General features: G+C 46.0%; 96 protein-coding genes, 4 pseudogenes and 1 riboswitch. Of the genes and pseudogenes, 28 read left to right on the top strand and 72 right to left on the bottom strand.

Annotated elements, in window-relative coordinates:
• Positions 1–295: 295 nt before the first annotated feature.
• Positions 296–982, bottom strand: coding sequence for a TetR/AcrR family transcriptional regulator (locus E0698_RS17160; RefSeq protein WP_134911004.1), 687 nt, complete (start codon positions 980–982; stop codon positions 296–298).
• 138 nt (positions 983–1,120) lie between these two features.
• Between E0698_RS17160 and E0698_RS17165 the strand changes: the two genes are divergently transcribed.
• Positions 1,121–2,473, top strand: coding sequence for an MATE family efflux transporter (locus E0698_RS17165; RefSeq protein WP_192512334.1), 1,353 nt, complete (start codon positions 1,121–1,123; stop codon positions 2,471–2,473).
• Between the two features lie 416 nt (positions 2,474–2,889).
• On the opposite strand, the gene E0698_RS17170 is transcribed toward E0698_RS17165, so the two are convergent.
• From E0698_RS17170 to E0698_RS27015, 3 genes and pseudogenes are all read right to left on the bottom strand, one after another.
• Complete coding sequence (locus tag E0698_RS17170) at positions 2,890–3,729, bottom strand: formylglycine-generating enzyme family protein (RefSeq protein ID WP_192512335.1); 840 nt, start codon at positions 3,727–3,729, stop codon at positions 2,890–2,892.
• 291 nt (positions 3,730–4,020) lie between these two features.
• A complete protein-coding gene (locus E0698_RS17175) occupies positions 4,021–4,656 on the bottom strand; it encodes a glycoside hydrolase family 11 protein (protein ID WP_149095905.1) in 636 nt (211 codons plus the stop codon).
• A gap of 324 nt (positions 4,657–4,980) precedes the next feature.
• Positions 4,981–5,109, bottom strand: a pseudogene (locus tag E0698_RS27015) (helix-turn-helix domain-containing protein); the annotation flags it as partial.
• A 365-nt stretch (positions 5,110–5,474) separates the two neighbouring features.
• On the opposite strand from E0698_RS27015, the gene E0698_RS17180 reads away from it, so the two are divergent.
• The gene (locus tag E0698_RS17180; protein WP_192512392.1) at positions 5,475–5,762 is read left to right on the top strand and encodes a DUF6809 family protein; all 288 of its coding nucleotides are present in this window, start codon (positions 5,475–5,477) and stop codon (positions 5,760–5,762) included.
• A 393-nt stretch (positions 5,763–6,155) separates the two neighbouring features.
• On the opposite strand, the gene E0698_RS17185 is transcribed toward E0698_RS17180, so the two are convergent.
• The 3 genes from E0698_RS17185 to E0698_RS17195 are packed head-to-tail and all read right to left on the bottom strand — an operon-like array spanning position 6,156 to position 8,388.
• Complete coding sequence (locus E0698_RS17185; protein WP_149095907.1) at positions 6,156–6,908, bottom strand: amino acid ABC transporter ATP-binding protein; 753 nt, start codon at positions 6,906–6,908, stop codon at positions 6,156–6,158.
• A gap of 15 nt (positions 6,909–6,923) precedes the next feature.
• Positions 6,924–7,583 (bottom strand): amino acid ABC transporter permease, encoded by a 660-nt coding sequence (locus E0698_RS17190; protein WP_192512336.1) that lies wholly within the window; start codon positions 7,581–7,583, stop codon positions 6,924–6,926.
• Between the two features lie 40 nt (positions 7,584–7,623).
• Entirely contained in the window at positions 7,624–8,388 is a 765-nt protein-coding gene (locus tag E0698_RS17195; RefSeq protein ID WP_192512337.1) for an amino acid ABC transporter substrate-binding protein, read from the bottom strand.
• A 318-nt stretch (positions 8,389–8,706) separates the two neighbouring features.
• Here E0698_RS17195 and E0698_RS17200 point away from each other — a divergent pair, with 318 nt between their 5' ends.
• The 4 genes from E0698_RS17200 (at position 8,707) to E0698_RS17215 (ending at position 12,806) form a co-directional block, all read left to right on the top strand.
• Positions 8,707–9,633: an ABC transporter permease gene (locus E0698_RS17200; RefSeq protein WP_134911012.1), complete on the top strand. Its 927-nt coding sequence runs from the start codon at positions 8,707–8,709 to the stop codon at positions 9,631–9,633.
• Position 9,634: 1 nt separating this feature from the next.
• Positions 9,635–10,585, top strand: coding sequence for an ABC transporter permease (locus E0698_RS17205; RefSeq protein ID WP_149095910.1), 951 nt, complete (start codon positions 9,635–9,637; stop codon positions 10,583–10,585).
• 197 nt (positions 10,586–10,782) lie between these two features.
• Entirely contained in the window at positions 10,783–12,426 is a 1,644-nt protein-coding gene (locus E0698_RS17210) for a peptide ABC transporter substrate-binding protein (protein WP_192512338.1), read from the top strand.
• Positions 12,426–12,806, top strand: coding sequence for a DUF3899 domain-containing protein (locus E0698_RS17215; protein WP_192512339.1), 381 nt, complete (start codon positions 12,426–12,428; stop codon positions 12,804–12,806). The genes E0698_RS17210 and E0698_RS17215 overlap by 1 nt, the downstream gene beginning before the upstream one ends.
• Before the next feature lie 211 nt (positions 12,807–13,017).
• Here E0698_RS17215 and E0698_RS17220 read toward each other — a convergent pair whose 3' ends face one another.
• The 14 genes from E0698_RS17220 to E0698_RS17285 form a co-directional block, all read right to left on the bottom strand.
• Positions 13,018–13,563, bottom strand: coding sequence for a hypothetical protein (locus tag E0698_RS17220; RefSeq protein ID WP_134911016.1), 546 nt, complete (start codon positions 13,561–13,563; stop codon positions 13,018–13,020).
• A 341-nt stretch (positions 13,564–13,904) separates the two neighbouring features.
• On the bottom strand, positions 13,905–15,005 hold the full coding sequence (locus tag E0698_RS17225; protein WP_192512340.1) for a toxic anion resistance protein: 1,101 nt from the start codon (positions 15,003–15,005) through the stop codon (positions 13,905–13,907).
• Between the two features lie 155 nt (positions 15,006–15,160).
• Entirely contained in the window at positions 15,161–15,841 is a 681-nt protein-coding gene (locus E0698_RS17230) for a hypothetical protein (protein ID WP_134911018.1), read from the bottom strand.
• 58 nt (positions 15,842–15,899) lie between these two features.
• Positions 15,900–16,931: an ATP-grasp domain-containing protein gene (locus tag E0698_RS17235; RefSeq protein ID WP_192512341.1), complete on the bottom strand. Its 1,032-nt coding sequence runs from the start codon at positions 16,929–16,931 to the stop codon at positions 15,900–15,902.
• Positions 16,932–16,948: 17 nt separating this feature from the next.
• Positions 16,949–17,785 (bottom strand): HAD family hydrolase, encoded by an 837-nt coding sequence (locus E0698_RS17240; RefSeq protein ID WP_192512342.1) that lies wholly within the window; start codon positions 17,783–17,785, stop codon positions 16,949–16,951.
• The gene (locus E0698_RS17245; protein WP_192512343.1) at positions 17,782–18,933 is read right to left on the bottom strand and encodes a cysteine protease StiP family protein; all 1,152 of its coding nucleotides are present in this window, start codon (positions 18,931–18,933) and stop codon (positions 17,782–17,784) included. Before E0698_RS17245 ends, E0698_RS17240 begins: the two co-directional genes overlap by 4 nt.
• The gene (locus tag E0698_RS17250; RefSeq protein WP_192512394.1) at positions 18,930–20,276 is read right to left on the bottom strand and encodes a phosphoribosyltransferase family protein; all 1,347 of its coding nucleotides are present in this window, start codon (positions 20,274–20,276) and stop codon (positions 18,930–18,932) included. The genes E0698_RS17245 and E0698_RS17250 overlap by 4 nt, the downstream gene beginning before the upstream one ends.
• 52 nt (positions 20,277–20,328) lie before the next feature.
• Positions 20,329–21,516, bottom strand: coding sequence for an HpcH/HpaI aldolase/citrate lyase family protein (locus E0698_RS17255; protein ID WP_192512393.1), 1,188 nt, complete (start codon positions 21,514–21,516; stop codon positions 20,329–20,331).
• A gap of 166 nt (positions 21,517–21,682) precedes the next feature.
• Positions 21,683–22,417, bottom strand: coding sequence for a TerC family protein (locus E0698_RS17260; RefSeq protein ID WP_134911022.1), 735 nt, complete (start codon positions 22,415–22,417; stop codon positions 21,683–21,685).
• Positions 22,418–22,443: 26 nt separating this feature from the next.
• Positions 22,444–23,709, bottom strand: coding sequence for a TerD family protein (locus tag E0698_RS17265; protein ID WP_192512344.1), 1,266 nt, complete (start codon positions 23,707–23,709; stop codon positions 22,444–22,446).
• Between the two features lie 102 nt (positions 23,710–23,811).
• Positions 23,812–24,393 carry a TerD family protein gene (locus tag E0698_RS17270; RefSeq protein ID WP_134911024.1) on the bottom strand — a complete coding sequence of 194 codons (582 nt, stop codon included), beginning with the start codon at positions 24,391–24,393 and terminating at the stop codon, positions 23,812–23,814.
• 33 nt (positions 24,394–24,426) lie between these two features.
• Complete coding sequence (locus E0698_RS17275) at positions 24,427–25,002, bottom strand: TerD family protein (RefSeq protein ID WP_134911025.1); 576 nt, start codon at positions 25,000–25,002, stop codon at positions 24,427–24,429.
• 47 nt (positions 25,003–25,049) lie between these two features.
• Positions 25,050–25,643, bottom strand: coding sequence for a TerD family protein (locus E0698_RS17280; RefSeq protein WP_192512345.1), 594 nt, complete (start codon positions 25,641–25,643; stop codon positions 25,050–25,052).
• 28 nt (positions 25,644–25,671) lie between these two features.
• The gene (locus E0698_RS17285) at positions 25,672–26,118 is read right to left on the bottom strand and encodes a tellurite resistance TerB family protein (protein ID WP_134911026.1); all 447 of its coding nucleotides are present in this window, start codon (positions 26,116–26,118) and stop codon (positions 25,672–25,674) included.
• A gap of 368 nt (positions 26,119–26,486) precedes the next feature.
• Between E0698_RS17285 and E0698_RS17290 the strand changes: the two genes are divergently transcribed.
• Positions 26,487–27,920, top strand: coding sequence for a hypothetical protein (locus E0698_RS17290; protein WP_192512346.1), 1,434 nt, complete (start codon positions 26,487–26,489; stop codon positions 27,918–27,920).
• A gap of 191 nt (positions 27,921–28,111) precedes the next feature.
• On the opposite strand, the gene E0698_RS17295 is transcribed toward E0698_RS17290, so the two are convergent.
• A complete protein-coding gene (locus E0698_RS17295) occupies positions 28,112–28,876 on the bottom strand; it encodes a hypothetical protein (protein ID WP_192512347.1) in 765 nt (254 codons plus the stop codon).
• 215 nt (positions 28,877–29,091) lie between these two features.
• On the bottom strand, positions 29,092–30,108 hold the full coding sequence (locus E0698_RS17300) for a WXG100 family type VII secretion target (RefSeq protein WP_192512348.1): 1,017 nt from the start codon (positions 30,106–30,108) through the stop codon (positions 29,092–29,094).
• A gap of 198 nt (positions 30,109–30,306) precedes the next feature.
• On the opposite strand from E0698_RS17300, the gene E0698_RS17305 reads away from it, so the two are divergent.
• Together E0698_RS17305 and E0698_RS17310 are read left to right on the top strand one after the other, a co-directional pair.
• Positions 30,307–31,086 carry a Cof-type HAD-IIB family hydrolase gene (locus E0698_RS17305; RefSeq protein ID WP_044646593.1) on the top strand — a complete coding sequence of 260 codons (780 nt, stop codon included), beginning with the start codon at positions 30,307–30,309 and terminating at the stop codon, positions 31,084–31,086.
• 95 nt (positions 31,087–31,181) lie between these two features.
• Entirely contained in the window at positions 31,182–31,970 is a 789-nt protein-coding gene (locus E0698_RS17310) for a formate/nitrite transporter family protein (RefSeq protein ID WP_013308962.1), read from the top strand.
• 106 nt (positions 31,971–32,076) lie between these two features.
• Here the strand turns inward: E0698_RS17310 and E0698_RS17315 are convergent, their stop codons facing one another.
• From E0698_RS17315 to E0698_RS17405, 19 genes are all read right to left on the bottom strand, one after another.
• Positions 32,077–32,322, bottom strand: coding sequence for an HPr family phosphocarrier protein (locus tag E0698_RS17315; RefSeq protein ID WP_014279995.1), 246 nt, complete (start codon positions 32,320–32,322; stop codon positions 32,077–32,079).
• 89 nt (positions 32,323–32,411) lie between these two features.
• On the bottom strand, positions 32,412–33,281 hold the full coding sequence (locus E0698_RS17320) for a DL-endopeptidase inhibitor IseA family protein (protein ID WP_192512395.1): 870 nt from the start codon (positions 33,279–33,281) through the stop codon (positions 32,412–32,414).
• A gap of 123 nt (positions 33,282–33,404) precedes the next feature.
• Complete coding sequence (locus tag E0698_RS17325; RefSeq protein WP_134911031.1) at positions 33,405–33,638, bottom strand: hypothetical protein; 234 nt, start codon at positions 33,636–33,638, stop codon at positions 33,405–33,407.
• A gap of 177 nt (positions 33,639–33,815) precedes the next feature.
• Positions 33,816–35,681, bottom strand: a complete 1,866-nt coding sequence (locus tag E0698_RS17330) for a rhamnogalacturonan lyase (RefSeq protein ID WP_192512349.1) — start codon at positions 35,679–35,681, stop codon at positions 33,816–33,818.
• A 158-nt stretch (positions 35,682–35,839) separates the two neighbouring features.
• Complete coding sequence (locus E0698_RS17335) at positions 35,840–36,397, bottom strand: SLOG family protein (RefSeq protein ID WP_134914441.1); 558 nt, start codon at positions 36,395–36,397, stop codon at positions 35,840–35,842.
• A gap of 362 nt (positions 36,398–36,759) precedes the next feature.
• Positions 36,760–37,098: an iron-sulfur cluster biosynthesis family protein gene (locus E0698_RS17340; protein ID WP_192512350.1), complete on the bottom strand. Its 339-nt coding sequence runs from the start codon at positions 37,096–37,098 to the stop codon at positions 36,760–36,762.
• Between the two features lie 280 nt (positions 37,099–37,378).
• Complete coding sequence (locus tag E0698_RS17345; protein WP_192512351.1) at positions 37,379–38,896, bottom strand: glycoside hydrolase family 30 protein; 1,518 nt, start codon at positions 38,894–38,896, stop codon at positions 37,379–37,381.
• 128 nt (positions 38,897–39,024) lie between these two features.
• Positions 39,025–41,754, bottom strand: a complete 2,730-nt coding sequence (locus E0698_RS17350) for a glycoside hydrolase family 3 C-terminal domain-containing protein (RefSeq protein ID WP_192512352.1) — start codon at positions 41,752–41,754, stop codon at positions 39,025–39,027.
• Positions 41,755–42,270: 516 nt separating this feature from the next.
• A complete protein-coding gene (locus E0698_RS17355; protein ID WP_192512353.1) occupies positions 42,271–43,254 on the bottom strand; it encodes a Gfo/Idh/MocA family protein in 984 nt (327 codons plus the stop codon).
• 179 nt (positions 43,255–43,433) lie between these two features.
• On the bottom strand, positions 43,434–48,404 hold the full coding sequence (locus E0698_RS17360; RefSeq protein ID WP_192512354.1) for a DUF4132 domain-containing protein: 4,971 nt from the start codon (positions 48,402–48,404) through the stop codon (positions 43,434–43,436).
• Positions 48,405–48,419: 15 nt separating this feature from the next.
• On the bottom strand, positions 48,420–48,839 hold the full coding sequence (locus E0698_RS17365) for a hypothetical protein (protein WP_149095928.1): 420 nt from the start codon (positions 48,837–48,839) through the stop codon (positions 48,420–48,422).
• A 348-nt stretch (positions 48,840–49,187) separates the two neighbouring features.
• The gene (locus E0698_RS17370) at positions 49,188–50,045 is read right to left on the bottom strand and encodes a MetQ/NlpA family ABC transporter substrate-binding protein (protein ID WP_134911038.1); all 858 of its coding nucleotides are present in this window, start codon (positions 50,043–50,045) and stop codon (positions 49,188–49,190) included.
• Positions 50,046–50,322: 277 nt separating this feature from the next.
• The gene (locus E0698_RS17375) at positions 50,323–50,994 is read right to left on the bottom strand and encodes a methionine ABC transporter permease (protein WP_192512355.1); all 672 of its coding nucleotides are present in this window, start codon (positions 50,992–50,994) and stop codon (positions 50,323–50,325) included.
• Complete coding sequence (locus E0698_RS17380) at positions 50,987–51,712, bottom strand: methionine ABC transporter ATP-binding protein (protein ID WP_192512356.1); 726 nt, start codon at positions 51,710–51,712, stop codon at positions 50,987–50,989. Before E0698_RS17380 ends, E0698_RS17375 begins: the two co-directional genes overlap by 8 nt.
• A 140-nt stretch (positions 51,713–51,852) precedes the next feature.
• A complete protein-coding gene (locus E0698_RS17385) occupies positions 51,853–52,644 on the bottom strand; it encodes an energy-coupling factor transporter transmembrane component T family protein (RefSeq protein WP_192512357.1) in 792 nt (263 codons plus the stop codon).
• Positions 52,619–54,103, bottom strand: a complete 1,485-nt coding sequence (locus tag E0698_RS17390; protein WP_192512358.1) for an ABC transporter ATP-binding protein — start codon at positions 54,101–54,103, stop codon at positions 52,619–52,621. The genes E0698_RS17385 and E0698_RS17390 overlap by 26 nt, the downstream gene beginning before the upstream one ends.
• Positions 54,103–54,699 (bottom strand): ECF transporter S component, encoded by a 597-nt coding sequence (locus tag E0698_RS17395; RefSeq protein WP_192512359.1) that lies wholly within the window; start codon positions 54,697–54,699, stop codon positions 54,103–54,105. Before E0698_RS17395 ends, E0698_RS17390 begins: the two co-directional genes overlap by 1 nt.
• Before the next feature lie 387 nt (positions 54,700–55,086).
• Positions 55,087–55,878, bottom strand: a complete 792-nt coding sequence (locus E0698_RS17400) for a TatD family hydrolase (protein WP_192512360.1) — start codon at positions 55,876–55,878, stop codon at positions 55,087–55,089.
• 85 nt (positions 55,879–55,963) lie between these two features.
• Positions 55,964–56,788, bottom strand: a complete 825-nt coding sequence (locus E0698_RS17405; protein ID WP_192512361.1) for a nucleotidyltransferase domain-containing protein — start codon at positions 56,786–56,788, stop codon at positions 55,964–55,966.
• A 243-nt stretch (positions 56,789–57,031) separates the two neighbouring features.
• Here E0698_RS17405 and E0698_RS17410 point away from each other — a divergent pair, with 243 nt between their 5' ends.
• Positions 57,032–58,357: a helix-turn-helix transcriptional regulator gene (locus E0698_RS17410; RefSeq protein WP_192512362.1), complete on the top strand. Its 1,326-nt coding sequence runs from the start codon at positions 57,032–57,034 to the stop codon at positions 58,355–58,357.
• A complete protein-coding gene (locus E0698_RS17415) occupies positions 58,332–59,132 on the top strand; it encodes a WYL domain-containing protein (protein ID WP_192512363.1) in 801 nt (266 codons plus the stop codon). The genes E0698_RS17410 and E0698_RS17415 overlap by 26 nt, the downstream gene beginning before the upstream one ends.
• 151 nt (positions 59,133–59,283) lie before the next feature.
• On the opposite strand, the gene E0698_RS17420 is transcribed toward E0698_RS17415, so the two are convergent.
• Together E0698_RS17420 and cysK are read right to left on the bottom strand one after the other, a co-directional pair.
• Positions 59,284–60,261: an aldo/keto reductase gene (locus E0698_RS17420; protein ID WP_192512364.1), complete on the bottom strand. Its 978-nt coding sequence runs from the start codon at positions 60,259–60,261 to the stop codon at positions 59,284–59,286.
• A gap of 21 nt (positions 60,262–60,282) precedes the next feature.
• Entirely contained in the window at positions 60,283–61,206 is a 924-nt protein-coding gene (cysK, locus tag E0698_RS17425) for a cysteine synthase A (RefSeq protein WP_044646611.1), read from the bottom strand.
• A 186-nt stretch (positions 61,207–61,392) separates the two neighbouring features.
• Here cysK and E0698_RS17430 point away from each other — a divergent pair, with 186 nt between their 5' ends.
• From E0698_RS17430 to E0698_RS17440, 3 genes are all read left to right on the top strand, one after another.
• Entirely contained in the window at positions 61,393–62,601 is a 1,209-nt protein-coding gene (locus tag E0698_RS17430; protein ID WP_192512365.1) for an MFS transporter, read from the top strand.
• Positions 62,602–62,892: 291 nt separating this feature from the next.
• Positions 62,893–63,576, top strand: a complete 684-nt coding sequence (locus tag E0698_RS17435; RefSeq protein WP_192512366.1) for a hypothetical protein — start codon at positions 62,893–62,895, stop codon at positions 63,574–63,576.
• Positions 63,577–63,596: 20 nt separating this feature from the next.
• Positions 63,597–63,995 carry a toxin-antitoxin system TumE family protein gene (locus tag E0698_RS17440; protein WP_134911051.1) on the top strand — a complete coding sequence of 133 codons (399 nt, stop codon included), beginning with the start codon at positions 63,597–63,599 and terminating at the stop codon, positions 63,993–63,995.
• Between the two features lie 79 nt (positions 63,996–64,074).
• On the opposite strand, the gene E0698_RS17445 is transcribed toward E0698_RS17440, so the two are convergent.
• From E0698_RS17445 to E0698_RS17455, 3 genes are all read right to left on the bottom strand, one after another.
• On the bottom strand, positions 64,075–65,073 hold the full coding sequence (locus E0698_RS17445; protein ID WP_192512367.1) for a glycosyltransferase: 999 nt from the start codon (positions 65,071–65,073) through the stop codon (positions 64,075–64,077).
• Positions 65,074–65,125: 52 nt separating this feature from the next.
• Positions 65,126–66,163 (bottom strand): phosphotransferase family protein, encoded by a 1,038-nt coding sequence (locus E0698_RS17450; RefSeq protein ID WP_192512396.1) that lies wholly within the window; start codon positions 66,161–66,163, stop codon positions 65,126–65,128.
• 205 nt (positions 66,164–66,368) lie between these two features.
• A complete protein-coding gene (locus E0698_RS17455) occupies positions 66,369–67,061 on the bottom strand; it encodes a pectate lyase (RefSeq protein ID WP_192512368.1) in 693 nt (230 codons plus the stop codon).
• A gap of 569 nt (positions 67,062–67,630) precedes the next feature.
• On the opposite strand from E0698_RS17455, the gene E0698_RS17460 reads away from it, so the two are divergent.
• Positions 67,631–68,203: a shikimate kinase gene (locus tag E0698_RS17460; RefSeq protein WP_134914445.1), complete on the top strand. Its 573-nt coding sequence runs from the start codon at positions 67,631–67,633 to the stop codon at positions 68,201–68,203.
• Positions 68,204–68,303: 100 nt separating this feature from the next.
• On the opposite strand, the gene aroD is transcribed toward E0698_RS17460, so the two are convergent.
• The 3 genes from aroD to E0698_RS17475 all read right to left on the bottom strand — a co-directional run bounded on the left by aroD (position 68,304) and on the right by E0698_RS17475 (position 71,478).
• Complete coding sequence (aroD, locus tag E0698_RS17465; protein ID WP_192512369.1) at positions 68,304–69,068, bottom strand: type I 3-dehydroquinate dehydratase; 765 nt, start codon at positions 69,066–69,068, stop codon at positions 68,304–68,306.
• 105 nt (positions 69,069–69,173) lie between these two features.
• Positions 69,174–70,433 (bottom strand): MFS transporter, encoded by a 1,260-nt coding sequence (locus E0698_RS17470; RefSeq protein ID WP_192512370.1) that lies wholly within the window; start codon positions 70,431–70,433, stop codon positions 69,174–69,176.
• Between the two features lie 133 nt (positions 70,434–70,566).
• Positions 70,567–71,478 (bottom strand): LysR family transcriptional regulator, encoded by a 912-nt coding sequence (locus tag E0698_RS17475; protein ID WP_134911056.1) that lies wholly within the window; start codon positions 71,476–71,478, stop codon positions 70,567–70,569.
• A 177-nt stretch (positions 71,479–71,655) separates the two neighbouring features.
• On the opposite strand from E0698_RS17475, the gene E0698_RS17480 reads away from it, so the two are divergent.
• Positions 71,656–72,846, top strand: coding sequence for an MFS transporter (locus E0698_RS17480; RefSeq protein WP_192512371.1), 1,191 nt, complete (start codon positions 71,656–71,658; stop codon positions 72,844–72,846).
• A 29-nt stretch (positions 72,847–72,875) separates the two neighbouring features.
• Positions 72,876–73,766 carry a shikimate dehydrogenase gene (locus tag E0698_RS17485; RefSeq protein WP_149095944.1) on the top strand — a complete coding sequence of 297 codons (891 nt, stop codon included), beginning with the start codon at positions 72,876–72,878 and terminating at the stop codon, positions 73,764–73,766.
• A 116-nt stretch (positions 73,767–73,882) separates the two neighbouring features.
• Here the strand turns inward: E0698_RS17485 and E0698_RS17490 are convergent.
• The 11 genes and pseudogenes from E0698_RS17490 to E0698_RS17540 all read right to left on the bottom strand — a co-directional run.
• Positions 73,883–75,028, bottom strand: a pseudogene (locus tag E0698_RS17490) (RtcB family protein); the annotation flags it as partial.
• Between the two features lie 205 nt (positions 75,029–75,233).
• On the bottom strand, positions 75,234–76,442 hold the full coding sequence (locus E0698_RS17495) for a M20 family metallopeptidase (RefSeq protein WP_192512373.1): 1,209 nt from the start codon (positions 76,440–76,442) through the stop codon (positions 75,234–75,236).
• Between the two features lie 57 nt (positions 76,443–76,499).
• The gene (locus E0698_RS17500; RefSeq protein WP_192512374.1) at positions 76,500–77,387 is read right to left on the bottom strand and encodes a MetQ/NlpA family ABC transporter substrate-binding protein; all 888 of its coding nucleotides are present in this window, start codon (positions 77,385–77,387) and stop codon (positions 76,500–76,502) included.
• A gap of 44 nt (positions 77,388–77,431) precedes the next feature.
• A complete protein-coding gene (locus E0698_RS17505) occupies positions 77,432–78,094 on the bottom strand; it encodes a methionine ABC transporter permease (RefSeq protein ID WP_149095947.1) in 663 nt (220 codons plus the stop codon).
• Positions 78,084–79,109, bottom strand: a complete 1,026-nt coding sequence (locus E0698_RS17510; protein ID WP_192512375.1) for a methionine ABC transporter ATP-binding protein — start codon at positions 79,107–79,109, stop codon at positions 78,084–78,086. Before E0698_RS17510 ends, E0698_RS17505 begins: the two co-directional genes overlap by 11 nt.
• 328 nt (positions 79,110–79,437) lie before the next feature.
• Complete coding sequence (locus E0698_RS17515; protein WP_337916338.1) at positions 79,438–80,439, bottom strand: Gfo/Idh/MocA family protein; 1,002 nt, start codon at positions 80,437–80,439, stop codon at positions 79,438–79,440.
• A gap of 202 nt (positions 80,440–80,641) precedes the next feature.
• Complete coding sequence (locus E0698_RS17520; RefSeq protein ID WP_134911064.1) at positions 80,642–81,283, bottom strand: deoxynucleoside kinase; 642 nt, start codon at positions 81,281–81,283, stop codon at positions 80,642–80,644.
• Positions 81,280–81,903 (bottom strand): deoxynucleoside kinase, encoded by a 624-nt coding sequence (locus E0698_RS17525; protein ID WP_149095950.1) that lies wholly within the window; start codon positions 81,901–81,903, stop codon positions 81,280–81,282. The genes E0698_RS17520 and E0698_RS17525 overlap by 4 nt, the downstream gene beginning before the upstream one ends.
• A gap of 181 nt (positions 81,904–82,084) precedes the next feature.
• Entirely contained in the window at positions 82,085–82,684 is a 600-nt protein-coding gene (locus tag E0698_RS17530; RefSeq protein WP_025683815.1) for a response regulator transcription factor, read from the bottom strand.
• A complete protein-coding gene (locus E0698_RS17535; RefSeq protein WP_192512377.1) occupies positions 82,681–83,814 on the bottom strand; it encodes a sensor histidine kinase in 1,134 nt (377 codons plus the stop codon). The genes E0698_RS17530 and E0698_RS17535 overlap by 4 nt, the downstream gene beginning before the upstream one ends.
• Before the next feature lie 72 nt (positions 83,815–83,886).
• The gene (locus E0698_RS17540) at positions 83,887–84,942 is read right to left on the bottom strand and encodes a fatty acid desaturase (RefSeq protein WP_192512378.1); all 1,056 of its coding nucleotides are present in this window, start codon (positions 84,940–84,942) and stop codon (positions 83,887–83,889) included.
• A 219-nt stretch (positions 84,943–85,161) separates the two neighbouring features.
• Positions 85,162–85,246: riboswitch (ZMP/ZTP riboswitch) on the top strand.
• A 113-nt stretch (positions 85,247–85,359) separates the two neighbouring features.
• On the opposite strand from E0698_RS17540, the gene E0698_RS17545 reads away from it, so the two are divergent.
• From E0698_RS17545 to E0698_RS17555, 3 genes are all read left to right on the top strand, one after another.
• Positions 85,360–86,226 (top strand): bifunctional 5,10-methylenetetrahydrofolate dehydrogenase/5,10-methenyltetrahydrofolate cyclohydrolase, encoded by an 867-nt coding sequence (locus tag E0698_RS17545; protein WP_192512379.1) that lies wholly within the window; start codon positions 85,360–85,362, stop codon positions 86,224–86,226.
• Positions 86,223–86,858, top strand: coding sequence for a cyclodeaminase/cyclohydrolase family protein (locus E0698_RS17550; protein ID WP_192512380.1), 636 nt, complete (start codon positions 86,223–86,225; stop codon positions 86,856–86,858). Before E0698_RS17545 ends, E0698_RS17550 begins: the two co-directional genes overlap by 4 nt.
• Positions 86,859–87,026: 168 nt before the next feature.
• Positions 87,027–88,532, top strand: coding sequence for a stalk domain-containing protein (locus E0698_RS17555; protein WP_192512381.1), 1,506 nt, complete (start codon positions 87,027–87,029; stop codon positions 88,530–88,532).
• Positions 88,533–88,575: 43 nt separating this feature from the next.
• On the opposite strand, the gene E0698_RS17560 is transcribed toward E0698_RS17555, so the two are convergent.
• From E0698_RS17560 to E0698_RS17570, 3 genes are all read right to left on the bottom strand, one after another.
• Positions 88,576–88,821, bottom strand: coding sequence for a hypothetical protein (locus E0698_RS17560; RefSeq protein ID WP_192512382.1), 246 nt, complete (start codon positions 88,819–88,821; stop codon positions 88,576–88,578).
• 153 nt (positions 88,822–88,974) lie between these two features.
• Complete coding sequence (locus tag E0698_RS17565) at positions 88,975–89,997, bottom strand: ABC transporter substrate-binding protein (protein WP_192512383.1); 1,023 nt, start codon at positions 89,995–89,997, stop codon at positions 88,975–88,977.
• A gap of 313 nt (positions 89,998–90,310) precedes the next feature.
• Positions 90,311–90,703, bottom strand: a complete 393-nt coding sequence (locus E0698_RS17570; protein WP_134911072.1) for a winged helix-turn-helix transcriptional regulator — start codon at positions 90,701–90,703, stop codon at positions 90,311–90,313.
• Positions 90,704–90,847: 144 nt separating this feature from the next.
• Here E0698_RS17570 and E0698_RS17575 point away from each other — a divergent pair, with 144 nt between their 5' ends.
• Entirely contained in the window at positions 90,848–91,522 is a 675-nt protein-coding gene (locus E0698_RS17575; protein WP_192512384.1) for an NAD(P)H-dependent oxidoreductase, read from the top strand.
• A 72-nt stretch (positions 91,523–91,594) separates the two neighbouring features.
• Here the strand turns inward: E0698_RS17575 and E0698_RS17580 are convergent, their stop codons facing one another.
• Both E0698_RS17580 and E0698_RS17585 read right to left on the bottom strand, forming a co-directional pair.
• A complete protein-coding gene (locus E0698_RS17580; protein WP_192512385.1) occupies positions 91,595–94,498 on the bottom strand; it encodes an S-layer homology domain-containing protein in 2,904 nt (967 codons plus the stop codon).
• 458 nt (positions 94,499–94,956) lie between these two features.
• Positions 94,957–95,655 (bottom strand): hypothetical protein, encoded by a 699-nt coding sequence (locus E0698_RS17585; protein WP_134911075.1) that lies wholly within the window; start codon positions 95,653–95,655, stop codon positions 94,957–94,959.
• Positions 95,656–95,871: 216 nt separating this feature from the next.
• On the opposite strand from E0698_RS17585, the gene E0698_RS17590 reads away from it, so the two are divergent.
• The gene (locus E0698_RS17590; protein WP_192512386.1) at positions 95,872–96,609 is read left to right on the top strand and encodes a GNAT family N-acetyltransferase; all 738 of its coding nucleotides are present in this window, start codon (positions 95,872–95,874) and stop codon (positions 96,607–96,609) included.
• 115 nt (positions 96,610–96,724) lie between these two features.
• Here the strand turns inward: E0698_RS17590 and E0698_RS17595 are convergent, their stop codons facing one another.
• Entirely contained in the window at positions 96,725–98,104 is a 1,380-nt protein-coding gene (locus tag E0698_RS17595; protein WP_192512387.1) for an amino acid permease, read from the bottom strand.
• 20 nt (positions 98,105–98,124) lie between these two features.
• Here E0698_RS17595 and E0698_RS17600 point away from each other — a divergent pair, with 20 nt between their 5' ends.
• Positions 98,125–98,358 carry a hypothetical protein gene (locus E0698_RS17600; protein WP_192512388.1) on the top strand — a complete coding sequence of 78 codons (234 nt, stop codon included), beginning with the start codon at positions 98,125–98,127 and terminating at the stop codon, positions 98,356–98,358.
• Positions 98,359–98,617: 259 nt separating this feature from the next.
• Here E0698_RS17600 and E0698_RS17605 read toward each other — a convergent pair whose 3' ends face one another.
• Together E0698_RS17605 and E0698_RS17610 are read right to left on the bottom strand one after the other, a co-directional pair.
• Positions 98,618–98,815, bottom strand: a complete 198-nt coding sequence (locus tag E0698_RS17605) for a helix-turn-helix domain-containing protein (protein ID WP_337916337.1) — start codon at positions 98,813–98,815, stop codon at positions 98,618–98,620.
• 228 nt (positions 98,816–99,043) lie between these two features.
• On the bottom strand, positions 99,044–99,487 hold the full coding sequence (locus tag E0698_RS17610; RefSeq protein WP_025683802.1) for a HEAT repeat domain-containing protein: 444 nt from the start codon (positions 99,485–99,487) through the stop codon (positions 99,044–99,046).
• 350 nt (positions 99,488–99,837) lie between these two features.
• Here E0698_RS17610 and E0698_RS17615 point away from each other — a divergent pair, with 350 nt between their 5' ends.
• A complete protein-coding gene (locus E0698_RS17615; RefSeq protein WP_192512389.1) occupies positions 99,838–100,350 on the top strand; it encodes a DinB family protein in 513 nt (170 codons plus the stop codon).
• 616 nt (positions 100,351–100,966) lie between these two features.
• On the opposite strand, the pseudogene E0698_RS17620 reads toward E0698_RS17615, so the two are convergent.
• From E0698_RS17620 to E0698_RS17630, 3 genes and pseudogenes are all read right to left on the bottom strand, one after another.
• Positions 100,967–101,178 (bottom strand): annotated as a pseudogene (locus E0698_RS17620) (VOC family protein); the annotation flags it as partial.
• Between the two features lie 45 nt (positions 101,179–101,223).
• The gene (locus tag E0698_RS17625) at positions 101,224–101,850 is read right to left on the bottom strand and encodes a type 1 glutamine amidotransferase family protein (protein ID WP_192512390.1); all 627 of its coding nucleotides are present in this window, start codon (positions 101,848–101,850) and stop codon (positions 101,224–101,226) included.
• A gap of 113 nt (positions 101,851–101,963) precedes the next feature.
• A complete protein-coding gene (locus E0698_RS17630) occupies positions 101,964–102,926 on the bottom strand; it encodes a helix-turn-helix transcriptional regulator (RefSeq protein WP_192512391.1) in 963 nt (320 codons plus the stop codon).
• A gap of 35 nt (positions 102,927–102,961) precedes the next feature.
• Here E0698_RS17630 and E0698_RS17635 point away from each other — a divergent pair.
• The 4 genes and pseudogenes from E0698_RS17635 to E0698_RS17645 form a co-directional block, all read left to right on the top strand.
• Positions 102,962–104,503 (top strand): annotated as a pseudogene (locus E0698_RS17635) (hypothetical protein); the annotation flags it as partial.
• Between the two features lie 624 nt (positions 104,504–105,127).
• The gene (locus E0698_RS27020) at positions 105,128–105,529 is read left to right on the top strand and encodes a YwqJ-related putative deaminase (RefSeq protein ID WP_238354052.1); all 402 of its coding nucleotides are present in this window, start codon (positions 105,128–105,130) and stop codon (positions 105,527–105,529) included.
• 23 nt (positions 105,530–105,552) lie between these two features.
• A complete protein-coding gene (locus tag E0698_RS17640) occupies positions 105,553–106,023 on the top strand; it encodes a toxin-antitoxin system YwqK family antitoxin (RefSeq protein ID WP_149096258.1) in 471 nt (156 codons plus the stop codon).
• Complete coding sequence (locus E0698_RS17645) at positions 105,992–106,705, top strand: endonuclease V (protein ID WP_149096257.1); 714 nt, start codon at positions 105,992–105,994, stop codon at positions 106,703–106,705. The genes E0698_RS17640 and E0698_RS17645 overlap by 32 nt, the downstream gene beginning before the upstream one ends.
• The last annotated feature ends 341 nt before the right edge of the window (positions 106,706–107,046 follow it).

Consider the following 107,046-nt stretch of genomic DNA (forward strand, 5'->3'; position numbering starts at 1 on the left):
TTACCTCACACTTAGCTAAGGGTGAAATCCTGCGAATTCATGAGCCTGAGTGAGAAAACTAAATCATATTGAGGGAGTTTAATAAATACAGCTTACCGTAGTGATAGGCTGCTTTTTAATCAAATTAAGATATTTACCAAAGAAAAAGATACATATTTCCTGTCTTGATGATTAATACAAGTAAATCACGTTTACAAAGGACAAAAGACAGGCAGAAGATTATAAATTCACTAACAATTTAGGGTAAACGTAAACCTAATTGAAACCGCCCATCCAATAACCCGATGGGCGGTTTTTACATACTACTTTCCTGCTCCTTTATCACCTGCTCAACCCCCAACAGAATCAGCTTCAATCCGAACTCAAACGCTCCGTCGGTCCCCATCAGCTCGAACAGCCCGTTCGTGAACATCCTCCGAAACAGTCCCGCATCCGTCTCGCTCATGGAGTCCAGAAGGCGAATCATCTCCTCACCCGGATGCGCTTCCTGGTCCTTAAGGATAGCGGAGACATTGCGCTCATGCTGATAATCGTCTAGAACGAAATAGAAGACATAGTTCACAAGCGTAGTAACCACTTGCATTTTCTGCTCTTGCTCAAGCGGCGTCGATTCCACGCAGAGCAGCATACGGTTGGTGAACCGGATGATGTCCGGTTCGTGGGGCAGCGTCATCATCATGAGCTGCGTGGAGCAGGGATATCGGCTGAGCACGCTCCGTACCGTTACCGCAAGCCCCGTCAGCTGCTCCTTCCAGTCCCCCTCGGAGTGGAACTCCTCCAGAATCATCTTCGATACCTGGTTGGCCAGACGCTGGTAGAGATGCTGTTTGCTCTTGAAGTACCAGTACAGAGAGGGAGCCTGAATCCCTAACCTGTCGGCCAATCGTCTCATGCTGAATTTCTCGATGCCCTCCTCTCCAAGAAGCTCCCACGAGGTTTCCAAAATCTTATCCTCCGAAATTTGAGGCTGCTTTTTTTTCATCGGTATCCGCCCTTTTATCTAACAGTGTAAGTTTGTGCTTTACAGGTTCATTGGTTCATGATACCATCTAACACTGTAAGGCACAACCTAACAGTGTTAGACTGAAGGGCAAAATAAATAAAGAAAGTAGTGATTCGCATGGATGCAGAAAACCTCCATTACTTTGAAAAAGCACCGGTCGCAAAAGCCGTAGCCCACTTCGCTATACCAATGGTGCTAGGCACGTCAATGAGTGTCATTTATTCCGTCTTGAATGCCTATTTCCTTGGTACACTTCACAATACTGCTATGTTAACCGCACTCGCACTAACCCTGCCGTTATTCGCAATCATTATGGCGCTAGGCAATTTGATTGGCATGGGCAGCGGTACATTCATCTCCCGTTTGCTAGGAGAGAAAAAATATGATGATGTAAAGCATGTGTCTTCATTCGCCTTTTACAGCAGTTTAGTTCTCGGTCTTATTGTGATGGTCGTCGGCCTCCCGTTGATCGATCCAATCGTTCATGGCCTGGGGGCAACGTCTGACTCCTTCGGATTCACGAAGGACTATGTGACGATTATGCTTATTGGTTCACCATTCGTCATATTATTCTTCACGCTGGAGAATATCGTGCGCTCGGAAGGTGCAGCAATCACGTCGATGATCGGTATGATTCTCAGTGTTGTTGTAAATATTATTCTCGATGCGCTAGTCATCTTTGTCTTCCATTGGGACGTGATCGGCGTTGCGTCTGCTACGGTCATCTCTAACTTGGTTGCGAGTGCATTTTACGCCTTCTATATGGGATATAAGAGCCAATTCTTAACCGTCTCGATAAAATGGTTTAAGGCTACCAAGGACATTCTGAGCAATGTATTCAAAATCGGAGTTCCCGTCTTTGTTATGAGTGTCTTCTTGGGTGCAATGTCGCTCATCCTTAACCTTTTTCTTGTCGAATATGGGGATCAGGCCATAGCTGGGTATGGAATTTCATCACGTTTATTGCAATTTCCTGAGTTTATTCTGATGGGCTTATGCGAGGGAGTCGTGCCGTTGATTGCCTTCTCTTTTACAGCGAATAAATTACGCATGAAGCAAACCATTGGATTCACGATCAAAGTGATTGTGGCGTTAGCAGTCGTATTCGGCATCATCGTCTATTTGATTTCCGACCACTTAATTGGTTTATTTACAAATGACTCGCAATTAATTGAAATGGGCAGCTACATTCTACATGTGACGTTCCTATCCTTGTTCATTACAGGAATGACCACATTGTTTACCGGAATCTTCCAAGCAACAGCGCAAGGAACCGCCGCGTTTATTATGTCAATTATTCAAGGAATTACTCTGATTCCTGTGTTGTTTATCGCCAATCAAATGAACGGCTTTCACGGGGTGGTATGGTCCCTTGTCATTTCGGATGCCGTCGCGTTCCTTGTTGGTGCCATCATACTGTATGTTCTGCGGACCAAATTGCAGCCTGATTTGGATAATTTAGTACAGTAGAAAACATATAATACGCAAGAAGGCAGGATAAGGACACTCCCCGACCCTGTCTTTTTTAGGTACATGGACGGGGAATAGGGCTATTGTCATTTAAAAAATGAAAATGCTCCCTACCTGCAGGATCTTGCTTATTCAGCGCCCCATCGCCACACTCATCGGAAAGTTCTTACCTCCGAAGATCATCGTTTCCACCGCAAACTTCGAGACGAGCAAACCCGTGCCTCCTAGTCCCTTATATTTCACTTTTCAACGCTCCATTCCCAAAGGAATTATTTGTCTGTCTGGGAGTGTTAATAAAACCTAGAGTGAACTCTAGGTAAATTAGCGACTTTATTCTTTTTTCAACTCGGTGGGGTAGAACTGTATTAACCTAAACTGCCCGTTAGTTTAACCTTCGTTTGTTGTCCTTGTTTAGACTATTCTCTACGAGCTATACGAAGCCCTTGATCGGGACCAAATCCATTCGCATCGAACTTGCCTCGGAAAGATATCTCGTTGTTGCTAACGTTGCCGATCCAACCGCCGCCCTTCACAACCCGGAAGGAACCGCTTTGGCTATCCAAGTCTCCGTACCAGTCCCAGCACCATTCCCTTACGTTGCCAGACATATCGTAAATTCCTAACTCGTTGGGTTTCCGGGTACCGATTGATTTTGTTTTATTATTGTTGCTCTCTATGATAGGCCAGTTCCAGTCTCCAGATAAGTACTTGTCTCCGGCGTTTTTCCAATACCATGCGACTTCGTCGGCATTATTGCTTCCGCTGTATGTGTAGCCCTTGCTCGCCTGACCTCCGCCTGCAGCATATTCCCACTCCACTTCTGTAGGCAATCGGTAACCGTTAGCTCCCTCATTAATCGTTACTGTCCATTTTATATTATCGTTATCATTCTTATTATTCGGGTCTTTTTTATCCTTGTCTATGTTGTAATACGGTTTTAAACCCTCTCGTATACTTCTTTGATTACAGTACTCCACAACGTCATACCAACTCACCATTTCTACCGGCAAACTGTCGCCTATGAATGCTGAGGGATTACTTCCCATGACTTCAACCCACTCTTTTTGAGTTACCTCATATTTGCCGATATAAAAGTTCGATAGAGTCACGCTTTTTCCAGAGTTGTCGGACTTGTTGTTCTGAAAAGTCCCACCTTCCACGAATACAAGGTTATCCTTTTTTTCAGGCTTATCTTGTGAACAAGCGCTGATCACAACCATTGTTGCTATTAAAAGGAACATGAATAGCTTTCTCATTGATATATCTCCTTTAAGCTGATAGGAAAAATGATAGGCCACGACGGCCTGCAACTCGCCTCCGGCATCATCGAAGGCCGTTCGTCTGGCAGAAAACGGCCTTCAACGCATCCGGACTGACGGATAGACTGGAGTGGAACGGCCAACGGCCTGTGTCCAATGTTTAGGGATCGGTGTTTCCTCCATGATCGATTCATTTAAACCCTATCTATCAGACAGCTCTCAAAACCCGCTTATCCCGTGAGACAGTCCCAACCGCGCCTGTTCGTTGAACAGCTTGCAGTTAATTGGTTACCACACCGTTACGTTAGAGCTCCCGCTACTCTGATACCCCTCTGTCGCCAACACCTGGTAAGACCAGCTACTTCCCAGATTCATTCCTTTGCTCGCCCATGCGTTCACGTGGTTGCTGAAAGTGATCGTGGAGTTGCCCCCGGTCGCTCTCTTCGACTGTCGAACACTCCAGTACTGAGCAAACGTTTGTGTGCCGTCAATGGAAGGTGCGTTGTATCGCATTGTTGTGTAGATGTCATATGTGCCCCCATCACTGGTCACCGTACCTTTATACGTTCCGGTAGGTCGATAAGTCCCCCAGCTATCAACGACGTAATATTCGATGAGTGCGTTTCTCGTCCACCCGTAGAGAGTCAAATATCCATTGCCGGACGGCGCCCAGACGCCGGCATTGTAGTTAATCGTTCTGTTTGGCGATCCGGTAGTCCAGCCTTTGCCGACAACAAAATTCCCGGTATCTTTCCATGTCACGCTGTAATTACCGCCTGATCCATTAACAGCATTGACCGTCCCGCCGCCATCGGTCCAATTTTGCCAATAGTCTGTCGCTGCACTTGAGGTTGTTGCAAACAACCCAAAACTCATGGAAGCTGCAAGAACTACCGTCATCATTTTCTTACTAAACTTAAACATACTTTACCTCCTAAAATTTTTGTTTTTGTCCCATACACCTGCTTGTTGGTAAATTCTCTTTGCAGTACATCACTTATCCGTGCCATATCGCGTTTTTTACTTTTACCTCCTTTCTGAGTAAATTATAGAATGATAGCGCTTACATAAAAACCTAGCAAATTAAAGCTTTAACTCTATTATGTTTAGCTTTCTTTGAATTTTATAGAAGCCGTCGAGGACAGTAACCCCACAACACGGTTATGATGGGACGATTCAATGAATAATTCCAGCAATAAAGCTCCTGTGAATTCATCACGGGAGCTTTATTGTGCATGTTATGCCTTTTTACTTGTAACGTTTAGGATTATCTGTCTGATCAAGAATAAAGTCGATACTCACCTTGTGGAAATCCGCCAATTTGATCAAGACAACACTTGGGACATCCAGATTCCCATTTTCATATCGGGAATACGTAAGAAGTCAGCCACGGTCTATTTCTTTATCTATTTAAAATGAACTAAAAAATAAACCAAGTTGAACAAGAACGGAGTGGACGGAATGGTGCTGTACAAGCGATAGCGTTCGCCTTTGTGCCCGGACTTCAACCTTCTTAGCTTGATTAAGAAATCCGGGCGCAACAGCGATGGGAAGCAACATCCGACCGCGTAGTGGCGCCTCATGTACATTTCTACTCAGCTTATATACTAAAAAAAACTTTATGCGAAAAGCGCATAAATATCAACATGTAGCTTCCGCATGCCGTATACTTGCCTTGGGTGATGGATTTACGTGAGAACAAAGACTTAAAACAATAGTATTCATAGGGAGGCCTGATGAAAATGATTTTGGAGGATATGTATTATGGGAATTGGCGTCCCAGTGAACAAATAAAGTCAGCCGATCCTGAGTCTCAAAAAGTAAATCAAAAAATTAGTGAACATATGGAGATGCTGAAAAATAAATTATCAGAAGTCGATTTTGAGCAAATGGAAGTCATATTTGATTTATTAAACGAGTCAACCTCCCTACACTCCGCAGCAGCATTCATTCACGGGTATCGGACGGGGGCATTAACGATGATTGAAGTATTTAGCGGGGAACACGAGTCTATACCAAAACGAGTGTGAAGCGAACCGATTATAGATGGGAACATTTAACGAATAAGTACAGAAAAAAGCACTTCAAACGGCAAAAGTAATCTTTTGCCTTGAAGTGCTTTGCTTTGTATGCAAATCCCTTTACTTCGCTTCTAGCGCTCGGTATTGAGCCAGTTGTTCCTTGACCACGACGAGGTCAGGTAACGACCTGATACGTGCCTACACTTCCTGCTTAAAAATATGTTACTTGCACAGGTGGTCGGTGAGCGGAGCGGGCAGAATTGTTCTGAAGAAGCGGAGCGTTCGCCTTTATCCCCGGATTTTCACCTTTAAATTTCTATTCCAATGAAAAAAATCCGGGGATAACAGCGATCGGAAGAACAATCTGCACGCGCAGCGCCTCTCCTGAGAACAACTATATTTTTAATCCCCCACCCGATTCAAAAATACCTTTGTCCGCTCTAGCTGCGGATTGCCGAATATCTGCTCCGGCGTACCGGACTCTGCAATCTCTCCATTGTCCATAAAAATGACACGATCCGCCACATCTCTCGCAAAGTTCATTTCGTGGGTCACAATGACCATTGTCATATGCTCCTCAGCCAGCTTTTTAATAACCCGCAGTACCTCGCCCGTCAGCTCGGGATCTAGGGCCGAGGTCGGCTCGTCGAACAGTAAAATATCGGGGTTCATCATCATTGCCCGGGCAATCGCCACACGCTGCTTCTGTCCGCCCGACAGTCGGGACGGATACGCATCCGCTTTATCCGCCAAGCCGACTTTAGCCAGCAGTTCCGCGCTTTGGCGACGCAGCTCAGACTTGCTCGTTTTTTTCACCAGCTTTGGAGCCAGCTCCAGATTATCCTGCACCGTCAAGTGAGGGAACAGATTAAAATGCTGGAATACCATGCCCATCCCGGTGGTAATGCCCTTAATGTCGCCTGCCGGGGCGTACTGACCATTTTCCACCAATGCTTTATCATGGATGCGGATCGTCCCGCCCGTCACATCTTCCAGATGAACCAGACTGCGAAGCATAGTGCTTTTCCCCGAGCCAGAAGGGCCGATGACCGCAACGACCTCACCCGCCTTGACGTTAAAGCTCACTCTTTTCAGAACGTCGAGCTTGCCGAACGATTTTTTCAAATCGATTACTTCTATTGCGTTAGTATTCATATCCCGACATTCCTTTTACTCGAATTTAAAACGTTTTTCCAGCGCTCTAAAGAATAGCGTCAGCACCAAAGCCAACAACAAATAGATCATAGCCGCTACAAAATAAGGCACAATCGAAAAATCACGGTTCACAGCCGTATTCGCAAAATGAAGCAGCTCCGGTACAGCTACCGCATATAGCAACGCCGTATCTTTGACCAGTGTTGTCGCCTCATTCGTGACCGCAGGCAAAGCAATCCGTACCATTTGCGGCACAATAACTCGAATCAGCGTCTGCGACTTGCTCAGGCCCAGCACTTGTGAAGCTTCGTATTGTCCCTTATCAATCGACAACATCCCGCCTCTGAAAATCTCAGCAAAATAAGCCGCATAATTCAGCACAAATGCCAGCAACGCAGCCGTTGTCCGGTCCAGAACCAGATACTCCCCGATCACAGGCAACATCGGCAGACCAAAGCAAAAGAACAGCAGTTGCAGCAAAAGAGGTGTGCCCCGTATGACATAAATGTACGTATGCATCAGCCAGGCGATTGGCTTAATCCGGCTTTTTGCCAGCAACGTAACGATAAATCCCAGCGGAATGGACAAGATGAGCGTGATAAAAAATAAAATAACCGTCATCTGCGCCCCTTCGAGCATAGGCTTCATAATTCGTAAAATATAATCCATACTCATAACCTTCGACTCCTAAACCCTTAGTTCAATACGCTACGTATTAATTCAAAACTTTATCTTCACCAAACCACTTTTTCGAAATCTCAGCAGCTTTGCCATTCTTGTGCAGCTCATCCAAAGCAGATTGCAATTGCGTCAGCAGCTCTTCGTTCCCTTTTTTCACGCCGATGCCGTACTCCTCAGGGGCCAGCGATTCACCAAGCAGCTTATACGTTCCTGGCTCTTTGGACATATAGTATTTGGCTACCACTTCATCAATGACAACCGCATCCAGACGTCCGGTTTTCAGGTCGGTCAAAGCGAGCACATTATCGGGATACTCAGACACCTTCACCTTGCTCTTGATCGGATTCGCATCCAGTGCATCGGCTGCCGAGGACAAAGTTTGAAGACCCACGTTTTTGCCCGCCAGATCGTCCAGCTTCGTGAGATTGGACTTGACCGGAATCGCGATTACTTGACTATTTTTCAGATACGGCTTCGTAAACAGCACCTTTTCCTTGCGCACATCCGTAATCGTATAGCCGTTCCAAATCAGATCAATACGGCCGCTGTTCAGCTCGGATTCTTTGGCAGACCAGTCAATGGGCTGAAATTCCACTTGCTTGCCCATCTGCTCCGCAGCCGCCTTGGCGTAATCAATATCAAATCCGGTCAGCTCGTTATTTTCATCTCTAAAACCCATCGGTGCAAATTTATCATCAATTCCGATGATCAGCTTGCTGTTATCCTTACCGCCGGAGCATCCGGCCAAAACGATCATAATCAATCCAATCATCATTGTGAACATGGCTGTTTTTTTCATTTTATTCCCTCCAGCAATGGTAACCTCCCTATCCAAAGGACAGGCGGCAAACGCTTTAGTTCGTTAACACGTTATCAGAGTATCATCATAACATACCGCAAGATACTCGTCGAGAGGAAGGAGTGGATTCTTAGCCTTATAATAATGGAAAACCTGTGACGAAAATTTGACCAATGTTCTATAATGTAAAACCTTACCTTGACACGTTGCCAAAACCGTTTTATCATTTCCTAGTATTCTTATATACTTTTATTTATTTCATAAATTTAGCAGCAATAGTATGTAAATCAGCTTGATAGACAGGAGAAATAAAGCCCCATGTACATTTTAAAACGTCTTTTTACGATGCTCGTTACATTGTGGATTATCGTCACTTTAACGTTTATCATTATGCACATCATTCCGGGGGACCCGTTCTCGAACGATTCTAAAACGATTCCGGAAGCGGTGCTGCAAAACATGCGCGCCAGATATAATCTGGACAAGCCGCTTGCCGTGCAGTATGTATTGTATCTGAAAAATTTGCTGGTGCTGGATATGGGCCCATCTATTCAATCAAAAACGACGGACGTGAACATGCTCATTGCCAGGGGTTTTCCACCTTCCGCATTGCTCGGCATTCAATCCATCGTTGTTGCGATTATTGCGGGTATTGCGCTCGGAACGCTGGCAGCTTTACATCATAATCGACCATTGGATTATATTTCGATGTTTATTGCCATTGTAGGTATTTCCGTACCCAGCTTCATTTTGGCACCGCTTTTAATCAAATATGTGGCCGTCAAATGGCATCTGCTCCCGGTCGCCTCATGGGGAACCTGGCAGCATACGGTGCTTCCATCGCTGGCTCTCGCCGTTTCCCCTCTCGCCGTCATCGCCCGCTTCATGCGGACAAGCATGCTTGAAGTGATGCATCAGGAGTACATACGCACCGCCAAGGCGAAAGGGCTATCCTCTTGGGCCATAGTCATCCGTCACGGGTTGCGCAACGCACTGATTCCCGTGCTGTCCTTCATCGGACCCCTGTTCGCTTCCGTCATTACAGGTACCTTTGTTGTGGAAAAGATATTCGCCATTCCCGGCATCGGTAAATACTTTGTAGACAGTATATTTAACCGGGATTATCCGGTCATTATGGGCACAACCATTTTTTACAGTGCCATTCTGGTCGTTACCTTATTTTTAATTGATATTTCCTATCGTCTTGTCGATCCGCGAATTAAATTAGTCAGCAAAGGAGATTAACATGAAAGCAGCACCCACTGTCGAAAGGGACAGCCTGTTCAGTCCCGTTGACCGCAGCCAGTTACCCGCCCCCACATTGTCCAGACCCAAAGAATCACTATGGCGGGATCGGCTTCGCAGACTTTTTAACAATAAGCTCTCTCTACTGGGGCTTTCCTTACTTATCATTATTATCGCGCTGGCGATTGCCGGACCTTCCATGGTTCCTTATGCCCCCAGTGACCAATCCCTATTAAAGACGAACCTTCCTCCTTCGGGAGAGCATTGGTTTGGTACGGATGATCTGGGAAGAGACGTATGGGCACGGACCTGGGCCGGGGCGAGAATCTCGCTGATGATCGGGTTTGCCGCTGCCGCCATTGATTTGGTGCTTGGCATACTCGTCGGCTGTATAGCCGGATATTGTGCGGGACGCGGCAAAACGGGCGACCGGATTGACAGCAGCCTGATGCGTATCATTGAGATTTTGTACAGCATCCCTTATTTGCTGGTCATCATTTTGTTGCTGGTCATTATGAAGCCGGGACTGCTCACGATGATTATCGCCTTATCCATCACCGGATGGGTGGGTATGGCCCGTGTCGTTCGGGGGCAAATTTTACAGCTCAAGCAGCAGGAATATGTGTTAGCCGCCCGTAGTTTGGGAACCTCCCATTCGCGCATTATTTTCAAGCATTTGCTGCCGAATGCAGCGGCGATCATTATCGTGAATCTGACGTTCACCATCCCCTCGGCTATTTTTGCTGAATCGTTCCTGAGCTTTCTCGGTCTGGGGATTCAATCTCCTTCCGCCAGTTGGGGGACGATGGCTAACGATTCACTCGGGGTCATTTTAAGCGGACAATGGTGGCGCCTGTTCTTCCCCGGACTGATGATCTCGCTCACCATGCTGGCGTTCAACACGCTCGGAGACGGGCTTCAGGATGCGCTTGATCCACGTTCACAGCATTAAAAACAGGGATTTACAAATGGAACAAGGAGGGGTGTCTACTATGATCCGCAATTTCTCGCCCAACAGCAGAACCAACGGCAGTTCCTTTATGGAACTTCGCACACGCGGCATACCTGTCGGAAAGGAGGATGAATAAATCCCGGTACGGTGCACCTTATCTTTTGGACAACTAACAAACTTAATGGAGGAATTATACGATGAAAAAAATGCATTGGATGACTGTCATTTTACTTTTGGCAGTAACGGCTTTGGCCGGATGCTCTGGCAATACAGACAAAGCAGCAAGCAATGATCCAGCCGCTGCTCCGCAAGCAGATGTTCCACAGGAAATTACAGCCAACCTGGCAGGTGGCGAGCCGTATACACTGGACCCTGCTTTTGCATCAGATACAACGTCCTACTTTGTTATTGATAACCTGTACGAAGGACTGTATACATACGACAAAGCCGGTAAAATCGTTGAGGGTGCTGCCAGCAAAGTAGACGTAACTCCTGACGGCAAAACATACACCTTCACCATCCGCGACGGCGCGAAATGGTCGAATGGTGACCCGCTTACTGCAAAGGATTTTGAATACTCCTGGAAACGGGTCCTGAATCCGAAAACGGCTGCCTACGATCCTTCCGCTCTGTACTACATCAAGGGAGCCGAAGCTTACAACACAGGCAAAGGTAAAGTAGAAGACGTGGGTGTTACAGCCAAGGATGATAAAACCCTTGTAGTTGAGCTGAAATCACCGCTGAGCTTCTTCCCAACAATCGCAGTGGGTCATGCGTATCTGCCCGTAAACCAATCCGTGGTTGAGAAAAGCGACAAATGGGCGGCAGAAGCCAACACCATTGTCGGCAACGGCGCGTATGTAGTCAAGGAATGGAAACATAACGAACAAATTACGCTGGCGAAAAACGATCAATTCTGGAACAAGGATGCCATTACGATGGCAACGATTAATTTTAAAATGGTTCAAGACTCCACAACTTATTATCAAATGTATAAAACGGGCGATCTGGATCTGATTTTGAGCCTTCCCGTAGATACACTGGATCAGGAAAAGAGCAACAAGGAATTCCTGTCGCATCCATCTTTCAGTGTGTACACGTATTCTTTTAACGTAAAACAAAAGCCGTTTGACAATAAAAAAATCAGACAGGCCATTACCTACGCGATTGACCGCGAAGCACTGGCTACCAGCGTAACCAAAGGTGGCGAAACTCCGGCTTACGGTTATGTTCCATACGGAACAACAACGCCATCCGGCAAGGACTTCCGTGATGAAGCACCGAAAAAATACTATGAGTTTGACGCTGCGAAAGCGAAACAATTGCTGGCCGAAGGTCTGAAAGAAGAAGGTTTGACCCAACTGCCACCGATCACCTTCAAATACAACACTTCGGACAAGCATAAAAAAGTAGCTGAAGCGATTCAGGAAATGCTGAAAACGAACCTGGGCGTTGAAGTGACGCTGGAGAATCAGGAATGGAAAACGTATATTGATACCTTTAAACAGAAGAACTTCCAGATCGCCCGTATGGGCTGGGAAGGAAACTTCCTTGATCCGCTCGGCGTATTGGGACACTATACTTCCAAAAACTCGAACAACTTTACCAACTGGAGCAACCCGGAGTATGACAAGCTGATCGAATCTTCTACCTTCGAGCTTGATCCGGCAAAACGCTTCGAGCAGCTTCATCAGGCTGAGGACGTATTGATGGAGGATCTGCCAATTATTCCGATCCAGTTCTCTGCGGATACGGCATTGATCAGCCCTAAAGTTCAAGGCATCGTATTTGACGCCCGTTCTAACCCGGATCTTCGTTTTGCCAAACGGGTCGAAAAATAATGTTTTTACGTTTCGGGGTAACGGCCCTGATCGTCGGTACCTTTGGTTATCTGCATGCCTCACCTCATCTGTTGGATGGTCATGAAAATGTGGCAACAGCGAATCTGCTATTTCTGTTAGGCTTGCTGGGCTTGGTGATCGGCGCAATCTTCCACGTCCTGCAAAGCGGGTTTCTCACCCTCTTCCTGCGGGGATTCGCCGACATCAGGCATCTGTTCATCCGACAATCCAAGGCATTACAGGAGGAAAACGAACGATTGCGTTCGGATGAATCTCTAACTGCCTGGAAAACGTCTGTGTTCCGTCACCTCAAGGTGTACACCTCGGGGTGCGGTACGGGGCTTGTGCTTTGTTCGATGGTTTTAATGGGAATAAGTTAGTTAGGGCGTATGAAAGCTTTCTTGCGGTTGGTGGGCGCTGCGCGTGCAGCCGCCGTAGAGCTTCTATACGTTTTAGTGGTGTGTAAGGTGGAGAGAGGGGTAGGCCAAGTGGTTTAACTTGGCCTACCTTGTTTTGTAGCTCAGGTACACAAAAAAGAGAGAGTTCCGCGGAGTTAATTCGTGGGACTCTCTCTTTTTTGTCTCAATAAATCTACCATCTGCGGCGTTCGTCGCCTCTCAGGGGAAAGTCGCTCAAATCTCCGAGTTGGTCATGCGCATCTTTGTAAATTCGGATCATAGCTTGTACCTTGTTAAAGTCGCTGTCTTCCGGGCCGAATCCTTCCATATACATTTTTTGAATAATGTTTTGGAAAAAATCCATACGTTCGCGGACGGAATCCTGCTCGATTTGCAGCACATCTTCAAAGCTGTGTTTCTCAGCAAATTCAGACAGCTCATCAAATTCCTGTTCCTGATATCGCTCTCCCCGGGTTTCGGGATTGAGATCAATAGAGGTACGCAAGGCTGACAACAAAATATTTTCCCGTACCAGCATGACATGAAAGTCCTTGTTCTTAAACAGATCCGCCACGATCAGACGGCACATTTCCTTGTTTTGCAACAGAATTCCGTCAAAAGGATGCAGTGTCCATACACCGTAATTAAAAAACAAATTGAAATTAAAGCTGCTGCTCCCATACTGATACACAATGTTGATTTTCGATTCGTCGATGATTTCAAATGAAAATTCCAGCATGCATTCTCCTTTGGGATTCCAATATTTAACTCTATCCTATCAGAAAATGCATGATTTTCAATAAAAAATTTTATTTCACAGTCTCATTTAATTCCACGATAGAATCTGCTTTTTCACTACTGGCAGCTACAAGCAGATAGACAATCACACACCCCAAAATAAAGGACATCATACGCTCGTTCTCTCCTTTTTTATTTCACTTTTTAAGAGTTTATGCACGAGATTGCTATGTATGATTATCATGTCCTTTATTAGCTGCCCCCAAACCAAAAAAAGACGCCTTTCAGGATCGCCCTGGCGTCTTTTCAATAGGTTAGGTCCATTATTTCACATTTGTAAAATCAGTTCAGAAACGAGCTTAGTCCTTCGGAAGAATCTTTATCCTTCAAACTCTTGGGCTGTTCCTTCCCCTCTATACCCAGACGTTGGCTGAGGTTGGCGTTGATTGCCGTCATTTTGCTCGTATAATCATGGCAGCTTTCAATAATTTGACGGTTGGATTTTTCGGACAAATCCAAAGCAGATACCAAATCCCCAATCGCCTGATTCACAGCCTCCAGTGACATAGAAGGCTTGCTAAGTAAATCTGTCGTTCTCTCCGTCGTCGTTTTGAGAAGCTTGGCATTTTCCTTGAATTGATTCTCAATCGTACGATTCGTGGCATCCACGGCTGAAATGATTTTGTCCTGATCCGCCAGCGCCATCGCAATCATAGCCGATACAGTGATTAGATTCGATGTTTTATCAATCGCATTATTTACAGAATCAATCAGTTTATCATTATTATCATTAATGATATCCGTTGCTGCAATCGCTTGATTGTAGAGCAAAATCATTTCGGTCATCGACTGCGTGCGAGTAACCACCTTGCGCAGTCCCCGTTCCAGATGAGGCTTCCGCGTTTCATTCTCCGGCTTGGCAATCTCAGTCTCGAACAGCTCCTTCAACCGATTGCCAAAGGCGATCTTCGTTTGCAAATTGTAGATTTCCTCAATGGAAGCCTTTTTCAACTGTCTCATACCGACGATGTTTTCTTCCAGATTGTCCTTACCGTCTCTCAAGGCTGTAATGATTTGCTCAATGTTTGTTTTGACCGACTGATATTTGTAAATGTAGTTCTTCAGCGGGCTTTTCCGCAGAAGCTTACCGAAAAAGCTCACATTTTTGCTCTGCTGGAGCGTTTCGCATTCATCCCGCAGCTTTAAGATCATGTTCGATACCTCGGCCCGGTCGCCGGACATGAGATCGTTCACCGGGCGATCCAGCATTTTAAGAGTCTGTCCCGCACGCTCCTGCGTTTTAACCCCCAACTTCCCGATGTCGTCCATTAAGGTGTCCAGGCTCATGACATCGCTCTGTGACACCTTCTGAATCAGCTGTGAAGCCTCCTCGGTCACCTTTTGTTCGTCTTCCTTTTTCAATTCAGCCCATGGGGTCGCCATAACGCTACCTCCTATCCTAAACAATAACTGTTATCCAAAGGCTAATAGTTATTGTTTAGGGCAGCTATGCTGCTTTTTTTAATTTTAAAATCCAACGGCTAATAGTTATTGTTTAGAGCAGCTATGCTGCTGATTTTTATTTTCATAAAAATAGCCTACAATTCGGAACTGCTGTACCGCTGGTGAATTAGTTCGGCTTTGCTTTGTAATTCCATCAGATCCTTGTGCTCCACCGTGGATACAATCACCGATATTTTGCTATCCACATCCCGCAAACCGTTTAATAACGTTCTCCGGTTGGTTCGCTTGGCATCACCGCTGAGCCGGAGAAATGGATTAATCAGTCCATTCAGGTCCTTCAAAATCAGCCTCCGAACGGTGTGGTTTACTTCGCTGTTATTTAATTCATGCAAAAGCGGAATCACCCGCTGTAAACGTGCGAACAGAGCCAATGCCTTCTCGACGATCTCGTTATCGAGCGCATCCTTTTGCCCCTCGGAGATTACCATATCCTCCAATACCTCCAGATACTCCATGACCTGAGCAAATTCGCTGCTCACCTGTTCCGATAAGCGTGGTTTCTCAGTTACAGGCTCTGTTGGTGCCGAGGATTCCTTTTCAATCTTTTGTGTCTCAACAGCTTGTGCCTGCTCTACCGGTATAACAGAACCCGTCAGATTGGGTCGGGGATGGCGGATAGCCATAACGACGTTGTATCCCCCTAAACCAATGATCGGAATCGCCAAACACACAAAAAATGGCAACCAAAAACTCAGCAAAAGCGCAATCAAATAGCTGCCCACGGCAATCGTGGTTCCCCACATTTTTGACGTCATAGCTTGTACCTCCTGACGTAAACCCTTACCATATTGTAGAAAATATACTCTACATGTGTCAATGTAAGGATTTACGTATGGTGATTGGCTGCTCGATATGACTGGCTAAAATGTCGTATTGCGGATAAAGCGGACCCACCTCGTGACCCAAAGCCGATTTAACCGCCAAATAAGGAAAATTGATGCCGGACAAGCATGACACATGTAGTCCACCAGACATCCGCGGATTGATTTCCAGCAGTTTGGGACGCTCGCCGTTATATTTTACCTGAATGTTATAATTGTACGGAATGTGATACGCCTCAGCGACCTTATGCGCCACATCCAGCAGCTCGGTATGGTGCTCCAGCAACCGTAATCGCCCTCCCGCCTTCCTGCGCGGAACTGCTGCCAGCAGCTTTCCGTTTCGGTCAGCCAGGCAATCAATACTGTATTCATAGCCCTCCAGCAGCTCCATCACCATCAGATTGGGGAACGACTCTGTGGATGACAATACACGATATGCCTCCTCGAACGAGATATGGTTCAGCGCATGTCCGAACAGCTCCTCCAGTGGATTACGCTCGTTGTCGATGATGCGAAAACCCATTCCGCCCTCTGCATTACATGGCTTGAAGCATAACTTATGCTCGCGTGCCGTTAACGTTTCATAAGCCTGTTTAAACTGCTCTGCATTGCTGGCAATGGCATAATCGGGAATCGTGACAATATCCTTTTGGCGAATGGATTCATAAAACAGATCCTTTTCCATCAACTGCTCCAACAGTTCGGTATCCCGGCATACGATGACCTTCGTCCCAATTTCGTCGAACAGATGAAGATTCTTGCTAATATCGAGCATATTCCACCGTGGAATAAATACATCAATTCCGTGACGCTGGCAAAAATCCGCACAATAACGTGCATACTCCACGCCACTTGTGCGCGGCTCCACCTCAGCCACATCACTGGCCTGTAGCGCCATGTGCTGCGGATCTGAGTGTGTCGCATAGATCTCGAACGGAATACCGTCCTCATTGTTACGAATAGCATTCATATAATGATACGCCACTGAAAACCAGCGGTTAAAATACACCTTAACCTTCTTCACAGAGCCACGTCCCCTATCTATTCTGAAAATGAAGTTTGAGCTGCGAACACACTCCGGTGTATTTCATGAACATACGCCATGATTTCGTCCGCTGCATAAACCCCCGACACTTCAGTAAAACGGTAATTGACCTCCAGCTTATCCCGCAGCTGTTCCCGATACAATTCACCATGACGGGGAGCAATCGCATAATCGGCATAGTCCAGCAGACAACGGTCCAGCAAAGAGTCACCGGACGCAACCACAGCCCCTCCATTCGTGAGATTACGGATATGCTCCACGGCTGCCTGTTTATTCACGGCCGCAGGCACCAGATATATCTTACGACCTTGAATGGATACCTCCCAGCCCATTTCACGCATAATCCGCGCCTTCTCCAGCACCTGTTCCAGCGGCATACGATCCCGTTCAATCACGAAAGCATAAAATAACTCGTCGCAAAAGCGTTCGTTTACGACCCAGTCTTCATGCAGCACCTGTCCGAACACCTGACGTGCTTCTTCCGCATGAGCACCATCACGCTGTACTTGTTTGTGAATACGTCGATTCCACTCTCGATCTACCTCGCCCCCAACGATGATGTTTCCGCCATTACTCGTCACGGCATATGCGGGAGCCAACTCCGTCTGAAACACAGTGATTCGTCTATACTGTTCTATCGTCCGAGTCGTCACGGGCATAAACATCACATCTTCCGGCAGGGCCTTTAGCAATTGCAGGGCTTGTGCAGAAATAAACGCCGACGTCGCCCCGTCCATCTGTTCCGCAGGCAACAGACCAAGGGACTCCAGCGGGATGCCAAGCGAACGTTTGGAGTAAATCAGTGTCTGATCCAGGTCACTTGCGTAGATCATTCTTGTCCCCCCTTGAGCGGCTTGATAATCCCGCAGCAGGAATAAGTCAATCCTTCAAACACCTCTACAGGCACTCCACGATCCTTTGCCAGCAGCATAATATGTTGAAGATTCGGATTATCCTCACGGTCAATCAGAATTTTCCACGGCACCCTGCGCAGCAGTACACGGGTCGTCTCTCCCACACCGGGCTTGACCAGATTAATATCCCGAATACCAAATGCCTGCTGAATCGCCTCAATATCCCGTAAGCCCTGCCATGTCACCGTAGGCGGATTCAATGTCATCTGTTCAGCATATGCAACGGCCGTTTCAGCCACATCTTGAAAGTACCCGGACACTGTATCCACAAACGTATTGGACTGATCCACCGACCGCCAGGATTCATAAAATTTGGCCCCATGGAAATCGTTCGGACCTATCAGATCGTCACGTAATACCGTCCGGCTCATCAAACCAGATACGGTCGAATTCAGACAAGCGCTTGGGATCAAATAATCTTCTCGTGTACCAAAGGTCTCCGAGCAGCTGCCCGGATCAGCCAGCACCGCCAGATCATCATTTAGGCGCAACCCGTAATCCGCATTCATCTCACGGCAGGCCTCGATCAACACCTGGCGAATCGCCCCTTTTCCCGTCCAGCCATCGACAAACTGGAGTTCAATTTCCAGCCCATGCTGCTGTAAAATGTATAAAATTGCATTCCGGTCAATGCCTTTGCCACGAATAATAGAAATGCTGTAATGCGGCAAGGATACGCCATACTTCCAGTCAATATAGCGCTTGATCAGGATACCAATGGGCGTTCCCGCTCTGGCAAGAGAAACAATCGCCGTGTTCAGGCCCCTTTTTCTCACAATCATCTCAGCCACAGAAGCTGCCGCTAATGCGATCTTTTCGGCAGATTGGGCAAGCGTTTCGTGAAACAATGCAATATATTCTGCTGTCGGCTCGTATTCCACTGGCAGCATTTCTGAATAATGGACTCCCGACTGAATCGCCTCTTCACGATCCTCCGTCCCTTTTTCCAACGTAACGCGGCTCAAATCCTTCAATAAAAAAGTGACATCCGAGGCAGGATAACTGCCCAACGGTTCGGGCGGATGAATGTTCTTCTGCTGTATTTGCTCAATGAGTGCTTGCTTCATATCCGCGCTCCTTTACTCTCCTGTCTAGTTAAACCGTTAAAATAAACGACATGCACTTTATCGCAGCCCAGACGGGTCAAAGCCTCCAGCATGGGGTTCATCCGCTCTGGGTCCGACTCCCTTTCGATCAAAACAAAGATCTCGTCATACTGACCAGGGGCTACATTATAAATAAAATTGCGTATCGTACTGTCCTCAGGCGATGGATATGTCACACCACAAGCGACTCCATACCCTTCTTCGCGGTGTGGATACACCGGGCTGCGTGTCGTCGATTGAAAATACACATTCGGACCTAACTCTGCTGCAATCCGCATTGGAATGTACATGAATTCTCCCGTGCCCATAACCAGCGTGCGTTGCCCAGAACGAAGTTGGTTCAGTCGTTCAGCTGTACGCGTGATTTCTGCATCCAACGCTGAATTGTCAGCGGATTGTAGACCAAAACGGCCTGTATATTTTAGATAAGGAGCTGTATTGGCGTACCCATCCGTTGACATGGAGCTGTGTACTACCCGCTCAAAACCGGAAGTATCCCTTTCAAAACGGTGGTCAATTATTCCAGAAGCGTATTTATTAACCTCTGCCATGCTAGTGGCTGCATGTTCTGGGTGCCCAGCCTGTCCAGCATATTCTGCGTGATCCAGTATCGGTACTCCCTGTACCTCAATCTTTCCTTTGAGCAAGCTTAAAGGCGTAATCGTAATGCCTAGCTCTGCCTCCAGATCAGTGAAAGCCTGCTCATCGCTGTCTGTCCGCCAATCTAATAACGAAGCAATCACATACTGTTTACGCGGAAAATGCTCCTGAATATCCCGTATGATATTAAGCGTTGTTTTTCCCGTCGTAATTTCATCATCTACCAGCACAATCGGGCCATCTCCCGCAAAAGCATCTTCATCCAGTGCATAGCAACGATGATCAACAGCGTGCGAATGCTCTTCTTCAAACCGAATAATAGGCCGAAGGCCCGGAATATCCTCGCGCGTCGTATGAATATACGAGGCTCCGTCGTCAAACAACCGATACATACTGTGTCCCAGTGCTGTAGCCGTCTCGGCAAAACCAACAAACTTGATCGGCTCCGTAAAAGCAAAAGCTAAACGTTCATCCATCAGCTTTCGGTAGGCCTCTTTCGCATAGTCCGGGTCAAGAAGTCCTCTCACGGCCTCTCCAATCAGTTCATCCATCTGTTGTCCTGCCTGTGGGACAAGCTCCTTATATAGTAGAATCGCCAGCGCCGCACCACTGAGCAGAGAAGTGTATGGGTTTACCGGAATATGCTTGCCCAGCACCTTACTGACAAATAAAAACGAACGCTTTTTGTTGACCCGTGCCGCCATCGCAAACAACTTGTCCACAGGAAGGCGGAATGGATTATGTGTCTCCGTAATTTTAACGCTGAACTGCTCCAGGATTGGCAGCAGATGTGTTTTCGTGGTTGGGTAAGAGACTGACAAAATGTTGTTGTTCATGTAACACCCCGTATACTTTTGATCTATTTATAATACGATGAGCCCAATTCAAATGCGGCTTAATTTCATTCATTTTGTTGGCATAGGTACTTTTGAATACACCCAGACTACCGTCGTTACGCTCAACAATTTCAAGTGCATCCATATACTCTTCATGTGTCACCGCATACATAGCCTGTACCGGTTTAATATGGGAGGGATGGATAATCGTTTTGCCGATAATCCCATTCTCTTTGTCCATCATGACTTCTCGAATCAGTCCGTCTACGGCATCTGAGATGAAGTCCATCCGCAAGTGTCGTCCCGGCTTTCCAAGTGCATCTTCGAAAGGAGACACTCTTAATTGAGGTTTAAAGACACGTTCTCGGTGAGAGAAATATTCCCATACAGGACCGGAAATGACATAATTTGAGCCCACGCGTCCAAACAAGTTAATAATATCTGCGATGCAATCCCGAATGACGGCAATTTCATAAATCGTAATATCCGGGCTGCGTCTCAAGCCATATAGACTGGAGAAATCGGTTGCCCCAATTCGTACATTCAGCACATATTCCTGATGCTCGTCTAAAATTTCTTTAATCGACAGCAGCTCTTTCCAGCGGGTTTCCCGATAAATGATTTTGGAGCTTTCAAGAATCGGTAATCCGTACAGCACAGGCATGTTGCTTTCGTTTCCTGCCCCTGTATGCATATTCCGGTTATATTCAGCAATGAGTGCAAAATACGCTCGTCCATTATCAGAAGAGAACTTGGGTAAGACAAAGCCCGTGAGCAGCGACAAAGATTCTCCCAAACCGTTCAGCAGTCGTTCCAACTGCTCCACAGAGCGCACACGCACAAATAACAAAGGTAATTGCTGTTCACTCATCATCCCCGTCCGTACATAGGACAATAGTTGAAGCAACTGCTGTGCCAGCGACTGTTCCGCCTGCCCGACCTGCTGATCCCCAATGGCATCCTCCAAATCCAGCATGACCGTCGTCAATCCTTCATGTTTTCCATTCTTGATCTCTTCCGCTACTTCCGAACGGGTCGCAGGCATGTACAAAGCTGCTCCTATCGCATAAGCCAATATACTTTTGGGAGAACGGTTATGAAACTCCAACGGTGGAGTATAAAAGATCGCTTCTACTTCCTCAGAGGTCAAATCATTAAAATATTTCAGGGCCTTCTCCTCCTCTTGCTCTTTCTTGCCTGACTGAAGCCCTGTGCCTCGGGTATAAAAGAAATCCCCCCTTAGGTTCAGGAGGGATTTCGCTATACTTTGTACATTAAGCCTCTTCGTCGGCCTTTTTCTTTCTTTTCGCCGAGCTAATCACCATTGTACCTACAAAGACGGCAATCAAAATGCCGAAGAACAAGACCTGCGACATATGAAAGCCAAAAGCAGCAGCCAACATTTTACCCCCGATAATGGCGATCATAATAAAGGCTGTCTGTTCCAGTTCCGGAAATTTATCAATGAGCTTGAGGAACACTTGAGCAACACCGCGCATCATCAGAACGCCGAGAATACCACCCAGGAACAGAACCCATACTTTCTCGCTCACACCGAAAGCGGCAATGACGCTGTCAATACTGAAGGCAATATCCATCAGTTCGACCATTAATACCGTTTTCCAGAAAGAAGTAGGTTTGTTTTTCACTTCTCCATCACCTTCAGACTTGAATAAGCCCTTATAAGCAATATAGAGAAGATAGGCCGCACCCAGGACCTTAATCAGCGTGAACTTAATCAGGAACGTACCCAAGCCGATGGCGAGGAACCTGAATATATACGCACCCAAAATCCCGTAAAATAGGGCTCTCTTCTGTTGCTCCTTCGGTAAATGCTTAACCATAACCGCGAGAACCAAGGCGTTATCCGCCGACAAAAGACCTTCCAGCAAAATGAGAGTTCCAATAATCCCCCAGCTCACCGGGTCAGAAAGCGTAGCTACAACATCACTCCATGAAAAGAAATGGCCGTAGTTCTCGCTGATATTTTTAAATAAATCATTCAACATGAAAAGAGTGCCTCCGATAATTCAGTTTATTTACTACCCTGCGACCAGCGCATGCCCCAGTTATGTGCACGATCCAACTCACGATGGCCGCCATAGAACTGCACGAGTCTTTCAATGCTGAACGTTTCATCGTTCACGTTTTGGAGCATGGCAATCGCACACATCCCCTTGCGGTTGTCATGTTCATTCAGGTGAACGACAATATCCGGTCCGTCCTTCTGGTACAACGTGACCACCCCGTCCGCCTGCGACCAGTTCGTAACGCCTTCATAAATGAAGCTAAACACCAAAATTCGCTTGATTTCAGAAATTTTAGCACCGTTGATGCGAAGATTTTCCCCTGTTTTCACAGATCCCGTACGGTCGTCGCCGTCCAAAGCAATGTACGGGAAGCGATTCAGCGAGCCGAAAACTTCACCCAGCGCCTGAACAACACCTTTATCCCCGTCCTTCATCTCATACAAGCAGCCCAGATCCAGATCGACACCCTTGGAGCCACGACTGAAAAAGCCCTTGCTCTGCTGTACCTGATTCCAGTTCAGATTGATCAGGATTTCACCCAATCCGCCCGAGCCTTTTTTCAGGTTGATGGTGTCGCCCTTCTTCTTCAGCTCAATTTTGCGCAAATTCAGATTCACCGGTGTTGCAGATGGCTCTGGCTTCGGAGCAGGAGGTGCTGGCGGCGGTGTTGGTGCTGGCTGAGGAGTTGGAGGTGGTGCAGGCACTGGCGCCGGAGGAGCCGGATTATTTTCCACTTCAATCCCAAAATTAACGCACAACGCATCCAATCCACCCGAAAAACCTGCGCCAATCGCGTTGAATTTCCAATCCCCGTTATGACGATACAGTTCACCAATGACAATGGCCGTTTCCACTGTAAATCCGCTGTCCAAATTAAACCGCAAAACTTCTCCGCTAACCGGATGAGCAAAACGAATGAATCCACCTTGAACCTGTCCAAAATTTTGCCGTTTCTGATCCGCATCATAAATCGTCAGCGTAAACGCAATCTTCTCGATGTTTGCCGGAATTCGCGTCAGATCAAGGGCAAATTGCTTTTTGTCACTGGACTGTTGTCCGTCTGAATATGTGATAAAGGGCGTGGTCGGATTGTTATAAAAAATTAAATCCTCATCGCCTGATACTTTTCCTCCAGGACCCAGCAAAAATGCCGAAGTATCCAGTTCCAGAGACGCTGGGGACTCCCAGCCAATCCCTACGTTGACATGGGTCAGACCCGGATTCGTTTTGGTCAAATCCGCCTTCTGTCCCTTTACTACGATAACAGCCATGATTGTGTCACCTTTCTGTCCGTTTGTCATGTGTCAGCGTACGCCCATTCAATGGCTTAAAAAGAAAGGGTAGCGCCCTATGGACACCACCCCAAGTGGATATTATTGAGCGTCCAAGCCATAGTTTTTAGCAAGCGCACCCAATCCACCAGCAAAGCCACTGCCGATCGCCTGGAATTTCCAGTCCGCATTCTGACGGTAAAATTCACAGAATACCACGGCCGTTTCGGTGGAGAAATCCTCTCCCAAATCGTAGCGCAGCACTTCACGATCCGTCGCTGCGTCTACCACACGTACGAAAGCATTGGACACTTGACCAAAGTTTTGCGCGCGTGCCTCGTAATCATAAATGGTAACCGTGATTCCGATACGGTGGATGTTCGCAGGAATCTTCGAAAAATCAACGATGATTTGCTCGTCATCCCCATCGCCCTCACCTGTGCGGTTATCGCCTGTATGGATCACAGATTCTGCTCCGCCTGTTGGATTGTTGTAAAATACAAAATCATCCGCAGCTTTCGCTTTGCCATCTTCATAAAGCAGGAAAGCCGAAGCATCCAGGTCAAAGTCCGCGCCACCGCTGTATTTGTTCGTATCCCATCCAAGACCTACGACAACACGGGTCAAGCCGGGATTGGTTTTGGTCAGATCAATACGTTGTCCTTTGGAAAGACTAATGGTCATACTGCATACCTGCTTTCTTTGTATAGATTTTAGTTACGCCAAACCGTAATCGCGAGTCAACCCTGCAAGACCATCTTGGTAGCCGCTGCCAATGGCATTGAACTTCCACTCACCGCTATGACGATACAGTTCGCCTACAACAACGCCTGTTTCGATCGAGAAATCTTCTCCCAGATCAAAGCGAATCAATTCTTCATTGTTTGCTTCGTTCACGATACGAGCATAAGCACGGGACACTTGTCCAAAGTTTTGGCTGCGTTCTTGTGCTTCATAGATTGTAATCGTAAAAGCGATCTTTTCAACGTTAGCTGGCACGCTGCCCAAATCAATTTTAATTTGCTCGTCATCTCCGTCACCATCACCCGTACGGTTATCACCGGTATGAACAACAGAGCCGTTCTCATTTTGTGGGTTATTGAAAAAGACGAAGTTCTTATCCGATTCTACTTTACCTTCTGCATTAGCCAAAAATATGGATACGTCCAAGTCAAAATCCTTACCGCCGTCGTATTTGTTCGTGTCCCAACCTAAACCAACCGTGATTTTGGACAAGCCTGGATTTGTTTTCGTCAAATCAATCTTTTGACCTTTGGATAAGTTAATTGCCATGATAAGAACCCCTTTTCCATAATTAAGTTTGGTATTTGTAAAATAAATTACATATAGCGCTGAGCCAGCACATCAATATGTACGGCATTCGTACCTTCACCGATGGCAGCAAACTTCCATTCGTCGTTATGACGATAGAGTTCTCCACAAACCAATGCAGTCAGCCCTTCATAATTATCAGATAAATTAAACGTCACCAGTTCCTTGGAATTAGCACCGTCCAGAATGCGGATATACGCTTTCTCGATCATGCCAAAATCCTGTTTCCGGTTTACGCAATCATATATATTTACAACAACAAGCACTTTGTGGACACTGGCAGGAATACGTGCCAGGTCAATCACAATTTGTTCATCATCACCGTCACCTTGTCCAGTCAAATTATCACCGGAATGTACGACTGAGCCGCATGGGCTTTTTTTATTATGGAAGCATACTACATTGTCCGATTGAGTCAGTTTTCCGTTTGCGTCCAGTAAAATGGCAGAAGCGTCACAATCAATATTCGGTTGCTTCTTGATGCCAAAAAATCCTTTGGACTGCACCGGGTCCCATCCCAATCCGGCAATAACTTTGGTTAGACCTGCGTTTCCTTTGGTCAAATCAATTTTCTGGCCCTTAACCAGATTAATTACAGCCACTGATTAACACACCTCCCTTCCGTAAAATTTACAGACTAAATTCAGACGGATTCAAACCCAAAGCACCGCAAATTTCAGCGACAATTCGCTGCTCATTTGCATCAAAGTCACCGTCAGCAGCACCAATGGCACTACATACGCCAACGACGAGTCGGCCCACTTCAGGCTTGCCTTTCAATTTGCCAATCGCTTTGAGTGCTTCCTGTTTGCCGATTTCAGGCGAAAATTCAAAGTTCGCTACATAGTGATTGAAGCGATTGATGACCTCTCCCATATCAAACACTTTCAGTTCCTCACTGAGATTTATGTATCCGGCCATTTTCGCTTTCTCTTCCGGACCAATGGTACCGTCAGCAAAGGCTACCAGCGCACAACCCGCCACAACAGCTTCCATGAAATCTTTATTTTTAAACTTCTTAACCTGGTCTCCAAGACCCTTTTTAGTTGTATTCAGCCAATTTTTAAATGTACTCATGTTGCCCTCCACAAAATCGTATTTGGGTGAAACGCATCCTAGTTAATTTCTTCCTTTACTATAACCTGAATTACGATCTTTTTCTACAATAATATACAAAAATACGGTAAATACGATCTATTTTTTATCGGTATCCTCTCTATCTTTAGCCCTATTTTCTGCTAAAAGGCCCTCTTCCATCATCTATCATTTGGTACCCTAATTGCAAGTCCATAGATACCTCGCGGGTATGATCATATGGATATGTGGCTAAATACATTTAAGATGGATTGACAGTTTGAGAGGAACAAGCTATCATTCTATCAAATTATAAGTATTTCGCTAGGAATAATATAAAATAGTATAGCCTATTTAGGAGGAAATTTCACATGACCGCACCTTTTGCCAGCCTAAGACTATCCTCTTGGAAAATGATTCCCCTATCCGCCGCCCTATTCATCGCTGCCTTTTCCAATCCTATTGATTCCTATGCCGCACCCGCGGCGGCCCCGATCGTCCAGCAAGTAAACAGCTCCGCTTCAAGCACTGTTACCGATTCGGACAACCAGCTCACCTATCTAAAGGACCGTTTTAACATCCAACTATCCTCAACCCCGACAAAAAGGGAATATATCGTCGCACTTGCCACCGTGCTGAACCTGAACAGCTCAAGTACAGCTTCTGCGGACAAAAACACCGCCTTCAGAGGCTTAAACTCAAATGACCCGTTGTATGCCCAAGCGGCAGCACTGTATGCAGAAGGTATACTGGATAACACTGACGTAAAACCGTCCGTTCCCCTGTCACAAAATGACGCGATCCGTATAGCTGCAAAAGCCGCCGGATTGACTGAGTTGGCTGCTACATACTCTGAGGATAAGGCGCAGGCTGTGCTGACTAAATCGGGGATTCGTACATTGACTGGAACTGCTGAGACCCGTCTGGCGGCCTCGCAGGATCTGGCAGTCGCTGTAGATACAGGACTGCTGCCGCAAAGCGAGCTGTCCTCCTTCCAGCCGGAAGAACAAGCCGATGCGTCATTCACCGCCGAGGTGCTAAGCCGTGTGCTGGCATTCCACGGCGAATACAAAAATACCGTCGGTCAAGTACAGGATGACGATATTTTTGCTAAAATCCATCAGGCCTACGATACACAGATACTCGTCCAATCCCCGGAGCTGCAAGCCCTGTTCGACGCAGGACTTCAGCAAAATCTGTTCACAGGCTACAATATCAAGGACAGCCGCTATGATGCCCATTTTGATCCGAAGCTGTCCCTTACTTATGGACACAGCGATCTCAAGCACGCGATCCAACTGATTGGGCTGCTTCGCAGCGAGGGTATTCAAGCCAAAGTACAGTTGGAACCAAAAACTTCGGCTTTTGTATACTTGAAAGAATGGGGACAGCCTGTCCAGACCGAAAACTATAGAGTCGTACAAATCAACAACGGTAACTATATCGCCTACTCCAAGGAGTATGACCTTGCCCTCGAATTTGCGACGATCGGGCAGAAGAACCGTTTTGACACTATCATCAACCAATACGCCAAAAAGAACAGTAAAGACCAAGCCGGCCTGATCGCTCAGTCCTGGTGGCAGCCGCTCTATTACTCCCTGTCCTCCCCCGGCTCAGCCTACACAGAGATTGCGAACAATCGGGTCAGCGCAGGACGCTATTACGCCCAGTCCTTTTCGCTGACGGACAAGGCTTCCTCCATTACCGATGGCTTACGTAAGATCAAGCCAGGTGTAGAGGTGGAAAGCTATCACTTCTGGGTGGATGCTCCCTTTTATCGTTATTTGAACGGGGAGGCTCAGTAAATTTAATTAAAGCAACGAAAAGGCGCAGCCTTCCAATTCAACGGAAGTCACTGCGCTTTTTTCTATAATCCGCGGTTCACCACAGCTTTTTTCAAGCTTGTATAAAACGCACTTCAACTACTTTTATTATGCTTTTCTTTCTTCACTCTTCAATTTAAGCAAAGCACTTTCTGACAATTTTATGATTTCGCTTAGCGTCTGTGAATCATTATTCTGAAACAATTCAGCCGTCTCTGCAAACATCTTTTTGTACCCCCCCAGATTCGTATTGCAATAAGAATACCAAATCCAATTCCAAGAAAAATGAGCACTTCTTGTGCCACACTCAAAACTTCTACATGTACAGCTTTGTATATGGCCGTCAAAAATTGCACCCACAAGGGAACAAAGAGTGCGAGATATACGCCTGAGGCGAGATATTCCTTGGGCTTTCCTCGGGCAATCTCCTTTTCGATCAAGTTAATCAGAAATTCCAGCTTTTTCTCATCGTATAGATTAAATAAATGAAGTTGATTTTCGAAGCATTTGAACTGATATTGATAAAATTCTTTCGTTTGCCAAGCTCCTTTTTTAGGTTGAATACTGTAACGTGTCTTAATGATTACTTTTGCTTTTTTAATGAAAACATAAGCCAATGTATACATAATACACGCACACACAAACCAAAAGGCGAGACTAACTATTCCAATAGTCATTTGTAAGGCTAGTAGACTTAATAGTGCGCCTCCAACTAACAATATTGAGGAAAAGACAAACAAGACAAGACCCCAACGTGTAACTAAATACTGAAATTTCATATGTCTAAATAATAAAGCACTAAATGCAACCTTTTCCCGATAATGCTTAATGAACGCATCCATCATCTTCAAATAATTCCTCCAAGCCATGATCTCTCTGATAGTCTCAATCTCACTTAGTTCAACTTTAAAAATAGCCTTTTTACCAAAATAAATCATTTAAATATTTTCGGAAGAAAGTGAAATATGTAACTCATCTATTAATATATCGGTTTCCAGAAAATTTTGGTAAACAAAAAAATCTACAGACTTCTCCAGCTAGCGAGTTTTACAGTTTCCAACCGCTACTCACCTGTTCCGGAAAAAAAAGACTGTAGATTTTATAGATACTCCTATTCGCATTGAGTATGATCGTTTTCAGCTCATAGCCGCTTCTAGTTATAATCCTCCCAGTAGCGGTACTCCATTTCATTCTCACCCTTGGTGACGATGATCATGTTTTCGATATGTCCAGTTTCTTTGTTGGTTCGGTAGATCATGGTGCGGGTTTCGCCCTCATCGGGAACGGAGAAAAGTACCTTGTCACTGATCATACCACCGCCGATGCCGACGACGTGCTCTCCCCAGCCGGAGGCTGCACCTGAACCTGCTCCACCAACGCCAGTTCCGCGCGACAATATAAGACCTATGCCATATCCGGTGACGGTCTGGGCCGTTTTACCCAGAGCGTGCTCTCCGGCCGATTGGGTATGCTCTTGGGCCCAGTAATCGTATTTGTCGGTATTTTGCTCGTAGCTGACAACATTTCCTTTTTTATCTATAGAAATATCCGTTTTCGTGCCATCCTTACCTGTCAGCTCGGTGACGGCGACGAGAGAATCGGCTGTGATCTTGGACGTTTCTCCTGAATTGTAATCTGTGCGGGTAACCGAATCCTCATATTGCAGCCGCAGGACGTTCATCTGGTCGTGGATTTTCTGCATGACCTGCTTGTCTCCAATCGCCTCGGCATCTTTCAGTAATTTCTCATATTGATGGTATTTATCGGCGTCGGCCCGATCCCAGTCATCTATGTTTTTAGAAGGCTTGGAGGCATCTCCAGCTTGTTTCCCGGCTTCTCCACCGCCCGCCGACGCTGCACTAGCGCTCATAGCCGCCGCTAATGCAGTCCAGAAGCCACGCGGGTTGTCATCCGTACTTCTAAACTTCGAAGCAATGCTTTTCAGCTCAATTTCAATGGATTGAACCTTGTTTAACACGGAAGAAAGCGTATATTTAGCCGTCCGATAGTCGTTATAAAAGCGATTTCTCTCCATACCGTCCCACTGGCTGTGAAGGTTGTTCATTGTGTTATCCAGGCCGTTTAACTGGTTATACAGTGTTCCGTGGGCATTGGCAAATTGGGAGGCCACGCTATCCAACTGCTCCGGTGTGACTTGGATTTTCGTCATGTTGATCACATCCCGTCTATGAAAATAGGAGATAGGCATTATATTTTACAGTAATCCTTATTTCATATTGTAAGCTATAGAAGTCAGACATTCATGAGGATTTATACGTATTTGTGTATTCAGAAGCAGTTCCTTTGATATAATGAATCCATATGAGTTAATTTCGACAATACATTATTGAAAGTCAGGTGTAAAAATATGTCAGACAAAAAAATTATCTTTTTCGATATCGACGGTACATTACTGGACGATGACAAAAAAATGCCGCTAACGGCTGAAAAGGCCGTCTTTGCTTTGAAAGAGCAGGGCCATGAGGTAGCTATTGCCACAGGACGCGCACCTTTTATGTTCAAGGAAATCCGTGAGCAGCTTGAAATTGATTCTTATGTCAGCTTTAATGGGCAATATGTCGTGCTTCGGGGAGAAGTGGTTGCTACCAATCCGTTGAACAGAGAAGCTTTGCAAGCGATGACTGATCTGGCCCTCACACATAATCATGCGATCGTATATATGGATCATGCCAATATGAAGGCTAACATTCCTAACGATGAGCTTGTAGAAAAATCGGTTCAAACGTTTAAGGCCAAACTTTCGGTTGGATACGATCCGCTTTATTTCCAGGGAAGAGATATTTATCAGACGCTATTGATGTGTACGGTAGAAGAAGAACCCTTCTATGAAGCGGTATTCAAAGCTTTTGACTTTGTACGCTGGCATCCGAGTTCTGTGGACGTTGTTCCTCACGCTGGCTCCAAAGCAATGGGCATCCGCGAAATTACGTCCAGACTGGGCATTGCCGATGAAAATCAATACGCTTTTGGCGACGGTTTGAACGATGTGGAAATGCTGACGGCTGTACATAATAGTGTCGCAATGGGTAACGGTTGTGATGAAGCCAAAGCCGCAGCTAAAATGGTCACAAAACGCGCAGATGAAGACGGCATTTTGTACGGACTGCAAAAGCTTGGTTTGTTATAAGCTAACAGGATTGCTGACTGACTGGGCAATGTTTAGGGAAAAATAAGGTCTGTTTAAAGACTTACATTCGAGAAAATAGGAGGTTGTCGTTGGATATGGAGACGGAAGGCTTACGCAATGTCGAACAGCTAGCCATGAAGAAGTACAAAATTTACAAGCAAAGCCTGCTCCGGTATTTGGCTCGTTCCATGCTGGCGAGTATGTTCATCGGGTTCGGCGTTATTGTGGCCTTCAAGACGGGCAACTTTTTTTACATGGAGCATTCTCCATTCACTTATCCTATGGCAGCACTCACGTTCGGGGCGGCCATCATTCTGATCGCTTACGGCGGTGGTGATTTGTTTACAGGCAACACCTTTTATTACACCTATGCTGCGCTCCGTAAAAAGCTGCGCTGGGGACAGGTGCTTCGGCTGTGGGCTGCCAGCTATGGCGGTAATTTGCTGGGTGCGGGGGTATTCGCGCTCCTTATTTACTTAACCGGGCTGTTTGACTCCTCCAGCGTGAACAGCTTTCTACTGAACGTGGTGGAGCATAAAATGGAAGCGCCTGCAATGCAGCTGTTCTTCCGGGCTATTTTATGTAACTGGCTGGTCTGCCTTGCCTTCTTCGTGCCCATGTTTATGAAGGAAAATGGCGCGAAAATGTTTGCCATGATGCTGTTCGTGTTCTGCTTTTTCATTTCGGGATATGAGCATAGCGTGGCTAATATGTGTACTTTCGCCATTGCCCTCGTGCTGGACCATCCGGGTACAGTCTCTGTCGCTGGTGTGATCCATAATCTCGTTCCGGTTACGCTCGGGAATCTGGTTGGCGGTGTGCTGCTGATGGGAGTCATGTACTATTCGGTGAATCTCCCGTTTTTGGACGAGGAGGAGCATTAAAAAAAGAAGCCGTGGGATTTAAGTATTCCACGGCTTCTTTGCATTATTTTGAATTAGAACATTTTTAATTTAGAGTATGCAGCGTCTACAGGTGTTTACTTGTCTGTTATCCTTCTTGAGCAGGAAAATGAATAAATTCCTCCAGCTCCTTGAACAGTTTTTTGGGATTGACGGTGTCGGGCACTACCAGAGTCAGCGGTTCATCCAGCTTTAGCACATACATGCCCAAAATGGATTTGGCATCTGCCATGCCGCTTTTGCCATGAATCCAAATGTCATAGGTATAATTCGAAACGATTTGATTGATTTTTTCAATATCCTTAACGTCTTTTACCTTGATGGGTGTCATCATGCGCAGCACTCCCCTGCCTTGAATTGGGACTTACGAAACAAGTCTTAACTTCACTTTACCCCATATGAAGCATGTTGCAAAATCTTAATTTAGAAAATGACATGCGGTGCGGAGCTGATTTTCCAGTAGCTGCCGACCTTTTCAAAATTTACGGTGATTTTCTCGTTCGCCTGCTTGGTTCCTGCCGGATAAGGCACGGTCAGCAGATAGCTGCGCTTAACCGGGGTCATCGTCACCATTTTCGCTGTAGCCCGGTTGAACTCTAGCAGGTTACCACCATCTGCGTCCAGCTGAGCCAGTTTTCCGTTAATTTCAACGAAAAATTTCCCAACAAATTGCTCACTGGCCTGCTTGGTGTATGCCTGCATCAGATAGCTGATCAGTTTGGTCTTCGTGCCGATGTCCTCGGACAGATAGCGGTAGCTTTTGCCGTTCCACTGGAACGATTCGCCCACGGTGCTACCACCGCTGATCGCGTACAGATAACGCGACTGCGCCTCCAGCACGAGCGGAATGGCGCTCTCGTGATTCAACTTGTCCAACTGCGTTGGTTTCACGCTGGTAGCAGCGGCTGCTGGCCCCGAAGTGGACGGCGGCTGTGGCTTGGACGGCTTCGCAGTCGACGGTGCGGACGGAGCAGCCGCTGGCGCTACCGAAGCGGATGGACACGGTGCTGGTGCAGACGGAGCTGCTGGTGTAGCGGCTTTGGCGGAATCCGCAACTGTGGCCGGGGCCGATGCTGCTGGAACCGACGGCGCTTGTGCGGGGGCTGGCGTCGTAACAGACGCAGATGCTGCTGGTGCTGGCACCTTGGCTGGGGCGGATGCTGCCGGACTAGCAATGCCCGGTTGCGTCGCTTCCGCTGGAGCGGTCACGGCGGGCGCGGCGGCTGCGGCCTGTGCTACGCTCATAAGCGTAGCTGCGATGCACAGCGCGGATAGCTTCGTATTTATTTTCATACCTGTTTTCATCATTCGATGCACCTCCATAATCATATACCTGCATAAACTGCACACGTTTCTATTATAAGAATTCCGCACCACAATTGGGTTGCTAAATTGTTTCTATTTGGCTTTATTTGTTCATTCTGCACGAAGTTTGTCCGTATTTGCCGGGTGCGTTTCTTCTGACTGCTTCACTCGCTTTGCCTCCACCTCTTCCAGGGATTGTGACAGTTGCTTAACAGACTGGTCAAGCTGCTCCAATCTGCGGCTAAGGGTGACAAGGATATATTTTAACAGAATCAGACTTAATGCAGCAGGGAATCCGACATTGGTTACGAGCGCAATCATACCTTCCGTCGTTAGAGAAGTCACATATCCCGCCTCCTTTTTCATACGTAGATTTCACTGATAAGAACTAATGTTCCCATTTTTATGAAAATCATACGTTGTCTTCTTTGTTGGAATGACAAAAAGAGCTCCGATCAACCCGGAACCCTTTCCGTTTTTGTTCATTCGCGTTTCATTTCGACCTGCAAATTGACCTGCAAATCAAGGGGTGTATATATTCGGCTGCGCGGGCTTGGACATCCCTTCTCCCAGATAAAACCCAGTGTGTGGCGGCTGGTTATAGGCCACGTTCTGCCACGCTACACTCAGGCGATACAACGGATCATGCATAAGTGTATAAAAACGATACTCTGACTCATATGGTGTTGTGTAGATACGCAGCGCCGAATTGTCGCTTTTGCGCCAAATCACTTCCTCGCGCCAGTCTCCGAACAGATCGGCCTGCAAGGACGGAGTTCCTTTCGTTCCGTTATTGGAGCTGGTGCCCGTCCCCGTAAGCAAATTGGAAGTGGTTGAGTTGGTATAGTTCCACTTGTCAATTTTGCCAGCACTAGACGAGGTATGGTCCAGCAGCTCACGCAGCAAATCGCCATCCCACCAGATTCCAAGATTAATGGAGGATGGTAGCGTATTCGTGATAAGCTCTCCTTTGGCAGAACGTACGCCGATGCCCGGTGCCCATTGTTCGTTGCCCTTGGTACGAGGGTCAATGTCTGCCGACATACCTCTTCCGGTATCCTTGCCTGTATTTACGCCCCATAAAATGTTTCCATTACGCGGGTCATACATGGCAGCGCCGTAGGTCGCGTTTTTGTCCTCGTTTACCTTAAACACTTCATAGCCTGAACGGTCCGGGTCCAAATCTCCAACATGAAGTGCATCCCCGTGTCCCATGCCCGTGTTAGCCAGCTTCGCTCCGTTATCGTCCACCACCAGCGAACCGTACACAATTTCATCCTTATCGTCTCCATCCACATCCGCCACACTCAAGCTATGGTTGCCCTGTCCAGCGGTTCCGGCATTGGTGGAGCTATTGCTATCAAAAGTCCAGCGTCGATTCAAGTTACCATTACGCCAATCGTACGCGACCAGAACCGTCCGGGTGTAATAACCCCGTGCCATCACAATGCTGGGCCGCACGCCATCCAGATAAGCAACCCCGGCGAGAAAACGATCCACCCGGTTGCCATAATTATCTCCCCAGTTGGATACCGTTCCCCGTGGCGGCACATAGTCAATCGTGCTAAGTGCTTTGCCCGTATCGCCCGAGAACACGGTCAAAAATTCAGGCCCGTCCAAAATATAGCCACTGGCATTGCGGTAATCCGCCGAGGCGTTGCCAATGGTCACCCCTGTGCCGTCTTTAGTGCCGTCTGCTGTTTTGCATACGATTTCTGCTTTGCCGTCTCCGTCAAAATCATAGACCAGAAATTGCGTGTAGTGCGCTCCAGCCCGAATGTTCCGGCCCAGGTCGATTCGCCATTTGCGTGTTCCATCCAGCTTGTAGCCGTCCAAAAATACATTTCCCGTGTAGCCGGATTGTGAATTGTCCTTGGCATTGGAAGGGTCCCATTTTAACACAATCTCATACTCGCCATCCCCATCTAGATCACCTACACTGGCGTCATTGGCGTTGTACGTGTAACTGACATTATCCGGGGTTGTACCGCCTGCAGGCTGCTGGATGGGAACATCCAGATAGTTGTTGCTCCATACCTTTACCGCTGAAGAAGCAGCCTGTTCTGCTCCATTCACTACGGCACGAACCGTGTACGAAGATGAGGTTGTGCCTGTCTTGTCCAGAAAGTTGGTTTTCGACGTAATCGGCGCATCATTGACCTTGCTTGTCCCTCTATACAGATTGAAGCTGACCGAATCCGCTTCCGTGCCCAGCAAGCGCCAGCTCACCAATACGCCCTCTGGCACCTTGACCGCGACAGCTCCCCGGTTCAGCTTTTCCATTTGCCTCGTGGAGGCAGCAGAGATCTGGCTATCCATCGGGGTGACTGTTCCACACAAAATGACACCGAGACAGAGCAACGCGGTATACCGAAATCTTTTTTTCATCTGAATCCTTAACTCCTTTCATAATTTGTTTTTTTCAATAAATTTATTTTATCTGACTGATAAATTATTGTTGTTTAAATTTTATGATAGCGCTTACATAAAAGTAAAGGGACGAACACGCCCTTTTTGTTCAAAAATCCGAGCTAATGCTTTAAAAATCAGAGGTCCATGAATAGTCGTTCTTCATCCGCTATGCTTTGGATATCCTCAGAGCTAATGCTGATATATTGATAGCCTTCTGCCTGTTGTTTTTTTAATGCCAGTTCTTTCATAAAACGTGGGCTGCCCTCCCCGGCATCCTCGTCATAAACGAGCAATAAACCATCGGTTTTGCGGAAAAGCAGTTCATCCCGTGCCTTGAGTTGCCATATTCCCTGATAAGGCTGGCGGCTGACGACTCCTACATAGTCAACTCCCTTACAGATCTGCTGAAAATACTCCTTTTTGTCCTCTTTCCATTTTTCCTCCATATTTTGATAAGCCACCATAATGGAGCATTTCAAGTGAGGATATTGCTGCTTCAGTGAAATTGCCACTTCACAGGCCCACAGATCCACCCCGTACTGACCAGGAGTAATAATCCACTCCAGTCCTTCTTCAATCAGGGGAATGAGCCTGCCTGTGATCGCCTTTTTGATATATGGAATGCCTTCGTGCTTTTGGTTGAAAATATTCAATTCATGAGCGCGGTAGCCCGAAACGAGTAAGTTTTTCATCATCTCAACGTCCTTCTCGAATGATCATAATGGTTATTGTACCACTTACAAGGAGGCCACTACATAACTTAGTTCTTTGGAGAGCTAAGCAAATACGTCCAAAAAGACGAACTTCGCTCCATGTTTGGTGGATGAGGTTCGTCTTTTGGGATTCTCTACTGGTTTCGTGTTCATGCTTCTTTATGAATAATGCATTTGGTAAATTTGTTCTCCTGATATTTTTGTAATTGGGCAAGATTATTCTTTTCCATTAAAAATACTCCATATTTTGGTATTATTACTAACTTATTAAAAACGGATTTCATACTCGCAATAGTCGTCTCCGTTTACATTACATACTTCCCCTAGCCACCCAGTACTCTTCAAGTAGACGATTTTACACGCACATCTTTAATTCTAATGTTGCTGCTGAATAGGCCCGCATCGCTGCTCAATTTAAATGACGGATAATTAGGGTCTGCCTCAAGCCTCATTCTGCTGTCGAATTGCTGCTCCTGCTGCCGGTCTACAAAAAAAGAATAGGGCTCGGACTGAATGACTATATCGGTAGCATCGGGCGCAGTGACCACCAAGATGACAATTACGCCGTTACATCCACAGCCCTCTGTGTCATAAAACAACTTAAATACTCCCGGTCGTGCTAAAAGCGCGCTTGCTAATCGTTCAACTGACAAGGGGTCCAACTGTAATTGTATATCCATGAGGCTATTCTTCTCCTTTATGCATGAATACTTGGAACCGTGATTCCAAAAGAGCGAAATTTAAACGATGTATATATACATTATAGTTAAGCTTATCATTGTACTTGTGTGACTGCACTCACTTTTTGAACGATGGAGTGATGGTCGGCCGAACCATTTCAGAACAATACTAAAATTTTATCTTTTCGCGGCTTGAACTTTGAAACACACAAAAAAGAGCACCCATCCGGATAGGCTAAGCGCTCTAAATCTACTGTAAGCATTCAGAAGAATGGCCTTTTTATGAAGCCGAAGAGTTCCATTGAAAGGTAGCTGCCGATTTGGCCGGAAGCTTGCAAGTGAAGACTTTGCTTCCTTGCCGAATCTTGAAAGTCCGCTCGTCCGCTCCCGTATTAGCAGCAATCAGGACAAGGGTACCGTCGGGGTTACGGTAGGCGACCGTTTCAATACTTCCGCTGTACTGCGTGGAATCAATACGTACCGCACCCGGGCGGACAAATTTGCTGGCATGTCCAATCGCATAGTATTCCACATTTTTCGTAATGGCACCGCTCAACGGATCAATGGTAACCACGCCGCGACAGTTGGTACAGCCACCATTTGTCGGGCCGCCGGATGGATCCAGCGCCACGTTCCAGAAGAGGACATTTTGCGACCAGTTGCGAGGTGCGCCGATGATCAGCTTGGACATATCCCAGCTCAAATTATCTCCAAAATCCGGACTCCACTGCCCCCCGCTGCATTCTGTCATGTAAACGGCCTTATTCGGAAAGGCATTATGCACGTCTGTCATCGCTGTGGGCTCTCCTTTGTAGCAGTGAAAGGCCGTGCCATGCGTATAGCTTCGGGCTTGCTCATCTCCCATCACCATGCGGGCATAGTCACTCCCGGTATCCCAGTTATGGTCAAAAGCAATAATCTGGGTAGACAATTTGTTCCGACTTAAGGCAGGACCCAGATATTGCTTAATAAAATTTGCCTGCTCGGCTGCCCCCATACTCATGCTGGGATACTTGGACGTGGTGAACTCCGGCTCATTTTGAATGGAAATCGCCTGAATCGGAATGCCTTCGTTCGCATAAGCCCGAATATAACGTACAAAATAGTCAGCATACGCGGAATAGACGCGCGGATCGTTATAGTCCAAATACCAGCCATTGTAGGTCTGCTCCCCATATTTCATCCAAGGCGGCGCAGTCCACGGGGTTCCCATAATCCGAAGGTCAGAATTTCTTCGTACGATCTGCTTTAGCACATCCGTCACGTCTCGATCCTTGGCAATGGAAAAGTGGTTCAGATCATAGTCCTTGCCTGATGCCACATCGTCATAGGTATAGCTGCTGGGCTGTCCCTGTTCATCCACGGAATAATCGGATGCCCCGATGGTGTGGCGAATATAGCTCAATTGAATACCGCTCGCGGTAAACAAATCGTTGAGTAACTGGTCACGCTGATCCGGAGACATGCCGTGAATCATCAGATAAGCGGACGAGCCGGATACCGCTGCGCCGAACCCCTCCATCGTCTGGTAACGAATATCCGGCTTTACCTCAACCGTCAGTACGTTCGAGTTCGCTGTGTTGCCTTTAGCATTATCGTTACTCCAATGTATCGGAGCTTGCTGGGTCAAGCGATTCGCCGGGTCCGGTGACGTCAGCCACATGCTGACGTCACTTTCTGCTTTCGGCTCAGGGTTATTCCGTATAGCAATACTGACCAGAATAGCACAGACCAAAATCGCAGTTGCAGCTACGAGCAGCCACATGTTGGAACGTCGTTGCTTTTGGGGTTTATTCATCGTCCTCAGCCTTCCTTCTATTTCAGCTTTCACTTGGAATCCCCCTTGCATACCTAGCGCAAAAAGAGAGCCGGTGCATATGCCCGCGCTCTCTTGAATATAACCATTTTAGAACAAATGTAACAGGGTTACTTCGCTGTCTTTCCTGTAGATGCTGCCGGAATGGTAACACTTCCTGTCAGACGGATATCCTGAGAGGAGCTACCTGCATAAATGGGTACTTCACCCGATGGCATAACCCATGCTTTAGATTTCTCGTCCCAGTAGGAGAAGGCTTTCGGGTCCAGCTCCACGCGGATATTTTTCTCTTGGCCCGGCTTCAGCTCGACCTTGGACCAGCCTGCCAATTGCCGCGATGGAGTTTCTACATTCGTCGGAAGCTTACCGCTGTACACCTGTACAACCTCTGCTCCAGCTACTTTTCCGGTATTTTTCAATTTCAGCGAGACCTCGACGGAATTCGTACGATTGGATTTCTTTCCGCTTGCGTGCTGTTTTGTTTTCAGATCGCTATAGCCAAACATCGTATAGGATAAGCCATATCCGAAGGAAAATGCGGGTTGAATTCCCGATTTCTCATATCCCCGGTAGCCTACAAAAATGCCATCCGAATAGTCACCTATTCCGTTCACACCCGGGAATTTTTCCGGTGAGGATACCGGCGTGGACTGCTCGTTAACCGGGAAGGTTACGGGCAGCTTGCCGGAAGGATTCACATCCCCGAACAGAACGCGTGCTATGGCATTCCCCTGCTCTTGACCAGCAAACCATGCTTGTATGATGGCGGGAACTTTATTCTGCCAAGTGTCCATTTGTACAGCTCTGCCGCTCATTTGCACAACAATGGTTTTCGGGTTCGCCGCGGCAACCGCACGGATCAGCCGATCCTGATTGTTTGGCAGTTCCATATCGGAACGCTCAACATAACCTTCGCTCTCATAAGTACGTGTAACGATAATCGCAACATCCGACTTTTTCGCCAGCTTCACAGCATTGTCAATCAGCTTGTCTGACGTATCTGCCGGAGGTTCCCAGCCCAAACGAACCATCCCACCGGAATCACGGCCATTTGTCGGATAATCGGCACGATATTCGATCCGCACCTTGTGCTTTTCACCTGCTTTGAGCGAGATGTTTTTCTTCGTGGTACCCAGCTTCATGCCCTGATTATCCACAAATAGCTTGTCATCGAGATATAGCTTGCTTGATCCCAAACTGGTTAAAGATAATGCATAATCGCCATCCTTAGGTGCTGCAATTGCTCCCGTCCAGCGCGCCGATATCAAGCCGTTAAGTGTCGTTGGCGTATTGGGAACTTTAGGGGACTTCGCATTAAAGCCCTGATAATTATAAAATCCAAGGTTCATGTTGACCTGACCATCATTACGCACAAGAACCGGACTACCCTCCATTTTGTTGTTCTTCCAGTATTCGCCCCGCAGTCCCTGCTCGTCATCTCCATAAGTGGCATACCCAACGCTGATATCCTCTTTTTTGTCGGATGTGGTCAGCAATGAGGATGGTACAGCCGATGGGCCCGGCATAATGTCTCCCGCAGAAATCGGGTCCGTACCCGGTGCATATTGGACGGTAACCCCTTTGCCGACACGATTGCGGATTCCCTCTAACGGACTTACAGTATACGTTGGGTTCACCAACGAACTGCCTCCACCTGCTACAGTGCCATTATCTGCATCGGGACCGATAACAGCAATGGATTTGAGCTTATCCTTGGAAATTGGCAAAGTATTATTTTTATTTTGCAGCAGCACCATGCTCTCCTCAGCCAATTGGCGGGCTGTCTTGCCATGGTCACGGGCATCAATCTGCTTATTTTTAACCGGATGATCAAACAACCCTTTACTGAACATTTGCACCAAAATACGCTCAGCCTTATCATCAACTGTTTTCTCACTTACCTTGCCGTTCTTGACAGCAGTCAGCAGTTGATCTCCCCATTTACCAAAAGGTGTACCCGGTGTTTCAAGGTCCAAGCCCGCATTAGCGGACTCTACTGTACTCAGGTTCGCACCGTAATCGCTCATTATGAAACCTTTGAATTGAAGCTCCTTCTTCAAGAGGTCCGTCAAGAGGGTCTTGTTCTCACAAGCAGGCTCGCCGTTGACCTTGTTAAAAGAGCACATCGCCCCTCCCAAATCAGCCTTGGCAATAACCTCCTGAAAGGGACGTATGTAAATTTCATGCAGCGCACGGTCACTGACTTTGACATTCGTCGTGAAGCGCTCCGTCTCCTGATTATTCATAAGATAATGCTTGGCTGTGGCCAACACAGGATGGCTTTGTACACCTTTGACATAAGCGGTCGCCATTTGCGATTGCAGCAGCGGGTCCTCACCCATAGATTCAAAGTTCCGCGATCCCCATGGAATGCGAGCAATATCCATCCCCGGTCCGAGTACAACATTATGAATCGTATTAAAAGCCTCGTCTCCGATCAGATCACCGTACTGTTTGGCAGCTTTGGTATCCCATGTTGCAGCTAACGCAATTGGAGCTGGCAGTGCAGTAGATTGCTTGTTCTGAACGTCCGGATTGGCGATGCGCACCCCGCCAGGACCATCTGCCATCGTCAGCGCCGGAATACCCAAACGCTCAATCGGATCATTGTAAAATCCATAATAATTGTTGACCTTGCCAGTCACCAAATCTATTTTTTCTTCCAGCGTCATTTCCTTCAATAACAGCGTCGTTCGTTCTTCAGCCGAAAGGGACGTATTCATCCAGGGCCGGTCTGTCCGGCTTCCTGCCGCTCCTGCAATATTCATCGGTCCGATCACAACAGCCGCAATGACGGTCATCATCATCATACGAAACAACCATGTTGATTTCACTTTCACGTTTGTAATTCCTCCTTGATGTTAGATCATGAGATGAATGCCAATTCAGCTCTCACAGGCTTGCAAAGGCTCTTGATCCTGCGAGCTCCGACAAGAATCAAAAGCCACGAGATAAGCAAGCAAGTCAGCAAAAGCCGCACTGACTCAAGTGACATGTACAACACCCTACCGTACATTTCTGAAAATTTCATTGAAAAATTCTGGAAACCACTCCCTAGGACCATCATTTATTTTCATAGAAAGAGAGCGTTACCAATTCCGTTAACTGACGATGTTATTACATTTTCGTCACTTTTATATGACGATTTTTTAACTAATTCAAATCACAAAAAATGATTCGTATGGCCCACTCATTCCAGTGCTCATATGAACATCTTTAATCTGCGACCAAAGTTGGAATTGAGCCGATTTATGAGGATTGCATTAATTCCAAACGATGTACACAAAAAAGTCCAAAGAGCTTCAAAAGCTCTCTGGACTTTAAGTGGTTTATTTTTTATTCAATTCATAATTCAATTACTCAAAAGGATACCGAAGCTCCCACTGTGCGCGAATCTGATCCATCAGCTTCATAATGCCCAGTGATTCATCCAAAGATATCGTGGAACTTTCGAATAAGCCTTCATTCAGGCAGCGCCCCACTTCTTCTGCTTCAAAGGCATACCCTGTGGAAGCTCGGTCATCCTGAAAGGTTTGTATCTCTTCGCCGTCCACATGTAAAGTAGCCGACGTGCTATTCAGGAAAGATGGAATGTGGATATATCCCTTTGTGCCATGGATGTATGCCTCATTCGTCAGTCCGAGACGAACTGCCCCGTTAAGCATAGCCGTGCGCCCGTTTCCGTAATCCAGCAGGATGGAGAACGTCTCGTCAACGCCCGTTTCCCCAATATGAGCGGTACTCCATACATGCTTGGGTTCAGGACCAAACACCATCGAAGCAAAAGAAACCGGATAAATCCCCGTATCTAATAAAGCACCTCCGCCCAAATCAGGGTTCAGTAGCCGTCCCTCGGGATTCCAATCTACGCGAAAACCAAATTCCGCCTTAACCAGCTTCACCTCACCAATTCGTCCTGCATGTATCCACTCCCGCACTTGGCGAATCGTAGGCAAAAAGCGTGTCCACATCGCTTCCATCAGGAACAGCTTATGTTCACGCGCAAAGCCGATCAGTTCCTCCAGTTCCCCGCTATTCACAGTGAAAGGCTTCTCACACAGAACGGCTTTCCCCGCCCGAAGAGCGGTCAGAACATTTTCTTTATGAAAAGGATGAGGAGTGCCTATGTATATAGCATCTACCTCGGGATCTTGAGTCAGTTCCTCGTAGCTTCCATAAGCGCGTGCAATTTGGTGCTTGGCTGCAAATTCGGTAGCGCTTTCAATAGTGCGTGATCCAACAGCGTACCCTTCCCCGTTCGTAACATGTACCAAATCCGCGGCGAATTGATCTGCAATCCATCCCGTGCCGACAATTCCCCATTTGATCTTCTTGCTCATACTCGTGTCCCTCCCTGCAATATGGTCAACGTTGACTTACACAACCTCCTTTATTCTAGCAAACGCCTGTCAGGAACAAAAGAATTATCTGGCATAAATGATGAAGCCCCGCCACACGGATCTGCATGGACAGGGCTTCACGCTACTTCAAAATGAATCTCTATATCACAGCTTCTATCTTACGCCTGAAGCTGCGTAAGAATTTGCGGATCTTTGATTTTCTGATCCTCAGCCAGCAGTACAATTTTGGATAAAATCTCGGCTGTTCTTGGATCTTCATCCAGGAACGGCAGGAAGATGCGCCCACGATGCTGCGAATGCACCGGAATGATATGCAGCGCTCCCTTCGCCTGCTTGTAGACACCGCCGCTTCCTAAATGCACCGCATATTCACCAAGGCTGCCGTCTACACGCGCATAATTCCCATCCAAACGTACATTACTGATTTTCAGCAAACGCAGCGATTCCTGCACAATAACGCTGCGCATTTCAATGGTCGTAAGACTGGCTTCCGGATCAACACCGCCCACATGGGCGACACTGACGACCAAATCTACATCCCGCATGACTTCCGAGAACAGCACTGGAGGAACTTCCTCCAACGGCACACTCTTATACGTTGTCCGATCAAAGAATTGCACCATCTCCAGTGTAGGAGCCTCGGTATCGGCTGGTGAGAACCAATCTGCCATCGCGTACAGGTTAGCAATCAGGTTTTCGGCATAATACACCTTCTGGAGTCCTTCCTCATAGCTGACCGTCCACTGGCGACCTTTCAGCAGGGCTACCGTTTTATTCGGCTGTACCTGATGTCCTGCATATCGACGGGAAACGGTGGCACTTGCACGTTCATCTGCATTAGGCAAATACAGCTCACGGAACACCTGTTTAAACGGCTGCCGAATCTGGCGGTCAAATAAATCCTTCTGGAAGTCGCTCCAACGACCACTTTCGTACAAATGGAGCGGATGAGCAATGATCAGCTTGTCCTCTTCACCTACGGGATACTGTTGACCCGAAGGATCGGCCAACCCTGATGTATCTTCATTGAAATATCCCAAGCGATCTCCAGCCTTGAAAACTAGCGTTCGCACCAACGGAGCAAGCACAGGGTTGCCTAATAATCCCGTTAATTCCTTCATCATAAAGGCCGTGCCGGACTCCATAGAGCGCTCCAATTCCTTGCGGGCTCTACGGTACTGATCCACCAGATCGCCTTTAAGCTCCTTCAACGCAGCAACATACTCATCCTTCTTGAAGCGAGCCGGAATAGATTTCAGCGTCTTCCCTTTGCTGACAATCTCAATATCTGCCGTTCCTTCTTCATCAATGACCAACTGTATCGTTGTGGCCTCTTCCAAAGCATGTGGCTCAAAATAAGACCGAAGATCCTCCAGCTTACGGGCTTCCATGTCCCACACGAGCCGGGTTACATCATCGTAACCTGCATTACGTGCTAAATTCCCAAGCGCAATTCGTGAAACCAGAGCTTCACTGGCCTTACGCTGTGCCCCGAATTTTTTGCTCTGTTCCAGAAACTTCTGGATGAAGTCATAACGTTCCCGTACATCTGGTTCAGGAGGTTTGACAAGAGGAATCAGACTGTAGGTCAGCAAATGTTCCTTGTTCCGTTTGTCTTCCACCGACTTTTTCATTTCACTCAGTTTCAGCTTACCCAGCGTCGCATCCGCAAATAACTGGGATCGGCGATGATTGGCTCCGGCCGAAATATATTTGGCACAGTCGTACAGCAGATCAAAACGTTCCTCGCCCAACGTCTCATAGGCCTCATGAAACCAGTGAATATCGAAGGCTCCATCATTAAAATCCTGCGGAGCAATCGGCGAATAATGAGCTACAATCGTTTCCTTCTCGGCGGAAAAACCTTCATTTATATGCGCATGGAAGTACCATGCAGCACTGCGAAGACCTTCCCATCCGAGGTAGCCTGCTACAATTTCAATCCACTGTGGAGCATACATTGCCGCCTCCAGCAGACGTTTATCCGTAATTTTAGCGTTACTCAGCTTTTCCTTCAGCAAAAAAGAATCCTCGCCATCACGCGGATAACATGCCTTGAGCAAGTGGCTGAACGATTCTTTTTTGGTGATACGATCGCCGTAGCCATACACATAACCACGCACGAACGTTTCCTTGTCGAGTCCATCCAGAATACGGAGGAAATAATCCATGCCTTCAATTCGGCTCAATCCCATCACTTTTGGCGTGGCCTCGGTAGGCAAATCACCTCGAACCAATTCAACCTCCAGCAGTCGGTCAATAACCGTACGCCGTATTTCCAAAAATTCCGGATTGCTGGCAATCCATGTATTGCGGGCATTCGTTAAGGAACTCATATGTCTTCTGCTGTCACTGCCAGCCAACAGTTCCCGATACACTTCTCCTACATCGATCAGCCCTTTTTCATACGCTTTAAAATAATCCTCCAGCTCCAGCGGTGAATAAAAGTGATTTAATACGCCTGCCAGCTCATTATAGTTTACAAAAGTATGGAAAAAACGTTTAAAGGACTCATCATCATATACACGCCCTTTCTCCAACCCGATCCACGGGCTGGACAGCAGGTGCAGCATTCCCATGTCCTCAGCAGGTCTGTCCTTCGGCATAGCTTGCATCAATGTATTCAACGAGAAATCAATGGTATCAAAGGTTTTATCACCGGGAGTGTCCAGAAAATAAGCATTAATCAGCGTGCTTACCTGATCGTTATACGTCAGCTCTGCTATCCATCGCTGCATCTCGTTAATTCGATCTAAAGGATACATTTGTTCAGCGAAATCTTTACGCCATCCTTCCAGCAGCTTGTGCTTGCTCAGTTCTGAATAGTCCATGTTATGATTAGAGAAATAACGGTAATAACGGTCAAGTGTTTGATCCATAGACTCCAATCGGTCATATAAAACAAGCTCTAGCAGTTCACTGGCTTCCATGTCGCTCTCCTGCAAATAACGACTCCATTCCTCGTGAAGAGGATATAAAGACAGCATGGAAACTGCTTCCTCATTAGGCTGAGCCAACCGCACGGTACGAAAATTAGCGCCGATTAGCAGCGTTTCTTTGTAACCCGAATAATACTCAGCGGTATATTCTACATCACGATGCTGGTGGACAAGCTCATTCAGTCCGCTCAGGAATTGCTTCATCTTCTCCAGTGAACCCACAAAAACATCACTCAACCGGAAATCCCCCAGATCCGGCTGTTGCTCTAACCAAGCCTCCTTGGCATTGGGCTCGTACAAGCCAAAGCCGTTTGTCTCCGTATAAGCATCCTCCTGCCCCAGCTTGGACAGCAGTTGTTCTTCCTTAGCCGTCGGCTGCTGGATAATATCTGCTAAAGGCTGGAGGGTTTCATACTGCTCGGCACGCTCGGGGTCTGCATAGATCTTCGTCAATATTTCCAGTCCGCCCAATCGTTGCAGCTCCGCCTTTGCTCGAAGCAACCGTTCCAACGAGCCATTCAGAGACTTATCCGGCTGTACCAGCAGCACACCAATGACACTTTGCCGCAGGGAACCCGTCTTGAGCTTCAAGAGCCCCTCCATCTGCTGCATTTCTTCTTCCGCCAGCGTCAGCTTGCGTGCCTTGGCAACAGCGAACTCGCGAATGCTCATACTTTTGTCGGACAGGCTTGAGAAAATAAATTCACGTTGCACCGTATCATCCGGATTCCGCACAAAATGATTCAGCAGCTCGCCACGCAGATCAGGGCTAATCTGATCCTTCAAAGCTACGATTTCACCGATCCAGGTCGCGTCCATATCATAACTGGCGAGATACAGCATTTTTTGAATCGGTGCATCTGAACGGTGATAAACGTTTACAAAATCCAGTACCTTGGAGGGCTCGGTAGACTCGCCTTTTTTCATCTGTTCAAACAGAGCATGAAGTCGCTTAAAATCCTTACGCCGCTCTTCTTTATTTTCCAGTAATGGAGTACGCACCACTTTAACGATCCGATCGGCGACCGTCCCGCCTTCTACCCATTCGTAAAAATAATTACTTGTGTAGTTCGTCAATACCCAATATTGAAGCTCCGGGTTCGTCTCATTCAGATATTCTCTGGCAATCCCCAGACGCACATCCTTGTTTTCACTGTTAGAGAGTACATAAAGCGCTACAATCTTCTGATAAGGTGCTCCCTGCTCCATGACTTGTCGAACCTGTCCATACAGATCATGTTCCTCATGTACTGCGGTAGCCCACAAGCTCATATATACCTCATTGGCATTCGCGCTAGTCAGCCATTCCTGACGCAGCCCGCTATTTGTCAATGCTTCATACGCCTGCTCGATCAGTTGGCGAACCACCCGCTGATTAGCAGACTCCAAGCCCAGGCCTGTCCATACCGCAAGCGCCCGTACCACCGAGCTGTAACGAATGAAACCCTGGTCGATAATCACCTTCAACAGATATACAAGAGCCTCCGGGGTTCCTTCATCCATTTGTTCCACGATGCTTTGGCGCAATCCCTCCTGAAGCTTGGCAGCTGCCAAAAGCTCGCCGATCATATGGTAATTCTCCTCTTGATGGCTCAAGAGCATTCCTTTAATCATGGCACGCGTAAGAAGCGCAGTCTGGTTATCGCCATAAATAATACCCTTTAGCGCCTCCAAGACCTGCGGATTACCGTTGTCCAACTCATAGGCTATCCAATCACTAATCGTCTCTTGAATCCGATAGTCATTCCCATGTTCATAATCCTTTTTCGTTAAATAATCTATAAGCGAGAAGCCGATCCAGTCCATTCGGATAAGCTGCACCATTCTTTTATAAATCCGCGAAGTATGGAATGTGATATCCGAGGTACGGAACGGTTTACGCTCATACCCTGTACTGTAAGGATATTCAGTCACATGCTCCGTTATATATGCAAACACATCCCCGGCCGTTGTTCCAATCAACTGACGTAGCACCTCTGCCAGTGGCTTGAACAGCGGCTCCCCGCTTGCTTCTGCCTGTACTTTTAATATGCGCTGGCATTCGTTAAAAGGCTCCTCATCCTCGCGTATGTAATGAATTCGACCCAGTTCCATAACATGTTGGGCCAATTCCTGTTGTTGTCCATCCAGTTGCGCCGCGCGCCCCTTCAGTTCGGTGAAATATTCCTGCTCATTTTTCTCCTGATGCATATTTCATTTCCCCCTCTACCATAGGCTTCCGGCCAACATTGTGAACCGTATAAATACAATCTCGTCTCCATCCTCAAGCAACAAAGGGGCATCCAGCACAGTAGCTTCCTCGTCACGTACAAAAACCCTGTACAAGCCGTCTTCAAAAGCCTGCATCGCCGTGTTTACCGCATCCTCCACATCAGGAACACCATCATTATAGATGGAGCCGAATCCTACCTTGCCTGTCTCGCCCTGCGCCTGAACCTCCTGCCCTGTGAGGAACGGGATCAATGCGACACTCTCCTGCTTTTCACGCAGTCTGCGAACATTCAGGGCGACGGTAGCAGCAATTAGCTCTCGCAAAGTTTCAGGGGCAGGATTCAGCTCCATTTCCTGTTTTGCGAGTTCCGGCTTTCGTTTTCCCAAACTTTTTACAGTTACAGCCAGCTTCATGTCGTTCCCCTTCCTTCTTGCTCCCGCTTCTGACCCGTTGTCAGTTGAATTTTCCACCCATACAAAGACACCGTTAACGAAATCGAAAACGAATGTTTGTTCGTATATTTATTTTAATATGTTCCCAAGCAATACTCCATCGCCCTATATGACCAAAAATCACAGCCATATCACGCCCAGTAAACTTAAAAACTAAGACTTTTTACCCTGTTTTCGATAAAAAATATCCATATTAAGGATAGAAAAGAAAAAGACCTGTACAAGGAACTCCATCTGCTCATCACAGACTTCATTACCTTATACAGGCCGCAACTAATCATAAAACAACGTTTCAACACTCGTATTTATTTAAAATGCTGGGACAACGCTGTCCTTGTAATTATCCTCGAAAAATTTACGAACCTCCGGACCAGTCATTCGCTTCGCCAGCTTTTGAATGGCATCCGAATCCGCATTATCCTTGCGCGCTACCAGATTAATAGCAAAGTGAGTATCGTCCTTTTCAGTAATTAACGCGTCCTTCTTCGGTGTCAGGCCCAACGGCTTGGCATAAGCGGGATACATGGCAGCCATGTCCACATCATCCAGCGACCGCGCCAGCATTAACAGATCGACTTCTTTGAACACAAACTTTTTCTTGTTTTCAATAATATCAGCCTGTGTGGCATTATAGCCTACACCTTCTTTAAGCTTGATCAGACCGTTTTGCTCCATCATTACGAGAGAACGTCCGGTATTTGCCGGGTCGTTGGCAATCGCAATCGTCGCACCTTCGGGCAGGTCTTTAATGTTCTTGTATTTTTTAGAGTACGCTCCATAGATGGCGTTGTAAATCGGTTTGACTGCTACCAGATCAGACTTGTTGCTTTCATTGTATTGTTGCATAAAAGGAGCATGCTGAAAGAAGTTTGCATCCACTTCATGGGCTGCCAGTGCGTTATTGGGTTGAATATTGTCCGACAGCACGACGATTTCCAGATTAACTCCGTCCTGTTTGAGCAATGGTTTTACGATATCCAATACATCCGTCATCGGGGGAATCAGCGTTGCCACTTTCAAAGTCACTTCTTTTTGAGAAGTCGCTTCTTTAGGCTGTGTTTCTTGTGCCGCCTGCTTTTGACCGCCGCATCCGGCAACCAGCAGCATGACGACAGCGAATAGTGTAAGTAATTTCAGGTTAGTTTTCAGGTTGTTTTTCCGACTCATTAGGTGAGGAACCTCCAAGTAAATTTGTGATTGGGAAGAGGAGAGTGAGTTACAGAGGGGGAGCCGCTTCGCGTGCAGATTGTTCTTCCGATCGCTGTTACCCCCGGATTTTTTTCATTTAGTAAAACATTATAAGGTAAAAATCCGGGGGTAAAGGCGAACGCTATCGCTTCTTTAGAACAATTCTGCCCGCTACGCTTTTGAGGCACTGTAAAGTCATTCTCATTTCCCATGGTGGGTGGTGCAGATGTAGTGCCTACAAGCAAGCTACAATATACTATCGCTTGTCGATCCGGCGGGATATGGTGCTTCCGGTGAACTGGATCGTTTGCACGAAAATAATCATGACGACGATGGTGAACGCCATCAATCCGGTTTCAAAACGCTGATAACCGTAGCGGATGGCGAAATCACCCACGCCGCCGCCGCCCACAATGCCCATCACCGTGGAGTAGGAAATGAAGCTGATAGTGGACGTGGTCAAGCCAAGTACAAGCCCCGAACGGGCTTCCACGTACAAAAATTTAAAAATAAGCTGGAGGGTAGACGCCCCCATAGAAGTGGCAGCTTCGATTACACCCTTGGGCACATCCAGCAGAGACTGTTCCACCAGCCTTGAATAGTAGGCAATAGCTACCACTGACATGGGAACCGTAGCTGCCATCGTACCCAGCGCCGTACCCACCACGAGACGTGTAAATGGAATCATAAACACGACCAGCAGCAAGAACGGGAACGAGCGAATGACGTTGACCAAACTGTTCAGTATGGTGAACACCAGCCGATTTTCATATTTTTGCCCTTTACCGCACAAATATAAAATCGTTCCTGCCGGAAGACCTAACAGTACAGCTGCTGCGATAGAAATACCCACCATGATAAACGTCTCTCCGATGGCCTTCCATATCTCGGACTGATACTGTGCAATGATGCTCAGCGTTTCATTCATGAGCTTCACCTTCTCCCGCTTTTGAACTGTCCGATGGATCGCCTACAGGCTGCGTTGAAAGCAGTCGCCCATCCCGCATCTCCGAAACGCGGCTACAAATACTCCGCACCACGTCCATATCGTGCGTCACGATCACAATCGTAACGCCCAACTCACGGTTGATCTCCCGCAACACGCCTAGAATATCCGCCGTTGTCTGCGGATCAAGCGCCGAGGTCGGCTCATCACAAAGAAGCACCGCAGGTCGATTCGCCAGCGCTCTGGCAATCGCCACACGTTGCTTCTGGCCTCCGCTCAACTGTGCTGGATACTGCTCCGCCTTGTCAGCCAGGCCGACGAATTGCAGGCATTCGCGCACGCGTACCGCTCTCTCTTTTTTCGGTACGCCTGCCAGCTCCAGCGGCATTGCCACATTGCCACTAACCGTACGGTTGTGGACGAGATGATAATGCTGAAAAATCATCCCGATGGATCGCCGCGCTTCACGAAGACGTTTTTCCGGCATGCGGGTCAGCTCGTCTCCATTTACAACCACATTTCCCTCATCCGGCTGTTCCAATACATTCATCAGCCGGAGCAACGTTGACTTACCGGCACCGCTGGCACCTATGATACCGTGAATTTCCCCTTCCTCCACATGAAGGGACACGGATTGAACCGCATGAAATGGGCCGCTTGAGGTCGTATAATGCTTGCTTGCCTGATGCAGCGTAATCATGAAACCTGGCCTCCTGATGATCCATTTCTCAGGGAATACGTAATAAAGCCCGCCAGACCAGGCGGGTTTATGCGAGCCGTCATTTCCCATTGCATTAATATACCACAGGGCAGAAACCCGGCAAAGCCTTTTGGCAACAATTAGCGTACATCCCATGTCCCCACATAAGGAAACTGGATACCAAGTCCCCAAGCCAGTGCAATCATCACCACAAAATAACAAATAAACACGATATCTACAGCCGAATGACGGATCTCATAATAATACGTGCGCTTGGTCTCATTGGCAAAACCCTTGGCCTCCATGGCAATAGCAATTCGCTGGGCGCGCCGGATGCTTTGAGCCAGCAGCGGAATCGCATATCTGCGGAGCGTAGCATACATATTCCATTTGGACACATGCTGATGTACACCCCGAATGCGGTGGGCATGTCTCAACGTTTGGAATTCCTCCAGCATCATCGGCATCATCCGCATCGCCGCCAAAAAGCTGTACGCATATTTCGGAGGAAGCCTCCATTGCTGCATCAGCGAATAAAACAGGTTCACCGGGCGTGTCGTCAAACCAAATAATAATCCTGCCGCCGCCATACTCAGTGCACGAAATCCAAGATGCATTCCCCGATAAAAGCTTTCCTGCGTAATATGGATCAGGCCCCATGTCCACCAGGTCGTCACCCCTTTGCCGAACATCATCATGCCTGTGGAGGTTGAAATAAACACCAGTATAAAGGGAGAACCATACAGCAGCAGTCGCTTCCACGGATGGCCTGACCAGACGAGCAACAGCAGCATAGCGCACGCTACATTGAACATCACGTTCGGATTGTGAATCAGAATGACGACCACGAACAACAAGGAAAACATAACAAGCTTTAATCCCGGATTAACCCGGTGAAGCCATGTTTCATGATGGGGAAAAAACAGGTTCATGCCGCAGTTCCCCCTTCTGTATCCGCCATATATCCGTGCAATATCGACGGACAATTTCCGGGTCATGCGTGACCATCACAATCGCCGTGCCTGCCGCTCTAAGCTGTTCCAGCATGTCCAGCATGACAAAGGTATTACGCGCATCCTGCCCAAAGGTCGGCTCATCCAGCAGCAGCACCGCTGGCTCACGGATAATGGCTGTGGCAATGCTCAGCCACTTTTTTTGCCCCAACGAAAGCTGATACGGATGACGTTCATCCAGCCGTTCCAGCCCAAACTGTACGAGCATTCGATCCACTCGCTCCCGGCGCTGTTCATCCATAAACAAGCTCTCCGGCAGCGAATACTCCAGTTCCTTCCGAACGGTGTGCGCTACGAATTGCAGCTCCGGATTTTGAAACACGAACGCGATACGCTCTGCCAGCTGTTCCGTACCGCCAGCCTCTATTCCGTCCACGCTGTAACTTCCCTGCGTTCGGATTAAGCGCATCATGGAGAGCAGCAGCGAGCTTTTACCAACCCCATTTTCACCGACCACACCAATCCAGTCCCCCGGCTTCACCTGCGCTTGCTCTACATAAATGACTGAGTTCGAACCCCGAAGACCGCTGAAATGCTTCAGCTCCAGTATAGGAGTACCCGCTGCCAAGATGAACGCCCCGCAGTCATTCCCCACTCCATGCTCCTGTGCCCCTTGTTCACTCCAACGTGGTGAAGATGCCTCATCCCATACGCCCGGATACCAGACACCATAATCAGACAACTCCTGCCGATGCTTATGAAATACCTCCTCCGCAGTCCCGTCCGCCATGATTTCCCCTTGAGCAGAAAGCACCACAATCCGGTCCACATCATGGACAATTTCATTAATTTTATGCTCCACAATCACTAGCGTCTGATCTGCCGAAATGTGGCGAATCGTATCCCACACCTGTGCGGTGCCTTCTTCATCCAGCAAAGCCGTCGGCTCATCCAGAAAAAGCACCTCCGGCTCCATCGCCAGCACAGACGCAATCGCCAGCCGTTGCTTCATGCCCTGAGACATGCTGCCAATCGGCATATGTATTTCATCCGTCGAAAGACCGACCTGCGTCAGCAGCTCGCGGATACGAGAAGGCATTTGCTCCCGGGGAACCTGATTATTTTCCAATACAAAAGCCAGTTCCTCGTCCGCATACGACATACAAAACTGCGTATCCGGATCTTGAAATACAACACCCGCACGCGCCGGAATGACAGCAGCATCACATTTCATCGGCACTTCTATCGTGCATGGAATCAGACCGCTCAGCACCTGGAGCAGCGTTGATTTACCACATCCACTCGGTCCAAGCAGCAGCAGCTTTTCCCCCTTGCAGACGGATACAGACATATTGTGAAAAAGCAGCTCCTGCTCACCGGGAAATTTCAAACGAAGACGAGTGACCGACGCCACCACATCTTCGGCAAACAAACTCATCAGTCCAGCCCCTTGTAATCCTGTTCCGTTGCTGGTCTTAAGGTACGTGTCACTCCGGTGACTTCCAGCGCCTTAGCCAGATAGAACGCGAACACCCCGGCAATCACAATACTGCCAATCATCCGGAATCCAACATACAAAACATAGTTCCAGGTCGAAAGCTGATCAATATACCCGTAACTGAAGTCTAAAATCAGAGAGACGATAGCCGATCCAGCCGCAGCCAACGAAGTGACCCACAGGTTAGCGTTCCGGTACAGAAAAACCGCAAAGAACAGTTCTGCTCCCAATCCTTGCAGCAAGCCGTAGTACAAGGTGGACATCCCCCATTCACTTCCCAAAAAAGCACTGACCGTTGCCGCTGCGACCTCTGCCAAAATCGCAACTCCCGGCTTGCGGATAATAAGGTATGCGAATGTGCCCGCCATAAACCACATGCCGTACACCAATTGCTCGGCGTTCAGCCCAAGCGGTTTCACCAGATCATACGCAGGCCCCCATATTTTATAGACCAACCCGAACACGACGGCGATCACAATCGTGACCAAAATATCCGTCAGCTTCAATCCTTTAGACGCTTTTACAGCAGTATTCATTATGATGTACTCCCCTTTTCCCTTAAAATGGGCCTCGTGGCCATGAAAAAAAGCTTGTCCGGAGCTGAATCTCCAGGCAAGCTTTATGCGCAGTAAAAGGTGGATCACCATACAAAACATCATTCGTCGATATGCCTCATATAACCAGTAGCCCAAGCGCAGCCGTCTAACTTGATTATAAGATATGAACCGAACCACTGAATCTATCGACAACCGCAAAACAAGCGGCATTCCTGTATAGTGTTCTAGGTTTCTCTACGCTGGCATTACCCAGATCAGATTTCACGGTCGATGGCAAGGGCCACCCTCTCAGCCTGACTTTCTCAAGCTCCCGACAATGCTTTTTAATTCACTATAATGTACACCACATCTATTGCTTTGACAATCCTACAATCCGAAAAAACGTTTTGCCGTCTCCGTCGTCGCGATTTCAATCTCCATGATGCTTCGACCTGTACATTCTGCAACCGTAGCGGCAATATGTGCGAGATAGATCGGCTCATTGCGCCCTTCCTTCGGCTTTACAGGTAAATTACGCGGGGTGAGAAATGGAGCATCCGTTTCAATCATCAGACGGTCCAGTGGAATATCCCTGACCAGTTCACGCAAATGCTTCCCGCGTCGTTCATCGCAGATCCAGCCTGTAATACCGATGTACAATCCCATATCTACATACGTGTGCAGCTCCTGTGCAGTTCCGGTAAAGCAATGCACCACCGCCTTATCTACCAACCCATGATGCTCCCGTAGCATAGCCACGAAATCCTCATGCGCATCCCGCTCATGCAAAAATAACGGCATTTTCAGCTCGCCAGCCAGCTTCATCTGTTCCCTAAACCATTGACGCTGCACATCACGCGGAGAGAAATCGCGGTTATAATCCAGTCCGCATTCCCCGATGGCTACGACCTGCGGCTGACCCGCCAGCTTACAGAGCTGTTGAATCGTATCCGGGGTACAGTCTTTGGCATCATGGGGATGCACACCAGCCGTCGCATATAGCTTGCCGGGATAACGTGCCGCATACTGAGAAGCCTCCCGGCTGCTGCGGACACTTGTCCCGGTAATAATCAGCGGTGTAATCCCTTCGACTGCCGCTCTCTCCACCACCTGCTCCCGATCCTCATGAAACGAACGATGCATCAGATTTACACCAATATCAATCAGTGACGTGCCCATTTCAGTTCCTCCTTTATAAAACGATAATCTCGGACCATGTTCCCATACCATTATTTCTCCCGATTCATAGTCAACGAACCAGTCTTTACAGATCGGCTTGCCATACTTCCTTCACCGCAGCACGGAACAAATCATCCAGTTGCTGATCACGTCCACCCTCCATATGCTGGAGCAAAGGTGCCTTTTGTTCAAAATAAGCCATTTGCTGCTGGATATAATCATTGACCACAGAAAGCTGTGGCTCAATATCCAGTTCCTCGCCCGCTTTTTTACGTTGCAGCAAATGTCCGATCACCTGATAAAGCTCTGTATCTGCCGGAATTAATTCCCCCAGCAAGTCCTCGAATTCCATCGGAGGCATGCTGTTATAGCGTTCAATCCAGCCACAGGCCAGCAACGGGCGTAGCACGTAAAAATACTTTTTAATCTTCACCTGTTCTCCTTGCAAATAATCCCGATAGTTTCCCCGCGCCATATTCAGATAGTGATACATACAGGACTTAGGCGAAAAAGTTAACGGCGATATAGCGCGAATTTGCTCTGCCACTGAATATGGCTCCAGATAGGGAATCGGGGATTGCAACCATTCCAGCAAAGGCGGATTGGACTTGCGAAACAGACTGAGCGCCTTTTTCAAATCCCAGCCGTTGATATCCAGCAAATCGCTGATCGGGCGCTCAATCACATCCCGTTTATCAAAAATGGACAAATACCACTCCACCGGCCTTACATAAATAAAACGTACATCGTAGTCACTATCCTGTGAAGGAAATCCCCACGCCCGACTGCCTGATTCACAGGCATATACAATACGCACCTGCTCCTCCTGCTCCAAAGCGCGTAGCTCTTGTAATATCGTATCACGCATTTCCGGTTTAATTGAATCCCGCTCATGTTTAATATCTGTCATGCTATTCCCTCCCTAACCACCGATTGTATACTTTGATATTTCCTGAATATGCTGCATTCATTCTACGCTCCGGCTTGGCTGACGGATTCTACTTGGTATGTATATCATCCTTTATTTTGCTTGCCACGAACATGGCGAAAGTATTACAAGGATGAATAAATTCCCTTTTTCCTTCATCTCTTCCCTGTTAAAATAAAGGGATAATTATTTTCGCAGAACGGCAACAGAAACGGGGAATCCGCCATGGCGAGAGAGAGCTTTGATAAAGAAATTCAATTTCTGCGCATGCTGACACTGACGAGCGGCGCTTATAATCGGCAGCAATTTGCAGACAGACTGGGCATTTCCGTACATACCTTTGATAAAACGATCCGGCGTCTCAAAGAAATCGTTCAATCCGTGCAGCAGCAGTTACCAGCGGAGCAGGGACATGACTTCAATGAAATGCTGCGCTTCAACTACTATGAATCCGCTGATCCACTAATGCTATTCCTGTTTCGGGCCAAATCGCTCAAGGAGTCGGAAAGCGTCCGCCTGGCCCTTCTGTTGACAGCGCTACAGTCACAACCGCTGACCACCATGGAACTGCTGGATGCCTGCTGCGACGGGCTGCCTCCCGACAGTACGCTACCGGATGAAAAAACGATCCGTTCGGACCTGAAATATCTGGTCGAAGTCGGCGTGGTTCGCAAGGAGCCCGGCGGCAGACCTTACCGCTATGCTGTTCGCAATGATCTGGTCACTGGACTGACGGACGAGGAATTACTGGACCTGTATGACTTTGTGGACATTATGGCAAATACGCACCTCCCCTCTGTACAGGGATATCTGCTGCGCGATCTTTTAAAAAAAGCTATACGTCGTCAAGCCGGGGATCAGGAGATGGTGGAACCTTTTTTATACAAATACCACTATCACTCGCGTATTCTGGATGAGGCGCATGTTCATCCGCTTCTTCATGCCATTCGGCAACATCGCTGTGTGACTTTTTTGTACTTTTCGGCGGCCAAACGAAGCATGTACGGGTCACAGAACACAAATCCGCTGTTTGAAAAAGAAACCGAAGGCCGTGAACACACCATTCTTCCCTTGCAAGTCATCTATGATCATCAATACGGGCGTTGGTATGTGCTGGGTCAGGTGGGGGGCAAAGGAATCATGAAGTTCCGCATGGAGGGCATGACACAATTGGTGGAGGGCGAACCCGTGTCGGAGAAGCGTTTTGCCGACCTGCTGGCCGTGTTGGAAGAAAGAATGCGGTATAGCTGGCTTGTGGATACCGGGCGCACCGTGAAGGTGCGGGTACGTTTTTTCAATCCCGAAGGTGCCAAACGCAACTTTATTCGGGAGCGTGTGCTGTTGCAGGGACAATGGGGAACGATCACGGAGGAAGAAAGTGAATCCTTTATCTATGAAATTACAGTGAATGGAATCACCGAGATTAAACCATGGCTACGCAGCTTTGGATCAAGCTGTGAGGTATTGGAACCCAAGCGGCTGCGTCAGGAATTCAAGCAGGAATGGAAGGAGCTTCAAGCCTATTATGAGCCTATTCGAGAAAATATTTAACTACCAAATCGTCTCGCGGCTGGATGAATCGGGCGCTTTTGCTACTACATCGCAGGAAAGAATCTGGCTCCAGTCCATGCTGGCAGATCCGGCGGCGGCAGAGGCTTTTACCCCGTCTACGCTCGATAAGCTTCGGCTGATGCTCGCAGATGACGAGCCGCTGGAAGTCGACGGCAGCTTAAGGGAAAAAGCAGGCATCCCTGCCTCCCCGGTTTATCATCCGCTCCTGCGTATACTGCGTCCCATCCTGCGGTCACGCTCAGGTATCTGTATGAGCTACAGAATGCGCAACGGGCGTGTTCATGAGCGTATGTCCGGCTTTCCGTATAAACTGGAATTTTCCATGGTCAAAAAGGAATGGAGCCTGCTTTGGTACAATCGCAGACACCGTGCGCTGATGTCCACCAAGCTGCCTAACATCGTAACCATCACCGAAGAGGAAATTTCACCTGAAGAGACCGAGAAATTCACCCAACGTATACTCGGTATTCTGGAGTCACGCAAGGAACAGGGTATTATCGAAATTATTCCTGTCTACAACGGGGAAATGTCCCGTATTTTATATGCCTTTTCCTGCTTTGAGAAAGAGGTGGAGTATGTTCAGGATGTGGATACCTATCGTATTACGCTCACTTTTCAGGCAGACGAAGATGAATATGTACTGTCCAAAATCCGTTTCCTCGGCAAACGCGTCAAGGTCGTCCAAGGCTCCCGGCTCATTTCCCGAATGAAGGAAACAACCGCCAGGGCACTTGCAAGATACGAAGAGGATTAGCCGCTGAAAAAATATGAATACGTTCAATAAAAAAAGCCCGCACTCTGTCCATAAGACAAAGGGCGGGCCTATTCAATTACGGTTTGTATTACCAAGTCATACTCTTTCATGAAAATGTGCCTGCTATAACAAGCTGAGAAGCATTCCAAAGTTACGGCAAAGCTTGTCCTCGTGCGCTCACATACAGCTCATACCATTCCTCACGGGTCATCAGCTCACTCTGGCGCTCTGCGTCCTGACACGCCTTAATCCGTTCAGGATTGGCGCTGCCAATCACGGGCTGAATCCGTGCCGGATGCTTCATGAGCCAGCCAAGCACGATGGACTCACGTGTCGTTTCCTTTTCAACAGCCAGCTTTTGCACCAGCTCTGCTGTTTGACGTATATGCTCCGGCTCCCCGTCCAAAGAACCACCGCTAAAACGTCCCTGTGCCAGCGGACCCCACGCTTGAAGCTGAATATCCTCCGTTTGGCAGTATTCCAGCAAGCCTTCGCCAAAATGGACATTCGTCCCTGCCTGCTGATTCACATGCACCGTCTGATCTACAAAATGCAAATGCGCCAGGCTCATCTCCAATTGATTAGCCACCAGCGGACCGGCTAAACTGCGTTCCAAAAACCGAATTTGGCTTACATTCATATTGGAAACGCCAAAATGCCGTACTTTACCGGATGCCTTGAGCTTGCTGAACGCCTCCGCCACTTCTTCCGGCTCTACCAGTGGATCGGGACGGTGCAGCAGCAGGATGTCCAAATATTCGGTGCCCAAACGCTTCAGAATACCATCCACAGACTCCATAATATGAGCATATGAAAAATCAAATCGCCCTGGGAGCGTACCATCTGGCAGGAAAATGCCGCATTTGGACTGGATAACGATCTGCTCGCGCAAACCAGGCTGTCCCTTCAAAATCCGACCGAAAATTTCTTCCGCTTTCCCCATACGATAGATGTCTGCATGATCAAACATCGTAATGCCGATGGAACGTGCGGCTTCCACCGCTCTTTCTGCTTCAACAATATGCTCCTGCGTAAATGGCGCCTGGCTCCATTCTCCGCCAAAAGGCATACAGCCCAGAACCAGACGACTATCAGAGATTCCACGTTTCTGTAAAGGCATAATCTTCATATTGTTCCTCCTTCACTCTTTTTATCCGAAAATCCCCATGCTCAAATAACGCTCTCCTGTATCCGGGGCAATACAAAGCACCCGTTTGCCCGCTCCCAAGCGCCGAGCTTCCTGAATTGCCGTCCATATTGTAGCTCCGCTGGAAGGTCCGACAAGAATTCCTTCCTGAGCAGCAATGGCCCGTGTCATCGCAATCGCATCCTCATCCGAAACCTGTATGATTTCGTCATAAATATCCGTATTCAGTACGGCAGGAACGAATCCCGGGCTAGTACCGACCAGCTTATGCGGACCAGGCTTGCCCCCTGACAGCACTGGCGAACCCTTCGGCTCCACAACGACAACCCGCAGATCCGGCAAATGCTGGCGCAGTACCTCACCCGTTCCTGTAATCGTACCACCTGTTCCCGAAGAAGCGACGAACACGTCCAGCTTGCCTTCTGTCTGCTCCAAAATTTCAAGTGCAGTCGTTGTACGGTGGATATCCGGGTTGGCCTCGTTTTCAAATTGATGCGGGATAAAGCTCCCTTCAATCTCAGCCCCCAGCTCCAGCGCCTTGCGAATCGCTCCTGACATCCGTTCTTCCGCTGGTGTCAGCACAACCTCAGCCCCATACGCTTTTAAAATATTGATTCGTTCCCTCGTCATATTCGACGGCATCACCAAAATCGCACGGTAGCCCCGGGCAGCCGCATTCATCGCCAAACCGATCCCCGTGTTGCCACTGGTCGGCTCAATAATGGTTCCACCCGGCTTTAAGTGTCCAGCCTTTTCCGCCTCGTCAATCAAATTACCCGCCGCCCGATCCTTAACACTGCCGCTGGGATTAAAGTATTCCAGCTTCACATACACTTCCGCATCCTGCGGTCCGGTTAACCGTTGAAGCCGCACACAAGGCGTATCCCCAATTAAATCTGTAATACTATGTACCACTTTAAGCGTCATCATTGTTTCCTCCTTGGATGAGTCCATATTATAAAAATAACATATTTAACCCGCTCATACCTGTCGCTTTTGTAAAATACATAAATCTTATCTGCTTAGTATGTAAAATTCTTGCAAATGGGTCGCCAGATGTGGCTTCTAATGATATACTCGCATTACTATTTTTCAGGAGGATACAAGACATTTATGAGTACTCAAGAAAATTTGACAGCCCATCGCTTTCCACCCTCCTTGCTATGGTTGACACTCGGTGCCTTCGCCATCGGCATGACCGAATTCGTCATTATGGGGCTTCTGCCTAATGTAGCCCAGGATCTTCATGTTACCATCCCGCAAGCCGGACAGCTAATCACCAGTTACGCGCTTGGTGTAGCCATTGGCGCACCTGTGCTCACTGTATTGACTCACAAGGTACCGCAAAAAAAGCTGTTATGCCTGCTGATGATTATATTCATTTTAGGCAATCTTTTTTCCGTCATTGCTCCCAACTACGAGCTTCTGATTGTAGCCCGTATGGCTACCGCGTTATCGCACGGAACCTTTTTGGGAGTGGGTTCCCTGATCGCGGCGCGGCTGGTCCGTCCTGATAAGCGGGCTGGTGCCATCTCCATGGTGCTGACCGGACTGACCGTAGCCAACATTATCGGCGTGCCCTTTGGCACCTTTATCGGACAGCAGCTCGGCTGGCGTGCTTCCTTTGGAGCCATCGTTGTGATCGGCCTGATTTCTCTCTTTGGCATCATCCGGTACATTCCGGTCATGCATCAGGACAAGCCTTCCAGTCTCAAACAAGAAGTCCGAAGCCTGTTTAATCCGAAGGTACTGCTGATGCTGCTCACAGGTGCTGTCGGTTGTGGTAGCCTGTTCACCGTCTTTACGTACATCACGCCTTTACTGACCGACATTAGCGGCTTTGCCGAGCATAGCATTACGTGGATTCTCGTCCTGTTTGGCCTCGGCGTAACCATCGGCAACATCGTCGGCGGCAAGCTCGCAGATTGGAAACTGCTGCCGTCGCTGATCGCAAACTATGCCGTATTGGCAGTTATTTTGGCCATCCTGACGTTCACGCTACAAAGCCCGGTGCTGGCCGTCATCACTGTCTTTATCTGGGGCATTGCCGCGTTCGGCATTATGCCCGGCATTCAGGTTCGCATCATGAATCTGGCCTATGAGGCTCCTTTGCTCGCTTCTACCTCCAGCCATTCCGCATTGAATCTGGGCAATGCAGGAGGCGCTTTTATCGGCGGGGTCGTCATTAATCAAATGGGACTCGCCGCCATCCCATGGGTCGCATCTCTTATCACTGTCGGTGGCCTGCTTCTCATGCTGGTCAGCTACGTCATCGACCGCAGAACTGCTCAATCTGAAGCCGTAGCGGGGATACAATCCTAAATTGGATTAACTCGTTAGAGAAACCTTGGCTACAGATATTGAGTTTGGACCCATTTGATATCAGCACTGCAAAACATCGAAGAGATTCTTGTGATAAGTCACACAGGGATCTCTTTTGATTTTTAAACCAATAAAAACTAACCTTATCGCACTTTCGATATTAATTTTTTTCAAATCTTTTAGGTATACAAATAAAGGGGACAGATACAATGGAAATATAGGAAGTTGTAGTTTATTTGCAGTTTAACTTGCAGTTTGATTGCAGTTCATTTAGAATGGAGGCATAAAGAGGTGAATATGGTGGCATTATCAACAGAGGATAAAATAATATTTGAAAACTTCATAACTGAATCTTCACGATCCCCGGAGAAAGCAGAAGTTATTTTGAAGGTTTTTCATAACATCGCTGTGAGATTTAATGCGTTACCTACAAACTTGGAATCAGAAATTACTGAAATCATTCAGTTCGGACGTGTAGGCGATGAGAACTTAGATATCCTTACAAAAGGTTTAAAGGACGTAAGCGCTAGTATACTTACTCTGGCGGAGGAAGAAATATCACCTTCATATTCGACAGGGCAGTTAGCTAAAATGTTTGGAGTTAGTATATCAACTATTAACAACTGGATTGCCGCAAAGCGATTTGTAGGATTCGTCAGAGAGGAAAAAAATAAACAGGCCCGAATTAACGCTCGAACCTTGTGGATTTCCCCTACAGGAGAACACATTTCCTTGAAGGAAGTAGCTACATTATACAAAGAAAACCAAACCAAGTTAAACATGGATAAGACCGAATCTCAAATAAATCACATTCGTTATTCTGTAGATATGATCAATTTTTATGAAGAACGATATGGTAATTCGTTCGAACATGTGCTTAAAGAGAAAGGAGAACCAAGTATGTCTAATGATTTTAAATGGTCAAGAGAAGGTAAAGAGTGGCGAGCTTTTCTTCAAGAAATCAGCCCTAATTGATAGGAAATCCTGCTTCAAACTTGGAGTTATTGAAAAGAACCTTCGGGGATGCCATTTCGCTTGTTCGAGATACAGATAGCACTGGCAAGACAAGCACCGCCTACGCCCAGCGAGCGACCCTTGTTTTTGTAGATGACTCCAAGTTATACATAACTGAACATATACGACACGGTGTGATTACACACTATTACTACGATTGGATTAGCAAAGACGATAAACAGGTTCTAGCTAAATTCCACTGTGAACCACATCAAGATGAGGATTATCAAACTACAACAGAGCCCTACCACATTCATCCGCCTGAGTACTCAAAGTTAACGAACCAAACCCGCTTTGCTAACCATTCATTTACTAGCTTATTTGCCATAGTAGAAGGTATATTTTTATTTCATATTATCCCCAACAAACCACATATTTAGAATTCAAAAAGGAGAGGGTAACCCCCTCTTCCTTTTACTTATTCAAACGATGGCTTTTAAATACTGCGACGTTACCTGCTCAGCTTAACCAATTCTCGAAAAAGTCCCGATACCCCTGCTTCATCACCCTGCTCGAAAACTTCTCCATGGCATACGCCTGATTTTCCGTGGAAACCCGACGGGGTGAGGCGGTAGCCATATTGACCAGCTCGAACCAGTTTTTCTCATTGCCCGAAAAAGAGTGCGTGGAGCTGATATGTCCGTAGCAAGGATGCTCAGGCTTCACGACGATTTTACCCATAGCGAGCGCTTCGGTCAGCGGCATCGCAAACGTGTCGAATTTGGAGCAGCTCCAGTATACTTTGGCCGTATTCATCAGCGCGAATACCTCATCCTGCGTCAACGCAAATTGAAGCTTCACATTGTCAGGGATACCGTACTTCTTCATGCTTTCCTTATAGCGTTCTCCGCCAAACACCATGTAAACTTCCTTGTCGGGATTATGCCGTGCATACTCCAATACCAGATCAGGACGCCGATTCTCTTCATCCCTTCCGATCCACATCACCCGATTCTCCACGACCTGCGAAGGGTCAAAATGCTTTTCCACCAGCCGCTCATTAAATCCAATCGGGATGACTGTCACATCGGTTACACCAAATTTGGATGCCATCTCCTGCTTGAGAAAATCAGTCTGCACAATAGCCTTGTCCACGATCTGATAAAAAGGCTTCATCATCTCATAGCCTGTAAGCGCCGGATCAGGAAAACTGTGCGGAAAAAGCACGCTGTTTTTAAAAAACATTTTCAAATATGTAAAGCCGGATACCGTATAAATAACATCCTCAATCTGCTGCTCATGAAGCTGGTCGAGTACCACGTCATAATTAACAAGATCACCCTTTTCATGCTCATAACCGGGAAGCCAGTCATGGCTGCTAACATGGCGCTCCGGTGACACATATACGATGTCCACGCCCAACTCCAGCCCGATCTGCTTCAGACGTTCCGCAAAAATACGCGGGCCCTGCGCTTCGGCAAACTGTATTTTTCTCATGACCAAACCGACTTTTTTCATATATGTTCCCACCTTTGTTTACGATCTGTACACACGCTGTAGCTCAAACTCTTTATTCACACCTTCTGACTTGTCCCCATTCCAGCATCGCTGCGCATTGGTTCAAACAGGCTAACGCCTCGCCCCGTTGGGCTTCTAATTGCTCTTTTGACCATTTATCACCGTTTATATGCAATTTCGTTCCGATCTTTCGCAAATCACTTTCAATTAACAACAGCATCCACAGTGAAAATACCACGGCAAACATGCTGTATTCTTGCATAAATGTGCCCCGCTCCAGTCCTGCTCCCAGCAGCTCCATCTGCTCCAAATACCTGTCCAGCAAGCAAATTCGCAAGTCGGGCGTCATACGCCGGGGAAACAACGGATGGGACATGTCGATCAGATGATACACATCCCAAAGCGGTGTGTTCAAATGGGTATGCTCCCAATCCAGCACCACGAGCCGATCCCCGCTTAGCGCATAGTTTCCCGGATGAAGGTCACCATGAGACAGCACTAGCTGCGGTGAAAAAACGAACTGATCCAACTGTGCATACATACGCTGAGCCTGTTGTTTAGGAACCCCTAACGAGTTGCAAAGCTTCAACACATCAAGCTGGCGCATGTACAGCTCAGCAACCAAGTCTTGAATAAGCGGCTTCGGGCCGCGCAGTGGCATTCCAACAAAACCATCCGGCGGCAAAGCATGCCACCCTGCTACAAGTCCAACCGCTTGCAACATGACTTCTTCATCATGCAGATGATCTAATGGACCAAGGTCCTCAAAAATCATCCACTCCCCACTGCCATCTTCCCCCGAATCAGACCAGGCAAGCAATCGGGGATAAACCGTCGGTAGTGAAGGAAGTATATGCTCATATACCCATCTTTCTCGGCCTGCTTGCTCATCATTGGTTAACGGCTTGAACACATAGCTCTCAGAAGGTGACACGTAAAAACGTTCAACATGCCGACCATTTGTACCTGTATATAAAACTTCCCGACTCCACACCTGCGTATCATTCAAAGTACCATCAACATTCACATATGGATGAAATAGATTCATAACTTCCCAACTTTTTTGTATAAAATGTAATAGCAAGATCATATCACAGTACTCGTTCTGAACGAAGCCCGGCTTGTCTTTTGAGCGTTCCAACGGTATCCTCCCGCGGCGTGAAAAACAAATAAAAGCTAAATAGGGGCTTGTCCCATCAGATCCAGACGATCTGTGGGACAGCCCCTATTTTCAATCTATACAAGGATAGAATCAAAATCTATCGATTTCCATCCCCGCTCCTATCCTGTTCCGATTAATATTTAGTATTGCCGGACTCACTCGTATTGCCGGATTTAAAGCCTTTGAACAATTGTGGCACATTGTGATAACGAGTGTTCGTAATTTTAGCTGTGCTGTTAGGACCGTCCGATCTCAGGATCGAATCCTTTACATTGGAAATATCCGAGTTATCCAAAGTCATATTCACTCTAAAAGTAGAGCCGCCTAGCTGGCGAACCAGTTTTCCGATATCATCGGCTCTAAAGTTTTTAATGTTAATCGTACCTTCGGCATTGATTTGGAACACCTTGTCATATGCATGGAACGCTCCACCGCCCGTAATGTTTACCGTACCTTTTTCTTTAAGCGTCAATGCATCTTCACCTACATCCTCCCACGTTACGTTGGAAATGGTTCCGTTGCCATACACATGCACACCATCCGCAGCAGGCGCAGCAATGATCACATTTTTCAAAGTTGCACCATTTTCAAGCTTGAAAATAGGCTTTTGGGCCTCAACCTGACTTCCGTCACCCAAGGTTTTTGGATCAGCGGCTACCGTCTTCCCCTTACCATCGTATACTTCTCCGGCTTTTACAAGAATGGTTTTACTAACGACTTCTGGAGCTGCATGAGCAGAATAATTACCGACGAATAAAGCGACCAACATACCTGATAAAAAGATACCCATTCCTTTTTTCAATACTTTAGCTGTGCTTGTGTTCATTTCAATTCATCCCTCTCGAAGATATTTTTTTATTCCTGTCTCACAATTCTTCGTTGACTAGAGCGCGTAGACCGTATCACCACCTTCGTACAATGAACCCATTGACCAATACACGTCTGTGAAATATATATTATTATTTACATATGTATACTTGGTATTAGGCTCAAAGTTGTCAAATCACACAAATTCAATTAAACACAAATTGTAAATACAGCGATTACATTTACAATTTGCATAACTCTATTATAATCCAGCTTCCAGTAATTTCAATATATTTTTCGGCAAAATATGTCCTTTTTTTCAATTAAGTACACAATATTGCCTTTTTTATGCTTGTACAAGTTTGTTTTTTCGAGAAATTACGCATGAAATTACTTTATGAACTAATCCGTCCGTCTTACACGTTCAATATCATCCATATGGTGATGAACACCATTTTATCTTGTACCTTTCTCCTAAAGTGATCTATGCTATTGAATGACACGTTTGATAAACGTATAATGTATTTATGTATTTAGCGCTTTGAAGCGTTACATCTCAACATTACTGGTGAGAAAAGAGTGGTTATGGTGCAAAACAAAAGAGAGATTCCATTAAGAGAACAGAATATTGTGCTCATTGGCTTTATGGGTGTAGGCAAAACAACGATCGGTTCCCATCTCGCGCGCAAGCTGTATCGGGACTTTGTGGATATTGATCAGGAGATTGAACAAGAGTACAACATGCCGACAACAGAAATTTTCAAAACATATGGAGAAAAAGGTTTCCGCGAGATTGAAAAAGACCATATTCTCAAACTATGCAGCAATACTCGATTGAAAGTCATTTCGGTTGGCGGCGGTGCTTTTTTACAAGAAGAGGTTAAACAGGCTTGTCTGGCTTCATCTATCGTCTTCTTTTTAGATTTAAATTGGGAATCCTGGAAGGATCGACTCAAGATGCTCATCGATACCCGTCCCAATCTGCAAAACAAGAATTTGGAGGAAATCGAAGCTCTTTTCCGTTCCAGACAGGACATTTACGCGGTGAATCACTCCAAAATCGATACGGATCAGTTGGATGCGGAAGAAGTCGCAGACTATATTATCCAAACTCTAAATCTGGGTTGGGAGTTGTATGAACCTACCCGTGGATTGAATTAGAGTTACAAAAAGGAGGGCTCCAGCATGCTTATCACATGGGGGCCTTCCTTTTTTGTTCACTGCGGGTACCTTACTTGCTGGCAGTAATGCCATGCGTCTTTTAAGAATGACTATGCAGTACCGTCAATATCTCTCTCAGTTCAGTGACAGGAATCTGCCCCGGCGCGGAAGCTTTCTTAGCGGCACCAAAGGTTAAAGCCGAACCAAACAGCTCTCCGGTCAGACGGCTCACGACACCTTTCCCCGCCATTGACATCGTAATAATAGGCCGATCTGCATATTCCTCTGCCATGGTACGGGTGGCATCCAGCAAGGTCAGCACATCGGCTGTACTTGTCGGCATGACCGCTATTTTAGGCAGATCGCCTCCCAGCTCCTGCGCCTTACGCAACCGAGATACGATTTCCTCCTTCGGCGGTGTCTTCTGGAAATCGTGGTTGGATATAATCACGGATACGTTATGCTTATGCGCAGCTTCCACCAGCGTCTTCACATCGGCTTCGTCATTAAAAAGCTCCACATCAATGATATCTACCTGTCCCGTTTCGGCTGCCGTGCGGTTCAACTCCACATAACTCGCTGTATTGATTTCCTTTTCCCCACCTTCCCGGGCGCTGCGGAACGTAAAGACGAGCGGAATATTCGCCAAGATGGACCGGATTTCAATCAAGGCAGCCTTAACCTTCTCCAAATCCTCTACATGCTCGAAAAAATCGACTCTCCACTCCACGATATCCAGGTCGAGGGTACGCAAATGGGCAGCTTCTTCCTTCAGTTGCTCCAACGTTTCTCCCACCATCGGGACGCAGATTTTAGGCGCTCCTTCACCGATCAGAACATCTTTTACCTTAACGATTTTTGCCATATCTAACTCACTCCTAAATAACAGTTTTAAGTCGAACATTTACAATATTTCATAGTATAACGCATTCTGAATAAGCCTGCTGATGATTAGGCCCGGTTTGTTGGCTTACTCCGGATCAAGCGCGATTTTAGGGGACAATTTGCGACTTGATGGAAAAATGGTACTGTACCGGAAATTAACAAACACGGCCAGCACAATACCAGCCACATTCACAATCAGAGCCAGCATAAAAACACTGGATATTTGAGAATGCTTCAAAAGAAAGCCTGTAAACACAGGAATGACCGTGTATGACAGAGAAGTTGCCGTGTAAATAAATCCCGTAATCTGTCCTTTACGTTGACTGAAAAATTCACTCATCACGGTCAATGTCAGCTGAAGCACACCCGAAATGGAAAATCCGATGACACATGAGCTAATAATGGCCGCTGCCTGTGATTTGAAAAGGAGCAATGCTCCAAAAGCCAACAAAGAAATGCATGGATAAATGAGAATAATGTGAACCGGTTTGATCCACTTTCTTAACACAATCACCAATACAAATACGGAGACGAGAGAACCGACATTGTAATAGACTAATAATCTCAGGGACTCTGATTCAGTCATACCGATAAACTGCTGCCCAAAAGTAGGCAGCCACAACTGAACAATATACAGCAAGGTAGGCCCGGTAAAGCCGAGAATAATAAGGCAAAGCCCTTCCTGCCAGAAGCGCGGCTTGCTCCGGTCATTTGCTTTTAGCTCTACCGTTTGTTCCACGTCAGACACGGTAGTATCGTGAACTGGCTCCTTGGGCGCCTGAACCCGCATGTCTGGAAATTTCATTTTGAACAGGTAAATCGCATTCAGAGCAAATATGAGTGCCGGTAAAAAGAATGAGAATCCGTAAAAAATATCGTGATTCATAAAAAAGATAATCATTAACGGTAAAAATGCCGCTCCGATGGATATAAAACCTCTCACCAACACGGTAGCCGAACCGGAGGATTGAGGAAAAGCTTCGATCAGAGCTGGATAGGTGCCTGAATCGAGAAAAGAATTCGCTACGCCTGCCAGCACAGCCAGCATCATCGCAATTTCAAAGCTGGGGCTTAGCGGTATACCAACCAAAAAAACGGCCATTAGTAGCCCTGCGGCTATAATAAACGGCTTGCGACCATAACGGTCGGAAAGTACCCCGGATATGTACAGCGTAAACAGCCTGCCAAATCCCATTGCGGATACCAGAAGACTGATTCCCGCCTGATCTGTATGCAAATGCTCGGTTAAAAAGGACATGTGTGACGCTAGCATTATATTAAACATACCGAACAGAAGATAGTTTACATAAAGGCCGGTCGCCACTGGAAAAGAAGAACGTTTCATCGTGAATTCACCTGCTTTTGTGAGTAAGTCTTGTGGTGTCACTAATGTGAATCATTTCACATCATCTGTGTCGATGATGAAGTATAGAACACATTTTTAAATTTATCAAGTTTAAATATTGCGAGACACACATTTAGACACGCTGATGCGTTTTCAAATAAAATTCCTCACCGTAGCTTAGCGCAAAGTTCCGAAAGTCCACTACAGCCGGGGATAAATACCTGTTTTTGATGCTCGCCAGATAGATAAAACGCTCATATTCGGGATTAACAATAGGCAATATTTTGACGTTAAAATAATCCAACGATGAAATTCGGGGCATGACCGCAATTCCATAATTCACAGATACCAGCCCTGCCATCGCCGTGTCCTCTTCAATCTCGCAAATAATCTCCGGAGTAACTCCTACTCTGGCGAATAGATTTTCAATAATGGGACGTATACCGCTTTTCTTGTTAAAAAAGATAAAAGGATAAGCCGCCGTATCCTTGAGATCGATTTGGTCCAGCGAAGCCAGCGGATGATCTGGTGAAACAATAACGACCAGCTCCTGCTGAGCCAGCGGAATGAATTCAACGTCCGGTTCATTTTCCATGTGAGAACAGAACGCCACATCGTAATGCTCCTGCTTCAAGCCCTGGATAATATCGTTCGTGTTTCCTTGGTGAAAAGAAAAGGATATATCTTTACGGGCATCCGAGGCGGAGAAGGCCTGAATAATCGCTGGAATGAAGTGCGAGCCTAACGTGTAAATGAACGCCAGATCCACATTCCCATGGCTTGGACTAACCAATTCCCGCAAGTTGTGCTCTCCCTTCTCCAATTCATCCATCGCATGCTCCACATATTTCAGGAAAAATCGTCCGTATTTGTTCAGCCGAATATTCCTCCCCTGCTTTTCAAACAAACGAACCCCCAGATCCTTTTCTAATTCTGAAATCGCATGGCTTAAACTGGGTTGAGTAATACATAGTCGTAAAGCTGCTTGGGTAAAATGCTCCATCTCTGCAAGTACACGAAAATATTGTAAGTGCTTCAGGTTCATAATTATGTAGTTCCCTCCTTTAATTTATATTTTAAATTATAGACCTAAACTATGAAAAACGATAGAAATATGCATTGGATTTATAATAGCACTCCTTATATAATAAAGACGCAGAAACAATGTGAATAATTTCACTATTAGACCATGGATCTAAAACTTAAGTTGGGAGCTATACTCATGAAAAATCCTTATATCAGAATGGCAACAGGGCTTTACATCAACTATTTTCTTCTGGGTATGATCAATGTTATCCTCTCCTCGAATATGAGCTTCCTGACCGTGCAATTGAACACGGATAAAGCAGCCATCGGCTATCTGGTGTCAGCGATCGGGATCGGTAAGCTGCTGGCTCTCGGGGTAGCCGGGAAAATGTCAGACAAATACGGAAGAAAGCCGCTCGTTGTGATTGCATCATTTGCTTATTTAATTTTCCTGATCGGTATTCCCCTTGCACCCAATTATACGTTGGCATTCGTATTTGCCATTATCGCAGGACTTTGTAACTCCATGATGGATTCGGGAACGTATCCCGCATTAATTGAAGGTTTCGGAAAAAAAGCCGGCTCTGCAACCGTCTTGGTCAAAGCATCCATTTCTATCGGTGCCATTGTTATTCCGTTCATGATTGCATTCTTTATCGATCACAATATGTTCTATGGCTACTCCTTCTTTATTCCGGCAGGTATTTATCTGCTAAGCGGTATCTTCTTGTCGATGACAGCCTTCCCCAATCACAAAGCTGAGGAACAAAAAGCTACAATCGAGGCTGCTCAATCAGTAGATACATTCCGCACCGAACCTAAGTTTTGGCAAGAGGGTCTGTCTCTGATCATTATCGGCTTTACTTCCACTGTATTGTTCATGATTGTACAGCTATGGCTACCTACCTTTGGTCAAGAGGCCCTGGGCATGGAGAAAGCCAGTGCCATTAAACTGCTAAGCTACTATAGTATAGGTTCGCTGGTTTCCGTTATTCTGTTAGCCGTGGTGCTTGGCAGATTCATTAAACCGATTACCGTCATGATTGTGTATCCGTTTATTGCACTGCTTTCCTTGCTGGCTTTAATTACATGGCACAATCCTGTCGCTACGATAATCAGTTCGTTCTTAATCGGATTGTCTACCGCAGGTATATTCCAAATTGCTCTCACCGTTATGACGGAATTTTTCCGCAAAAACAAAGGAACTACGACTTCTCTCGTGAACATTGCAGCCAGTCTTTCGTTCATCCTGATGCCGTTAGCTACCGGGGGCATGTCCAAGAGCCTCGGAATTACTTCCGTGTTCATTCTGGATATTGCGATTGCCGTAGTCAGTATTTTGCTGGCCGTGTTTGTTGCTTATCGATATAAAAAAGTGTTTCATTAAACTACACAGATAACTTGGAGGCTTATATCATGAAAAATGCTGGGCGTATTGACGGAAGAACACAATTAATCGGATTGCTTGCTACACCGATCGGACATTCTTTGTCCCCGGCTATGCATAATCTTGCGTTTGAAAAGCTGGGCCTGAACAACGCGTATATGGCCTTTGAAGTAGGAAATGAACAACTGGAAGAAGTGGTAAGGGGGATGCGTGCTTTGAACATACGCGGTTATAACGTGTCCATGCCAAACAAAACAGCCATTGTGCAGTACCTTGACGAACTGGACGACAGCGCTAAATTTACAGGTGCCGTCAACACCGTCGTGAACACGGAGGGTAAGCTGAAAGGCTACAGCACAGACGGATCTGGTTATGTTCGTAACTTGCGTGAACACGGTATTGATCTGAAAGGCAAAAAAATGACACTCGTCGGCTCTGGCGGTGCAGCTACACCCATTGCTATTGAAGCGGCTCAAGCAGGTCTGGCTGAAATTTCAATTTTTGCCCGCAACGATCAGTTCTTTGCCCGTGCAGAAGAAAATGTCCGTATTATTAATGAAGATATGAAACACACCCAAGTCAAAGCGAATATATATCCTCTGGAAGATCAAGAACAACTGCGTGAAGAGATCCGCACAAGTCATATTTTCGCTAACGGTACAGGTGTCGGCATGAAACCACTGGAAGGAAAAAGCGTGCTTGAAGATGTGTCCATGCTTCGTTCCGACCTGATCGTGACCGATGTAGTATACAGCCCGGCTAAATCCAAGCTGATGGAACAAGCCGAATCCGTAGGTGCAACAGCCATTAACGGTCTGGGCATGATGCTGTGGCAGGGCGCACTTGCCTTCGAGCTGTGGACAGGCCAGGAAATGCCGGTCTCTTATATTAAAGAACAGCTTTTTGCTGACAAGCTGTAAACATAGAGCTACTAACAAACGCATCAAGCAATGAATTCCTTCTATTATATACTCATTTATGTACTCAAAAGACTATGCTCGGCGAATGAACACTTCTGCCATGCATAGTCTTTTTATTAATCCTTATAAGGGTCAAATTCATTGGCCCCAGCCATGCATACCCCAATAGGCTTGAGCTCATGCAGAACCTCCACCGTCTCAGCATGAGCGTCCAGCACCTCGCGCAGCTTGCGGTAAACGAACGGGCTTTCATCCGTACCCGCTCCGCGCAGCTCGACACCATAGTCCTGTACGGCCTCCTTCATCTGCAAGTCCGTAATCTGCCCGCCGCTGCGCGTACGGGTTTTCCAGTTTATTTTACCGGCTGCCTGCGTACGGCTCATAATGCGTCCTGCACCATGAACTGTACTATAGTAGGAATCGCGATTTTCTACCGTATCCTTCCCACGTACAATCACCGAAATATCGCCCATGCTTCCGCCAATAAAACCTGTTTGACCAGGAGCCGAGGGAGTAGCACCTTTGCGGACTACAATCGTGTCACGTCCATCATGCTGCTCTTTCCAAGCGTAATTATGGTGATTATGCACGGCAAAGTCCGCTTCGGTGCCCATTATACCAAGCACCTGATCTATTACATAATCCCGTCCCGCATAAGCATAACGTCCGGCAAGCCGCATCGCACGGTAGTACATATCCCCCAACTCACTATTCATGTCCAGCAGCACTGGCGGTTGATCCATATGCTCTCCCGGCGCTTTTCCGAGAAACTCCCGTCCTGCCGCCAAATTTAGAAATCCGCTTGCTGTTTTGTGCCCAAAGCCCCGGCTGCCAAAATGATTCGCAATCCAGACCTGACCTGTCGCTTCCTCCACGAATACGTCAACAAAATGATTACCACTTCCCACCGTACCCAACTGGTCTCTCGCCAAGGATTTCAGCTTGTCATGCTCCTGTTTCCCAATCGCAGCATATACCGCCCAATCCGGGTCATCGAACAGCTCATGGTCTACCTGAACCGCATTTACACGGCCTACGCCAAAGGAAATATGACGTGCAATCTCATCCATAATGGATGACATACGTGGCAAAATATCTGCTGCGGACAGCTTGGTCCTAACCGCCTTGTTTCCGCATCCGATATCATACCCGACACCCGAAGGTGAAATTTGTCCGTCATATACCATCACGCCACCAATCGGCTGACTGTAGCCTTTATGATGATCCGCCATCAGCAGCGCTTGAATCACATTACCTTTACTATTGCAACATATACTTTTAAACGTTGAACCTGTCAATAGCATTATGTACGTTTTACCACCTTCCGAACAGGGCGTAAGTATTACAAGCACAGCAGCAGACGTCCCATAAAAAAATGAAAAAGGATATCCAAGCAGCCAACAAGACTGTAGGATATCCTTTTATACTATTCATATAGATCGCTCTGCTTAACATCATCGATGATGCTTATTGTGCCGCTGAATGCGTACGTTTAAAATCTTCTTTTACCGCGGCCAGCAGCGCTTCATCTACCAGGAGCTGCAACCCCGATAAGGCTAACGCCTTCGCGCCAGTCACTAAGGCTTCCTCTCCCTTGGCAGAGCCAGCCGCTTCCCGAAATTCCACCGTATGTGCGATCAGATCATCCGGTCCGATTTTAATGTAGGCATGCGCAGTCGGAATGACATGGCTCACATTACCCGCATCCGTCGAGCCGATTCCGCCACGGGGTCCACGATCCAATTGTTCCCCTAGCGCTTCCAGCTCCCGGCCTACAACTTCATCCAGCGTATCGTTTAGAATGAAATCACGCACTTCATTTTGAAAACGTTCAATCTTCACAGTAGCCCCTGTTGCCAATGCAGCAGCTTCTGCGATATTGCGAACCTTCGTGGAAATCTCCTCCGTGCGCTGCCAAGTGCTTGCCCGAATGAAAAAGCGCGCCGATGCGTAATCCGGGATAATATTGGGCGCGTCTCCCCCATGCGTAATAATGCCGTGAATCCGTACATCGGTGGGAAGCTGCTGACGCAAGGCATTGATGCCGCTGAACAATTGAAGAACCGCATCCAGCGCATTAATCCCCTCCTCCGGTGATCCGGCTGCATGAGCCGCTTTGCCGTAAAAATGAAAGTCCAGCGGGTCAACCGCCAGGCTTGGCGAAGTCAGCCGGGTTACACCAGACGGATGAACCATCAGCGCAGCGTCAATCCCTTCGAACAGCCCATGCTTTACAAAGCTTCCCTTCGCACTGCCATTAGGCCCACCTTCCTCTGCCGGAGTGCCGAATACATACACCTCGCCTCCCGTCTCGTCAATCACCTGCGCCAAAGCGATGGCGGCAGCCGTACTCGCCGTCCCGATAATGTTATGACCGCAAGCATGGCCCAGGCCAGGCAACGCATCATATTCCGCCAGGTATCCGATTTTAGGACCTTGTCGGGTCGAAGCCTTACGAGCAACAAATCCCGTTTCGTGACCCGCTACGTTACGAGTTATCTCAAAACCCGCCTGCTGCAAAATATCCGTCAGTACCTTGGAAGCTTGAAATTCCTGATTGCCGATTTCAGGGTTAGCATGAATAAACCGACTTGTCTCCGTATAGAGCGTCCGGGAACCCTCGATTTGTTCTATAATCCGCTGCTTGTGTGTATCCACCGTATTCGTTGCACTCATCGCAATCTCTCCTCTTTTTTAGAATAATATGCTTTCAATCCTACTTTTCAAACGCCCTTACTTCTTTTGCGCTTTGACATCCGCCACCAGCTTATCCAATGTAGCCTGTAGCTCCTCGGCAGACTGGTCTACCACTACGTTGGCTCCTTTGGAATCCTGTTTTACAGCTTCCGCGACCTCCGGATCATGGTACAAATCCACAATCGTTTGGTAGGTTGCATTGTCCTTATCCTCTGCACGGGCGGCAAATACGTTAACATAAGGCTTCGCTTCCTCGCTACTTGCATCATCCTTGTAAATGGACGCGTCCAGCTTGAGCCCGGCATCTGTAGCGACACCGCTATTCACAGCCGAAGCTGCTACATCAGACAACACACGCGGCGTCTGTTGGGCGACGACAGGAACGATCTCCAGCTTTTTCGGATTGCCTTCAATCTCATCCGTGGTTGGATACAAGCCTGCACCCTTCTTCAATTCAATCAGCCCGGCAGACTGGAGCAGTTTCAAAGCACGTCCCTGATTGGAGGGATCATCCGGTATAGCAATTTTGGAGCCGTCAGGAAGTTCCGATACATTTTTGAATTTTTCGGAGTACAGCGCCATCGGAGCAATGACCGTTGCACCAATGGGAACAATGTTCAGATCATTTTCCACGTTGAACTGACTGAGGAAAGCCAAGTGCTGAAAGGAGTTCAAATCCACCTCTTTATTGGCAAGCGCCTTGTTGGGCAACGTGTAATCCGAAAAGCTGATTAGCTCGATTTCAATATTTTTAGCCTCTGCTTTCTTCTTAAACACATCCCAATATGTGTCTTCCGACCCGGAAACCCCGATTTTAACATGCACCTTGTCATTTGCACCTGAGCCTGCACCGTTAGCCGAGCACGCAGAAAGAAGAGATACACTAAGGATAGCGAGCAAACCCAAGCGAATTATTTTTTTCATATCCATTTCCCCTTTAATCGTTATGTATGATACATGTTTTCAAATCAGCGTCGTAAAAATTTACGTGACAGGTAGTTCCCCGCATACTGGGCAACCTGTACAAAAATGATCAGCAAAACAATCGTGACAATCATTACCGAGGTATCGAACCGTTGATAACCATAGGTCATCGCCAGATTCCCCAGACCTCCCCCGCCCACGGTGCCCGCCATGGCAGAGAAGTCAATCAATGCCACTGTAATAAACGTCAGCCCGAGAATTAAAGGTCCCAACGCTTCCCGAATCAGCACACCCGTGATGATCTGATAAGGAGTCGCCCCCAACGCCTTGGCTGCTTCAATCATCCCCGGATCGATGGAAACCAGATTATTTTCCACAATCCTCGCTACAGCAAAGGCCGCTACAATGGTCATGGGGAAAATAGCCGCCGAGGTTCCAATGGTGGTCCCCATGACTAAGCGCGTAAACGGGCTAATCGCGACCAAGAAAATAATAAACGGAATCGGCCGGATGATATTAATCAGCAAATTCAAAAGCATAAATACAAATTTGTTTTCAAACAGGCTCCCTTTGCGTGTCACATACAATAACAAACCAATGGCAAGCCCCAAAATACTGGCGAAAACCAGCGTGACGACAACCATCAGAAGCGTTTCTCCTGTAGCCTCCACCACCTTCAGCCAAAATGTATCCCAATTAACTCTCATGATCGACGACCTCCCTGACTTCCACCGTCGTTCGCAGTTCTTCCACGACCTTATCAACCTCGTCTTCGGCCCCGATCAACTCCACAATGAGGCTGCCGAACAGTGCTCCCTGTAGCTCATTAATGCTGCCGTATACGATGTTGTAATCCAGATTGTATTTGCGTGTAGCCCTCGATAGCACGGGTTCACTTGTCGCCCCATCCCGAAAAATAAGTCTGTACAGTCGTCCGGCGTGGTGCTCCCGAATCTTCCTCAGCAGCTTGGGTGAAAGCTGATCATTCAGCACTGAGCGAATAAAATTTCTCGTCGTTTTCGTCTGTGGATTGGCGAATACATCGAACACATTGCCCTGTTCTATCACCCTGCCATTCTCCATCACCGCGACACGGTCACAGATACTACGGATCACGTTCATTTCATGGGTAATGAGTAAGATCGTAATCTGATACTCCTCATTGACTTTTTTCAGCAGCTTTAATATATCTTCTGTCGTCTCTGGGTCGAGCGCCGAGGTCGCTTCATCACATATCAGAATATCCGGCGAATTTGCCAGCGCTCTGGCAATGCCAACCCGTTGCTTTTGACCGCCAGATAGCTGCTCTGGATACGAATCTGCCTTATCCTCCAGCCCTACAAATTGCAATAGTTCCTTAACACGAGAATCAATCTGCACCTTTGGCAGTTTAGCCAGCTTTAGTGGATAAGCCAAATTCCCATACACGGTACGCGAATTGAATAAATTAAAAGTCTGGAACACCATCCCGATCCGCCTTCTTAAATCCCTTAGCTCCTTGGGGCGTATCCGGGTAATATCCTGATCATTCACGACAATTCGCCCCTCTGAGGGACGCTCCAGCAAATTCACAAGCCGTAACAACGTGCTTTTACCTGCTCCACTGAAGCCAATGACGCCGAAAATCTCTCCTTTTCCAACGGATAACGTAACGTTTTCCAAAGCACTTACCTTTCGATTGGGCAAAGAAAATATTTTGCTGACCTGTTCAAACTTAATCAAACCTGCTTACCTCCTTACATTTGCACCTCTGCGTTCCCACTTTTTTAGTAATCCGGTTGAAATAATCGGAATTATAGCCTAAAAAAAGCTCCCTTGGCTCCGTTTATACCGGAGGTGGGATTATTTAACTATATACCGTATGGTTAACACCTTAAGACAAGAAGGAGAATCTGTCAATAAAAATGAATACATCCTTCATCCTCCTGTGATCACAGCCGCTTACACTTTTGGGCATACAAAACCAAATAAGGCCGACCGGATGTTTGCAAAGTTTGCAAAACCGGCAGCCCTGTTCACTGTTTAAGAGTATCGTTAAATCACTAACCAACTAACGTGCAGTCGTATCTTTCAAATCCGCTTCAAAGCGAAGGCCGATCTGCTGTCTTGCATCCTCCATCACTTCGGCGACTGCGAGTGAACATTCCAGTGAGTTAATGGAGCTATTGCGTTCTCCGCTTTTAATCAGATCAATAAACTCCTGAATTTCATAATACATCGGTTCGCGCGTCTGTGCTTTCGTCAAATCCTCAATTGTGCCGTCCCGATAATGAATTTTCACCTCATACGGTTGGCTAATTTTATCAATCACCATCGTTCCATTTTCACCCTGAATTTCGGCAGGTAAATATGAATCGGTAATTTTGGAATGCATCACGACGGCATCCATATCCGGATATCGCATAGCGATGCTGCCTTCCCCATCTACACCAGAGGACAGGAGCACACCAACCGCGCGAACTTCCTCCGGTTTGCCGAACAATGCCACCATAGGATACAGGCAATAAACCCCAAGGTCCATCAATGAGCCATTCGAAAAAGCCGGATTAAAGGCATTCAACACTTTTCCTTGCTTAAAAGCATCAAAACGTGATGAATATTGACAATAACTTGCAAAATAACGCCTAACACGGCCTATTTTATACATATGGTCTTTAACAATTTTAAAGTTTGGCATAAGCGTAGATTTAATGGCCTCCATTAGCAAAACATCATTGATGCGCGCAGCCTCAATCATGCTCTGCACCTCCGTTGCATTGGAGGCAAACGGCTTCTCACACAGTACGTGCTTTCCGTGATTCATACACACAATCGCCTGCTCCGCATGCAAGGAGTTGGGACTGGCAATGTATACGGCATCCACCTGATCACTTGCAGCCATTTGCGCCAAGTCTGTAAATACCTCCGGATGGCTGTTGTTCTTGGCAGCAAAAGCTTTGCCTTTATCCTCTGTTCGTGAGTATACCGCCGTCAGGGCAAATTCGTCCGTCTCTACCGCAGCTTGAATAAACCTCTCCGTTATCCAGTTGGTTCCAACAATACCAAAACGTATCACAGTATCCCATCCTTCCCCGTGAGTAATTTACATTTAAAATATGTATCCATTCTCGCATTCTAGCCTAAGCTTGTCCACTATACAGTTGAGCATACTTCGTCCTTGGAGATAATCTATTCGACAAAAAAAGACTGCGGTCATCAGCCAAATTCATTCTGATTGTACCACAGTCCTTGTATGTTTATTGGGTTTTATACCTCTATTTTTTAGAAATCACCTTGCCTACCTCTACCAAAATGGCATCCATGGAAGCTGGGTCATGCACGTCATATTCATCAATGTTCAGACGCAGCACAGGACAGGCATCGAACTCATTGATCCAATTGGAATACCTGCGATACATTTGCTCCCAATAAGATCGCTCTGTCTGGATCTCCATTTCACGACCGCGCTCCTCGATCCGACTCAGTATGGATGGCAAGCTGCCTTCCAGATAGACCAGTACATCCGGGTGCGGGAAAAATGGCGTCATCACCATCGCCTCAAACAGACTGGTATACGTTTCATAATCCGTAGGGTTCATCGTCCCCTGATCGGCATGCATTTTCGCAAAAATTCCTGTGTCCTCATAAATCGAACGGTCTTGCACAAAGCCTCCACCGGACAAGAAGATGTTTTTTTGCTCCTTGAAGCGCTCGGCCAGAAAATAAATTTGCAGATGAAAGCTCCATCTTTCGAAATCATGATAAAACTTCTCCAGATATGGATTATGATCTACCTTCTCCAGGGAGGTTTTAAAGCCAAGGCGTTCAGCCAGAGCCCCCGTCAGCGTGGATTTACCCACACCTACCGTACCCGCTACCGTAATCAGGGCATTCGCGGGGATGTTGTAATTATTCATTGTATAAGCTCCTTTACATCGGAAACAATCAGTTCAAATTGTGCTCGGTTTTCTACAAAATCAATCTCATTCCCGTTAACGGTCAATATCTTGGGAAAAGGAGCCTGTTTGGCGAGAAATTGCATGCCTTTATCATAATCGATAATAAGTTGCTCCAGATAGGCCGGGTCCATCTCCTGTTCAAAGGAGCGCGCCCGTTTGCGAATTCTGCCCAGCAACGTATCCAGATCGGCTTTAATGTATATGATCACGTCCGGCTTAGGCATATCGTCGGTGAGCAGATGATAGATTTGGCGATATTTTTCAAGTTTCACACCCTTTAGGGTCCGCTCAGCAAAAATGAGGTTTTTATAAATATGATAGTCGGAAATAACAGGCTGTGCCTTCTCGATATATTGCAGGCCGGTATCCTCCAGTTGCTTGTACCGATTGCAGAGAAAGAACATTTCCAGTTGGAAGCTCCACTCATCTATATTTTGATAAAATTTATCGAGAAACGGGTTCTCCTCGACAATCTCTTTAATAATCGGCATATGCAGCTCCGTTGAAAGCATGGAAGCCAACGTCGTTTTCCCTGCTCCGATCGGCCCTTCAACAGCTATAAATGGGGCTTGTTTCATGTAGTTCCGTTCCTCCTTGTACTTCGGTCCATCCCATGGATAGCTATCCTATTGTATCACAAGGAAGTAGGCTAAAGGCATATACTTTCTCTTATGTATCCTCCGATAAAACAACAAAACAGGGGAGCTATGTCTTCCTTCATAGCTACCCTGTTTCTCCTTGAACATTTCTGCCTTACGCTTATTTAAACCAGCCTTTTTCATTAAAACGCGTAATCGCCTCAATTCGATTGCTGACACCCAGCTTATCCAGAATGACTGAAATGTAATTGCGCACCGTCCCTGTCGTCAGGTACAGCTCACCGGCAATCTCTTTGGTGTTCTTCCCGTCAGCAATGAGCGCCAAGACGGTCTTCTCACGCTCGGTCAGCGGGTTAACTTCGGCATAAGCATCATCGACCAGCTCTGGAGCATAAATGCGACGGCCTGCCATAATACTTCGAATCGAAGAAGCCAGTTCTTCACTGGGACTGTCCTTGAGCAGATAACCGTGCGTGCCTGCCTTGATGGCCCGTTCAAAATATCCGGGACGGGCAAACGTGGTCAGAATCAGCACCTTGCAATTCAAGCCCTTAAGTTCCTCAGCCGCATCCAATCCGCTCTTGATTGGCATTTCGATATCCATGATGCATATATCCGGCTGATGCAGCTTGACCAGCTCTAAAGCCTCTTCCCCGTTGCTTGCTTTTCCGACTACTTTCATGTCCTCTTCCAAGTCCAGCAGGGAGGCCAAAGCACCCAGCAGCATACGCTGGTCTTCCGCAATGACGATTCGAATCATGGCCCCACCTCCTCATTTGGCTTTTCAGTGATATTCGGCACTTTTATGATCAGGGCCGTTCCCTGATCTGAACGCAGTTCCATACACCCGTTTACAAATTCGAGCCGTTCCTTCATCCCTTGCAGACCATTCCCCCGAAAGGCTGCACTTTCTCCCGTAACGCCGACTCCATTGTCCTGAATCCGAAGGGTCAGCTCCTTACGAGACGGCTCAATGGTAATGGAGCAGGCTGTAGCGCCACTGTGCTTCACTACATTGGTCACCGCCTCTTTCATGCACATACTAAGCACATTCTCGTTCATCAAAGACGTATGCTCCAGCTTTGGGTCGCCCTCCAAGGTGAATTCAATGTGAGCAGCCTTTAAAATCTGCCGAATACGCAGTAATTCATCCTCTAATCGCATACCTCGCATCTGAGTGACCATTTCCCGCACTTCTTTTAACGCACTTCTCGCCGTAAGACGAACATCGTTAATTTCAGCGTGAGCCCGCTCCGGGTACTGATCCATCAGCTTGCCAGCCAAATCACTTTTCAGTCCGATGAGTGACAGCTTTTGACCGAGAGTATCATGCAGGTCGCGCGCAATTCTTTGCCGCTCCTCCAGCTTAATCAATTCCGATATTTTCTTATTGGCATCCTCCAATTGCACTTGAAGCCGATCACTTTTATTTCGGTTAAAAGTGGTTATCGGAATCAAGATTACACCAAGCAGATTCAGCAGAATAAAAGGAAGCTGCTTAATAAAAACAGGATCTTGAGCTACGAAGCCGTAATTGATCAATCCAATGGTACAGACCATCAGAACAATATACAGTGTAGTGAATGCGGCCTTGTTTTTGATATTACCAATCAGAAAAGCGATAAATATCGAGAAATACATATAGCTGAATAACAGCGTCATGGTTATGGATATCGCAATCTGTACACTGGTCCAGAAGTAGATCAGCCAGCCTTGAGAGACAAAAGCCAGTACATAACAAGCAAAAAACACTAAAATAATGGCGGTACCCAGCACAATATGGCCTGTAGATGAGGAGCTAAAATAATAGAAGGGCAGGATATAAAAGACAACCCATACATAAGGGTTAAGTCCCGTATTTCTTTGAAAAATCTGATACCATTTTTGCATCCTGCCCACCCTTTATCATTTCACTAATTCAGCTTATATCCCTTATCTTATCATACCGTGTTTCGTACAAAGCTATTTTCTTTCCGTGCTCATAACAGGTGTAGGGACGGGTTTCGTAACGGCAGCACGTTTGCTGAGCAACGGCTTCACTTGTTTAAAGGTCAAAAAGGTTTTCGTGCTTTCATCCCAAAGCCGGAACTTCAGAGATTGCAGACTTGTGCTCACCGTGATAGTCGTCGCTTTTTGAAGCTGCGGGGTGGCATCATGCGCCTTCTCCAAATTGTAATTCGGTACTTTCGGACTCAAATGATGAACGTGATGGAAGCCGATATTACCTGTAATCCATTGCAACACCTTAGGAAGCTTATAATAAGAGCTGCCTTCTACGGCTGCGTTAATATAGCTCCACTCTTCATCATGCTCAAAATACGAATCCTCAAACTGATGCTGTACATAGAACAACCAGATTCCCAGCACACCTGATACAAAAAAAATAGGTGCCTGTATCAAAACAAAATTCTGCCATCCGATGGCCCAGCACAACAGAGCGTACAAAACGACGAGGGATACATTCGTCAAATAGGTGTTCATTTTTTCCTTGCGTTTTGCCTTCTTTGTGTTAAAGCGATAGGAAATCAAAAAAGTGTAGATCGGACCGAGTCCGAACATACCCCCTGGACTTCGGTATACACGATAAGCCAGTCGTGTCCATGCGGAAGCTTCTACATACTCTTCCACCGTAAGCACCCACATATCACCTGTGCCCCGTTTGTCCAGATTACTGCTGGTTGCATGGTGAATCGCGTGGCTATTTTTCCATTGTTCATACGGGCAAAGTGTTATAATACCTGTAATCGTGCCCACAATGTCATTCAGTTTGCGACTTTTGAAGAACGATTGATGACCGCAATCATGAAAAATGATAAATGCTCGTATAACAAATCCGGAAGTAATAATAGTAATCGGAAGAGTCAGCCAATACGATACCGACAGACTAAGATAAGCGGCATACCATAGCAGGATCAGTGGACCCAGGGTATTAATGAGTTGCAGAACGCTGGATTTCATGTTTATTTTCTCATAGGGAGCCATGTTTTTTTTCAATTGGGCTAATGGGAGTTGTGTCATACTTAATGTTGATCCTCCTTTAAAATGACGCCCGTATCTTGATCTCGTCAGGCGTACATGTTGATCTAACCTCAGTATAAGGGGATACCTGTGTTCGCTGTAGTCATAAACGTCATTTCGGGAATATGACATTTGTCATATAGACAAATAACATGACCTCTTTGCCAAATGTTCACGGCTTTCTTTTCGGAAGATTATTTGCTAAAATATAAGATATATAACGCTGTATGTGACTGGCGAAGTCAGTGGAATCAACCACGAGGGAGCATACAATGAAAGCGTGCCGTTCGCCTGGGAGAAGTATTTGCAGAGGATTCGTCTGTCGTGACGACCTTGTGCAAATACTTTTTTTCGTTTTACAAGACTATAACACCCTGTTGATTCCATCATGCGATAAATTTAGAGGAGGTTCGAACTATGGCTATCATTATGAAATCCAAAGAAGCAGCTGAGCAAGTGTATGCAACGATCCGTACCAAGGTAGAACAAATGAAACAGCAAGGGCATCGCCCTCATTTGGCAACACTGTTGGTAGAAGGCGATCCTGCCTCTGCCTACTACGCCCGGACCAAGCAGAAAATAGCGGAGAAGCTGGGCATCTCCTTTCATCTTCATACCTTTGACCGCCATGTAAGCGAAGCCGAACTCCTTCACCTGATTGGCAGCCTGAATGAAGCCTCCCATATACATGGTATTATGCTGGAATTGCCTCTTCCCCAGCATCTATCCGCCTCCGTCATTAAACAATCCATCGCCCCGTACAAGGATATTGATGGAATTACCCCAGGCAACAAGCTGGCTACCGTTACAGGTGAAAGCGGATTGTATCCCGCTACGCCTCAAGCCTGTATTGAGCTGCTCAAGCATTACGGTCACACGTTGGCAGGCAAAAATGTCACCCTTGTCGGCATAGGACAGACGGTGGGACTCCCCCTTTTTCACATGCTGCAAAGAGAAAATGCCACCGTTACCGCCTGTCATGCAGGCACCCGTGATATTGCAGAGCATTTGAGTCATGCGGACATTGCTTTCGTGGCAGTCGGTTGCCCTGATGTGATTACGCAGGATATGGTCCATCCCGGCCTGATTCTGGTGGATGCAGGAATTAACGAGACGCTGGGGGGAAAAATAGTGGGGGATGCCGCTTCGGACGTTGGGGAAAAGGTACATGCGATTTCTCCGGTTCCCGGCGGTGTCGGCACATTAACGACTGCCATCTTGTACAAAAATCTGCTCAAAGCGATTGATCTGCAACAATACTCCCGAGAGGTGGTTTATTCATGAGTGAACTGTCGTGGAATGATTCCATTCGACATTTTCTGAAAGAAGCTGGAAGCGCAGCGCCTACCCCCGGCGGAGGAAGTGTATCCGCACTGGCAGCGGCACTGGGCGTGGCTATGACCTCCATGACCGCCAACCTTTCCCAAGGAGAAAAATACGCGCATGTTCATGGTCAAATCACTGAAGTGATTCATAGCATGGAAAATCTGTCTGCGCGCTGTGAGGAACTGATGACCGCAGATATTCAATCCTTTGAACAATACATGACCGCATTGCGCTTACCCAAAGAAACAGACGAAGAAAAACGCTATCGCACCCATTCCCTACAGACCGCGGTGATCGCCGCCATTGAGGTGCCGATGCGTTTGCTGGAAGTATGCCGGGACGGAATGCAGCGTGCCTACAGTATTGTGGAACTGTCCAACAAAAATGTCATTTCTGATCTCGGCATAGGCGCGATCCTGTTCGAGGCTGCCGCCCAATCCGCCCTGCTCACCGTTGAAATTAACCTTGCTTCACTGAAAGATTTGGATGCCAAACACGCCTATGAAGCGAAAACGGCTGCACTCATCCATGAAATTGGACAAATCAAAGCTCAAACCTTATTGATCGTGCGCAGCCGAATAACAGGCTAAAAAACAACCTCCAAATCCACTCTAAGCGTGGGTTTCTGGAGGTTATTTTATTCGAATAGATGTGTTTTGGAAAACTTTTCTATATATTCTTCGTCTATTGATAAGGAGATATTCCCCAAGGCATTATTTTCACCTTATATACATTGATGAAGAAATGAGGAAAAACACATGAAAAGACGTACTCTGTTAATCAGTATGATCGCGTTGTTATTGTTCAGTTCCAGTGCATGGGCGGCCGAAGATGAGTTGACGTCCCGTATTCGCTCCTATGATTCCGGGAGTCTGATTCAATCCGATGGGAGCTTGTGGTTATGGGGCTATAATCAATCCGTACCGACTCGTGTAGAGGATAAGCCAAACGTTGTAAGAACATTTTCGAATATAATCCAGGAAGGCGATCTGATATTTACCTTACAAGATCATTCCGCCTGGTATGTGCCAAGAAACAACATTTCTGAATCCGTGAAATTCATTCCGCTGGAAGGACTACAAAACATCATAAACGTGCGTATTATGAATGATCATGTGCTCGCCCTAAACGCCGAAGGAACCGTATTATCCGCTGATCGAATCGAAAATGGTGGCAACTTTGCTCCTTTTCAAACCTTATCCGGCATCGAAAATGTTACAGAATTGGATAGTTACTATGAAGAAAGACCGCAATATGAGGAACGCTGGATCTTCTTGAAAAAGGATGGAAGTGTATGGAAAAATACAAGGTCCTTGCAGGGCTTTGAGCCTGTTCCATCATTAAAGGATATTACTGCTATCTCCAAAAACATAGCCTTAAAGAAAGACGGTACTGTATGGACATGGCCCAAGGTATTTGAAAAAAATGCTACCCCATCCGAAGCTTTATCTGCATCGCAGATTCAAGCCTTATCGGACATCAAAACAATTAAGACCATTGGGAGTTCCAATCTCGCGATTGATCGACAAGGACGGTTATGGTTCTGGGGTGAAACGGTCACAGGTTACTCGGATAGTACAACCTATCACAACGAAAATAACCCTGTATTGTTAACAGGTATAAAGGATGTCAAAGACGTCTTTATCGTTGAACGCTCTATCCTTGCACTGACGACAGGCGGGAATGTATATGAAGCGTCCTTGGAAGGTGAGAAGTTATCGTCCACTGTCCCTTTTAAATTACTCGCCAAAAATATTCAAAGCATCCAGGCCGGATTACGGCATGTGATCATGCAAAAAACAGACGGCACCCTATGGGGCTGGGGGGTCAACAAACATGCGCAGCTTGGCATAGGGGATTATGAATTTCTCTACAGTACGCCGGTTCCGGTACAAAAGCCGATTCTCGTCCGTCTCAATGATACACCTGTCCCCCTAAGTAACGGTGTCATTACCCGCAACGGGCAGGCGTTTATTCCCCTTCGTTCTGTTTTTGACAAGCTGGGGGCCGAGGTCACTTATGATTTTAACAGTAAAATAGCGGAAATTAATCAGTCTAAGACAGGAGCCAATCCCGTCTCTCTGCAAATTAATCTTAAAAACGGGCAGACAACGATGAACGGTAACGTTGTGAAACTCACAAATCCTCCCTTCACTGTAAACGGCATTGGCTATCTTCCGCTCCGGCTGATCAGCGAGACGCTAGGGGCCAAAGTAGATTGGATTCAAAAAGAAGATACTATCGTCATTACGACGAAATCGTAAATCAAAAACCAGTCCAAACACGACTCGTGTTGGACTGGTTTTTTTATGGGTTATCCACTGTAGGATAAGCGGCTTTATAGAGCGGATATTTTTTCAAAAGCCGAAGTAACGAAGCCGGGCGTAATGCAGCGTAAAAGTCCCAATAAGGCAGGTTTGTGAAATCTACCGCCGGCATCACAGTTTTATATTCGCGAGTAAAGTCATTCATGGCGTCAATTCCGAAGGCCCACAGCATCTCCAGTCTGCCATTAGCCAAATCAGCAAGCGGGTAGCAATTTAAACTCGTCAAACTTTTTCCCTTCGCTTGATTCTGACATCTATTATCTCCTTATCAGCTGCTTATACACTGCCAATATGAAGGGTAAGAATCACAGAAAAAGCACCTCACACGGCGATACTGCCCATGTAGTGAGGTGCTTACGAATGAACGTGGATCATATACTTATTTTTTCGCTGTATTCTCTGTTTCTCTTTCAATCAGCATATCCACGATCATATCAATCTGTCCGTTAATGGCGATCGGATCATAGCGATAGTACGTATCAAAATCGTTAAAGAACACTCTATTGTTCTTCACGGCAGGCAGGTTCCCCCACACAGCGGACGATTTCAGCTGCTTAAGCGCGTCTCCCTTTTTCTCCGGGTCATAGGTTGTCAGGAACATATAGTCTGCGTCATACTGTGGCAATACTTCCATCGAAAGCTGTACAGTTTGTTCCTTGGAGTTTACCGTTTTCTTCGGCATGTTCAGCTTAAGTGCATTGTATACGGCTTGTCCGCCCCGGCCTGCATTGTCTCCAAATATCCAAAGGGCGTTCTTGTCCGTTAGCTCATACAAACCAAAGGTAGCCTTTTCGTCAATAACTCCTTTAAGTCGTGCGCGGCCTTCCGCAGCCTTTTTATCAAATGCGGCAATAAATTGTGCGGCCTTCTCTTTTTCTCCGGTAATATCACCAAACAGCTTGACCGTATCATAAATGTTAGTCGTAGTGCCATACGGAATATACAAGGTCGGGGCGATCTTAGATAAAGCCTCATAGTTTGTATCCTTCATCACCACAATCAGATCGGGTTTGAGTTCCAGCGTCTTCTCCAAATTGGTCGGGTCACCCACTTCTTTGGTCCCCTTTTCCTTGAGCAAATCAGTTATGAAAGGATTTTGAAAGGCCGTCGGCTCCACACCCACCACATTAGCCCCTACGGACAGTAATTCTCCGCCGTAAAAGTCCGTCACAATACGCTGCGGTTTGGCCGGAATTTGAATCTCCCCTTTGACCGTTTTAAAGCTTCGCATCTGACCGTCTGCCGTATCAGCGTTTTTCTCTCCAGTGGAAGCTGGCTCTTGCTTATCTCCTGAAGATGAAGCGGAATGATTACCATTGCTGTTTCCGCCGCAAGCGCTAATGAATACAGACAATACGAGCATCATAGCAGCCAAAATAAAAAACGATTTTTTCTTCAACATATTAGCCCCCTATGTATTGTAAAAATGATCTTTTCAATTGCATGATAATGATTATCAATATCGTAAGAAATATATCAGGCAGCCTCCCTGCTGTCAACTTAAAATCGAAGTTTCAAAAAAGAGGGGAACTGGAGAATACCTGACCAAATCATCCGATGAGTGGTTCATCCTTATGAATCATTTGATTCCAGTCTCTCACTGGATTTATGCAAAATACTCTTATAGATAAACCGCAAAAGGCCCTACGGTATATGCTCTAGCATACTATCGTAAGTGCCTTTTGTGCGTACCTGTATTGAAAGATGAACATCCTCTACAAGCTGGGCTTGGATGGCTCCATGCAGCTTTCTGATGAACGATGCTTGGTTTTATATTCTTCTCCCCAATCCTTCATTAAGTTAATAATCGGAGTCAGAGTTCTTCCAAATTCGGTTAGAGAATATTCGACTTTGGGAGGAACCTGCTGATAGACTTCACGGTGAACTACACCATCCTCTTCCAACTCGCGTAACTGGAGCGTCAGCATGCGCTGAGTGATCCCCGGACAGATTCGCCGAAACTCACTAAACCGCTTGGTTCCATACATTAGATGATATAAGAGTATCCCTTTCCATTTGCCTCCAATCACATCCAGTGTGTACTCCACCGGGCAGGCCTGATCCTTTCCATCGGGACATTCTCCAAAGCCGCCTTTCCGATTTCGCATAGGTATTTTTCCCCCTTGGTATCATTTTGTATACTACAGCACATTAATGTGCGTACTTCTAAAACAGTCCTGTATATTCTAATATTAAGCATGCCACTTGGTAAGCGTCAAATTCAATAAAAATTCACAAGGAGTGAGTAAACTATGGACACCGTAACAACAACTAAAAATCAAATCTTATCTGCATATGAGTTCAGACATGCTACCAAAGAATTTGACAGCCATAAGAAAATCAGCGATTCGGACTTCGATTTTATTCTCGAAACAGGTCGTTTATCCCCCAGCTCGTTCGGCTTTGAACCCTGGAGGTTCGTTGTCGTCCAAAGTAACGCCATGCGTGAGAAGCTGCTCCCGTACTCTTGGGGAGCCAAAAAACAGCTACCTACAGCGAGCCATTTTGTACTCATTCTCTCCAGACTGCCTAAAGACATGTTGGCCTCATCCGACTATATCAAGGGTGTAATGGAAAACGTACAGCAATTGCCTGCTGAAGTGGCTCAAGGCAAAGCAAAGGTATATGACGCCTTCCTGAAATCGGATTTTGGGCTGGAGGAAAATGAAAGAGCGATGTTCGAGTGGGGTTGCCGACAAACCTACATCGCACTGGGCAATATGATGACAGCGGCAGCTCAAATCGGAATTGACTCCTGTCCGATCGAAGGTTTTAATAAAAACAAAATTGAACAAATTCTTTCCGAAGAAGGCATCATGGATGCCGAGCATTTCGGCATTTCCTGCATGGCGGCTTTTGGATACCGTCTGAATGAGCCGCGTGGAAAAACTCGGCGACCTGCGGATCAAGTTATTGAATGGGTATAACTAAAGGACGAGAAGACCAAAAAGAACCGAAAGCGATATGCTCTCGGTTCTTCGGTTCTTCGGTTCTTGTTCTTACTGATAGTTCACTTCTTCTGCGAAGTAAATCTCCTTCAAACGATCCTTAACGCGCTGAATTTCCTCTGCTGTTAACGGAGCCGTAGGCTTTAGCTTGAAGTTTCTTCCGGTGACATAGCTTACATCCGTGTTCCTATCCAGGTTGAATGGTGTTTTTGGAACCGGATTTCGGGTATAGTCGGTAAAATCAATAATGGACCATGCCATATCTCCATCCTCCTTGGATAAAATGATCCGCTGTGAAGCATTTTCAGTCCACAAGTAACGCAGATTGGCCGGTGAATTATTGGAGTCCATAACTGCCTTAATGCCGGAACCCCTAAACATGAGCGAAAATTCCGTATGATCATTATTCGATCCAGCTAACGATTCATAAATCTGTTTCAGCCCATCCACTCCCACAATCTCGACCTCACGGTCAGCAGGGAAGTGGTTCACAAAGTTCTCCCATATTTGAGACATGTTATGGTTTTTGGCAAGCCAGTTGATGTCCAAAATAATAGACATGTAGTTTACCGTATTTAAACGTTGATACGGGTTATCTAAATATTGCTGTGCTATATACAGTTGTGGTGCCGCATCCGTTTCAGTCACATATGGGTCACCTGGATGGAGAGTCCAGCGTGAGGAATCCTTTGTATAGCGTGATCCAATGGGATCAATCGTAATCGAGTTCATAAACACGATACCGCTATTATTTGTAAGCCCCTGTGCTGGAACAATCGGATTATCCTTATTGGACCAGTAAGGCATCAAAGGTGAGCCTTCACCATACATGCTGTTCACATTATACTGTGTAGCCGACCACCCCATCGCTGAAGTGATCTTAAAATGATTTTTAAGCCATTGGGCCTGCTCAGGGTTCACCGTAAAACTGGTCAGTGATTTAGGCAGATACTTCCGGTATTGGTCTGTATCCATGCTTTCAAACACCGAAGGTGATCCCAACGAACCGGATTGGTGCAGCTCATTGAGTGCATTATAACGATACATATACAACCACTCGTTCATCCGTGCTTCCCATTCAGGGAGTTCGTACAGATTATTCGGATACCCGTCCAAAATCCCAACTTCATCACCATACTGATCCACATATTCCAAAACCTTTTTAAGCTGCGGGCGATTCGTTTCTACAAAAACAAATCTATTTTCCATGGCCCAGGTCACTTTTAAGTTGGGGCCAAAGTGATCCATCAGCAATTGACGAGCCTGCTCAATTTGCTCTACCGTGGTCGTACTGCCCGCATCTTGTCCCTGTAGCATCATCGAGACAGCAAAATATTGCTTTTTGCGCTCTCCCGGTACTACAGTTAACTCGGCATCGGATATGAAGTGAATTCCCTGAGATGGTGATTCAACCTCGATCTTGAATGGAATGACAGAGTTCACTGCTGGAATCAGATGCAGACTGGCAATATGCCCATCCTTGTCAAATATCCCCCTAGAATCCTCTATCCGAAGCTTCAAGTCTGACGGCAACAAACCTGGCGGTATGACCTCTCCCTTTGCATTGTGAAATACATAGGGCATACTCCAGGCTACAGGGTCTAGAGTAGTGGCCTGTGAAATGGTGTACGTCGCCAAGTATACGGACCTGATTACACTCGGGTCCTCTACTGGAGGAGTCTTCCCTTTCACGATCAGCTTGGTCTGTGCTTTAAGCACCTGATGGGGTTTGGCAATTGTGACTTCTATCTCTACAGGAATGTAACCATCAGCAGCAGGAATATTTTCGGAACGCGCGATTTTCCCTTGTTCATCAAAAACACCTAATGTATCACTAAATGTGTAAGTGACACTTGTGACGCTGACATCGGGAATGCTTACCAAGCGTCCTTCATTGTATAGCTGAAAGGACAGCTGATATGCAGGATACGTTTCCGGTTGATTTACCAACTCCGGCGCCTTGATTACAACCTCATCCACTACAAAATCCGAAGAATGATCCGGTGGAATCACCGGTGGTTTCGGTTTCGGTCCTGGTGGCGGCGTTACTGGCGGTATTACTGGTGGTCTAGGACTAGGATCTGATGGTCTAACTGGCGGTTCCGGCTTCGGCTCTGTTGGTGTTATCGGCGAGTCCGGTGGATCCGGCCTTGGACTATGGCTTCTGGGCTCTTCGATTTCCGGATTCGCCCGCTGATGGCTAATTTCAGGCGCCAAGTCTACCACTACCTTCTTCGATTCTGGTAGGCTGATCGGCTGATTTGTCGTTGCTGCTCCACTTCCTAATGACTCCAGCAAACGCTTGGCACGTTCTCTCAGATCGTCACCGCCTAGCCATATCCGATAAGCAACCAGTGTAGCATCTTGCCGTCTCACAGACTCTTTGGGGTGGAAATAGTGATTTGTATCCCCTTCCATCAGTTCCAACCGTTCCATCAGCCATATGCTCGTTTGTGCATAGTCTGATATATCAGACTGATCCACAAAACTGGATATACTGGAAGCGCGGGTATCTTCAGAAACGCCGAAATACCTGGCATACCAAACTGCCATATCCTGACGAGTCATATTGTGCTTTGCACCGAATAACTGATCACTAATTCCTTTGGTAATGTTCTCTTCCTGCAGGGTCTGCACATAAGATAGAGCCCACGGCGACACATCTGTAAAAGGAACAACACTTCTGGTGTTCGACGTTCGTTTTACGGTTTTAGCAAAGATACTCGCCCACTCCTGCCGCGAAATAAAATCTATGGGCCGGAAGCTGCCATCGTGATAACCAGTAACAACCCCTTGAGCAGCCATGGCTTCAATCGCATCAGCAGCGTAGGAATGCTCAATATCGTTAAAGGCCCTGTCTGCAAAAACAGGTACAGTATGTACGCAGAACAACCAAACAGCTAGTAAACCAGCCATGTACAGCCTAATTTGTTGTAACTCCTTTTTACATTTCATAAGATTCTAGAGCATTTCCCCTCCTTTATGATGTAATACCAGATCACTTCCCCATGTACTCCTGTTCATTTGTGAAAATTTTCTCTTTTGTTTTCAAACGAATTTTCATAACAATTGACACCAAACTGTATATACTTGAATTATCGGAATAATCTCCCTAGGTTTGAATAAAGACTGTAAAAAAAGTCGCTTTAGGTATGCTGAATTATCCTTTAAATCGTCATTATTTCAAAGCCATATATCCCGATCATTTAAAATGGTTTTCATTGGAAATCAAATTTTCATCCCTTTTCTTCCATCACTGTATGTTCTCATTGCCAGCGTAGAAATAAAAAAGATAACAATGTATATAATCCCAGATGGGTATACACTATGTTATCTCTACTATTGCAGATCACTCTCACTTACTTATTTGCTCGTTATTTGGATCACGTATTAGCCATTCTATATCATCTGGGCTATTCTTTTGTAGCAGCACCTTGATAAACATAATAGTAACCCTCTGAAATCCCATCTTGCGGATAAGCTGCAGGATCTTCGCTTGTTACTTGACCTACAAGCTCCCGATTTATAAACGTGTGAGATCCTTCCTCTATTAGCGCTTCAGCAGACATACCACTGATAGGTCTTACTGTACTGGACCAGAATGTAACTAAATATATATCGTCAGGATTAAATTGAAAGCGTCCTTCACTTGGCGTCCCCTCATAAAACAGCTCAGACAAAGAAGTAGCTTCTGACCCTCTCATAAAAATTCGAATATCACTAGTTCCATTCCATCTATGAGGAATTCCACCTCTGGGATTGATATACTCTACAACCTCAGGCTCCTGATCGCGAAGAAAATCAGTAACTGTAAATTTGTAAACCGCATCCGTTATGCTTTCGGTTACAACTCCAGTTGTTTTCCCCGTTTTATAGCCGCTGAAATCTCCATACACATTTGGGGTTTGGCTTAAAGCGGCAAAAAACCTTTCCTGATCCATATATTCTACTCTTCCAGGTACTGCAGTCAATCTATATGTCTTCACCTCAGTACCCTTGTACTTGTCCCAAGTATATTCTGTGGTAGCTGCGTAAGATACCCCGCCGTTCCAGCCCAATGATGCTACTACTAGCAAGGCTAACATCAAGAGCAATGACCATTTTTTCAACATCTTCCCCTTAACCCCTCTCCATTTGCACTCCAATTATTTAATAAAATTATAGCTTCTCTAAAATTCTATTAACAGTTAAAATTTAGAAGAAACTATAGATAATTTATGTCCTTTGTAAATTGGCTAGACCTAAACAAAATTAGTACTTTCTTTCTATTTCTCTTTGGTTTATTATTCATTAGTATGTATTATTATTCATTTATATGGAGGATACCTATGAACCTTAAAATGATTGAAGAGCTATCCTTGAACAACTGGCAGCCCCTGTCCACTTTGCTTTACGATGGATGGATTTTGCGCTTTGCAGATGGTTATACCAAACGTGCCAACTCGATTAACCCGATTCATTATTCAACCTTTGACCTCGATCATAAAATTGGAGAGTGTGAGAACTTATTTTCAGATCGTAACTTGCCCGCAACCTATAAAATCACTCCCTTTATCCATCCCGAGCATTTAGATCGCATTTTAGAGGAAAAGGGCTATTCCCTCATTGACCCAACAAGTGTTCAAACCTTGAAGCTGGATAACCTAAGCAGCCCCCAACTAAATTCGGTGAAAATAGATGAACATATGAATGAAGAATGGTTAGCGCATTTTTGCAGACTCAATCATGTGAAAGATCATCATAAGGGCATCATGGAACGCATGTTATCTAATATCATAACGAAGAAAGGGTTTATCTCGCTTTATGACAACAATCAAGTTATTGCTTGCGGTCTTGGAATTATAGAAAGAGAGTATCTAGGTTTATACGATATTGTGACCGATTTGAATTACAGAAATCAGGGCTTCGGGGAAGAAATGATATTACATTTGCTCCAATGGGGACAAGAACACGGGGCCAGATACAGCTATTTAGCCGTTGTAGCCGATAATAAACCTGCACAACGGCTTTATGCCAAACTAGGATACTCGGAAGTTTATACGTATTGGTATAGGGTTAAAGCTTGAGCCGTTTTTCCGTTTCCGAAGTAAGCTGCTTTTACCTTGGCAAAAGAAAAACCGAGCGAACTCAGTACGTAACCTGAATCTCGCTCGGTCATGATCTCTGCATTTTAGCAGCCGTCTATTTCTTATCTAATTCTTCAATTCTCTGCCGCTTTCCTATGCCAAAGACAAAATAGCCGACAATGACGATCACCATGAATGATGCTCCGACAATCAATGACGTGCGCGTGTCTGGATTGAACCACATTCCAACGATCACCAGGGACAAGAAGATAATGGTGATGTAGTTGCTGATCGGGAAAAAACGAGACTTGAAGGGATGATCTTCCATTTCATTCTTCCACTTTTTTCTGAATTTAAATTGGCTGATCGCCATTGCAAACCACGGTACCATGCCTGGAAGAACACTGGCGCTATAAATATACAGGAACAGCTTGGAATCAGGGATTAAGTAATTAAACAGCACTCCCACTAGCAGCAAGGAAATGGTCGCAATAATACTATTTCTGGGAACCCCGCTTTCGGAAACTTTCCCAAAGAACTTGGGGGCTTGTCCGTTTTTAGACAATGTATATAACATTCTTCCCGCACTGTAAATCCCGCTGTTGCAGCCTGACATCGCGGCTGTGAGAACAACGAAATTAATGATGCCCGCAGCGGCAACAATCCCTACTTTGGCAAAGGTCAGAACGAAAGGACTGCCGATCTCGCCAATTTGATTCCATGGATAGATTGTAACAATAACAAAGATCGCACCCACGTAAAAAATCAGAATACGCCAGATAATATTCTTAATGGCCTTTCGCAGCGTCATTTTCGGATTTTCTGCTTCACCCGCCGTAATGCCCACCATCTCTATACCTTGATAAGCGGCCGTTACAATACAGAGCGCAAATAGAAAACCTTTTAAACCACCTGCAAAAAAACCGCCATGGCTGTACAGATTGGAGAGACCAATCGGTTGCCCGCCGTTCCCCAGGCCAAAGAAGATCATACCCGTGCCAATAATCAGCATAAAGATAATGGCGACAATCTTAATCATGGCAAACCAAAATTCGAATTCTCCATAAAATTTCACAGCCGCCAAATTGGCTAACGCAATAATGATGACACCTGCCAAGGCTGGTAGCCATTGCGGAATGTCAGGGAACCAATAGCCCACGTACACCCCAATGGCAGTAACCTCCGCCATCCCTACAGTAACCCATAAAAACCAATAGCTCCAAGCGGTCAAAAAACCGGCCAAAGGGCTAATATATTTATGTGCAAAAGTAGCGAATGAACCTGTCACCGGTTCGAGAATCAGCATTTCTCCCATCATCCGCATGACAAAAAACATAATAATCCCGGCTAAGAGATAGGCCAACAGCACAGAAGGCCCCGCCCATTTTATCGTACTTGCTGACCCCATAAACAAGCCAACGCCAATGGTGCCTCCAAGCGCAATGAGCTCAACATGCCGTGGCTTTAGCCCTCTCGTTAATTGTTTCGATTCCAAAAAAACGCTCCCCTTCGTATATGTTCATCATCAAACTGAAAGATATGGAAAACAGTCCCTATCCCAAAAAGGATATCGAGATATCGGTCTGCCGTGATGCTGATTTTGCCAATACAGAGCTACTTCATTATCCGAGTGCGTACAAGGAAATCACGTCCAAATATGAATCAAGCCTTGCTGTTCCTGAGTCCGACCCTGTAGCAATGAAAGAATTGTATGACAAAAAAAACGGAAAATCAACACTTGTTAATTAACCAATGGTTAAAGAATAATGGTAAAAAATAGAGGACCAAATTTGTCGTTGCGACAGCTTATTCACTATGACCACGCTTAGAGCTAATATATTTCACGGAAACGTGTTTATCAACGACAAACTTCACTATTGCCCCATCAAAAATGATCATTTTCCTACAATTTATCTACAAATAATTCTTAGTTGCTTTCTTTGCATTCCTGATATGTATTTCATAGCTTGCTCAAAAAGTATTCCTTTAACGTTATAGAAAAGAAATTTTATTGGTTTGTATCTTTCACATACTTGAGCAATTCTCCAGGCTGGCAATCCAGCGCAGCACAAATACGGTCAAGTGTATCCAATGTAATGGATTTAACGTCAGCCCCACCGTCAGACACCCACTGACTTATCGTATTGGGACGTATCCCTGATTTTTTCGCCAAAGCATACATTGACATTATTAACTCCAATATCAACTGTTCGTTTCCCAGCCTCCGCAGGCATTCGTCAGATGTAAAGAAGTTTCATATATGCGAGTAATCATACGCTGAATATTCTTGCTCAGTAGCTTGTCGAACAGGTCATCAGTTATATTTTATTTGCACCATAACCACCAAAAAAAGACCTTAGCAAAGATAACTCCTTATCCCTGTTAAGATCTTGTCTTTGTTAAGGTCTTGTCTTAAACTGTAACGGTCCTGACATTATCTTGTGGATAACGAAGCCCATTTTTGCTCCAGCCACTGATCAAACTCAGCACCCTTGTCACCTTCATAGACGTCGTAGATGTCGACTCTCATCTTGTGCAGCTTCTCGCGAAAATCGTTATAGGTATGGTCGGCTGGCAGGCTTTTTTTAATCCGTACCAGGATCTTCGTCAGGCCCTTAACAAGCTCACCCTCTTTGCGCACAGGCGGCTGTACATTCTCGCCCCATTCCTGAAGCTTGCGGTAAGCGGCTTCCTGAACGGCGTATACCGTATCATTATTCAATCGGTGTGTCAGCACGTCAATCGTCTGCTGGTTCTTCCATGCACCCAGATCATTTACCGCAGCTAGACGCGCTTTCCAATCGGAGGTTCGGTTTACAGCTACTTTAAGCTGCTCATATACTTCTGCAAATTCCTGCTGAGTTTCGTTGTTTTCCAAAATAATCTCATCCTTTTCTATAACTGAGTCAATCTATATTCGATCCTGTAGCGGTTCCACCATTAGAACACTTTGTTCACCTGTTCTTCGACCCTGTGGCTTTACTAAAAAAATCACTACATTTGCTGTTCATCATGATTGCCGTTTGTTAAATATAACATACTTGCAGGTCTTCTTCATATCTCGAACCATCTTCTTTATTTACGAACTTACATGGAAAGTTAAATTGAGCTTTTGATGCTCCGGCTCTCTTGCTTTTAGTTAGAGTAGTACTAGCTTTAATAAAAACTTATGTTCGTATACAATGAATGGGTTGGAAAATATATTCCACATGAAAAGAGGAGATTCATATGACAGATTTTTCATTACAGTTTTATGATTTTAACGCATGGGCAAATGAACAAATTTTCAAGCGATTAAAAGAGCTGCCCAAGGATGCTTATCGTCAAGAAGTTCAAAGTGTGTTTTCATCGTTATCGAATGTATTGGCCCATGTTTATCTTTCCGATCTGGGGTGGATAGAAGTTTTTTCTGGTAAAAGTATGAACCATGCATTGACGTTAGCTGAACAACTAAAAGAACAAACAGAGTCAAAAGGATTAGAGGAAATGGAGATCATGTTTTTGGAGTTATCCGAGCGATTCAAATCGTTCCTGAACCAAAAAGGAAATATAGACAAGCCTCTTGTCATTGAGAATCCTTCTGCCGACCTCATGAAAACAAGGGTATCCGAAATTGTCCCTCACATTGTGAATCATGGAACATATCACCGTGGTAATATCTCAGCCATGTTACGACAAATGGGTTACGCTTCTGTGTCAACAGATTATGGACTTTTCTTATATTTAAAAACAAGGGTTTAGCGTATATTTCCGTGCGTAATTTGACTGGCCTTCGAGTATGGAAAAACCGCCATTCGAAACTACAAAATACTCATACCCCCATTTTTCACTTGACTTTTATTGCTCTACGTTCAGCAGATCAATCTGTAATGGAAAAGTTTGAGTCCATTCTTTCGCAAATTCAGAACAGCGTTAATGCAATACATCATGAATTCTCATACCAAAGAACAAGCAGTACGTGGACGATGTGGCTTTGATTCCGGCTATTCTAGACCCGGCGAGGCAACAAGGGAATTGTTTAAATGTAAGGACAATAACATATTGAGATTGAATTTCGTCCCCAACGAACCCCTCTACTGGATCGGCTACACTCTTATACCAAGCGAGCGATGCTCTCCACATGCCTTGTGGCGGTGATCATGATGCCGTATGAAGCTGGTAGTCCCTTGACGACACGGTATTTTTCGAAGGGTTGCTTTTTCAATCCTAAAATTTTGAAGTTTCTATTTTCGCCAACTATTTGGCACCAGCATTTCTATTACGTCATTTAAGCAGATAGTCACTTTTAACACTTATTATCAAAAAAAAGTTATTGCATTTATTCTCTACTAAAGCTTTTGGCCTCCAAAAGGATCCAATTGTCCTCATCTGGCGGCAAGGCCAATTTATATGCCGGATTCGCTGCTCCCAGCTGCAAAAAACCATTTCCAAAATCTAATTCCACATGAACAATTATTTTATTGCCATTTCATCAGGATATTCAGTAATATCCTTAGCCCTTGCATTGAAAACAGTTTTATAGAACTCTATTGCCTCAGAAGGATTCTTCACTGTTTCAGTCATTGTTACTCCTCCTTTAAATGATCATAACATATCAATTTTATGCTTATATCTTCATTGGATTGAATTCATCAACTCATAGAAATATTTGGAATCCCGAGTCTTATTAAGACTGTACCAGGCATCTAATGTTTTTGAAGAAAATACACCCAAAGCTTTCAAGACGTGTACGGAAAATTCCAACGGAGCTGTTCCAGATGCAGTGATCAGTTTTCCATCCGTTACAACAGACTCCATTTTGTAATACTTTTCGCCCGTGTAAGTGGGACAGATCATTTTAAGGTATTCCAGATCATTGCTTGTATGCCCACGTGAATTCAGCAATCCTGTCTGGGCAAGTCCCATTGTGGCACCACAAATCGCTGCAACCAATATACCTTCCTTTAAACACCTCTCAACGATTTTTAAGATGGGTTGGTGAATTGTTTCTGTCCATGTATCTCCACCGGGTAAAATCAATGCATCCGTGCTTTCAAGGCTGCACTCATCTAGCTTGATGTCAGGCAGTATTTTCAATCCGCCCATTGTAGTTACAGGAATCTTTTCAATTCCCACGGTAACTATTTTTGATGGGGACAGCCCCTTTTTATAATATCTTCCCGAGTTCAATTCGGCAGTTAAGTAACCTATCTCCCAGTCTGCCATTGTGTCAAACACATAAAGATATACCGTATTATTCATTTGCAAGTTCTCCTTATTTTACAATTCATCAAGTGATACCAACCATCCATCGGTAATCAATGATTATCATCATTATAAAATAGCTTCACTGACATCTGCTGTCAGTGAAGCTATTAAAGTTGATAATATTCCATTAACTCCGACGCAACAGCAACAAGTTTTTCCTTCAAACTCTGTGGTTCGATGACTTGAATGGATTTCCCGTAGGATAGGAGAAAATAAGGGACATATATATGAATTGATTTTTCCTCAAGTAAAAAGATTGCTTGATTGGATGTCCGCTCTTTCAGATGATGCCCCAAAAACCAATGCAGGCATAAGTCATCCAATGCCTCTGTCCTGCCTTCGATAATTAAAGAAATTAAACCGTCCTTGCCCACTAAATCAGGTAACAGATTTTGCATAAAAAATTCACGAGCCGAAAAAGCCTCGGGACGCTTAAATATGATTTGAGTACGCTTGGTCTGTAAAATCCGATCTGCCCGAAAGCTACGGATCTCATTTCTTAGGTGGCAAAATGCAACAGTATACCATTTATTGTTCCAGTAGACCATTCCATAGGGATCTATCACCCTATTCTTGGGTTGTTCTTCATGGCTTGAGCGATAATCCATTTCTACAGAAAATTCGTTTGCTACAGCCTGCTCCAATTCTGCCAATACCGGCTGAAGAGAAGGGTCTCCCATGCGGTTAATAACTTCAAATCCGGCTAAATGACGGCTAAGTATACTTTCCTGCTCCTGATTCGAATACATTTTCAATTTTGATGTCGCATTGCCTAATGCCTCACTCAAAGGGTATCCAGCTTCTTTTGCAAAAACAGCAGCATGAAGGAGCGCCTTTTTTTCCTCAATATCAAATAGCAGAGGTGCTCTGATAAAGTTATTCAGCAAGCTATACCCGCCATTATGACCTGTGTCGGATATTATAGGCACTCCACTGGCACATAGTGCATCAATATACCGATAAACTGTCCTTATATTTATTTCTAACTTTTCGGATATTTGTTTTGCAGTCATTTTTACGCCCGAATTCAGCATCCATAGAATTTCCAGCATATTATCGTTTTTTGGCATAACATGAACCCTCATCTTTCATTAAACCTCAATATTTTATAAATATCTTTGTGCCAGAAGTGACCGCAGCCTCACCCAAAGTTTTCTTCGGGATGCCAGAAGGCAAGCAGCATAAAGTGGAACGAGATGTATTTTATCGGGTACGGAAAACGTTCCATGAGCTGGATGCGGAAAAGCCCGGAGAACAACGTGCTGACTCGTATGTCACCTATATGATTGAAAGTCTGCAATACTACGCTCTAGGTGACCTTATCACGTTATCCATTGGACAAGGCAAAGAGTTGGTCGTCGTTCGGGCAGTGACACGGTTAGAGGATGGCTTACTGCGTACCCGTTACGATCTCCAAGCGGAACAGAATATTCGCTATGCCCGGTATGAAAACGATCAGGCCACCGGGATTTCGCTGACAGGAACGGTGCTGAAGGTACAGCAGGATTTCGTCCAGCTTCAACTCGACATCGATCCGAAGCAAGATCCTGTCAAAGCCTGCTGGTTTCCCGTAGCCGCCCGTTATGTTGCGGAAGAACATACTGGCTGGTACGATATGCCTGAAATCGGGGAACAAGTGGAACTGTATTTGCCTACAAATCGCGAACAGGATGCCTATGTGACGGATTCGCTCCGACAACAACGTCACGCAAATGGACAGCCGAATGTGAAGGTATGGCAGCATGTGCAAGGTAGCGGCGTAGAAATGTCTGAGCAAGAATTGACCCTGTCCACCTCGGATGGATTTTCTATTACACTGCACGAGGATACGGGCATCACCATCAACAGTCCGGGGGATGTACAGGTTCAGGGTGGTCACGTGAAGCTCGATGCAGGTGAGGAACTTTCGCTCAAGGCTGGAACGGCGCTGTATCTAAAAGGCGGAGCCAGCAGTATGGTACTGGATGGTGAGACGGATACCAAAGCTCCAGTGATTTATCAGGAAGGTACGGTGAAGGCACCTGTTTTCGTAGCCGACCTCTCTCCTGTGCCTGAGCCGCCATTGATGAGCATCAAAGCGTATGAAGCAGCTCAGTCAGCAGCCAAGGATTCATCTAGCAGCCAAGCCTCTCCCCCTAAAGCAAAAGTCACCAGTCCAGCAGAGCTTCAGAAGGCTAATGCTTTGATGGGGACAGTATCCAAGCTATTAGGTTCCATTCCGGTGATGGGGAAAGTGGCTAGTGTAATGTTAAATACAGTTGGTGGACCCGCAGGTAAAGTAGCAGCAACTGTTTTGCAAGCAACTGCATCGATCCCAGTTCGGAGCAAAGGAACACCTACGACTGGAGGAAACAGCAAGGGGAGCGGAGTTCATCCGTTAAAATACTTGGCTGGTTTAGCCCTTCAAGGACTGATTAGTCAATACGAGCATGAGCAAGCGAGACAAGCCTATTATAGCAAGTGGATTTTAGGAAAAGCATATACAAGTGCGCGTCATATAGCGCATTCCGGTGGCCCACTGGAACTGGTTCAAAACCTGCTGAAAGAGTCAAATGCTATGGTACATGCGTATCAGCAGATTCCTGTAGATCTGAGACAACGTTGGAGGGCCAAGCACGATAGCTACATGGCAGCTGAAAAAGCAAAAGTATCCTATAATTTTGATGAGTATGATAAAAAATTTATGGGTACTATGTGGGTCCTCAGTAAAAATGGAGTTACCGATCAGAAAGCTGCACAAGCTTCTCTTGCCTATAACGAAGCTATCAAAAATGGAGAAATCAAATTACATCACGAACCAGAAAATGTGGATATTTTCGTAGAACAAATTAAAGCAGCAAGAGAAGGAAAGAACTATTGGACAGGAGAAGAAATACCAAAATGGCAGGCAAATGCGATTATTATTAGTAGTGTATTTTCTGAATTTCAGATGGTTGGAAGTTTATACGGTGCTAAATTTGGCAGGAATATAAAGATACCTTCTAAATCAATTAAAGTTCCAAAGTCTACCGTTAAAACTCCGGGAACAGGAATAAGTAAAGTAAATCCGTCTGAGCAAATAAAACAGCGAGTATTACAAAATATCGCTCAGAGCAAGGCTGCAAGGGAAGCATCCAAGTTTGGGGAATATGTAAAAAAAGAAAAGCTTACTCTTGATGCTATTAAGAAACGACAGGCGTTAGAGGGGACGCAAAAACCTACTCAAGCTAAAGCTAATTTTACATCGGAAGAAATTTCAAATCTCCAAAAACATGTTATAGATGAAGCTCAAATGCTAAAAGACAGTGGACTTACAAATAAGCAATTAGGTCCAGCCGTAGCCGGTGCCTACGATAATACCACCGGTAAGTTTTATACAGCAATTAATGATGTAGATGGGTTTGTGCCAAAAGAGTTACATCCAATTATTGAAGCGAGAATTAAAAATATGCCTAAGGATGTTTATGAATCATATAGTCAGTTTACACATGGTGCTGGATCCCATGCAGAAGTATATGCTGCGAACAAGGCTTTGTTAGCTAATCCAAATGCTAGTATTGACAATCTAATAATATATGTTATAAAACCCGGAAGTGCAACAAAGCCTGTAACTAATGTACCGTTCCCGACATGTCCGCATTGTAATTATATTCTAAAAGGATTTAATATTATATCCGACAGTAATAAAAAGTGAAGGAACAAAGGGGCAATAAAATAATGGAGTTATTAAACATTTTATCGATGGAAGAAGTATTGCAGGAAGGCATTGAATTTACTGAAGATGTTTGTTTTTCAGGAAAAAACGGACAAGAAGTTTTTGATAAACCCATAGAAGATGGCGGAAAGCCAATATCGGGTCTTGTATTTGAGAGATATAAAAATGGAAATTTAGCCTACTACTCATATTATGAAAATGGGATTTCAGAGGGAGAATACGTAAAATTTTACAATAATGGTAAGTTAGAAAGTTTTCAAAATATGAATAAGGGTGTGTTATTGGGAAAATCCACTTCTTGGTTTGAGAATGGAGCAATAAAATCTATTGCAGAATGTAAATATGGTTTTAAGCTAACTTACAAAGAGTGGGATATAAATGGGGAGTTAATAACCGAAAAACTAGAGCCTAGTGAATTCGAAAAAAGTATGATTGACAAATATGATGCTTGGGCTAAAGAAAATGGAGAATAAAATAACAGAAAACTTTGATAAAATTCAATATGACTTATCTCAAAATATAAAATTAGAAAATAGTTTTAGCCAAGACAATATACAGTTGATTGCAGGGGTTGATTTAGCATATTGGGAAGAAGATGAAAAGACAATTGCAGTTTGCTGCATATGCGTCGTGGATTTTTTGACGAAAGCTATAATTGAGACAAAGTTTTTAAAAGATGAAATTAAAGTCCCGTATATACCGGGATATTTATCTTTTAGAGAGTTACCTCTCATTATTAATACGTTCAAAACTTTATCCTTTGACCCTGAAATTGTGATGTTTGATGGAAATGGTTACTTGCACCCTAGAAATATGGGAATTGCAACACATGCCTCTTTCCATTTAAATAAGCCAACCATAGGTATTGCAAAAAGCTACTTAAAAATTGGGGCAGTTGATTTTGTTATGCCTAGTGATAAAGAAGGGGCATTCACGGATATTGTGATAAACGGCACAATATATGGACGAGTACTGAGAACACACAAACATGTCAAACCCATATTTATCTCTTGTGGTAATTGGATCGATATAGACACTGTCACTGATATTACATTAGCATTAATTAATAACGAAAGTAGATTACCTATACCCGTAAGACAAGCTGATTTAGAGACTAAAAAAATGAGAAAACATTTCATGAAATATGAAAAATAGGTCTTTAAAATATTTTGTGCAACCTCTTGCTACTCAATAATAAAATTGAGCAATACAACCAACAAATCAAGCACTAACAACTTGATAGATTTTCAAAAGCTTATTTCAACTTGATTCAATGAGTAGGAATAAGCTTTTTGTATGCTCAAAATCAGCAGTGAGATAACCATAATAATCCCAATTTTATAGAACAAAAACCGGATTAACCCCCTAAGTTTGGACACTAACTCTCTCTTGCTCATCGAGACTTCGTTTTTGAAATTATGGACTACTGTCAATAGAATGGACACCCAAAGTCGAGAATTTCAAGCGGGTTTTCGGTACAACCGTTCATACTGATT

It is taken from the genome of Paenibacillus sp. 23TSA30-6, from assembly GCF_014858585.1.
GTDB lineage: Bacteria > Bacillota > Bacilli > Paenibacillales > Paenibacillaceae > Paenibacillus.

What these genes read in the sequence shown, in the direction of transcription:
- E0698_RS17160 (WP_134911004.1), bottom strand. Translation starts at nt 982, where the DNA reads ATGAAAAAAAAGCAGCCTCAAATTTCGGAGGATAAGATTTTGGAAACC.
- E0698_RS17165 (WP_192512334.1), top strand. Translation starts at nt 1,121, where the DNA reads ATGGATGCAGAAAACCTCCATTACTTTGAAAAAGCACCGGTCGCAAAA.
- E0698_RS17170 (WP_192512335.1), bottom strand. Translation starts at nt 3,729, where the DNA reads ATGAGAAAGCTATTCATGTTCCTTTTAATAGCAACAATGGTTGTGATC.
- E0698_RS17175 (WP_149095905.1), bottom strand. Translation starts at nt 4,656, where the DNA reads ATGTTTAAGTTTAGTAAGAAAATGATGACGGTAGTTCTTGCAGCTTCC.
- E0698_RS17180 (WP_192512392.1), top strand. Translation starts at nt 5,475, where the DNA reads ATGATTTTGGAGGATATGTATTATGGGAATTGGCGTCCCAGTGAACAA.
- E0698_RS17185 (WP_149095907.1), bottom strand. Translation starts at nt 6,908, where the DNA reads ATGAATACTAACGCAATAGAAGTAATCGATTTGAAAAAATCGTTCGGC.
- E0698_RS17190 (WP_192512336.1), bottom strand. Translation starts at nt 7,583, where the DNA reads ATGAGTATGGATTATATTTTACGAATTATGAAGCCTATGCTCGAAGGG.
- E0698_RS17195 (WP_192512337.1), bottom strand. Translation starts at nt 8,388, where the DNA reads ATGAAAAAAACAGCCATGTTCACAATGATGATTGGATTGATTATGATC.
- E0698_RS17200 (WP_134911012.1), top strand. Translation starts at nt 8,707, where the DNA reads ATGTACATTTTAAAACGTCTTTTTACGATGCTCGTTACATTGTGGATT.
- E0698_RS17205 (WP_149095910.1), top strand. Translation starts at nt 9,635, where the DNA reads ATGAAAGCAGCACCCACTGTCGAAAGGGACAGCCTGTTCAGTCCCGTT.
- E0698_RS17210 (WP_192512338.1), top strand. Translation starts at nt 10,783, where the DNA reads ATGAAAAAAATGCATTGGATGACTGTCATTTTACTTTTGGCAGTAACG.
- E0698_RS17215 (WP_192512339.1), top strand. Translation starts at nt 12,426, where the DNA reads ATGTTTTTACGTTTCGGGGTAACGGCCCTGATCGTCGGTACCTTTGGT.
- E0698_RS17220 (WP_134911016.1), bottom strand. Translation starts at nt 13,563, where the DNA reads ATGCTGGAATTTTCATTTGAAATCATCGACGAATCGAAAATCAACATT.
- E0698_RS17225 (WP_192512340.1), bottom strand. Translation starts at nt 15,005, where the DNA reads ATGGCGACCCCATGGGCTGAATTGAAAAAGGAAGACGAACAAAAGGTG.
- E0698_RS17230 (WP_134911018.1), bottom strand. Translation starts at nt 15,841, where the DNA reads ATGACGTCAAAAATGTGGGGAACCACGATTGCCGTGGGCAGCTATTTG.
- E0698_RS17240 (WP_192512342.1), bottom strand. Translation starts at nt 17,785, where the DNA reads ATGATCTACGCAAGTGACCTGGATCAGACACTGATTTACTCCAAACGT.
- E0698_RS17245 (WP_192512343.1), bottom strand. Translation starts at nt 18,933, where the DNA reads ATGAAGCAAGCACTCATTGAGCAAATACAGCAGAAGAACATTCATCCG.
- E0698_RS17250 (WP_192512394.1), bottom strand. Translation starts at nt 20,276, where the DNA reads ATGGCGGCACGGGTCAACAAAAAGCGTTCGTTTTTATTTGTCAGTAAG.
- E0698_RS17260 (WP_134911022.1), bottom strand. Translation starts at nt 22,417, where the DNA reads ATGTTGAATGATTTATTTAAAAATATCAGCGAGAACTACGGCCATTTC.
- E0698_RS17265 (WP_192512344.1), bottom strand. Translation starts at nt 23,709, where the DNA reads ATGGCTGTTATCGTAGTAAAGGGACAGAAGGCGGATTTGACCAAAACG.
- E0698_RS17270 (WP_134911024.1), bottom strand. Translation starts at nt 24,393, where the DNA reads ATGACCATTAGTCTTTCCAAAGGACAACGTATTGATCTGACCAAAACC.
- E0698_RS17275 (WP_134911025.1), bottom strand. Translation starts at nt 25,002, where the DNA reads ATGGCAATTAACTTATCCAAAGGTCAAAAGATTGATTTGACGAAAACA.
- E0698_RS17285 (WP_134911026.1), bottom strand. Translation starts at nt 26,118, where the DNA reads ATGAGTACATTTAAAAATTGGCTGAATACAACTAAAAAGGGTCTTGGA.
- E0698_RS17290 (WP_192512346.1), top strand. Translation starts at nt 26,487, where the DNA reads ATGACCGCACCTTTTGCCAGCCTAAGACTATCCTCTTGGAAAATGATT.
- E0698_RS17295 (WP_192512347.1), bottom strand. Translation starts at nt 28,876, where the DNA reads ATGATTTATTTTGGTAAAAAGGCTATTTTTAAAGTTGAACTAAGTGAG.
- E0698_RS17300 (WP_192512348.1), bottom strand. Translation starts at nt 30,108, where the DNA reads ATGACGAAAATCCAAGTCACACCGGAGCAGTTGGATAGCGTGGCCTCC.
- E0698_RS17305 (WP_044646593.1), top strand. Translation starts at nt 30,307, where the DNA reads ATGTCAGACAAAAAAATTATCTTTTTCGATATCGACGGTACATTACTG.
- E0698_RS17310 (WP_013308962.1), top strand. Translation starts at nt 31,182, where the DNA reads ATGGAGACGGAAGGCTTACGCAATGTCGAACAGCTAGCCATGAAGAAG.
- E0698_RS17315 (WP_014279995.1), bottom strand. Translation starts at nt 32,322, where the DNA reads ATGATGACACCCATCAAGGTAAAAGACGTTAAGGATATTGAAAAAATC.
- E0698_RS17320 (WP_192512395.1), bottom strand. Translation starts at nt 33,281, where the DNA reads ATGAAAATAAATACGAAGCTATCCGCGCTGTGCATCGCAGCTACGCTT.
- E0698_RS17330 (WP_192512349.1), bottom strand. Translation starts at nt 35,681, where the DNA reads ATGAAAAAAAGATTTCGGTATACCGCGTTGCTCTGTCTCGGTGTCATT.
- E0698_RS17335 (WP_134914441.1), bottom strand. Translation starts at nt 36,397, where the DNA reads ATGAAAAACTTACTCGTTTCGGGCTACCGCGCTCATGAATTGAATATT.
- E0698_RS17340 (WP_192512350.1), bottom strand. Translation starts at nt 37,098, where the DNA reads ATGGATATACAATTACAGTTGGACCCCTTGTCAGTTGAACGATTAGCA.
- E0698_RS17345 (WP_192512351.1), bottom strand. Translation starts at nt 38,896, where the DNA reads ATGAATAAACCCCAAAAGCAACGACGTTCCAACATGTGGCTGCTCGTA.
- E0698_RS17355 (WP_192512353.1), bottom strand. Translation starts at nt 43,254, where the DNA reads ATGAGCAAGAAGATCAAATGGGGAATTGTCGGCACGGGATGGATTGCA.
- E0698_RS17360 (WP_192512354.1), bottom strand. Translation starts at nt 48,404, where the DNA reads ATGCATCAGGAGAAAAATGAGCAGGAATATTTCACCGAACTGAAGGGG.
- E0698_RS17365 (WP_149095928.1), bottom strand. Translation starts at nt 48,839, where the DNA reads ATGAAGCTGGCTGTAACTGTAAAAAGTTTGGGAAAACGAAAGCCGGAA.
- E0698_RS17370 (WP_134911038.1), bottom strand. Translation starts at nt 50,045, where the DNA reads ATGAGTCGGAAAAACAACCTGAAAACTAACCTGAAATTACTTACACTA.
- E0698_RS17375 (WP_192512355.1), bottom strand. Translation starts at nt 50,994, where the DNA reads ATGAATGAAACGCTGAGCATCATTGCACAGTATCAGTCCGAGATATGG.
- E0698_RS17380 (WP_192512356.1), bottom strand. Translation starts at nt 51,712, where the DNA reads ATGATTACGCTGCATCAGGCAAGCAAGCATTATACGACCTCAAGCGGC.
- E0698_RS17385 (WP_192512357.1), bottom strand. Translation starts at nt 52,644, where the DNA reads ATGAACCTGTTTTTTCCCCATCATGAAACATGGCTTCACCGGGTTAAT.
- E0698_RS17390 (WP_192512358.1), bottom strand. Translation starts at nt 54,103, where the DNA reads ATGAGTTTGTTTGCCGAAGATGTGGTGGCGTCGGTCACTCGTCTTCGT.
- E0698_RS17395 (WP_192512359.1), bottom strand. Translation starts at nt 54,699, where the DNA reads ATGAATACTGCTGTAAAAGCGTCTAAAGGATTGAAGCTGACGGATATT.
- E0698_RS17400 (WP_192512360.1), bottom strand. Translation starts at nt 55,878, where the DNA reads ATGGGCACGTCACTGATTGATATTGGTGTAAATCTGATGCATCGTTCG.
- E0698_RS17405 (WP_192512361.1), bottom strand. Translation starts at nt 56,788, where the DNA reads ATGACAGATATTAAACATGAGCGGGATTCAATTAAACCGGAAATGCGT.
- E0698_RS17410 (WP_192512362.1), top strand. Translation starts at nt 57,032, where the DNA reads ATGGCGAGAGAGAGCTTTGATAAAGAAATTCAATTTCTGCGCATGCTG.
- E0698_RS17415 (WP_192512363.1), top strand. Translation starts at nt 58,332, where the DNA reads ATGAGCCTATTCGAGAAAATATTTAACTACCAAATCGTCTCGCGGCTG.
- E0698_RS17420 (WP_192512364.1), bottom strand. Translation starts at nt 60,261, where the DNA reads ATGAAGATTATGCCTTTACAGAAACGTGGAATCTCTGATAGTCGTCTG.
- cysK (WP_044646611.1), bottom strand. Translation starts at nt 61,206, where the DNA reads ATGACGCTTAAAGTGGTACATAGTATTACAGATTTAATTGGGGATACG.
- E0698_RS17430 (WP_192512365.1), top strand. Translation starts at nt 61,393, where the DNA reads ATGAGTACTCAAGAAAATTTGACAGCCCATCGCTTTCCACCCTCCTTG.
- E0698_RS17445 (WP_192512367.1), bottom strand. Translation starts at nt 65,073, where the DNA reads ATGAAAAAAGTCGGTTTGGTCATGAGAAAAATACAGTTTGCCGAAGCG.
- E0698_RS17450 (WP_192512396.1), bottom strand. Translation starts at nt 66,163, where the DNA reads ATGATCTTGCTATTACATTTTATACAAAAAAGTTGGGAAGTTATGAAT.
- E0698_RS17455 (WP_192512368.1), bottom strand. Translation starts at nt 67,061, where the DNA reads ATGAACACAAGCACAGCTAAAGTATTGAAAAAAGGAATGGGTATCTTT.
- aroD (WP_192512369.1), bottom strand. Translation starts at nt 69,068, where the DNA reads ATGGCAAAAATCGTTAAGGTAAAAGATGTTCTGATCGGTGAAGGAGCG.
- E0698_RS17470 (WP_192512370.1), bottom strand. Translation starts at nt 70,433, where the DNA reads ATGAAACGTTCTTCTTTTCCAGTGGCGACCGGCCTTTATGTAAACTAT.
- E0698_RS17475 (WP_134911056.1), bottom strand. Translation starts at nt 71,478, where the DNA reads ATGAACCTGAAGCACTTACAATATTTTCGTGTACTTGCAGAGATGGAG.
- E0698_RS17480 (WP_192512371.1), top strand. Translation starts at nt 71,656, where the DNA reads ATGAAAAATCCTTATATCAGAATGGCAACAGGGCTTTACATCAACTAT.
- E0698_RS17485 (WP_149095944.1), top strand. Translation starts at nt 72,876, where the DNA reads ATGAAAAATGCTGGGCGTATTGACGGAAGAACACAATTAATCGGATTG.
- E0698_RS17495 (WP_192512373.1), bottom strand. Translation starts at nt 76,442, where the DNA reads ATGAGTGCAACGAATACGGTGGATACACACAAGCAGCGGATTATAGAA.
- E0698_RS17500 (WP_192512374.1), bottom strand. Translation starts at nt 77,387, where the DNA reads ATGAAAAAAATAATTCGCTTGGGTTTGCTCGCTATCCTTAGTGTATCT.
- E0698_RS17505 (WP_149095947.1), bottom strand. Translation starts at nt 78,094, where the DNA reads ATGAGAGTTAATTGGGATACATTTTGGCTGAAGGTGGTGGAGGCTACA.
- E0698_RS17520 (WP_134911064.1), bottom strand. Translation starts at nt 81,283, where the DNA reads ATGAATAATTACAACATCCCCGCGAATGCCCTGATTACGGTAGCGGGT.
- E0698_RS17525 (WP_149095950.1), bottom strand. Translation starts at nt 81,903, where the DNA reads ATGAAACAAGCCCCATTTATAGCTGTTGAAGGGCCGATCGGAGCAGGG.
- E0698_RS17530 (WP_025683815.1), bottom strand. Translation starts at nt 82,684, where the DNA reads ATGATTCGAATCGTCATTGCGGAAGACCAGCGTATGCTGCTGGGTGCT.
- E0698_RS17535 (WP_192512377.1), bottom strand. Translation starts at nt 83,814, where the DNA reads ATGCAAAAATGGTATCAGATTTTTCAAAGAAATACGGGACTTAACCCT.
- E0698_RS17540 (WP_192512378.1), bottom strand. Translation starts at nt 84,942, where the DNA reads ATGACACAACTCCCATTAGCCCAATTGAAAAAAAACATGGCTCCCTAT.
- E0698_RS17545 (WP_192512379.1), top strand. Translation starts at nt 85,360, where the DNA reads ATGGCTATCATTATGAAATCCAAAGAAGCAGCTGAGCAAGTGTATGCA.
- E0698_RS17550 (WP_192512380.1), top strand. Translation starts at nt 86,223, where the DNA reads ATGAGTGAACTGTCGTGGAATGATTCCATTCGACATTTTCTGAAAGAA.
- E0698_RS17555 (WP_192512381.1), top strand. Translation starts at nt 87,027, where the DNA reads ATGAAAAGACGTACTCTGTTAATCAGTATGATCGCGTTGTTATTGTTC.
- E0698_RS17565 (WP_192512383.1), bottom strand. Translation starts at nt 89,997, where the DNA reads ATGTTGAAGAAAAAATCGTTTTTTATTTTGGCTGCTATGATGCTCGTA.
- E0698_RS17570 (WP_134911072.1), bottom strand. Translation starts at nt 90,703, where the DNA reads ATGCGAAATCGGAAAGGCGGCTTTGGAGAATGTCCCGATGGAAAGGAT.
- E0698_RS17575 (WP_192512384.1), top strand. Translation starts at nt 90,848, where the DNA reads ATGGACACCGTAACAACAACTAAAAATCAAATCTTATCTGCATATGAG.
- E0698_RS17580 (WP_192512385.1), bottom strand. Translation starts at nt 94,498, where the DNA reads ATGAAATGTAAAAAGGAGTTACAACAAATTAGGCTGTACATGGCTGGT.
- E0698_RS17585 (WP_134911075.1), bottom strand. Translation starts at nt 95,655, where the DNA reads ATGTTGAAAAAATGGTCATTGCTCTTGATGTTAGCCTTGCTAGTAGTA.
- E0698_RS17590 (WP_192512386.1), top strand. Translation starts at nt 95,872, where the DNA reads ATGAACCTTAAAATGATTGAAGAGCTATCCTTGAACAACTGGCAGCCC.
- E0698_RS17600 (WP_192512388.1), top strand. Translation starts at nt 98,125, where the DNA reads ATGTTCATCATCAAACTGAAAGATATGGAAAACAGTCCCTATCCCAAA.
- E0698_RS17615 (WP_192512389.1), top strand. Translation starts at nt 99,838, where the DNA reads ATGACAGATTTTTCATTACAGTTTTATGATTTTAACGCATGGGCAAAT.
- E0698_RS17625 (WP_192512390.1), bottom strand. Translation starts at nt 101,850, where the DNA reads ATGAATAATACGGTATATCTTTATGTGTTTGACACAATGGCAGACTGG.
- E0698_RS17630 (WP_192512391.1), bottom strand. Translation starts at nt 102,926, where the DNA reads ATGCCAAAAAACGATAATATGCTGGAAATTCTATGGATGCTGAATTCG.
- E0698_RS27020 (WP_238354052.1), top strand. Translation starts at nt 105,128, where the DNA reads ATGCTAAAAGACAGTGGACTTACAAATAAGCAATTAGGTCCAGCCGTA.
- E0698_RS17640 (WP_149096258.1), top strand. Translation starts at nt 105,553, where the DNA reads ATGGAGTTATTAAACATTTTATCGATGGAAGAAGTATTGCAGGAAGGC.
- E0698_RS17645 (WP_149096257.1), top strand. Translation starts at nt 105,992, where the DNA reads ATGATGCTTGGGCTAAAGAAAATGGAGAATAAAATAACAGAAAACTTT.